Raw genomic sequence first — 115343 nt, 5'->3', positions numbered from 1 at the left:
GGTGGTGATCGGGCACTGGCTCGTCGCCGCACCCTACATGAAGGACGGCGCGGTGGTCGGCGGGCACCTGCTTGGCATCCTGCCGTGGACGCAGTGGCTGACTTGGGGCTTCCAGGTCATGCCGCTGTTCTTCCTCGTCGGCGGTTTTTCCAACGGCGTCTCGTGGGCGGCGACCAAGGCCAAAGGCGGCACCTTTTCCGACTGGTTCGGCGGAAGGCTGCAGCGGCTGATCAACCCGGTCATGCCTCTGTTTCTCGTCTGGTCCGCAATTGCCATTGCCGGGACCATGGTGGGGATCGAACGCAGCGTCGTCTCGATGGCGGCGCAACTGGCGCTGATCCCGGTGTGGTTCCTTGCAGTCTACCTGATGGTTTCGGCGCTAGTGCCGTTGAGCCATGCTGCCTGGCGGCGCTGGGGGCTCGCGTCGTTCTTCGCGCTGGTGGCTGGTGCCGTGCTTGTCGATTATCTGGCGGTGTTCCGGGGCGTCCCATACATCAATTTCGCCAACTTCCTGTTCGTCTGGCTGGCAGTCCATCAGCTGGGCTACGCCTGGAACGACGGCCGCTTCGCTAAGCCTGCGGTCGCGCTGGGCTGGGGACTGGCCGGACTTGCAACGCTCGCCCTGCTGGTGCGCTACGGCCCTTATCCGGTGGCGATGATCGGCGTGCCGGGATCGGAACTGTCCAACTCCATGCCGCCCACACTCGCGCTGCTGGCGCTGGGAATCGCGCAGACCGGCCTCGCCCTTGCGATCGAGCCGCAGATGCGGCGCCTGCTCGATGGCGCGAAGCTCTGGACGGCGACAGTGCTGCTCAACGGCATGATCATGACCGTCTATCTCTGGCACCTCACTGCCTTCGTGCTGGTGATGGTGGCGGCATGGCTGCTCGGCGGTCTGGGGCTGGAGGTTGCTCCGGGCAGCGCCGCATGGTGGCAGGCCCGCCCCGTCTGGTTCGCCGTCTATATCGCGGCGCTGTTCCCCTTGCTGGGCCTGTTCTCGCCGTTCGAGCGCATGGGTAGCGCGGAGGGGAAGGGCGCGCCCCGCCAGGTCGCGCACTGGCGGCTGCTGCTTGGCCTCGCGCTGATCTGCGCCGGGCTCGCGCTGACTGCCGCCATCAGCATCGCCAGCCCCGAAGGCGTGACCGGCCTGCGCATCTGGGTCGTGGCTTTGCCGTTTGTGGGGGCGGGGCTGGTGGGCTTCGGCCCCGCCTACACGCTTGCCCGCAGGCTTTAGACGCTCTGCGTGTGCCGGTAGATCGCGCGTTCGTGGCTGAAGCACTTGAAGCCGAACACGCCGTGATAGCTGCCCATGCCGCTGGTGTTGACGCCGCCGAACGGCAGGTTGTTCTCGAGATAGTGCGAGAACACGCCATTCACCGTCACGCCGCCTGACGAGGTGCGGGCGAGGACCTTCTCCACGTTCGCCTCGTTCTTGCTGTAGACGTAGAGCGCCAACGGCTTGTCGCGGGCTTCGATGTAGCCGATGGCCTGATCGAGCGTGTCGTAGGTCATCACCGGGATCACCGGGGCGAAGATCTCGTCCTGCAGGATCGTCATCTGCGGGGTGACGTCGGTCAGCATCGTGGGATGGACGGTGAGGTCGTCCGCCTCGAAGGTGCCACCCACGGCCACCGTAGCGCCCTTGGCAACGGCATCATCGAACATCGCCTTCACCCGGTCGAAGTTCGCCTTGTTGACCACCTGCGCGATGCCGTCCTTCTTCAGCGCGCCGCTTTCGTCATAGAGGTTCTTCTCGACGTTTGCCTTGAAGCCCTCGACCAGCGCCGCCTTCTTGTCTTCCTTCACGAACACGTAGTCCGGGCTGATGCAGGCCTGTCCGCCGTTGAACTGCTTGGCGGCGGCAAGCTGCGCGGCGATCTGGTCGATGTCGGCGCTGTCGTCGACGATCACCGGAGACTTGCCGCCAAGCTCCAGCGTCACCGTGGTCAGGTGCTTGGCCGCAGCAGCCATCACGATCTTGCCGACGCGGGGGCTGCCGGTGAAGAAGATGTGGTGGAAAGGCAGATCGAGCAGCGCGGTCGCCACCGAAACATCGCCTTCGAACAGGGCCACGTCCTTTTCGTCGAAGGCTTCCTTGATGATTACCGAGGCGATCTTCGCGGTGGCCGGGCACAAGTCGGTCAGCTTGACCATGCAGGTGTTGCCCGCCGCAACGGCAGCGGCGACCGGGCCAAGTGCGAGGCCCAGCGGAAAATTCCACGGCCCGAGGATCAGGCACACGCCACGCGCCTCGTAGCGGATTTCAGCGCGATCGGCCGGGTTCATCGACGTCTGGACCTCGACCGGCTTCATCCACTCTTCGAGATTGTCGATATTGCGCTGGATGTTGGCCGTAACGTTGAGAACCTCGGTCACGCGGATTTCACCGACCGGCTTGCGCGTGTCTTCCAGCACGGCGGCGACGATGTCGTCGGCGTGGGACTCGACCGCAGTCTTGAGGCGGGCGAGCTTTTCCTTGCGCACATCGGCGCTGGAGGCCTTTGCTTCCCACATGTGCGCCTGCTGGAGCGCAAAGACGCGCTGGATGTCGGCGGAGAGATCGGCTGCGGTAGGAGCGGTCATCGGAAGGCACCCTGCTGAGATTTGTTCGTTAGTCTTGCTAACGAAGTGCCTTGTCGATGGCAACGCCTCGGCGCGTTTCATTCCATTGCCGGGTGGCAGATTTCACCTGATGGTTCAGGGCAGGGTCCGCCAAGCCAGATCGGCGAACTCGCACAGGAGTGGGCGGGTGTCGCGTGGATCGATAATGTCTTCCACGCCGAAACGCTCGGCGGTGCGGAAGGGGGAGCGCACGCGGTTCAACCGGTCGCGGATGCTTTCGAGGTGCGCCGCCGGGTCCTCGGCCGCCTCGATATCGGACTTGTAGGCCACTTCGATGCCGCCTTCGATCGGCAGGCTGCCCCAATCGCCCGATGGCCAGGCAAAGCGATACTGGAAGCTCTCCGCGTTGCTCATCGCGCTGCCGGCAATGCCATAGGCGCGGCGGATGATGACCGAGCAGAGCGGCACGGTTGCCTTGTAGATCGCATTCATCGCCTGCACGCCATAGCGGATCGTACCGGTGCTCTCGGCGGTGTGGCCGATCATGAAGCCGGGGTTGTCGACCAGATGGACAACAGGCAGGCGGAACTGGTCCGCCAGCTTGATGAAACGTTCGGCCTTCTCGCTGCTGCGCGCATCCCATGATCCGCCTAGATAGCTGGGGTCGCTGGCGAGGACCGCCACGGGCCAGCCGTCCAGCCGGGCAAATGCGGTGATCACGGCTCGGCCCCACAGGCGGCCCATCTCGAACAACGAGCCCTTGTCGACCACGGCGTCGAGCAGACGGCGCATCGAATAGACCTGCTTTGCCTCGCGCGGGACCAGGCCGATCAGCAAGTCCTCGCGCCGTTCTGACGGGTCTGTTGCAGCAGCGCGAGGGGCAGGGGCGCCGATGTGGCTTGGCAGGTAGGACAGAAAGCGGCGGGCTCGGGCAAAGGCTTCGGCTTCGCTGGCAACTTCCTCGTCGACGACGCCGTTGCGGGTGTGGATGGCACTGCCGCCAAGCTCTTCCTTGCTGCGATCCTCGCCGATGGCGGAAACGACTGCCGGGCCTGCGGCGAAGAGCTGAGAGAGGCCCTTGACCATGATCGAGTAGTGGCTGGCAACGACGCGGGCAGCGCCAAGGCCTGCGGTCGGGCCGAGCGATAGAGCGACGACGGGTACGGACTCGAGGTTCTTGACGACATGGCCCCAGCCGGGCGTTGCCGGAACATAGGTTGCGCCGATGTCTTCCAGCGTCCGCACCGAGCCACCACCACCGGTACCGTCGATCATCCGGATCAGTGGAATCTTCAGCGTGTGCGCCATCTGCTCGCACTGGATGAACTTGCGGGCGATGGCAGCGTCTGCCGCTCCGCCGCGCACGGTGAAGTCATCCGCCGAGGCGACGACAGGGCGCCCTTCGATGTTGCCGCGGCCGAAGATCAGGTTGGAGGGGGCGAGATCGAGCAGTTCGCCGTCCGGTCCGTAAGAGCCCTTGCCGGCGATCTTGCCGATCTCGCGGAACGACCCGGCATCGACCAGCCCGGCGATGCGCGCGCGGGCATCGAGCTTGCCCCGGCTATGCTGGCGGGCGACCTTTTCGGCGCCACCCATTTGCTCGGCCAGCACCTCGCGGCGGCGCAGTTCCTCGATTTCGGGTTCCCAGCTCAAGCGATGTCCTCTCCGTTTATGAGGGGCAGTTCACTCGATTTGGGCGACCTGCGCAATCGCCATTGCTTGACGCTTTCGCGCCTACTCTGCCGCCTTGCGCTCCAGATGCCACTCCGGCGCCTCGTCGAGCGCGGCCAGCCGTGACCACTCCTGCTGCATGTAGTCGCGCGTCATCGGCAGGGCGCTGCGGCGCTTCACGCTCTGGATGTGGAAGTTGACCATGCCGCCGTGGCGGAAGCTCTGTTCGGCACCGGCGAGGTAGAACTGCCACATGCGGAACAGGCGCTCGTCATAGAGCGCGACGATCTCGTCGCGGTGCATCGTGGCGCGGCGATACCACTCGGCGAGGGTATAGGCGTAGTGATAGCGCAGCACCTCGATGTCGCCGACTTCCCAGCCGGTCTTTTCCAGCGCCGAAACCAGTTCGCTCATCGCCGGGATGTAGCCGCCCGGGAAGATGTACTTGCGCGTCCACTTGTCGGTCGTGCCCGGTGCGCCCTTGCGGCCGATCGTGTGGGTCAGCATGATCCCGTCCGGATCGAGCAGTTCGTTGGTCTTGGCGAAGTATTCGCCGAAGTTTGGCGCGCCGACATGCTCTATCATGCCGACGCTGGTGATGCGGTCGAACTGGCCCTGCACGTCGCGGTAGTCGATCAGCTGGAACTTGACCTTGTCGGCCACGCCGGCTTCCTCGGCCCGCTCCTGCGCAAACCTGATCTGGTCCGGGGCGAGGCTGACGCCCAATACTTCGCAGCCGAAGTGGCGATTGAGGTAGAGCGCAAGGCCGCCCCAGCCGCAGCCGATGTCTAGCACGCGCATGCCTTCAGCGCGACCGGGCTCAAGCCGGAGCTTCGAAGCAATCAGCGCCTTCTTGTCGACTTGCGCGCGTTCCAGCGTGTTCGCCGGATCGCGGAAGTAGGCCATCGTGTATTGCCGGTCCTCGTCGAGGAACAGCTCGTAGAACTGACGCGTGAGATCGTAGTGGTGAACGACGTTCTTCGAGGCCTGCGCGCGCTGGTTGATCTGGTCAAGCCGCGAGACGACCTTGGACAACGCCTTGCGGACCGGTCCCTTGCGGTCGATCCCGCCGGCGCTGCTGGCATTGCCCATCACGAACAGGACGAAATCGCGCACATCGTGCGGCGGTTCAATCACCATGCGTCCGTCCATGTAGGCCTCGCCTGCGCCGACGCGCGGATCCTTGGCGACATGCATCGCCGCGCCCTTGTCGGTGAAGCGGATCTTCAGCGGAGGGGCTGACGGCTCGCCATAGGTGTACTCCTTGCCGTCATGGTCGATAACGATGAGCTTACCCTTGCGGATCAGCCTCTTGAGCATCTGGTCTAGCAGCCACATGGCCACAGGTTATGCGAAGCCGAAGCTGTCGCAAGGATTAATTGGTGCAGATGGCATGTAACATTGTCACTTTAAAACCATGCGACCGCGTGCCATGGTCAATGCGATTGCAGATGTAACTTTCAGGACTGGGTGTCATGGCCAAATTCCGTCTCGCCGCCTCTGCCGCGCTGCTGGCGCTGTCACTTCATTCTTCGCAAGCATTGGCAGACGAAGGCATGTGGACCTTCGATGCATTCCCGACTGCGAAAATGCAGAAGGACTATGGCTGGGCGCCCGATGCCAAATGGCTCCGGCGCGTGCAGGCCGCGGCTGTGCGTCTTACCGGGGGCTGTTCGGCCAGCTTCGTCTCACCCGATGGCCTGATCTTGACCAACCACCACTGTGTTGTCGAATGCGCGCAGGACAATTCGACCGACCAGCGCGACCTGCTCAAGGATGGCTTCGTACCAGCCCGGCGCGAGGAGGAACTGAAGTGCCCGGGGCAGCAGGCGGAGGTCGTCACCGGAATCTCCGACGTGACCGCGCGGGTCAAGGCGGCGATCGGCTCTGCGACCGGCGAGGCACTGGTCAAGGCGCGCGATGCCGAGGTGGCGCGGATCGAGAAGGACGGCTGCAAGGACGACAAGACCACCCGCTGCGAGGTGGTCACTCTGTTCGGCGGCGGGCAGTACAAGCTCTATACCTACCGCAAGTATTCAGATGTGCGGCTGGCGTGGGCCCCGCAGTTCCAGGCGGCATTCTTCGGCGGCGATCCGGACAATTTCAACTATCCGCGCTACGCTCTCGATGCCGCTTTCCTGCGCGCCTACGAGAACGGCAAGCCAGTTCCAACTCCCACCCATCTCTCATGGAACTCTCGGGGGCCGACGGTAGGCGAAGCGACTTTCGTGGTAGGCAACCCGGGGTCGACGCAACGTCTCTTCACGTCGGACCAGATCGCGTTCCAGCGCGAAGTTGGACTTCCCCTCACAACGACCATCCTGTCCGAACTGCGCGGCCGCCTGATTTCCGCGATGGAGAAGAGTCCGCAGCAGAAGCGTGAGGGGGCGGACGAACTGTTTGGGATCGAGAACAGCCTGAAGGTCTATATCGGGCGGCAGAAGGCTTTGAACGATCCGGCTTTTCTCAAGATGCTCGGTGATGCCGAAGCGGATCTGAAGGCGAAGACGCTGGGCAAGCCGGGGATTGGCGATCCTTGGGCGGACACGGCGAAAGCGGTCCTGGCCTATCGCGACGTATATATCCCCTGGCGCTTTATCGTGCCCCGCTCGACACTTATCGAGCAGGCCATGACTCTGGTGCAGGCCGCGGCGGAGCGGGAGAAGCCTAACGCCGACCGCCTGCCGGAGTTCCGCGACAGCAGTCTCGACCTGACAGCCAAGACACTGCTTGATGAAGCGCCGGTCTATCCATGGATGGAGCAACTGGAGCTGGCTTGGAGCCTGTCGAAGGCGCGGGAGTATCTGGGGGCGGACGATGCAGATACAAAGTTGCTGCTCGGCAAGGAGTCACCAGAGGCGCTGGCCGAGCGGCTTGTCGGTGGCACGACGCTGGCTGATCCGGCGGTGCGCAAGGCACTGTGGGAGGGCGGAAGCAAGGCGATTGCGGCTTCGACCGACCCGCTGATCCAATACGCCCGCAGGATCGATGCGCGCGAACGCGAACTCAAGAAGCTGGTTGACGAGCGCTATGCCGGACCGCTGGCTGCGGCGGGAGCGCGTTTGGCAGATGCGCGCTTCATGGCCTATGGCGACAGCGTTTACCCCGACGCCACGTTCACGCTGCGCATCAGCTACGGCAAGGTGCAGGGCTGGAAGGAGCGCGGGCAGGACGTGGCTCCGGTCACGACGATCGGCGGCGCATTCGAGCGAGCAACCGGGGCCGAGCCGTTCAATCTGGCGAGCGCGTTCACGGCCAACGAAGCGAAGATCGACAAGTCGCTGCCATTCGATTTCGTAACTACCAACGACATCATCGGTGGCAACTCGGGCTCGCCTGTGATCGACCGCGACGGTAGCGTGATTGGCGCGGCGTTTGACGGGAACATCCACTCGATCGGCGGCAATTATGGCTATCAGGGCGAAGTCAACCGCACGGTCGTGGTCAGCACGGCGGCAATCAGCCATGCGCTTTCGGTGATCTACCCTGCGCCGGCGCTGCTCAAGGAATTGACCGGTAAATGAAAAAGGGCGGCTCGGTGGAGCCGCCCTTCGTGTTTTCAGACCGCCGTGGACTTAGCGGCAGCGACCGCCGCTGCGCTCGATCTCGCGGCCGAGCAGGGCACCACCGGCAGCGCCGAGGATGGTGCCGAGCGCGCGGTCACCACGGGTGTCGATTGCGCGGCCGAGCAAAGCGCCACCGGCAGCGCCGATGATCAGGCCGGTCGTGCCGTTGCTCCGACGGCAGTAGTAACGACCGTCGTCGCCGCGCCAGACGCGGTCGCGGCTGGTGATGCGGCGCGGTTCGATGTAGCGACCGCGACTGTCGTAGATCCGGTCGTGCTTGGCGCGATAGCCGTGGGCAGGAGCCCAGTGCGGCGGATCGGCCAGTACCGGCGCGGCGGGAAGGGCAACGGCCGCAAGAGTGGCGGCGAGGATGGTCTTCTTCATGGGATGCTCCCGTAATCAGAAACATTGCTGCAGACCGGCAAGCCGGGTTGCTGCGACAACCGCTATCATCGGCAGGCGATCCACAACGCCGGATTAACGGCGCGGTTCCTGCCAGCGAAAGCGACGAAGCGGGACAGAAGGGCGACGAGTGGTGGCGGCTTGTTGGTAACCGCCATGACGAATCCATTTTCCTACAAGAACCAATTTGGTTATCTGCTTGCGTCGATTGTTCCGCATGTGAATGGAGACGTCGATGCCCAATCCCGAGATCAGCTTCCCTGCACGCTACACCACCGTCAATGCCGTGGCCTATGCCAAGCCCGATGGATCGGCCGAAGTCGTCGCCATCGACAAGCCGCTGCCGGTGACCAGCGGCGCTGTTGCCTTCGCGCTTGCCGACGGTTCACAGCAGCCCGTCAGCGCCACTGCACCGCTGCCGGTGTCTCCGGGCACGATCACTTTCCGCCAGGCCGATGGCTCTGCACAGCCCGTGAGTGCTGCCGTCCCACTTCCGGTCTCGCCCGGCAATCTCGCCTTCCGCCAGCCCGATGGCTCGTCGCTTCAGGTCAGCGCCACTGCTCCCTTGCCGGTTACGGCCAGCCCGCTCCCCGCCAGTTCGGCCCACATCGGAAACGTGTTTGTCGACGACGTGGCGGATGGGCTTACCGTTCAGGGCAGCGTGAACACCGCAACCACGGTGGTTTCCAGCTCGCTCGCGGGGTTCGGCGGTGGTGCGTTCCACGTAACTTCGGGCGGAACCGGCAATACGGTTAGCTACGAGCAGTCCAACGATGGCGTGAACTGGGCCGCCTTGCCGGTCATCGCAGCCAACGGGGCGACCACTTCTCCGTCCACCACGTCCACCACCGGAGGCATGTTCGCGTTTGCCAGCAGTGCTGCGCAGGTGCGTGCGCGCGTGTCCACACTCGGGACCGGTACGGTCGCGATCGTTCTCACGCTCAAGCGCAGGCCGCTCAACGTTATGGGAACCTCGCTCGCCGGCGGTGGTGCCTCGATCGGGAACGTCGCAGTAACCGGAACGGTCAATACCAACCTCGGGTTCACCGACAGTGTCGCATCGCTGGCCGCGTCCGCTACCTTTACGGGCACCGGCCGCCAGAGTTCAGGGAGCCAGTACTGCTTCTTCAACGCCGTGGCCTTTGCCGACGTTGCAGGCACGCTGTTCGTTGACCAGTCGCTCGACACTGGTGCGACCTATCAGGCAGTTTCATCGATCGCGGTAGGTGCTGGTACTTCACAACAGCTTTCGGTGCGCCTGACGGGCGCGTTCACCTCCGCAACCCTTTACCGTGTGCGCTATGTCAATGGCGCAACCGCGCAAGGGACTTTCCGCCTTGCGAGTTCCATTACTGCCCGTTGACGTCGGTCAGTAGTTCCACTGCACTTGCGCGCGGATCAGGTCGCCCTTGGCGCGGCCGGTCCGCCGCTCGTCGGCTTCGTTGCGGGTGACGTTGGCGTAGTTAAGCGTCACCTCCAGCTCCTTCATCGGCAGCCATTCGACGCCGACTTCATATTCGTCGGTCTCGAGCCGGGGGGCGTTGGTCGCGCCCTTCCAGCCGCCGCGATACTTCTGCCAGCGGGCAAACGGGATGATCTGGCCGACCGGCGTCTCGGGCATGCGATACATCGCCATGACATAGCCGCCAGTCGCCCGCTTCGACTTGATCGACGACGTTGCCGCATCCCATTGCGGACCCGTTCCGAAGGTCCATTCCGACTGGATGCCGAACGGACGCGGATAGATCATGCCGTGAACGCTGACGTGGTTGTCATCGTAGGCGAGCGTGGAGACGCCACCGGAGCGGACTTCCGGGCGCACCTGGTTGCGCATGGCGGTAAAGCCGAATTCGGCGACCTGGCCATCAAGGCCGATGCCGTCCAAGCGGAACGGCATCGTTCCCATGGCAACAGTCATCAACCCGCCGCTGCGTTCGATGCGGTTCGTGCCCTGGCCGTTGTAGACGCCAACAGCGAAGGCGCCGTAATTGCCGAACAGCTTCTGGCCTTCGTGGTTCAGCTCGTCCCAGATCTTCTGCACCTTGGGCGGGGTGTAATAGAGCACCGCGCCGATGTCGCGCTCGCCCGGAACCGGCGCGTTGATCGCATCGGTACGGTCGAGCGGAATGCGGTTGCCCGAGCTTTGCAGGTTCTCCCACCCGAACGGCACCTTGGACTGGCCGAGGCGGAGCTTGAGCGTCTTCTTCTTGTCGAGGAACACGTCGGCATAGGCATCGCGCATCTGGAAGAAGTTCTGGCGCGGTTCGGTGCCGGACTGGTTGTTGACCGCGGCGGACAAGTCGCCCTGCATATAGAGCGAAACGCGGTTGGAGATGTCGCCCTGCACGACGAGACGGGCGCGCCGGATCGAGAAGTTGCCGTTCTCATTGATCCCGCTGTCCTGCACCGAGCGCAGGCGCGAGACGCCGGCTGGCGCAGTCTTGGGGCCGGAGACGATCTCGTTGACGCGAAGCTGGGTATAGCCCCTGATCTGCAGCTTCTCGTACCAGGCCTTCTTCTTCTCGGCAGGCTTGGCCTCGGGCGTGGCAGCGGCGAGGACCACTGGCTTAGCGGCCGCTGGAGCGGACGAGGCGGGCGTGGCTGATGCAGGCGCAGGCGCAGGCGCTGCCGCAGGCGCCGCAGTTGCCATCTGGGGCGCTGCCTGAGCTGCCTGCATCGCCTTGACGATGGCTTTGAGTTCATCGACCTGACGCTGAAGATCTGCGATCTTCGCGTCCTGATCTTCTGCCGCTGCCGCAATCTGCGGAACAGACACGAACACGCTTGCTACCAATGCCGCCCTGAACGCCCTGTTACCCGCCACCGATTGCCTCCGTCAGAATGTTGCTGGCGGGCTAGGTGCGTAAAATGACGGGTTTGTGACAGTGAAATTACCAGTTCTCAGGCGGCCAGGGTGGTCGAGAACAGGGCAAAACCCTGTAAAAAAAGGAAAATCGGCGTTCCGGCAACATGTGAAGCGGTTGTCAAACCGGCGTCATCTTATTGTAAAGAATTGTTGCTGGCGGCGATTTGGCCGTGGACCGTCGGGCCATCGTGACTCGCACGGTCAGGCCTGCTAACGGCGCTGCGGTGCACGCCGCACCGCTTCATTCAAAGACCGACATGACCGACCTTTCGCTGATCCGCAATTTCTCCATCATTGCCCATATCGACCACGGCAAGTCGACGCTGGCGGATCGTCTGATCCAGTATACCGGCGGCCTTTCCGAACGCGAGATGTCCGAGCAGGTGCTCGACAACATGGACATCGAGAAGGAGCGCGGCATCACCATCAAGGCGCAGACCGTGCGCCTCGATTACAAGGGCAAGGACGGCAAGACCTACCAGCTCAACCTGATGGACACGCCCGGCCACGTCGACTTCGCCTATGAAGTCAGCCGCAGCCTTGCCGCGTGCGAAGGCGCGCTGCTGGTGGTCGACGCGGCACAAGGTGTGGAAGCGCAGACGCTGGCCAATGTCTACCAGTCGATCGAGCACGACCATGAGATTGTGCCGGTAATCAACAAGATCGATCTGCCCGCCGCCGAGCCGGAAAAGGTCAAGGCCGAGATCGAGGACGTCATCGGCCTCGACGCCAGCAATGCGGTGATGACCAGCGCCAAGTCCGGCATCGGCATCGAAGAAGTGCTCGATGCCGTGGTCGAGCGCATTCCGCCGCCGAAGGGCGACCGTACCGCGCCGCTCAAGGCTATGCTGGTGGACTCGTGGTACGATCCGTACCTCGGCGTGGTCATCCTCGTCCGCGTGATCGATGGCGTGATCAAGAAGGGACTGCAGGTCAAGTTCATGGCCGGCGGGACCGAGCACCTGATCGACCGCGTGGGCTGCATGCGCCCGAAGATCGAGACGCTCGACGAACTCGGCCCGGGCGAAATCGGCTTCATCACGGCGCAGATCAAGGAAGTGGCGCAGGCCCGCGTTGGTGACACCATCACTACGGTAAAGCAGGGCGCCAAGGAAGCGCTGCCGGGCTTCAAGGAAGTGCAGCCGGTGGTGTTCTGCGGCATCTTCCCGGTCGATGCCGCCGAGTTCGAGAAGCTGCGCGAGAGCATCGCCAAGCTGCGTTTGAACGACGCCTCTTTCAGCTTCGAAATGGAATCGAGCGCAGCATTGGGCTTCGGTTTCCGTTGCGGCTTCCTCGGATTGCTGCACCTCGAGATCATTCAGGAACGGCTCAGCCGCGAATACGATCTCGACCTGATTACCACTGCACCTTCAGTGGTTTACCGCATCCAGTTGCGCGCCAGCCGCAACGACGATGCGCGCGAGATCCTGCTGCACAATCCGGCCGATTATCCCGATCCCAGCCGCATCGAGCAGATCGACGAGCCGTGGATCAAGGGCACCATCTACACGCCCGACGAGTACCTCGGTTCGGTGCTCAAGCTGTGCCAGGACCGGCGTGGCGTGCAGACCGGGCTGACCTATGTCGGCGGGCGCGCGCAGGTGACCTACGAACTGCCGCTCAACGAAGTGGTGTTCGACTTCTATGACCGCCTCAAGTCGATCAGCCGTGGTTATGCGAGCTTCGACTACGAGCAGATCGGGTTGCGCGAGGGTGACCTCGTGAAGATGAGCATTCTCGTCAATAACGAGCCGGTCGATGCGCTGTCGATGATCGTGCACCGCAGCGCCGCCGAAGCGCGCGGGCGGCACATGTGCGAGCGGCTGAAGGACCTCATCCCGCGCCACCTGTTCAAGATTCCGGTCCAGGCGGCCATCGGCGGCAAGGTCGTCGCGCGCGAGACGATTGCCGCCATGCGCAAGGACGTTACTGCCAAGTGCTATGGCGGTGACATCACCCGCAAGAAGAAGCTTCTGGAAAAGCAGAAGAAGGGCAAGGCCCGCATGCGCGAGTACGGCAACGTCTCGATCCCGCAGGAAGCCTTCATCGCCGCGCTGCGCATGGGCGAGGAATAAGCCGCCTCACTGCTGCTGCGTTTGCATGGGCGTTGTGCCGTCAGCCGCGGAGCGATCCTCGGCTGGGGCGTTGACGGCTGTGTCCGCGCCTGTGCCAGATGGCGTGCCGGTGGGGTTGCCGTCGTAGGCACCGCCCATGCCCTGGTTCTCGGGTACGTCCTTCGCGTCCATCGGCTGCGTCGGCTTGTCGGCGGCATCGCACGCGCCGATCATCAACGCGAAGGGCAGGGCCAGCGCGCCGAGCAGGCGGAAGGTGGCAGGCTTGGGCATCTGGGACATGGTGAAACTCCGGCTTGAACGGTAGTCCAAGCCGGAGCCGCTGATTTCGTTCCGCCGGTTTGATCAGCGTGGTTGGGCTGGGCCCTTGCGATGCGGCTTGCCCTGGGGGCGCTGGCCGGCCGGGTGAGGGCGACGCGGGCCACGATGGTCTTCGCCGCGAGGACCATCATTGCGCTGGAATTTGCGCGGGCCGTCATTGCCGGTGCGACGGTTATCGCGCGCCATTTCGCGCGGGCCGTCAGGCGCGGCTTCGATGTGGATGCCGTTCTCGTCTTCGCCCTTGGGGTCGGCGGTGCGGCGTACAGCTTCGGCAAAGCGATCGGCAATGGCGCGGGGGACCTGGAACCACGTGTCGTTCGGCGCAATGCGGATCGCGCCGATCTCCTGACGCGAGACGTGACCACGTCGGCACAACGTCGGCAGGATCCAGCGCGGGTCGGCGTTCTGGCGACGGCCCACGTCCATGCGGAACCAGACCACATCGTCAAAGCCGGGGCGATGCGCAGCTTGCTTGCGGCCTTCATCCGAACTCGAAAGGAGCTCTTCCGGCTGCGGCAATGCTGCGCGGTGGGCGCGGACGAGGGCTGCGGCGAGTTCCTCGGCGCTGCGCTGTTCGAGCAGGGTGCGCGCGATGTCGAGATCGGCTTCGTCAGGCTCGACCGGTGCGAGGATCGTTTCGAGCAGGCGCTCGCGGTCTTGCGCGCGGATCGCTTCGGGAGTCGGCACATCGACCCACTCGGCGTTCACCTTGGCGCCGCGCAGCATCATTTCTACGCGGCGGCGGCGCGGGAACGGCACGATGAGCACGGCGGTGCCCTTCTTGCCGGCGCGACCGGTGCGGCCCGAGCGGTGCTGCAGCGTCTCGGCATCGCGGGGGATCTCGACGTGGACGACGAGGCTCAGGCTGGGAAGGTCAATGCCGCGCGCAGCGACGTCGGTGGCAACGCAGACGCGGGCGCGGCGGTCGCGCAGGGCCTGCAGCGCATTGTTGCGCTCGGACTGGCTGTGCTCGCCCGATAGCGCGACGGCAGTGAAGCCGCGTTCGACCAGCGTGGCGTGGAGGCGGCGGACGTTGTCGCGCGTCGCGCAGAACAGCATCGCGGTTTCGGCTTCGTGGAAGCGCAGCAGGTTGACGACGGCGGCTTCGATCTCTGCCGGGGCAACGGCGACGGCGCGATAGGCAATATCGCCATGACCGCGGTTCTCGCCAACGGTGGAGATGCGCAGCGAGTTCTTCTGGTAGCGCCGGGCCAGAGCCTCGATCGGCTTGGGCATCGTTGCCGAGAAAAGCAGGGTGCGGCGGTTTTCAGGCGTGGCGTCGAGCAGTTCCTCGAGATCCTCGCGGAAGCCCATGTCGAGCATTTCGTCGGCTTCGTCGAGCACGACGCAGGCCAGCGCCGTAAGGTCGAGCGCGCCGCGTTCGAGGTGATCGCGCAGGCGTCCCGGCGTGCCGACGACGATATGCGCGCCGCCCTGCAGCGTGCGACGTTCGCGCGACGGGTCCATGCCGCCGACGCAGGTGGCGATGCGCGCGTGGGTCGGCGCATAAAGCCACTGCAGTTCCCGGCTGACCTGCAGCGCGAGTTCGCGAGTGGGCGCGATCACCAGAGCGAGCGGTGCGGTGGCGAAGGGCAGGGCGCTTTCGTCGCCGATCAGTTCGGGCGCCATGGCCAGGCCGAACGCCACGGTCTTGCCCGATCCGGTCTGCGCCGAGACGACAAGGTCACGGCCCGCTGCTTCGGGCTCGGTCACCGCAGCCTGAACCGGCGTCAGCGCGGAGTAGCCATGCGCTGCGAGAGCCTGCGCGAGCGGGCTGGGGAGGTGTTCAAAAGACATTATCAAATCGCCATTCCTGCCGCCGAAGCGACATTGCAGTAGTGTTGGGCCAATATCGGCTGGGTGGCCGGGTGATTTCCCCGGCACGAATCGCCTCAGCCCGTTCCCACACAGTGCACGGCGATACCTGTGCGGCGGCCCCTACACGGCTTTTGTCGGTTTGGCTCGCATTTCTTTTCAAATGCGGTACTTGATTAGGCATACTAACATATGGGAAGGTGCTCCCAACGATAATCGACGCCGTTGGAGAGGGTGATGACAGACGCCGCGCAGCTTGAATCGCTTGAGGAATCCGTCCGCCGCGCACCCGCGCTGATCCGCTATCTGGGCGAGGGCGATTACGTCACCCGGCGCTATGTCTCGCAAGGCGCGGAGATGAACACCGGCGACTATTTCGACTATCCCTGCGAAGTGCGCGACGGGATGCTGATCCGCGATCGCTTCTCGCTCGACGTGCACGGATTCGTGCTGGGCAAGCATCGCTCGGCCATTGCCGACTTCCACGACAAGCCGGCGGTCGATGCGGCCTATCTGCAGGAGGTCGAAGCACTGGTTACCCGGCTTTCCGGTGCCACTCGAACCGCCGCGCAAGGCTGGATGATCCGGACTTCGGCGGACCTGTCAGAGCGGGCGAAGGAGAAGGTCGAAGGTTATCAGCATTCGGGCGGCATCCAGCCCCCGGCTGGCGAGGCGCATGTCGACTACAACGAGATCACCGGCCGACGCGCGGCGGCGCGGGTCTATGCCGACCGGTTTCCCGACGGCCCCGGCTACAGCCGCTACATCTGCTTCTCGCTGTGGCGCACGTTCTCGCCCGGGCCGCAGGACTGGCCGCTGGCCGTCTGCGACGGGCGCACGGTCAGCGACGAGGAAACCGCTTCGAACACGCTGTTCGTGGTCGACGAATTCCCTGTAGGCGATGCCCTGACCGCGCCGGTCGAGGGCGAGGACCAGATGATCGCGGCGACGATCTTCCGCCATCGCGATCGCCATCGCTGGTGGTACTTCTCGAACATGCAGGCCGATGACGTGCTGCTGTTCAAGTTCCAGGACAGCGACCATTCGGTGACCTGGCGCTGCCCGCATACGGCGTTCCACGACACCAGCCTGCCCGAAGCGAAGATTCGCGAAAGCATCGAAGTGCGCTGCATCGCCTTCTTCGAGTAAAGGCGTATTCCCCCGAGGGCCGCTTGACGCTTGCCGGTTTTGCAGACAGGCAGGCGCGCATGATCGATCCCCGCCATTTCCGTAACGTTCTGGGCACCTGGCCGACCGGTGTCTGCGTCATCACCTCGGTCGAAGCCAATGGAACCCGCCATGGGCTGGTGGTCGGATCGTTCAGTTCGATCTCGCTCGATCCGCCGCTGGTGGGCTTCTTCCCCGACAAGCGCTCCAGCACCTGGCCGAAGATCGCGGAGACTGGACGCTTCTGCGTGAACGTGCTCGGCGCCGACCAGCTCGGGCTGTGCAAGCGCTTTGCGGCGCGGGCCGAGGACAAGTTCGCCGAACTGGCGCACGATCACACGCCCTCGGGCATGCCGCTGCTGGAAGATGCGATTGCGTGGATCGATTGCACGGTGGATCGGGTCGAGGACATCGGCGATCACTATCTGGTTGTCGGCGCGGTCGAAGCGCTGGACCGGCGCGAGGAGGGGACCCCGCTCCTGTTCTTCCGCGGCCAGTATCACGACGTGACGCAACTGCCCGGTCTTTGATCTAACCGCGCTGACCCTAAAAAATGTTTGCGTTTTTGACATCCGTCAACGCGGGTGCGCGGCCTTACGCCTAGTTCTGATTTCGACGAAGCGGGAAGCAAGCCCCCCACCGGCCCACCGCCCGCTTCGGCGATTTCTCCCCAACTCGGGCGGTCCGGCTTTCCGGCCCGCCCCATTTTTTTCCGGTACGGACAGTCCTGTCGCCAAATCTTTTCGCCAATTGAACGAAAAGGTCCGGAATGATAACGAAGCGCCATGTCTTCTTGTGATACATGCGTCGTTCGCAATCGAGCCATCTGCGCCGGACTCGACAATCGCGAGATCGAAACGCTCAATTCCATCGGGCGCCGCCGTACGGTGACTGCGGGCGAACCTCTGATCTGGGAAGACGACGACTCGCTGCTCGTCGCCAACGTGATCGAGGGCGTGCTCAAACTCACCACAAGCACCGAGGACGGTCGCGAGCAGATCGTCGGCGTGGCCTACCCTTCCGATTTCATCGGTCGCCCCTTCGGCCAGACCAGCAGCGCCAGCGTCGTTGCGCTGACAGATGCCCGCGTCTGCGTGTTCTCGCGCAACGATTTTGACCGCTTCGCGCGTGAGCATCCCGAACTCGAGCACAAGCTGCTCGAACGCACCCTGGCAGAGCTTGACCGCACCCGGTCGTGGATGATGCTGCTCGGCCGCAAGAACGCGTCCGAAAAGATCGCGACGTTCCTGCTCGAGATGTCCGACCGGCTGGCGGAAACCGGTTGCACGCCTGCGTTCGGACCGGCCAGGCGCTTTTCGCTGCCGTTTTCGCGCCAGCAGGTGGCCGATGTTCTGGGCCTCACCATCGAGACCGTCAGCCGTCAGTTCACCAAGCTCAAAAACGACGGCGTGATCGAGCTGCCTTCCCGGCGCGAGGTCGAGATCCTCAACCGCGGCGCGCTGGTTGCTCTCGCTGGCTGAAGCAGCACCTGTCATTCAGACAATGAAAAAGGCCGGCCCCCGAGGGGACCGGCCTTTTTGCTGTCCGATCCCGCAGGATCAGAACGATTTGCGTACGGTCATGCCGATTTTGCGCGGCGTGCCGACGTTGTAGCCGAGGCGGGCACGGCCACCGCGTTCGCGGTCGAGCGAGAGCAGCGGCGTTTCGTTGAACAGGTTGTTGGCATAGACCAGCACCGACAGCCCGTTCTCCCAGTTCAGCCCCGCCGAGATGTTGACGAGGTTGTAGCTGGGCAGCTGGTAGGAACCGAAGCTGTAGGCTCCGGTGCCATTGGCCAGCGTGGTCGGATTGAAGAAGATCGAGTTGCTGAACGTACCCGCACCTGCTTCCTGGTCAGAAGGCTGGGTGAAGCGGTTGCCGACGTGCTGGAAGCTGGCGTTGGCCGAGAAGTCGAGGCCGTTCGAGACTTCCGTGGTGTAGCCCGCGGTGGCCGACATCTGGAACTTCGGCACTGTGGGCAGGCGGTTGCCGTCACGGATGCCCGCAATGATCGTGCCGCTTGCATCACGCACGTCGCTGTCGAACTTCGATTCGATCACCGATCCGTTGACCGCCAGCGAGAAGCCCATGCCGAGGTCGGCACCCATTTCGACTTCCACGCCCGCGGTGTGCGCCTTGGGCACGTTGAAGACGACGCGCGAGGAGCAGCTGCCGGCGTCGGCGGTGACCTGAAGGTTGCGGATGTCGTTGTAGAACGCCGCCGCATTGAAGGTCACCGGGCCGCTGGCGAGCTTCACGCCCGCTTCGTAGTTCCACAGGCTCTCGTCCTTGTAGTTCGGACGGTTGCCGTAGGTCTGCGCATCCGGGCCGTTCGCACCGCCCGAGCAGAGCGGAATGTTCAGCGGATCGTTCACGCCGCCAAGGCGGAAGCCCTTGGAGGCCTGGATATTGACCGAAAGGTCGCGGCTCGGCTGGTAGCTGACGATGAAGCGCGGGTTGAAGCCGTTGCTCTTGGTCTTGTCGCCGATGTTGCGGTCACCGTTGGCGAAGACGCCGCCCGAGATGAAGTCGCGCGATTCCTTGAAATCGTAGTAGCGGCCACCGGCGGTGAGCTTGAAATCACCGGTCTTGTAGCTGGCTTCGCCGAATGCGGCGAACTGCTCGATGTCATAAGGAATATCGGCGTTGTACGGCGAGTTCAGCGGGAAGCCGTTGGCGGCACCCGCCGATGCCCCTGCGCCGAGCGCTGCGTCAACCAGCGCGTCATAGCCCGGGGTGGGCAGGCGCTGGGCATACTTGCGGTCGATCTTGCTGTAGAAGCCACCGATCACCCACTGGAACGGACCCTTGTCAGACGAGGCGAGGCGCAGTTCCTGCGTCCAGGTCTTGAGCTTGGTGGCGTCCTTAAGGTTCGACGGCAGGTTGCCGAGCGCCGGAGCCGCGCCAAGTGCGGTGATGAACGGCGAGACCGATACCGAACCGGTCAGCGCCGAGGCATCGCGGCTGACGAGGATGTCGCGGTGGATGTAGGTGGTCACGCTGGTCACGTCGATCGTGTCAGCGATCGGGGCGGTGATCGTCAGGTCAGCAAGAGTGGTCTTGTCGCGGAAGCCTTCGCGCAGCTTCAGGTACTGCGTGTTCTCCGGCAGCGGAGCGGCGCCAGCCAGCGGGCTCTGGTAGAGATTGTAGACGTCGGCGCGGTTGAAGCCGTTGGTCTTGATGTCCTGATAGACGATGCGCGGGGTGATCTTCACGCCAGCGACGGGCTCGAACAGCATCGCGGCGCGCACGCCGTAGCGCTCGCCATCGTTGATGTTCTTGCCGGCAGCCGGGCCAACCGCGTTGATGAAGCCGGCGAAGTGCTCGCCATAGCCGACCACGCGCAGCGCGGCGTTTTCGCCCAGCGGCACGTTGACCGCGCCCTTGGCCGAATAGCCGACATCGCCGCCGTCGAGCACGTTGACGTCAGCCGCGACCTGGCCCTCGGTTGCGCCAAGCTTCGGCTGGTTGGTGATGTAGCGGACGGTGCCGCCGACTGAACCCGAACCGAACAGCGTGCCCTGCGGGCCGCGCAGCGTTTCGACGCGGTTGAGGTCGAACAGGTCGAAGTCCGGCGTGAACAGCGACAGCGAGGTGACGGATTCGTCGAGATAGATGCCGACCTGTTCCTTCACGCCCGGCTGGTCGCGGACGATCTGGCCTGCGGAAACGCCGCGTACCGAGACCTGGCTCTGGCCGGGCCCGAGGTTCTGGACGGTGAGGCCGGCGACCGAGCGCGAGATGTCCTCGATCGAGGTGGCGCCGGTCTTCTCGATGTCGGCAGCGGTCTGGGCGTTGACCGAGAACGGCACTTCCTGAATCGTCTGCGCGCGCTTGGTGGCGGTCACGACGATCTCGTTGCCGGTGCCGGCGTCTTCGGCCTGGGCATCATCGGCGGATTGGGCGAGGGCGGGGGTCGCGATCACCAGCGAGGCGACCGACGAGAGCAGAATCCTGCGAATGCGGGCTGGGTTAGCCATTGTTGTATCCTCCCAAAATGGCGCAATTGTAGTTGCACTGGCAACCTGTTCGTTGACAAGCGCTGCAGTTCCCATGCGCCAGGGCAACGGCTCGGCGCAATCAGGCTTTGGGGAAGTTCCCGCTATTCGGCCACACCTGTGGCTGCGGCGCAACAGGGTTGTAACCCCCCGAAACATGCGGATTCGTAAGTCATGCAAACAAAAAAGTGGCGGGCAGGAAACCAGCGAGGCGATCCCAGAACCTCGTGATTTCCTGCCCGCCGTCCCCGGGTCCGGCACGCGTGGGGGGTGCCGGACGGGAAGGGGATTTCGTCAGAAGCGGTAGGCGACGCCTGCGCTCAGCACCCACGGGTCAAGCGAGTGCTTGGTGGTCAGGACTTCCGTGTTCCCGGCGTAGAAATGCGCGTTGGTATCCTGGAAGTACTTCTTGGCATCGATGCTCAGGCCGAGGCCCTTGTCGTTGAGCGCGACGTCGACGCCTGCCTGCAGTGCAAAGCCGACATTGTTCGACATCTTGACCTTGGTCACGCCCAGGCCGGTGATGCTCGAACCCGGCTTTTCGCCGAAGATCAGGAACAGCGACGGACCGGCGCCGACATAGGGCTTGATGCCCTTGCCGAGCGGCAGGTGGTACTTCAGCGTCAGCGTGGCAGGCAGGACCAGCACGTGATCGACGATGTTCGTCGCGGGGGCGAGGGCGCCGACGCCGCTGACGTGGTGCTGGGTGAAGCAGCAGATGGTCTCGGCCGAGACGTTCGGGGTGAGGAAGTATTCCACCGCCAGCGTCGGGACGTAGTTGTCGTTGGCCTTGGTCTGTGCGCCGGTGGTCAGGGCGAGCGGGTCGTTCTTTACTGCGACGATCTTGCCGTCGGGCAGCACGCCGGTGCCGAGCACCTTGACCTGCAGCTTGCCCTCGGCCGAACCCGCCATTGCGGGGGCGGGTGCCAGTGCAACGGCTGCAAGCATGGCGGGCAGGGCTGCGGTAATCAGCTTCTTCATCGGTCTTGTCCTGCACCGCGGATGGCCAGCCCCTCGCTGGCCCCAGATCCTCCGCGGCTCGTCCATCCTGATGCACCGCACCGAATCGCTGCACATTGACGAAACTCAAAAATGCGAAATCGGCATCTACGACCAAAGTATGAGGCTGATTTCGCGCGATTTGACTCCGATCAATGTTCCTTCCCGCCAGTGGGTGCAGCGCGACATGCACATCACTCATGGAAGGGAAGGCTCCATGGAATCGGCACTATCGCGCTCGGGCCTCTGGCTCGTTGCGCTCCTTATCGCCGTCGCCGCCTGCGCCGCAGCCGTCGACACGGGTTTCGCAATCCATATGGGGCTAGTGGCACTGGCCTGCATCATCGGGCTGGTCGTCACGCTGCGCGGACTCGACCTCTCCAAGGCCATCATGGCCCCCGACCAGGGCCGCTATGACGACGACGTGATCCGCTGGGGCGTGATCGCGACGGTTTTCTGGGGCATGGCCGGGTTCCTCGCAGGGCTGTTCATTGCCCTGCAGCTGGCGCTGCCGGCACTGAACCTCGGTCTGGAATGGACCGCGTTCGGTCGCCTGCGCCCGCTGCACACTTCTGCGGTCATCTTCGCTTTCGGAGGCAACGCGCTGATCGCCACGTCGTTCTACGTCGTGCAGCGCACTTGCCGGGCGAGGCTGGCCTTCCCCGGCCTCGCCCGTTTCGTGTTCTGGGGATACCAGCTGTTCATCGTGCTGGCCGCCACCGGCTACCTGCTCGGCATCACGCAGGGCAAGGAATACGCCGAGCCCGAATGGTACGTCGACCTGTGGCTGACCATCGTCTGGGTCGCCTACCTCGCGGTCTTCGTCGGCACGATCGTCAAGCGCACCGAACCGCACATCTACGTCGCCAACTGGTTCTACCTGTCGTTCATCGTCACCGTGGCGATGCTGCACATAGTCAACAACCTGAACTGGCCGGTGAGCTTCGTCGGCAGCCGCAGCTACCCGATCTTCGCAGGCGTCCAGGGCGCGCTGGTGCAGTGGTGGTACGGCCATAACGCGGTCGGCTTCTTCCTCACCGCCGGCTTTCTGGCGATGATGTACTACTTCGTTCCGAAGCAGGCCGAGCGACCGGTCTATTCCTACCGCCTGTCGATCATCCACTTCTGGGCGCTGATCTTCCTCTACATCTGGGCAGGTCCGCACCACCTCCACTACACCGCGCTGCCCGACTGGGCGCAGACGCTGGGCATGGTCTTCTCGGTCATGCTGTGGATGCCGAGTTGGGGCGGCATGATCAACGGCCTGATGACGCTGAACGGCGCCTGGGACAAGGTCCGTACCGATCCGATCATCCGCATGATGGTCATGGCGCTCGCCTTCTACGGCATGAGCACCTTCGAAGGCCCGATGATGTCGATCAAGTCGGTCAACAGCCTGTCGCACTATACCGACTGGACCATCGGCCACGTCCACTCCGGCGCTCTCGGCTGGAACGGCATGATCACCTTCGCCGCAGTCTACTACCTCGTCCCGCGCCTCTGGAACCGCGAGCGCCTGTACAGCTTGCGCATGGTGAACTGGCACTTCTGGCTCGCGACCGTGGGCATCGTGTTCTACGCCGCCTCGATGTGGGTGGCAGGCATCACCCAGGGCCTTATGTGGCGCGAATACGGCGCTGACGGCTATCTGGTGAACAGCTTTGCCGAAACCGTCCTCGCGCTGAAGCCGATGTTCTTCCTGCGCGCTTTCGGTGGCCTGCTCTACCTGGCAGGGGCGGTGATCATGACGATCAACGTCTGGCGCACGATCCTCGGTCACCAGCGTGACGAGGCCGCGATGAGCGACGCCGCCTACGATCCCGAAAAGGACCGTCCGATCCTCACCGCGCCCGCCGTGGCCTGATCAGACGCATCCGGAGAAAATCCCATGACCACCATCGTGGAAAAGCACAAGAAACTGGAGCGCAACGTGACTCTCCTCGGCATCGCGGCCTTCGCTGCGGTGACTGTGGGCGGCATCGTCGAGATCGCCCCGCTGTTCTGGATCGACAACACGATCGAGAAGGTGGACGGCATGCGCCCCTACACCCCGCTCGAGCAGGCCGGACGCGACATCTATGTCCGCGAGGGCTGCTATGTCTGCCACAGCCAGATGATCCGTCCGTTCCGTGACGAGGTCGAACGCTATGGCCACTACAGTCTGGCCGCTGAATCGATGTACGACCATCCGTTCCAGTGGGGCTCGAAGCGTACCGGGCCGGACCTTGCCCGCGTCGGCAATCGCTACTCCGACGAATGGCACGTCCAGCACCTGAAAGATCCGCGCGCCGTGGTGCCGGAATCGATCATGCCGACCTACGCGCACCTTGCCGAGCATGACCTCAACCCGGGCGACATGACGGCCGAACTGCGCACGCTCTACCAGGTCGGCGTGCCCTATTCGAAGACCGACATCGAGAAGGCCAACGAGGACCTCAAGACCCAGGCCGACCCGAATGCCGACGCCAGCGATCTGCTCAAGCGCTACCCCAAGGCGCAGGCGCGTGACTTCGACGGCGATCCGACCCGTCTGACCGAGATGGACGCGCTCGTCGCCTATCTCCAGATGCTCGGCACGCTGGTCGATGTGAACGCTCCGGCGGCGCAGGAGAAGCTCGCGAAGGAGAAGGGGCGATGAGCACCCACTCCACCTACGACATGCTGCGGCACCTCGCTGACAGCTGGGGTCTCGTGGTCATGACCGGAATTTTCCTGGGGCTGTGCCTCTGGCCATTCCGTCCCGGCGCCAAGCCGCTGAACCGCGAAGTCGCGAACTCGATCTTCAAGGACGAAGACGATGTCTAATCAGAGAATTGACGACGCAACCGGCGTCGAAACCGTCGGCCACGAATGGGATGGCATCGAGGAACTGAACAATCCGCTGCCCCGCTGGTGGCTGTGGAGCTTCTACGCCTGCATCGCGTTCTCCATCGCCTATTGCGTGGTCTATCCGGCCTGGCCGATGATCGACAAGGCAACGGCAGGCACCTTCGGCTGGACCAGCCGTGGCCAGCTCGATCAGGAGATGAAGGCCGAAGCCGCCCGCAAGGCCGGTCTCATGGCCGAGCTCGACAAGGCGTCGATCGAACAGATCGCCGCCGATCCCCGCCTGCGCCGCGCCGCGATCGACGGTGGCCGCGCCGCGTTCAAGGTCAACTGCATCCAGTGCCACGGCAATGGTGCAGCTGGCAGCGCCGGCTATCCCAACCTTAACGACGATGACTGGCTGTGGGGCGGCGATGTCGCCACGATCCACCAGACCCTGATGCACGGCGTGCGACAGCCCGGCGACGACGCCACCCGCATGAGCCAGATGCCGGCTTTCGGGCGCGATGGCATCCTGACTCCGGCGCAGGTGCAGGACGTGGTCAGCCACGTCCGCGTGATCAGCGGCCAGGAAAAGCCGAGCGGCTCCTCGCAGCGCGGTGCGGAAATCTTCGCCGCCAACTGCGTGGCCTGCCACGGTGCCAATGGCGAAGGGAGCCGCGCCGTGGGGGCGCCCAAGCTCGCCGACGCGATCTGGCTCTACGGCGGTGACCGCAAGGCGCTGACCCAGACGGTGACCAATGCCCGCTACGGCGTGATGCCTGCGTGGGGCGCGCGTCTCGATCCGGTCACGGTCAAGATGCTGGCAACTTACGTCCACTCGCTGGGTGGCGGCGAGGAAGCACCTGCTCCTGCCGCTCCCGAAGCTGCTGCAGCCCCTGCTGCCGCCAAATAACCCGAAGACAGGACAACACGGTCATGACTGCGCACGATCCCAAACTCAGCGCGGACCACTCGAACGAAATCGGCCTCTACGAAAAGCGGAAAGGCGTTTTCCCGAAGGCCATCAACGGACCATTCCGCCGCTTCAAGTGGCTGGTCATGATCGTGTGCCTGGGCATCTACTGGGGCACGCCGTGGATCCGCTGGGACCGCGGCCCCTATGCCCCGAACCAGGCGGTGCTGATCGATCTGGCGCACCGCCGGTTCTTCATGTTCGACATCGAAATCTGGCCGCACGAATTCTACTTCGTGGCCGGCCTGCTGATCATGGCGGGCATCGGCCTGTTCCTCGTAACCTCGGCGGTCGGGCGCGCCTGGTGCGGCTATGCCTGCCCGCAGACGGTGTGGACCGACCTGTTCCAGCACGTTGACCGCCTTATCGACGGTGACCGCAACGCCCAGCTGCGCCTGCAGAAGGCACCGTGGACCGCATCGAAGATCGGCAAGCGCGCGCTCAAGTGGACGATCTACCTCTTGATCAGCTTCGCCACCGGCGGCGCGTGGATCTTCTACTTCGCCGACGCGCCGACGTTGCAGTACGACTTCTGGACCGGCGCTGCCGATCCGGTCGCCTATGGCACCACCTTCATCCTGACGATGACCACGTTCATCTTCGGCGGCTTCATGCGCGAGCAGGTCTGCGTCTACATGTGCCCCTGGCCGCGCATCCAGACTGCGATGCTCGACGAGAAGAGCCTGATCGTCACCTACAAGGACTGGCGCGGCGAACCGCGCGGCTCGGTCAAGAGCGCGGTCAAGGCGGCCACTCCGCTGGGCGATTGCATCGACTGCATGCAGTGCGTCGCGGTCTGCCCCACCGGCATCGACATTCGCGAAGGACCGCAGATCGGCTGCATCACTTGCGCCCTCTGCATCGACGCCTGCGACAAGGCCATGGCCGACGTCGGCCGCCCACGTGGCCTGATCGACTACTGCACGCTGGTCGATGCCGAGAAGGAGAAGAAGGGCGAGGAATCGACCCCGGTCCTCAAGACCATCTTCCGCCCGCGCACGCTGATCTACCTCGGCGTATGGTCGGCGATCGGTGCAGCCATGCTGTTCATGCTCGGCCAGCGTGCCCGGCTCGACATCTCGGTCGCCAAGGACCGCAACCCTGAATTCGTGATGCTGTCGGACGGCACGGTCCGCAATGCCTACACGATCAAGCTGCGCAACATGGAAGAGCGCCCGCGCACTTTCCGCGTCGCTCTCGAAGGCCTCGAAGGCGCGGCCATGTTCACCGACGAGATGGACGCTGCCGCCGCCAAGCGCGACCTCACGTTCCGCGTCCCTGCCGATACCACGCAGCGCCTGCGAATCTACGTTGTGGATCAGCGCCCCGAAGAACGTGGCGAACGCCACCGCGAACACGGCGAAGGGCATCGCGAACGGGGCTACGGCGAATTCGCCTTCGTCCTGACTGCGCCCGATGATGAAGGCGGCATGGATCGCAGCGAGACCAACTTCACCCTTCCAGAAGGACACGGCGAATGACCCAGCACAGCCGTACCGCTCGCCCGTTCACGGGCAAGCACATCACCCTGATCCTCGTCAGCTTTTTTGGCGTCGTCATCGCAGTCAACGTCCTGATGGCGCGCCTGGCTTCGTCGACATTCGGCGGCGTCGTGGTCGAGAATTCCTACGTTGCCAGCCAGCAGTTCAACGGCTGGCTCAAGGAAGCCAGTGCCGAACAGGCGCTCGGCTGGAAGGCCGAAATCGCTCGCGATGCGCAGGGCAGGGCGGCCATCACCCTGCGCGACAGCAAGGGCAGTGCCATCGCTGCCGCCAAGGTCACCGCCGTTGCCGAACACCCGCTTGGCCAGCGTCCCGAGACCGACCTGATCCTCCATGAGACTGCTCTGGGCATCTACACTGCGCCGCTCGAAGCCGGTCGCTGGCGTTTGCGGGTCACGGTCGAGGCCGAGGGCAAGGTCTGGCGCACCGTGGGCGAAGTGCTGTGAACGCGCCCGCCCGGCTCCGCGCCGTTCCTGACGATGCGATCCACACCGTGCTCGCCGTGCCCGGGATGCATTGCGCCGGCTGCATGGGCAAAGTCGAACGCGCGCTTGCGTCGCTCGATGGCGTGACCAGTGCGCGGACCAACCTGACCGCCCGCACCGTCGAAGTGGTCCACGCTCCCCAGGTTGAAACGCCAACCTTGGTGGCCACGCTCGCCGCCACCGGCTTCGACGCCCAGCCGCGCGAGATCGAGGCGGAGCCCGTCTCGGCCGTCAAGCCGCTGCTCGCCCCGCTCGGCGTCGCGGCCTTTGCCTGCATGAACGTCATGCTGATGTCGGTCAGCGTCTGGTCCGGCGCAGACGGCACCACGCGGTCGCTGTTCCACTGGGTCTCGGCGATGATCGGCGTTCCCGCCATCGTCTACGCCGGTCGCCCGTTCTTCGCCTCGGCGTGGAAGGTCCTGCGTCATGGCAAGACCAACATGGACGTGCCGATCTCCATCGGCGTGACCATCGCCACCGGCCTGTCCTTCTACGAAACCCTGACCGGCGGCACCGAGGCTTGGTTCGACGGCGTGCTGATGCTGCTGATGTTCCTGCTGGCAGGCCGCGTGCTCGACGCCATGATGCGTGACCGCGCGCGCTCCGGCGTCGATGCCCTGCTGCGGCAGGTCGCCACCGGCACTATGGTCGTGGAGGCCGATGGCGCAACCCGCTGGCTCGATACGAAGTCGCTGCAACCCGGCATGCTCATGCGCGTTGCTGCAGGCGAACGCCTTGCCGCCGACGGCGAAGTCCTGCGCGGCACCACCCGTTTCGACCAGTCGCTGCTGACCGGCGAAAGCGCTCCCGTAGAAGCCGCACCCGGCACGCTGGTCCACGCCGGCACGCTCAACGTCGATGCTCCGGTCGACGTCCGCGTCACCGCCATCGGGCAAGACACTGCCCTGTCCGAAATTGCCCGGCTGATGGAGGCGGCAGGCCAGTCGCGCTCGAAGTTCGTCCGCATCGCCGACCGCGCCTCGCGACTATACGCCCCTGCCGTTCACACCCTTGCCGCGCTGACTTTCGCGGGATGGATGATCGCCGGGGCAGGTGTCTATCAGTCGCTCGTCATCGCCATCGCGGTGCTGATCATCACTTGCCCCTGCGCACTCGGCCTTGCCGTGCCGGTGGCGCAAGTCGTCGCGGCAGGCGCGCTGCTCAAGCGCGGCGTGCTGGTCAAGGACGGCTCCGCCCTCGAACGCATGGCCGAAGTCAACCGCATCCTGCTCGACAAGACCGGCACGCTCACGCTCGGTCGCCCCGTTCCCGACGAGGTGGCCTTGGGCGCGCTGACCGATGCACAAGCGTCGGTTGCAATGGCGCTCGCCAGCCACAGCCGCCACCCCCTGTCGCTCGGCCTCGTCCAGGCCTTGGGCGCGCGCGGCGTTCGCGCCGCCGCTCTCGAAGACGTGCAGGAAGAAGCAGGGCAGGGCATCACCGCCCGCTGGAATGGCCTCGCAGTCGCGCTGGGCCGCCCCGCCTCGTCGCAGGGCATGGCCACGGCCTTCCGCATCGAAGGCGATGCCGTCCGCGTCATCCCCTTTGCCGACCGCCTGCGTCCCGATGCGACCGAAGCGCTGGAGCAGTTGAAGGCCCTGGGCGTCGATCCCTCGATCCTGTCGGGAGACTCGGTGCCAGCTGTCGCCGCCGTCGCCCGCGCCACCGGTCTCACCGCGCAGGCCGCCGCCTCTCCTGCAGACAAGCAGGAAGCCCTCCAGCGCCTGCAGCGGGTCGGCTGGAAGGTCATGATGGCAGGCGATGGCCTGAATGACGGCCCCGCGCTCGCCGCGGCCAACGCCTCCATCGCGCCTGGTTCGGCCAGCGACGTCGGACGTCAGGCGGCAGACATGGTCTTTACCGGAGACTCCCTGCTCGCCATCCCCCGCGCCATTCGCGTCTCTCGCGCGACCATGAAGGTCGTCCGCCAGAACTTCGCCCTCGCCATCGGCTACAACGTGCTGGCGGTGCCACTGGCCATCCTCGGCCACGTCACGCCGTTGATCGCTGCCGTCGCCATGTCGACAAGTTCGCTGATCGTGGTGGCCAACTCGCTGCGTCTTGCAGGAGAAAGCAAATGAACGGCATCGCCTTCATGCTCCCCATCGCGCTCGGCATGGGCCTGTTCGGCCTTGCCGCCTTCTTCTGGGCTTTGAAGCGCGGCCAGTTCAGCGATCTCGATGGAGCTGCTGCGCGCATCCTGATCGAGGAAGAGGACCAGCCATGAGCCGCCTCATGCGCCTGCTTGCGCCGCTGGCCGTCCTGCAGATGGCCATGCCGGCACCGGCCCATGCCAGCGTGATGATGGTCGCATCCTGTGGCGGCAGCGGGGCACCGATCCCGATCCGCATCCCCGCCAGGGACGATGGCAGCAAGAATCTGCCCTGCTGCAAGATTTGTCATATCTCAATGCGCAAGCGCGCCGGCGCCGATAGCTGTTGTGACAATGGCGATGACGGAGAAGGCGAAGGCGATGGCGATGGCTGCTGACATGATGACGGGGCCTGAAGTCTTCGGCCAGTGGACCTATTGGCCCGAGCTGCTCGAACGCCCGGTGCCGCGCTACACCAGCTATCCCACTGCCGCCGAATTCGTCGAGGAAAGCTTCGAGGACCGCCAGCGCGAGGCGCTCAAGGCGCTGCGCGGCACCGTCTCGCTCTATCTCCACATCCCCTATTGCCGCGAGATCTGCTGGTACTGCGGCTGCAACACCGGCGCTGCCAACAAGACGCAGCGCCTCGCCGCCTACATGGAAGCGCTGCATCACGAGATCGATCTGGTCTCGCGCCTGCTCCACCCTTCCGTGAAGGTCTCGCGCATCGCCTTCGGCGGCGGCAGCCCCAACGCGATCAAGCCCACCGATTTCGTCCGCCTGGTCGACAAGCTGACCCTCAGCTTCCGCCTCGAAAAGCCGGTCCTGTCGATCGAACTCGACCCGCGCACGCTCGAACCCGGCTGGTTCATGGCCATTCGCGGCATCGGCGTGATCAAGGCGAGCCTCGGCGTCCAGACGCTCGATGCCCGCGTCCAGCAGGCGATCGGTCGCGTCCAGCCCCGCGACGATATCGAGCGCGCGGTCGCAGGCTTGCGCCAGGCCGGGGTCGATTCGATCAATTTCGACCTCATGTACGGCCTGCCGTTCCAGAACGACGACATCCTTGCCGAAACGCTCGACCAATCGGTTGCCATGGGCGCCGATCGCTTCGCCCTGTTCGGCTATGCCCACGTGCCCCACATGATCCCGCGCCAGCAGCGCATCGATGCCAGCGAATTGCCCGACCAACGGGCGCGCTTCCGCATGGCCGCCGAAGGCTACGAACGCCTCGTCAGCGCCGGATACCAGCCCGTCGGCTTCGATCACTTCGCCCTGCCGGATGACGATCTGGCCATTGCTTCGCGCTCCGGCACCCTGCGCCGCAACTTCCAGGGCTTTACCGAAGACCAGTCCGAAGTCCTCATCGGCCTCGGCGCGTCTTCGATCAGTGAATTCCCCGAGCTCTATGTCCAGACCGAGAAGAACGCCGGTCGCTATCGTATGCTGGTCGGCGCGGACCAGTTGCCGGGGCGCAAGGGCGTGGTGCGCACTGCCGAGGACCGGCGACGCGGCGGGATCATCACCGATCTCCTGTGCCGGGGCAGGGCAGAAATCGACGCCGACCTGCTGGCCATGAACCGCAGCCGCCTTGAGCCCTTCATCGCCCGCGGTCTCGCCCGGCTTGAAGGCAACGCGCTAACGCTCATGTCTGGCAACGAACCCTACGCCCGCTCCATCGCGTCGGTTTTCGACGCCTATCGCACCGGTGAGCGACAGTTCAGCTCTGCCGTCTGACCCTAAGGCGCATTTCCCAAGAATAGCTATGCGCCTGCCCTTAGCAGGTGCACAATCCGGCTGAGTCGCGTTAAGTCCGCTTCACCAGATGAAGCGCGCAGCCGTTTTGCGCCAGGGGAGACGCCATGAAGCCGATCGAATCCATCATGCGCACCGCGCCGGTCATCCCGGTCCTGGTGGTCGAGGACGTCGATCATGCGCTTCCCATCGCGCGTGCGCTCGTAAAGGGCGGGTTGCGCGTTCTCGAGGTCACCCTGCGCACACCCGCCGCGCTTGACGTCATCCACGCGATGAAGGGCGTCGAAGGTGCCATCGTCGGCGCGGGCACCGTCACCAATCCGGACGAACTCAAGGCCGCGATTGACGCCGGCGCCGAATTCATCGTCTCGCCCGGCCTCACCGATAATCTCGGCAAGGCTGCCGTGGCTTCAGGCATCCCGTTCCTGCCGGGCATCGCCTCGGCAGGCGATATCATGCGCGGTCTCGACCTTGGCCTGACGCACTTCAAGTTCTTCCCTGCCTCGACCTCCGGCGGTCTCCCGGCGCTCAAGGCACTCGCGGCGCCGTTCCACACCTGCAAGTTCTGCCCGACCGGCGGCATTACCGCCGCCACCGCGCCCGAGTGGCTGGGTTTCGACCCGGTCCTGTGCGTCGGTGGCAGCTGGGTGGTCGGCAAAGGCACGCCCGATGAAGCAGCGATCGAAGCCGCAGCGCGCGAAGCCTCGGCTTTGGGGAAGTAACGAATTCAGGGGAATACACGGCACATGAAGACGGTCGCCAAGCTCAAGGCCAGGTTGCAGAAACTCCATGAGCGGACGGCCGAAACGCCGCTGTTCAATCCCGTCTTCCAGCTCAGCCACGATCTGTCCCGGTCGCTGGAAGGGGGCGAGATTTCGCTGTCGGACATGGACAGCCTCGTCGCCGAACTCGAATGCGAAGCGCTGAAGAGCCGTGCCGCGCGGCTCAAGCGCTTGGTCGCGCCGACCTCCGCTGCCGAAAATCTCGCCCAGATCGAGGCGCTGAACCCGGAAGAGGCGGGCTTTTCCGAGTTCCGTCAGCGCTGGGAAAAGCCGCTGCTCCACGCGGTCTTCACCGCGCACCCGACTTTCCTGCTCAGCCCCGCGCAGTCCGACGCGGTGGCCACCGCTGCCCTGTCGGATGATCCTCAGGCCTCCACGGTCTGCACCGTCCCGCACGAAGGTCCGAAGATCACGCTCGAGTTCGAGCATGTCGAGGTCTGCAACGCCATCCAGCGCGCTGCCAAGGCCCGCGATGCGATCAACGCCACCCTGCTCGGCCACGCCCGCCAGCGCTGGCCCGGTCGCTGGCTCGATTTCAGGCCGCTGCCGTTCCGCTTCGCCACCTGGGTCGGCTATGACATGGATGGCCGCACCGACATCGGCTGGACCACTTCGATCGCTTTCCGCCTGCGCGAAAAGGCGCTGCGGCTCGGCAGTTACGCCGCATCCCTGCGCGCCATCGACGAAGCGCACCCGCTGCTCGCCACGCTCGATGCGGCACACGCCCATTCGGCGGAAATGGCCGAGCTGTTCTCCTCGCCGCTCGACAGCCCCGAAGCGCTCGCCGCTGCCGCCAACCGCCTGAGCGCCGATGACGATGCCAAGCTGCTCAGCCTCGCCCCGCTGATCGAAATGCTCGAAGCTGAAGCGAAGAAGGCCGACGAAGCCAAGGCGATCCCGCTCGCCACGCTCGCCGCCGCTATGCGTGCAGACGGCCTCGGCATCGGCTGGATTCACTTCCGCGTGAACTCGTCGCAACTGCTCAACGCGCTGCGCCGCCGCATCGACCCGGAAGGCACGCTCGACCTCGGCAGCAAGAGCGCCCTGTCGCGCCTGCGCGAACTGCTTGCTGAAGTGAAGCCGCTGCGCGTCAACTTCGGCGCGCTGGCGATCGAGACCAGCACTGCCATGCGCCAGTTCCTGGTCATGGCCAAGATGCTCCAGCACATCGACGCCGACGCGCCGATCCGCATGCTGATCGCCGAATGCGAACAGCCGCAGACCGTGCTTGCCGCGCTCTATTTCGCCAAGCTGTTCGGCATCGAAGGCAAGGTTGATGTCTCGCCCCTGTTCGAGACCGAGACCGCGCTGGAGCACGGTGGCCGCTTCCTCGAAGCGCTGCTGTCGGAGGAATCCTACCGCAGCTATGCCCGGAAGCGTGGCCGCGTCTCGATCCAGACCGGCTTTTCCGATGCTGGCCGCTTCATGGGCCAGATCCCGGCGGCACTCGCCATCGAACGCCTGCAGGGCCGCCTTGCCGAGGCGATGAAGGCCAACGGCCTGACCGACGTCGCCGCGCTGATCTTCAACACGCACGGCGAATCCATGGGCCGTGGCGCGCACCCCTCGGGCTTCGCCGACCGCCTGACCTGGCCGCTCTCCGGCTGGGCCCGCCGCCGCTTTGCCAAGGCCGGGGTCACCATCGAGCCCGAGGCCAGCTTCCAGGGCGGCGACGGCTACCTGTTCTTCCGCAACGACGAACTCGCGCTCGCCACGCTGACCCGCATTGCCGAGCACGAGGCCCGCGATCAGGACCTGTCCGCCAAGGACCCGTTCTACGACCGCACCGACCTCAGTCTCGATTTCTACCGCTCGATCCGCCGCGTCCAGCGCGAACACCTTGAAAGCGCGACCTATTCGCGGGCGCTGACGGCGTTCGGCCTCGGCCTGCTCAAGGGCACCGGCAGCCGCGTCTCGCGCCGCCAGTCCGACATCGGCGCGGACCGCACGATGAGCCTGCGCCAGATCCGCGCGATCCCGCACAACGCCATCCTTCAGCAGATCGGCTATCCGGTGAACGTGATCGCCGGGGCCGGAACCGCTGCGGGCGAGGAGATGGAATCGGTCGCCGAACTGCTTGGCCGCTCCGAGCGCGGCAACCAGCTCGTCCGCCTGCTCCGCGCCGCCAATGGCATCGCCTCGATCAAGACCGTGGCCGCCCATGGCGAGCTGTTCAACTCGGCCTACTGGGCCAGCCGCCCCTATCGCGGCACCGAGACCGCGCTGGAAAGCGCCTGTCTTGCGCTCGCCGAATACCTCACCAAGGACGACAGGGCAGGGGTCTTCCGCCGCCTGACTTCGCGCCTCCGGGTGGACTGGATGAAGCTCCACCGCCTGCTCTCGCTGGTGCCGGGGCAGAAGGCCGGCCGCGATGCCGCGCAGGACGCAGACCGCCGCAACATCGGCCTGCTGCAATCGGTTCGCCTTGCCCTGCTGATGCACATGTTCATCCGCGCCGTGCAGGTCCCGCCGTTCGCCCGCTCGAACGACGTCAGCCGCGAAGACGTGCTGGAAATGGTCCTGTCGCTACGGGTGGACGACGCCCTCGCCCAGCTGCGCCGCGCCTACCCGGTGATCGAACCCGAAATCACCGATTTCCCGGTGGACGAGCCGACCGACTACCCGGATCATCGCGGCGAGGACTACGGCGCCATCCGCGCCCGCTTCATCGATCCCATCGAACGCGCCCACGCCCTGAACATCCGAGTGGCCGTCGCCATCGCCAACTACTTCGGCGCGCACGGGTAATCGTTACGGGGTGGGCGAGAGCTCACCCCACAAACGTCCGCCCATGCCGCACCGGTGCCTTCACCGCGCTGAACACGGCCCCCGCCGAAAGGCGGCTTCCCCGGACGACCAGCATTACCTTGTCGCCCTGTTCGAGCGTAACGTCCTCGCCGGGATGCTGGATCGACTGCCCGTTCAGCCGGTCGATCTGCACCACGAAGAACGCCCCGTTGCCGCGCCGCTCGGCCTCGCCGACAGTCTCCCCGGTCAGCGCACTATCGGACCCCATCTCGACCATCTCGATGTCGAGCCCGAAGTCGTGCAGGTTGCGCCGCACCGTCCCGATGTCCTCCAGCTGCCCGGTGGCCGGATAGAGGATCATCTCGACAATCCTCTCCGCCCCGATATGCGTCGGCATGACGACCTTGTCGGCACCGGCATGAAACAGCTTGTTCTCGGTCGTCGGCGCCTCGCCGCGCGCGATGATTTCGATGCCGGGGTTGAGATTGCGCGCCGACAGCGTGATGAACACGTTCGCGGCATCATCCGGCAGCACCGATGCAAGCACCTTGGCCCGTGCGATGCCTGCCGCCTTCAGCGTCTCCTCGTGCGTGGCCTCGCCCACCATGCACAGGAACCCTTGCGCCTTGGCGTCCTCGGCCTTGGTGTGATCACGCTCCAGGATGAGGAACGGCCGCTTCGCCTCGGTCATCGCCTTGGCCAGTTGCACGCCGATGCGGCCATAGCCGCAGATGATCACGTGGCCATCCAGTTTCTCGATTTCGGTCATCATCTTGTCCAGCCCCAGCAGGCGTCGGAATTGAAACAGCGTGAACACCTGCACCAGCGCGCCGGTCAGCACGATCATCCCGGTGCAGCCCAGCATGATCGTCGCGCTCGTCCACCAGCGCAGGAACAGGGTGTCGACCGGGCGGATCTCGCCATAGCCCACCGAGAACACCGTCAGCAGCACCATGTAGGCGGCATCGCCGAACGGCCAGCCGGCATAGACGAACCCGCAAGTCGCCACGACATAGACCGCCAGCACATAGATCAGCGTGCCCGTCAGCAGCCGCAGCGGCGAACCGAGCACGGAGTTCGCCCCCTGCGTCAGCGCCGAACCATCGCCATCCCGTTCCATCTCGACCCCTTCGGCCACCCTGATAGGAGGGCGCGAACGCGCTTGTCCAGTTCAGGAAAGCCCGAGCCGCTCGGCGAGCCAGACAAGTGCGGCAATTCCGGTCAACCCCGCCAGCACCAGCCGCGTTGCTGGGCCATGCCGCCAGCGCGAGAGCGCGATCAGCAGGGGCAGCGCGACCAGCACCACGCCCAACTGCACCGCCTCGATGCCAAGGTTGAAGCCGAGTATGGCCGTCGCCCGCGTCACGGCACCCAGCCCGAAATTGCTCACCAGTGTGGCAAATGCTAGGCCGTGGACCAGACCGAACAGCGCCGCCACCACCGGCTCCTTCCCCGGAAACAGTGGTCTTGCCGCGTGGATCGCCGAAACCAGCACCGAGAACGCGATCCCCGCCTCCACCGGCTGCGCGGGCAGCCGCACGCCGAAGAACGCGGCAAGGATCAGCGTCGTCGAATGGCCGATGGTAAATGCGGTGACGATCCACGCCAGCTTGCGAAAGGTTTCACGCGCAGGCCGCGCCGCGCCCCAGCGCCCGCCTGCTGCAAGGAGCGGCGCGGGCAGCAGCAGCGCCAGCAGGAACAGCAGGTGGTCATACCCTTCGGCAATGTGGTGCGCGCCAAGTCCGAAGGCATTGCCGAACAGGCTGCCAAGGCTTGCACGGCCCCTGTCGACCAGCAGTTCACTCCGCCCCGCCGTGAGCGCGCCAATAAGTTCCCGCTCGCCCCGAACGCCGCCCGCCAGATCGCCATCAACCACCAAGAGCGCAAAGTGGCTCGGCGCCTCGCGCGTCACCACGTGCCAGCGCCACAGCAGCGCCCGGTCCGAAGCACCCGGCGGCGGCGAGAGCGACAACTCGAGATGCAGGTCCGGCGGCCCGGCGATCTGCTCGAAGGCAATGCGATCCACCGCAATGCGCCACGGTCGCCCCTGCGCGTCCAGCACCGCCATGTCCGCCAGCACCCGCGCCTTCGCCTTGGCCAGACTGCCCGGCCTGTTGTCCGTCGCCAGCCCGGTCGCATAGCCGAACTCGGCTTGCGGCACGACCACGTCGGCCTTGACCAGCCCCGGCGCGAAATCGAGCCGGATTTCCGAATTTGGCGTCAGATGCGCAAGGGCAGGGGCACTGAGGCAAAGCCACAGCAGCGCAGCAACCAGCGCCCTAATCGTGCCCGAACCAGATGTAGCGCGCCGCCGGATCGGTTGCCTTGGGATTGAGATCAAGCGCTTCCTCCCGCGCATCGTCGGCGGCATCGGTATCTCCCAGCGCGGTTTGGACGTCGGCCAGGGCAAGGTAAAGCCCGGCCGAGCGCCAGCCGCTCTTCTCCGCGCGTTCGAGCGTCGCAAGCGCGCCCTTGGCATCGCCGGTCAGCAATTGCGCCCGCGCCAGCAGGATCAGGCTCGCCCCATGCGGGCGCGCCTGCGCATCGGCCTTGGCAACCGGAAGCGCCTTGGCCGGATCACCCAGCGCCAGCTCATGCTCCACCAGATGCGCCGCCGCCGCCTCCGGCATCAGCCGATAGCGTTCCGCCCACAGCGCCCCGGCCTTGTCCGCCCAGGCCCTGCTTTCGGCTCCGCGCCCCTGCAACCGCAGCGTGAACGCCAGTGCGTCCATGACCTCGGGCAGGGGAGCCTTCGCAACAATCGCCTCGTACTGCTTCACCGCACCCGCCACATCGCCTTCCAGCGCCTTCTGCTGCGCCACATGTGCCATGGCCAGCGGATTGCCGGGGAAGAACCCGTCGGCAAACCGCGCCCATTCGCCCGCAGCCTTCCAGTCGCCCATGGCGTAAGCGATGGTTACCCGCTGCAAGGCGATCTGCGACTTCACATAGCGACTGAGCTTCGGCGCGCGCAGCACCGCGTTGACCCGCCGCCGTGCAAGATCGGGGTCGCCGGTCCGCAGCGCCAGCATCGACTGGCGCAGCGCGACTGCGGCATTGTTGTCGTATTCCTCGGCCCGCGCATAGGCGAGGCGTGCGGCCTTCATGTCGCCACGCTGGAAGGCGATGTCGCCCTTCAGGCTCCAGGCTCCGGCGGACTCGCCATCGTCCGGCTCACCCACTTGCGCGAAGAAGCGGTCGAGCCCCTTGCTCGCCGGATCCAGCTTGTGCGCCAGCACCGAGACTTCCGCGCGCGACAGGCTTGGCCCTGCCGGAAACGGCGACCCCGCCATGCCCTTGTCGAGCAGCCCGTCAGCTTCCGCGAGATCGGCGTAGGAACCCGTCGCTCGGAACCCGCGCACCAGCGCCCGCGCCAGTACCTCCTGCCGCAGCCACTCGTCGGGGCTCAACGCCAAGCGCGCGCGCGCGCCATCGACGGCAACTTGCGCTGCCTGCTCGAGCTCGGTCTGGTTGCGCGGGCCGAACCACGGCTTGACCTCCGCGGGCAGGGGATCGGGCGGACCTTGCCGTGCCTTGTACTTGTCGAAGGCAATGCTGGCGGCGGTCACCAGGACGACCGCCGCCAGCAGGATCCACGGCCAGTTGCGGCCGGGCTTGTCGCTCATGCGTCAGGTCTTCTTGGCGCAGATCTTGAGCTGCAGCTTCTCGACGTCATCGCCGATCAGCCCGAACAGCTTGTCGAGTTCATGCTCGTACTCGGTCAGGTACTTGTCGTTGGCAACGTCGCCGGTTGGCGTATCGTCGTTGTAGCTCAGCTTCATCGACGAACTGACCAGCGCCGTGGCGATGGCCGGATTGCCCATCCGGTCCACGCTGACATAGGCCGAATCCGGATCGGTGCGGAAGTTGAAGTTCGTGCCCGTGCCTGTCGCCACTTGTGGCGTTCCGTTCGGCGTTGGCAGGAACGGGAAGGTCAGCAGGAAGAACTTGTCGTTGCGCTGCGGGTTTAGTGGAACGTTTGCAAGCGTGTTCGGACCTTGGCCCGTCACGCTCATGTCCAGCAGCAGCGTCGCAAGAAGAATGTCGACAACCTGATCTTCTGGGTGTCGGCCATTCGGGAACTTCGTCGGCCGGGTCAGGTCGAGCTTGAGAGTGTCGGGTATGATGAACGACTTGAGGTTCGCCCCGTTCTGCCCCTGAATCGGCTGGAGAAAGCAGTTGGTCGAGTCATAGGCCACTGCCGTGGCCGTTGCCGTCGGCGTTGCGGTCGATGTCGTACTCGGCAGCGGGGCCGGAACGACGACCTGGCTTCCAGCACCATCCTCACCGCAGCCGATCAGCGTCAGGGCAAGGGCAAGCGGCGTTGCCATCATGGCGATCTTGCGCAGGCTCATCAGATGTTCCCCCCGAAGCGGGCGGTCTGTCCCCAGACGCCGAGATTGGTCACGCCCGCGCCAAGGTTGGCATCCGGGATTTCCAGCACGATTGCGGTATCGTTCTGCGTATCGAAGAAATTGCGGTTGTTGCGGATACTCAGCGTTCCGGTGGATCGCGTCTCGCGGAAACCGATCAGGTCGAAGAAGAACGGCTCGTCGAACAGGCCGACGCGAACCTTCACACCGTCCTTCTGGAGATCCTGCTCGACCGGCCCCTCGATCACGCCGGTGACGCCGGGGATGCCTTCGATGCGAACGCCCCACTCACCGGGATTCTGGCCCGGTCCGAAGCGATACTTGATCGTGAACTCGGGGGTATTGCCCGGTGCCGCAGTCGAGATGTTGATCTTGTACAGCACATCCCGGTCATAATAGAGCGGCGTCGTCGCCGCGGCAGAGACTGGTCCGGCAAAGGTCATCGCGATCTTGGTCGTGCCGTTGGAATGCCACGCAAACACGTCGGCGATGTCGGCCGGAATGTCCGGGTTGGGATCGACGCCGCCGTCGGTGCGGCTCGGCGGATCGAGGTGGTCGGCGCTCTCGGCGACGCCGGTCGGCACCAGCATCAGCGCGGCAAGGCTTGCGGCCCCTGCGCTCCCTGCCAGCAGTGTCTTGAAAATGCGGCGCACGGCGTAACTCCCCACTTCGGAATCAGACGAAAGAAAGTGCGACCACTCTTTCGCCTCATTCTGCGCTGCATGCTGTGAAGTTGTTCACAGCGAGTCAGCGGGGAGGCCGTTGTAAGCAGCTTAGCCCAAGTCTTGCGGTCTGGTGAAGTCCAAATCTGGCAACACTACGTAACGGATTCATGAAATTGCCGCGATCGACCAGACTACGCCGACCAGCAGGAACACGCCTGCCACGTCGAGCGCGAAACCGGCCTTGATCATGGAACGCATCGTGCAATGCCCTGTCGCCCAGGCCAGCGCGTTCGGTCCGGTGCCGGCAGGCAGCATGAAACCCCAGGTTGCGGCAAAGGCGGCGGGCAGGGCCAGCAGGATCGGGTCGGCTCCCAATGCGGCAACCAGCGCCGCGACCACCGGCATGATGCCGCTCGCCGCGGCGATGTTGCTGGCGAATTCGGTCACCACGATCACGAAGGCCACCAGCACCAGCGCCACCACCGGCAGCGGCACGTGGGCAAGCGGCAGCAGCATCTCGCCCATCCACTTGGTCAGCCCGCTCTCGGTCATGCCCATCGCCATGGCAAGTCCGCCGCCGAACATCAGCACCACGTCCCACGGCGCCCGGTTCGCCTCGGGCCAGGTCAGCATCGGGCGGCCCGTGCCATCGGGCAGGAAGAACAGCGCGAGTCCGGCAATCGCCGCCACGGTCCCATCGGTAAAGCCGCCCTTGGGAAACACGCCTTCGAGCAAAGGCTGGAACACCCACGCGAGGAACGCCAGCAAGACGACTGGCAGCAGCCGCTTTTCGGGCAGGCTCCACTGCGCCGCATGGCCGATGGCGTCGCGCGCCGCTGCCGGATCGAACGTGTCCTCATGCAGCTTCTGCACCCGCGCGATGATCCCCGCCGCCAGCGGTATCGTGATGATCACGATCGGCACGCCATACATCGCCCACTGCAGGAACGTGACCTTGGTGCCGAGCGCTTTCTCGATCAGCCCCGCCGCAATCGCATTTGTCGGCGTGCCGATCAGCGTGGCGAGCCCGCCGATCGAGGCGGCAAAGGCGATGCCCATCGGCAAGGCCCCGGCCATCCCGCTCGTATCGCCCTCGCGCACGCCGCCGGCGCGCAGCATGGCGATGGCCATCGGCATCATGATCAGCGCGGTCGAGGTATTGGAGATGAAGCTCGAAAGCACCGCCGTCGCGGTCATTACGCCGAGCAACAGTTGCCCCGGCTTCGCGCCCGCCAGTCCCATGATGAACAGCGCCAGCCGACGATGCAGCCCGGTGCGTTCAATGGCCAGCGCCAGAAACGCTCCACCCACGAAGAGGAACATGATCGGCGAGTAATAAGCACCTGCCGTCTTGTTGGCATCGGCCACGCCGGTCAGCGGCAGGACGAGGAATGGCAGGAAAGCCGTCGCCGAAAGCGGCAGCGCCTCGGTCATCCACCAGGCCGCCATCCACCAGACAAGGCCCGCCGCGCTCCACGCTGCATCGGGCATTCCCGCCGGTGCCGCCGCGAGTTGCGTCACGGCAAACCCCAGCGGTCCTGCCCAGAACCCGATCCCGCGCGCATCCAAAGCCAAGCGACCACTCCCCCATGTCCCGACGAAGGGACCTAGCAGAGCGCAGTCGGGCCTTGCAAACGCATAGACTTCAGACTTCAACGATCGTCATTGCGAGGAGGCGGAGCCGACGAAGCAATCCAGAGTGTCACAGCAAACCGCTCTGGCTTGCTTCTCCCGCTTCGCGGGCTCGCAATGACGAACTGAGTTGACCCTACTTATCCGGAATCAGAAAATAGGATCGTAGCCCGGAGGCAGTTCGTCGCCCGGCTTGCTCGCGTCGGTCGGCGAATGAATGCCGCATTCGGTCTTGTCCCAGCCCTTCCAGCGGCCCGACCGCGGGTCTTCGCCCGGAGCGACCTTGCTGGTGCAGGGCGCGCAACCGATCGAGGGATAGCCCTGCGCCACCAGCGGATGCGCCGGCAGACCGTGCTGGGCGAAGTAGCTTTCCAGCGCCGCCTTGTCCCACGACGCCAGCGGATTGATCTTCAGCCGCCCCTGCGCGTCCGAATGATCGATCTCGAAGCGCGGCAGCCCGGCGCGGGTCTTGGACTGGAAGCCCTTGCGCCCGGTCAGTGAGGCATCGAAATGCATCAGCGCCTTGGCCAGCGGCTCGACCTTGCGGATCTCGCAGCAGCCATCCGGGTCCCACGACCAGCGCAACCCGTTCTCGTCCTTCTTGGCGATCACGTCCGCGTCAGGCTCGATGATCTGGAGATTGGTCATCCCCAGGAACTCGATCAGCTCGTCGCGATAGGCCACGGTCTCGGGGAAGTGCTTGCCGGTTTCGAGGAACAGCACCGGCACCGAAGGATCGACCTCGGCAACAAGGTGAAGCAGGACAGCACTTTCCGCGCCGAAGCTCGAAACCACCGCAAGATCGCCCGCCAGCCCGTCGCGGATCACCGAACGCAGCATCTCCTGCGTGTCAGTGCCCCGGAACAGGTTGTTCAGGCGGATCGCGTCCGTCTCGGTAAAGCGCGGGCGCGTGTCGATCAGGTCGATCTTGCGTTGCACGGTGCTGTCCATTGCTTCGTTCCTTGGGTCCCGCAGCTCAGGCGGGGTGACGCTTCGCCCAGATGGCCGGGCGTCCGTCGACGGTCTTCTGGTAGACCTCCGGCCAGGTCGCGAAGGCCTTTTCGGCGGCCTCCACGCTGATCGCCTGGTTCGGCGCAAAGCTGTCGAACCCGCAGCGGCGCATGTGCGAAAGCTGGTCCAGCAGCACATCGCCTACCGCGCGCAGTTCGCCCGCATAGCCATGCTCGCGCAGGATGCGCGCCGCCGAATAGCCGCGGCCGTCGGTGTAGGCCGGGAAGTTCACTTCCACGAGCGCCAGCCGATCGAGATGCGGCAGCAGGTCGCGGGCGTCGTCGCCGGGCTCGATCCGCACCGCCGTGGCGTTGCTCTGATCGGCAAAGGCATCAACCGTCACCGCCGGATCGCCCACGGGCTCGTCGTCGCGAAAACGCAGGGACTGCTCAACCATTGACCGCCTCCTTGGCGTAGATCGCTTCCTTGAACGGAGCCATGCCGATGCGGCGGAAGGTGTCGACGAAACGTTCCCCGTCGGCGCGTTGGGCGAGATAGACGTCGGTGGCCTTTTCCACCGCATCGACGATGCCGTCCTCGTTGAAGCCGGGGCCGGTGATCGTGCCGAGCGAGGTATCCGCGCCTTCGCAACCGCCGAGCAGGAGCTGGTAATTCTCCACGCCCTTGCGGTCGACGCCGAGGATGCCGATGTGGCCTGCGTGGTGGTGCCCGCAGGCATTGATGCAGCCAGAGATCTTCAGCTTGAGCTCGCCCAGCTCGCGCTGGCGGCCGAGGTCGGCAAAGCGCTCGGAGATCTTCTGCGCCACCGGGATCGACCGGGCATTGGCAAGGCTGCAATAATCGAGGCCCGGGCAGGCGATGATGTCGCCGATCAGGTCGAGGTTTGCCGAAGCCAGGCCAGCTTCGTCGAGCTTCTGCCACAGGCCATAGAGGTCGGCCTTCTTCACATGCGGCAGCACGATGTTCTGGGCATGGGTCACGCGCAGCTCGTCGAACGAATGCTCGAGCGCGAGGTCAGCCATCAGGCGGATCTGGTCAGCGGTGGCATCGCCCGGAATGCCGCCGACCGGCTTCAGGCTGATGTTGACGATGGCATAGCCCGGCTGCTTGTGGGCATGGACGTTCTGGTCCACCCACAGCGCGAAGTCGGGATCGGAAAGATCCAGCTCGTCCGACGCATTGGCGTCAAAGCCCGGCTGCTCGAAGAAGCCCTTGATCCGCTCCAGCTCAGCCGCAGGCGGTTCCAGCCCCAGCGTCAGGATATGCGCGAACTCTTCCTCCACCTGGCGGCGGTATTCGTCCGCACCGATCTCGTGGACGAGGATCTTGATACGGGCCTTGTACTTGTTGTCGCGGCGGCCATAGCGGTTGTACACGCGCAGGCAGGCCTCGAGGTACGAGATCATCTGCAGCGGCGGCACGAAATCGCCGATCACCGGAGCGATCATCGGCGTGCGGCCCATGCCGCCACCGACGTAGAACTTGCAGCCGATCTCGCCTGCATCGTTCTGCACCAGCTGGATGCCGATGTCGTGCAGCTTCATCGCCGCGCGGTCGGTCTCCGAACCGATGATCGCGATCTTGAACTTGCGCGGCAGGTAGTCGAACTCCGGATGGAACGTCGACCACTGGCGCAGCAGTTCGGCATAAGGGCGCGGATCGACGAGTTCGTCGGCCGCAGCGCCTGCGAACTGGTCGGACGTCGTGTTGCGAATGCAGTTGCCGCTGGTCTGGATCGCATGCATCTCGACCGAGGCGAGATCGGCGAGGATGTCGGGCGCGTCCTGCAGCTTGATCCAGTTGTACTGGATGTTCTGGCGCGTGGTGAAGTGGCCATAGCCGCGGTCATACTTGTCCGCGATATCGCCCAGCATGCGCATCTGGCGGCTGCTCAGCGTGCCATAGGGAATGGCCACGCGCAGCATGTAGGCGTGCAGCTGCAGGTAGAGGCCGTTCTTCAGGCGCAGCGGCTTGAACTGGTCCTCGGTGATGTCACCGGCAAGGCGGCGCTCCACCTGGTCGCGGAACTCCGCCACGCGGGCATCGACCATGGCCTGGTCGTATTGGTCGTACTGGTACATCTCAGATCACCCAGGTGCCGGCGTCGGGGTCGGCAGGCTTGAGGGAAAGGTCGAGGCGGACGGTCGGCCCGAGGGCGCGGATGCGGTCCTTGATGTGCGCCGGGCGCACGCCTTCGTCGGTGCGGGTGGCTTCGATCACCTGCGTGTCGGTGACGATCTGCTTGGCGTTCTCGCGGGCGATGATCGCCTCGGCATGTTCGCCTGCTTCCACCGCATCGTTGACATGGCGCGACCAGCCTTCGCCGGTCCACCAGATCACATCGCCGGTGCGCAGATCACTTCCGGTAATAACCTTCACTGACAGGCCTCCAAAACTTGCTTCAATTCCATCATGTCTCCCCGGCCTGCCACTTCGCCGATCACGATCAGGGCAGGGCTCTTGACCTTGTTGTCGGACACCAGCGAACCCAGGCCCGCCAGCGCCCCGCGCAGCACGCGCATCTGCGGCCGCGCGGCATTCTCGATGACCGCCACCGGCATGTCGGGCGCAAGCCCGTCCGCCATCAGCTTCTCGGCAATCGCGTCAGCCGTGGCGACGCCCATATAGATCACCAGCGTCCTGCCAACCCCGGCAAGGCCTGCCCAGTTCTGGTCGGTCAGGCCCTTGCACTGGCCAGCCACGAAAGAGACGATGCTCGCGCTTTCGCGGTGGGTAAGGGGGATCATCGCCGAAGCCGCCGCGCCCATCGCCGCGCTCACGCCGGGCACTACCTGCACCGGCACGCCTGCGGCAAAGCAGTCTTCCGCTTCCTCGCCACCACGCCCGAACACGAACGGGTCGCCACCCTTGAGGCGGACCACGTCGTTCCCGGCCAGTGCCTCGCGCACCAGCAGGGCGTTGATCTCTTCCTGCCGCATCGTATGGCGCGAGCGCTGCTTGGCGACCGAGATCATCCGGCAGCCCTTGGGCGCCATTGCAAGGATCGCGGGATCGACCAGCCCGTCGTGCACCAGCACGCGCGCATTCATCACCAGCCGCGCCGCACGCAGCGTCAGCAGGTCCGGATCACCGGGACCTGCGCCGACAAGGAATACGGTTCCGACTCTTGAAGAGGGATTGCTCATTGGGCGCAGATGGGCGCGTGCGAGCCAAGTCACCAGCGAGAATGCTTTTCCCCCCGCCTAGATGATCTTTAGCGGTATGGTGAAAGCACCCTCAGGATCGGCGCTCGCTCCCAACTCCTTGCCCCTAAATCCAACGTCACCCCGGGCTTGACCCGGGGTCCCGCTTTTCTTCGACAGGCGGTGCAGGATCAAGCGGGACCCCGGGTCAAGCCCGGGGTGACGAGGACTGGTCGGTAGGAGCTACGCCCCTCAAACCCTCCACCAGCGCCCGCAAACCCTCGCTGTCCTTCAGGTTCAGGTCCTGCTGCGGGAACGGAATCTCCACTCCGTTGTCCCTGAACAGCCGCCACACCGCCTTGAGTATGTCCGACCGCACATTGCCGACGCCGCCCTCGGGATCGTCGATCCACACCACGATGGTCATGTCGATCCCGCTCGGCCCGAAGGCGCTCAGCAGCACGCCGGGAGAGGGAAAGCTCAGCACGCGGTGAACGCTGCCCACGGCCTCCAGCATCAGCTTCTCGACCTGCTCCAGATCGCTGCCATAGGCCACGCTGACCGGAATGCTGATCGCCACCTCGCGTGAGGAATAGGACCAGTTTTCAACCTGTTGTGTCATCAGGTTCTCGTTCGGTATGAGGTATTCGCGATTGTCGCGTGTCGTTACCGAAACCGCGCGGATACCGATCTTCTTGACCTCGCCGAACGAATTGCCCTTGCCGTCGTTCACCGCGATCACGTCGCCCGGCTTGATCGAACGGTCCATCAGCAGGATGATCCCGGCGATCAGGTTGCCGAAGGTCTTCTGCAGGCCGAAACCGATGGCGAGGCCGAACGCGCCGGAAAACACCGTCAGTGCGGTCAGGCTGATGCCCAGAACGTCGATCCCGACAAGGATCGAGATGCCCCAGACCACGATCGTCGCGATCTTCTCGCCCAGCAGCTGCTGCGTGCGGTCAAGGCTGTCGATCCGCCGGAACAGCCGCCGCGCCAATTTTCCGACCAGTTGCGCCGCCACGATCACCAGCAGCATCACGATGACGATGCGCAAGGCTCCCCACACCGAAATGTGATAGGTGCCAAGATCGAACCCGATCTCGTTGAGAACGCGGATCGCCTCGGTCACCTGCTGCTTCGCGCTGATCATACGCCCGCTCCGTGCGCCGCCCAGACGGCCAGCCCGCGCTCGAGATCGGCAATCAGGTCGGCCGTGTCCTCAAGCCCGATGGACAGGCGCACCCCGAAGCAATCCTGCACGTCCATTCCCTTGAGCGGCCATTGGCTCGCCGTGCGAATGCTGGCCGGATCGACCGGCGTCGCCAGACTCTCGAACCCGCCCCACGAATAGCCGATGCCGAACAGCGCCAGCGCGTCGATCAGTGCATCCCGCGCCGCGCTTGTCCCACCCTTCAGCACGAAGCTGAACAGCCCGCAGCCGCCGGTAAAATCGCGCTGCCAAAGCTCATGCCCCGGCGATCCCGGCAGCATCGGGCACAAGACGCGCGCCACCTCGGGCCGCCCCTCCAGCCACCGCGCAATCGCCAGCGCGGATGCGGTCTCGGCCTCGAGCCGATGCTTCATCGTCCGCAAACCGCGCAGCATCAGCGCGGCATCATCGGGCGAGACCACCGTGCCCATGCCCTGCGAGCGCAGCCGCAACTTGCGATACCACTCCGCCCCCGCACTGGCGCTGCCCATCATGCAGTCGGAATGGCCGGACACGTGCTTGGTCAGGCTCATCACCACGATGTCCACGCCATGGCGCAGCGCCTGAAAGCCGAGCGGCGAGGCCCACGTGTTGTCGAGCATGCTGACGATCCCGCGCGCCTTGGCCGCGGCGGCAAGTGCGGGCACATCCTGCACCTCCATCGTCAGGCTGCCGGGGCTTTCCAACAGGACGCAACGCGTCCGTTCGCAACACGCCGCCTCGAACGACGCAAGGTCGGTCGGATCGAACCAGCGCGTTTCGATGCCGAAGTCCTTCAGCAGGCCCCGGCCCATGATGCGCGAGGGTTCATAGGCGTTGTCGGTCATTAGCAGCACGTCACCGGGACGCAGCACCGTCAGCAGCGCTCCGGCAATGGCTGCGACCCCCGAGGGATAGAGCACAGTTCCCGCAGAGTTGCCCTCGAGTTGGGTCAGTGCCTCGGAGAGTCCCCACTGAGTTGGAGATCCCCTGCGGCCATAGTAAAAGCGCCCGTCCTCGTTCGCCGGATGCGCCCGAAGCGCTGACATATCGGGATAAAGATGCGTCGAGGCGCGCCAGACGGGCGGATTGACCACCGCGCCGGGGTGCCCCGGCGTCCCGGTCCACTCGTCACGCCGCCCTGCCAGAACGCCACGCGTCGCGGGACCCAAATTCTCGAAATCGTCAGAACTGCTCATGGCCTCGGGCGATAGCAGCAACCCTCGGCTTCGTCAGCAGCTACGCTTGCCTTCGTCAGCAGCTACGCTTGCCTTCGTCAGCAGCTACGCTTGCCTTCGTCAGCCGCAACACCTGCCTTCGTCATTCCCGCGAAGGCGGGAATCCACCCTGCCGCTTTCTGGATCCCCGCCTGCGCGAGGATGACGACAAGGATGGTTGAACCTCAGGCTGCGCCGGTTGCCTTGGGTGTCGCCGGGTCCATGCCCCATTCGCTCCACGATCCGTCATAGAGCGAGACGTCTTCCTTGCCGATCAGATGTGCAGCAAAAATCAATACGTTGGCGGTCATTCCTGAGCCGCAGGACGAGATCAGCGGGCGCGACAGATCGATGCCCGCTGCCTCGAACAGGGCGCGGATCGCATCAGGGGATTTCCACGTACCGTCGAGGTTGAACAGGCTCGAATAGGGCAGGTTGCGTGCACCGGGGATGTGGCCGCTCGCCAGCGCCGGGTTGGTTTCCGGAACATCGCCGGTAAAGCGTCCGGCGCCGCGCGCGTCGATCACCTGCTCGGCCTTGCTGGCGAGGTTAGCGAGGACATCGGCTTTCGAGCGCACGTGGCTGTCGTCGGACCACACCGTGAAGTGGCGTTGTCTCAAGGTTTCAACACCTTGCGCACACTTGCGACCTTCGGCCTTCCACTTGGCGATGCCGCCATCGAGCAGCGCCACGTTCTGCGCGCCGAACTTGTTCAGCATGAACCAGGCGCGGGTCGAGGTCTTCACCGGGCTGTCGTCGTAGATCACGATGCGGCTGCCGTCGCCAAGGCCCAGCGCCTGCATGCGGCTGGCGAATTTTTCGGCTGGCGGCAGGGTGTTGGGCACCGGAGAGGCGGTATCGGCCAGTTCCGCGAGGTCCATGAACACCGCGCCGGGGATGTGGCAAGCCTCGTACTCAAGCCGGGGCACGCGGCCATGTTCCGGCAGGAATGCCGTTGCATCGACAATACGTAGATCGCTCGCGCCCATTTCGTCCGCGAGCCACTGGGTCGAAACCAGCGAGTCCATGGTTGATCGTGCTCCTGCCTGCCTGCGCGACCCGTCTGGCGCGGGTTCGTCTGCTGCAGACTAGACGTGGTAAACTTGGCCGTCGACCTGAAAAAACGACTGGTCGCAGCAGTTTTCCGAACAGGTCACGCAAAGGCCGGAACGGTCAGTTCGCGCTGCCCCACCTGCGGGTAGATGCGCGGGCCGAGGTCGAGACGGAAGGGCTGCAATCGCTCACTGGCGGCCGTATCCTCGATTCCCACGACGAATGCGGCCCGTGCCGTGAATTGCTGGCCATCGGCCCGGCCGGAGACTTCGAGCCGGACCAGCGGCACGAAAAGCGCACTGCTGCCGTGGCGGATCGGCGTGATCTCGGCCAGTGGCAGGCGCACCTCGCCGGAGAGTTCAACGATCCCGCCCGCCGCGATGGCTCCCACGCTATGCAGTTTGGGTGCGTCGCCAATGCCGAGAAGCTCGTTGTCCGGGCGCGAGGCGTGGGCCGAGGTCATCCCGCCGACCACCTGAAGATCGGCAAGATCCGTTCGCGCCGACAGCCGCAAGCGGTAGCTCAGCGTGGCGTTGACCAGACTCGCGCTCATCCGCGCGGCGATCAGGTCGATGGTCAGCGATGGCAGCGAGGGCTCGGCCCTGGCCCGGGTGGGCGCAGGTTCGGCGACAGGCTGCGGACTTGCCGGAGGCGAGGCCGTGGCTTGCGGCGGCTCGAACACGATGGCGTCGCCCCCGCGCTTGCGCCGCAGAAGGACAAGGCCCGCCACCGCCAAAAAGACCGCGAACAGCGCCGCCCAAGGCCAGACAGCAAACTCATCGGGCGCGACCTCTGCGCTCGCAGGAGGAGGCGAACTTGCAGAAGGCTCGGGTGGCATCGGCAAGGACGAGGGCGGCATCGTTGCCTCTGCCGGTGGCCCCACAGGCTCGGCTGCCCCGGTCGACGTCGGCGCACTCGCAGACGGAGAAGGGCTTGGCCGCGGCCGCGGTGGTGAAGGCGCAGGTGCGGGAGTGGCGGTGGCGGAAGCCTCAGGCGCCGGTACGATAACCGTGGGGGCAGGCGTGGGTGATGGAACCGGCGCAGGACGCGGAGGCGGCGCATCCGGCACGACCGGTCCTTGCGGCGCCGAGGTTGCCGTTTGCGATGGCGGCAACTGCCACGTCTGCGCATCCTGCGCGTGTGCCACACCGCTCAGCAGGCCGAGCGCGAGCAACGGCAGTTTTGCGAAAGACCCTGTCCTCATGCAGCGCCAAGGGTGCCTCGCCAGTTTAATCGCCGGTGAACCAAGGGGAATGATCCGGCCACTTGCCCCGCGCCTGCGACGGGTGCATGGGGCCCGTCGTTCCTTTTCCTCCGGCGCGCAGACGTTCAGGCGCCAGCCAGCCCGCGCCGACCAAAGGTTGAAGCATGACCAAGACCCCGCTTTTCCTCGGACAGAACAGCAGCTTGCCCGCCTCGCCGGAAGAGGCCGTGCTCGATTACGTGCCCAATCCTCGCCCCGGCACGCTTTACATGATCCGCTTCGCCGCGCCCGAGTTCACCTCGCTTTGCCCCGTCACCGGCCAGCCCGATTTCGCGCATCTGGTGATCGACTACGCGCCGGGTGAGACCATCGTCGAATCCAAGGCGCTCAAGCTTTTCCTTGGCTCCTTCCGCAACCACGCCGGGTTCCACGAGGACGTCACCGTCGGCATCGGCCAGCGCCTGTTCGACGAGATGAAGCCGCAATGGCTGCGCATCGGCGGCTACTGGTATCCGCGCGGCGGCATTCCGATCGACGTGTTCTGGCAATCGGGCACGCCGCCGCAGGGCCTGTGGCTGCCCGATCAGGGCGTTGCGTCCTATCGCGGGCGCGGCTGACGCAACAGCTTCAGGCGGCGAGCGAACGATCCTCGCGGGCACTGCGCCGCGTGCCCGGCAAGGTTGCGACAGGCGGTGAATTGCAGCTTATGCCCTGGGCGATGCGCTCCTGCCCCGCCTCGGTCAGGTAGACCCAGATTCGCCTGCGGTCCGTCGCATCGGGTTCGCGCACGATCAAGCCGGCCTCGTGGAACATCGCCAGCCAGCGCAGCACGGTGGCCCCCGGCACGTTTGCGCCAAGCCCCAGCCCGGTTACCGAAATGCGGCGCGCTTCGGCCTGATGGATGAACAGCTCGAGCAGCAGGTCCCAGGCCGGATCGGCCACCTGGATGTTCGGAAACAGCTCCTGCCGCTTTCGCCGCGCCCTGATTTCCTGCTTTGCCAGCGCGACCAGCTGGCCCGACGAGGGCGCGCTGGCCGAAGTGGCGGCATCATCCGGCGCGATCAGGAGCTCGTGGAGCATCGCGGAGATGCGCGCAATCCTCTCCTTCTCCTGACTGTTCATCGCACACCATCCCAACCCCGTTTATCGTATTACATTGCTGTAACGGCCGTTCCAATGCAACGATAAACGTTTGAATAAAAATGCAAAATTAGCGAATATTAACTCTCTGCCCGCGTTCTGTCGCAACGAAAGTTAGGGTGCGGTTACGCTGGGGCTGCCAGTTGCATGCGCTTCGGCGGCCACGCTGCCGGTGCGTTCCAGCTTGCCCCAGCCGACCACCCAGCCGCCGATGGCCGAGGAGAGCGCTCGCAGCACGACCCAGTACATGATCTGCCGGTAGACCAATCGCTGCGCGACCAGCAGCCCGGCCGGATAGGGCGGGCGACGGTCATCGAGGCGATAGGCGACCCAGCCGCAGAACACGTCGATCGCGGTAAAGACTGACCAGTAGATCGCCATGCGTCCAAGATCGCCTTGTGTCTGCGCCCAGCCGTGCTGGATCACGCGCATCGCCGTGGTGACGATCGAGATCAGCAGCGCAGCATCGATCAGCGGCGAAATCGCGGCAAAGGCGATCTGGAACAGCCAAGCCTGCGGCAGTCCGACAAGGCCAAGGCCCGCAGGCTTGCCGGTGCTGATTACCTTGCGGTGCTTCCACAGGCACTGCAGCGTGCCGAAGGCCCAGCGATAGCGCTGCTTGGCCAGCGCCGCAAAGCTCTCGGGCGCCTCGGTCCAGGCGACGGCGCGCGGATCGTAGGTCACGCGCCAACCCTTGCGCTGGATGCCGATGGTCAGGTCCTGATCCTCGGCCAGGGTGTTTTCGGGATAGCCGCCGACTGAATCGAGTGCCGCCCTGCGCCATGCACCGACGGCCCCCGGCACCACGGTCATCGCATCGAATCCTGCAAGGGCACGGCGCTCGAGGTTCTGCGCGGTAATGTATTCCACCGCCTGCCAGCGGGTGACAAGGTTGACGCGGTTGCCGACGCGGGCATCGCCCGCCACTGCGCCGATTGTCGGATCGACAAACCAGCGCGCCAGTCGGCGGATGGTCAGCGGTTCGAACTGGGTGTCGGCGTCGAGCGCGATGATCACTTCGCCCGTCGCTTCACGCAGCGCGCGGTTGAGCGCCGCTGCCTTGCCGCCGTTCTGCAGGGTCAGCAGGGTCACGCGCGGGTCGTTGCCGAAACGTTCGGCGACGATGCGGCTCGTCGCATCCTTCGATCCGTCGTCAGCCACGATCACCTGCAACGAGGGATAGTCGCTCGCCAGCACCCGCTCGACCGATGAGGCAATGACGCGCTCCTCGTTATAGGCGGGGATGATCACCGATACGCTCGGCTCGAACACGGGTGGTGCGGCGCGCGGCGAGCGGCTCTGCCACCAGGCCAGCGCGGTCATGACCAGCGCGCGGGCAATGCCCAGGGCAATCGCCACGAAGAACAGCCAGGTCAGCCCGACTTCGATGAAATGCAGCACGATGAAGGCGCCCACGTCGATCCGCACGGCGGTGAGGTCCGAGGGCGAAAGCTGGGGCATCGCCTGCGCTGGCGGAACGCCGACCAGCTGCGAGGCCGTGACGAACTGGTAGCCTTCCGCGCGCAGCTTGGCGATGATGCGCGGCAGGGCCTGCACCGTCTGCGAGCGATCGCCGCCGCCGTCGTGCAGCAGGATCACGTTGCGGCTCGAATCCTCGGTCGCGCCATGCACCTGATCGACGACCTGCCGCACGATCGCGTCGGCTCCCGGGTTCTGCCAGTCGTTCGGATCGACGTGCAGGCCGACCACGGTGTAGCCTGCCTGTTGCGCCTTGAGCGCAGGTTCGAGTTCGTCGGCGGTGGTCGGCTCGGCATCGCCGAAATAGGGCGCGCGGAACAGCGTCATGCTGTGTCCGGTGAACGCCTGCACCAGCCGCTGCGTGGCGTTCAGTTCAAGATGCGTTTCGCTGTCCGAGGCATCGGCAAGATTGGGATGCGTATAGGTGTGGTTGCCGATCTCGTCGCCGTCGGCAACCATGCGCCGCAGCAGATCGGGGCGCAGCAGCGCGTTCTCGCCGATGACGAAGAAGGTTCCGGGCACGTGCGATTGCTCCAGCGCGGCGAGCACGTTGGGCGTCCACTTCGGATCCGGTCCGTCATCGAAGGTCAGCGCCAGCAGCTTGGGATTGGCTGCACCCGAGCGGCGCACGACGAACGGTGTCGGCAGGGCCTCGTAGTGCTCGTCACGGATCAGGTGCTGCTGGTCGAAGCGCACCGAGCGGCTGCCTGCGACAGGAGTCTCGGTGATCTTGAGGATCTCGCCGGTGCCTTCGACATCGTTGCCGCTCTCGGAGGTGAGCCGCGCGAGATCAGGCGCCTTGCCACTGCGAAAGGCGGTGAGATCGCTCCAGAAGCCGGGGTCTTCGGTGCCCAACCGCCACAGCGCAAGGTCGCTCACGCCGAGGCGTCCCAGCGCGAGCATCTCGTTCCAGTCGGTCGCCGCGTCGAGCATCCACACCGTGTGCCGCTCGCCGTCCTCGTCATAGGCAAAGCCGCTGTTGCCGCTGGCTTTGTCGAAGATCACTTCGGCGTTGCTGTCATGCGCCGCCAGCCACGCCTCGCCGATGGAGAGCGCATCGCTGTCCTTGCCGTGCCAGTCATAGGCATAGCTGCCCAGCGCGACGACGAGCTTGTCTACGCCGACCTGGCGCGTGGCCTTCTCCACCTCGTCGATGAACCACGATTGCGACGCGACGGGGCCAGCCTCGCCGCCCTGCCAGTGCTCGTCATACGCCATCAGGATAACCTTGTCGGAAACCTTGGCGAGTCCGGCCAGCGGGAAGTCGGGCTCCCCTGCAGGCGCGGTGACGGCCAGCTGTTCGCCTTCGGGCAGGGCGCTCTTCAGTTCGTGCAGGAACGTGATGTAGGCAGGCATCGCTGCTTGCGGCAGGTCTTCGAAGTCCATCACCAGTCCCGCGCCGCCGTGCTGCGCGGCATAGGAAACCAGTTGCCCCTCGAGCACGCGGCGTGCCGGAGCATTGGCGAGCAGACGGGCAACGCTGGCACCGTCCCACTCGGCAGTGCCCACGTTCTGCACCATCGGCAGAAGCTTGAAGCGATGCTTGCCGCTGGCGAGGTAGCTGTCGAGACGGGGGTCCTGTGCAATCTGCAGCGTGCTGTGCGGGCCGGACACGTTCAGCATTGCCGGGACCAGCCAGTCGAGCTGGTCGCCGTTGCGGGTCAGCGACTGGAACGCCGGATCATTGCGCGGGACATAGAACCCGATCGCCAGCGGCTGGTGCCGGGCATGGGCGCGGAGCTTTGGCAGCCATGACTTGAAGCCGGAGAACCGGCTCTTGTGCTGCAATCGGGCGGCTTCGTAATGCGGCGTGGGCAGGTCGAGCGACCGCTGGCGCGGCACTGCAACCAGCGTTGTCGCAAAGGCAATGGCCCCGAGGATCACCGCGAGAATGCCGATGGCCAGGACCCGCTTGGCGCGATGACCGCGGCGGCCGGTGGGATCGAAGAAAATGGGTCGCGTCATGGTGTCGGTTCGCTCCGCCGCACAAGAGCGGCACGAAGCCCTATGCGCCGGTCCGGGTGAGGGGCGTCTGGGCGCTACATGAAATTCCCGTCATGTTGGCGGTCTGTCAGCGGTGCAGCGCCTGCAATATCGTCGCCATGACCAGCTTCGTATCGCGCCGGAGATAGTGATTGCCGGGCAGCGCGATCGTCTTCGCCGGACTGCCGTCGAGCAGGGGGCAAAGGCTGGAATGCTCTTCCTTGCCGTGAATGCAGGTTACCGGCACCCAGTCGACGGTTCGCAAGGCCGGGGCCGGAATCGCATCGGGCTTTCCCAGATAGGCAACGCCCGACGGATCTGCGCGGAACTTCACGTCGTTTGACGGCACGACGATGACCACGGACAGGATCCTGTCGTGCAAGCGCTGCGGCAGATCGGGCAGGACCGTCGCGATGATGTCCGAGCCGAACGACTGGCCGACCAGCACCACCTTCCTCGCACCTCGGGCAAGGGCCGCGTCGATGGCCTGGATCACCACAGCATCGGTCTGCGTGCGGGTGAGATGATGGGCAAAGGCGACCGAGGAATTGACGGCAGTGACGGGATAGCCGTGGGCAGCGAGGCTCCTGGCCGTCTCGCCGCTGATCCCCATGGTCAGCCCGAGGTCGCCCGACAGGAATACCGCGCCGACCGTGCCATCGCCGCCTGCTGCAGGATACTCGACCATCGCTTTCGAGCCGAGCAGATGGAGCCGCGGCGCATTCGTCGCCACGGCCACTATGGCGAGCAGCACGATCGCGATCCAGCGCCAGCGGCGGGCGCGGAACCTGCTCATGCGGCGCATTCCAACGCCGGGACAGCGCTGGCCGTGGTCGATGGCGCAGAAGGAGGCGCAGTCCGCGTCGGCACCGGCTGCCGTCCGATCAGCCGTGATACGTCGCGCAAGGCTTGGAGCAGGCCCACGTCCTGTGGTCCCGCAAGATAGCGCGGTCGCCACACCGGGCCGAACTTGTCCTTGTAGGCGCGCAGGCCCCGGAAGCCGTAGAACCGCTCGCCATGGCGGAAGACCAGCGCTGCCGCGCGCGCCCAGGCCGGAGCCAGCCTGCGGCCCTCGATGCCCGAAAGTGGCACCATGCCAAGCGTGAAGTGGCGATACCCTTGCGCCTTTGCCCAGAGCAGCAGGTTGGCAAAGAGAAAGTCCATCGTCCCCCGCGGGGCCGCGGCACTGTGGCGCATCAGGTCGACCGAGGCCTCCTGCCGGCCCTCGGTCAGCCAGAGGTTGGCGAAGGCGACGATGCGCCCCTCGAACATGACCACCGCCAGATCGAAGCAAGACATGTAGGCACGGTCGAAGAACCCTAAGCTGAAGCCTTTCTCGCGGCCATTGCGCGTGGCCAGCCACTCGTCAGAGACGGCCTCGATCTCGTCCATGATCACCGGCACGGCGGCGGCCGGAATGATGCGGAAGCTTGCGCCCGCGCGCGCCGCGACCCTTTCGGACTTGCGCACCGAACGCATTTCCGGCGTGTCGAGGCTCCACGCCGCCAGGTCCAGCACCGCCTCCTCGCCGTACTTCACGATCTGCAGGCCCATGGCGATGGCGATGTCGAGCGCGGCCGAGCTGGCCTCGTAGATCAGCAGGCGGCCCTGCTGGCGGTGCGACAGGTCGCGGATCTGCCACAGCAGTTCTTCCCACGATTCCCGCGCGCCGACGGGATCGCCCATCACCACCCACGTCGCGCCTTCCACTTGGTACATCAGGAAGGCATCGCCCGCCCGCGAGATCAGGAAGCGCTTGTCGCCGGTCAGCGCGAGCATCGCTTCCGTCCGGTCTGCCGTGGCGAGGATGCGGCGGATCGTCGCCCACTCCTCGGCCTTGGGCATCGCGGGAGTGGGCGCTGGTGCGGGCGCCAGCATCGTGCGCGCGGCAAAGCCCAGCAGCAGCACCACGCACCCCAGCATCGCCCGCATGTAGCGCGGCGCCTCGGCCTGCAGCGCGAACCGCCACCACAGCGCGTCGCTGTAGGGGACGTGGCGAAACGCAAAAAGTCCCGCCCATCCTGCGAGCGTCGCCGCCATGGCAATCGCGACGATCCACCCGGCGCCCAGGGGTTGCGCGGTCAGCGCGGTCTTGCGATCGAACTTGCGGCGGCCAAGCTGCAGCAGCGCGGCCAGCATCAGGCAGACCGTCGCCTCCTCGTAGTCGATTCCCTTGCCCAGCGAGAACAGCGCGCCCGCCAGCAGGAGCACCCGCGCCACGACCGAAGCTCCGTCCAGTCGGCGATAGAGCCCGGGCGCAATCAGCATCAGCGCGGTCCCGGCCATGCTGGCGGCAACGTGGCTCGCCTCGATCAGCAGCAGCGGCAGGGCATCGCCCAGCACATCGATGCGCCAGCCGACCGGCGGCAGCGCGCCCGACAGCAGCAGCATCGCCCCGGCGAGGAACGTCGCGCCGCCCAGCAGCACCGGCAGCAGATCGGCCACCACGCTGCGCATGCCACCGAAGACCCGCCGCAGCCGGGGCGAGCGGGTGACCTCGTGCCAGGCCAGCAGCACCACGCCCAGCGCCAGCGGGGCGACGTAGTAGATCAGGCGGTAGACGATCAGCGCGGCAAAGACGCCGGTCCGGTCCTGCGCCGGCAGGACCGCCATGACCGTCGCCTCGAACACGCCAAGTCCGCCGGGCACGTGGCTGATCAGGGCAACGACGATGCCAAGCGCCCAGGCGAGCAGGAACAGGGGAAAGGTTGCAGGGTCGGCACCCGGTATCAGCACGAACAGCGCAGCGCTGGCGCAGGCAAGATCGGCCAGCCCGGTGGCGAACTGGGCGCAAAGCGCCGGCGCGCCCGGCAGGCGAATCGTCGCACCCATCAAGGACAAGGGCTTGCGCTGAAGCGCGACGACCACGGACAGCAGCACCACGCACGCCAGCAGGGCACAGCCAACGACCTGCACCGTCGCCGGAGCGAGCGCAGTCCAGCCCAGATCGATCGGCACCGATCCTGCCGCCATCGCCAGCGCCGCGACTGTGACCACGCCCGCCCAGAACGTCGCCCCCGCCAGCGCGATCACCCGCGCCACATCGGGACCGTCGAGTCCTGCGGCAACATAGATGCGGTAGCGCGCCGACCCTCCGGTCAGCAGCCCCAGCCCGAGGTTGTGGCTGAGCGTATAGCTGGTGAACGAGGCCAGTGCCGCCGTCCGCCACGGCAACGGGCGGCCGATCACCCGCAACGCAATGAAGTCGTAGAAGGTCAGCGCCAGATAGCTTGCCGCGGTAAACGCCAGCGCGCCTGCCAGCCGAAGCGGTGTCAGCGCGTGGAGGGCAGTCCGCACATCCTCATAGCGCACCTCGTGCGTAAGCCGGTCTAGCGCCACGAAAGCCAGCGCGGTGAGGGCAAGGACTACCCCGGCTGCACCGATGCGGCGCTGCTTTTCCGAAAGGGTCATTGCGGCAGCACTCCGATACGCGTCCAGACCTGCGACTTGCAGACCAGCCCGTGCAGGATGCAGCCGCTGATCTTCAGGCGGTCAGGCCCGATTGTCTCGATCGTCGAACTGAAGCGGTGGCCAAGGTCGGGCACCAGCACCGTGCCCTTCCAGCTGCCCCGCGCCTGCGGCCGATAATCTTCCAGCAGGTCCAGACCGATAAGCTCCGAAACGCCGCTCTCCCGCGCGTCAGCCTTGGCCTCGCTGCTGGCCCACACCACCCGGCCGCACAGCGCATTGCCGCACATCATGTTCTGCACCGCCACCGAGCGGTAGGGGTTCATCCACAGCCCGGTCACCGGATCGGTCGCCGCGCGGGGATAGGCGCCTGCCGGTGCGGCAAGCAGGGTGAGCATGAACAGTAACGCGGGCTTGAGGCGCATCGCATGGTTCCTCCGATGCTGCCCTGCTATTCTCCCGGCAATTGCCCTCGCGTGGCGCTTGCATGAATTATCGGCAATGTTGCCCGAGGCCCCTCGCAGCGCGCGCAAAACCTTGCCATGTTGCCGTGCATCCGCTGCATTTCGGGGACCCAGATGAGCCAGAAGATCCTGCTGGTCGAAGACGATCCCGCCACTGCCGACTACATCGCCGGAGGTCTCGAGGAAGAGGGCTTCACTGTCGACCGCGCCAGCAATGGCCGCGATGGCCTGTTCCTCGGCACGGACAGCGCATACCAGTGCATCGTGCTCGACCGGATGCTGCCGGGGCTCGATGGCATGGCAGTGCTCGGCGCGCTGCGCGGGGCAGGGGTGGAGACGCCGGTCATCATCCTGTCGGCGCTCGGCGCGGCGGAAGACCGCATTGCCGGCCTGACCGGCGGCTCGGACGATTACCTCGCCAAGCCCTTCGCCTTTGCCGAACTGCTCGCCCGCATCCGCCTGCTCATCCGTCGCCACGGCGGCGCCCCGGCGCAGCAGACTACGCTGTCCTGTGCCGATCTCGAGATGGACCTCCTTGCCCGCCGCGTCCGCCGCGCCGGGCAGACCATCGAACTGCAGCCGCGCGAATTCCGCCTGCTCGAATTCATGCTCCGCCACGTCGATCAGGTGGTAACGCGCACCATGCTCCTCGAAGGCGTGTGGGACTACCACTTCGATCCCGGCACCAACGTGATCGACGTCCACATCAGTCGCCTGCGCAAGAAGATCGACGAAGGCCATGCCGAGCCGCTGCTCCACACCGTGCGCGGCGCAGGCTATCGCATCGGCGCCAATCCTTGACCCTGTCTACCCTCTGGCGATCGACCACGCTGCGGCTGGCCGCGCTGGTCTTCCTGCTGCAGGTCCTCGCCGCAGCCCTGCTGCTGGTCGGCCTCGGCGCCGTGATCCGCCAGCAGAGCCGTACGCAGGCGATCGACGTGGTCGAGACCCTGCGCGACGACCTTGTCGCCACCCATGTCGCCGGAGGGCAGGGCGCATTGGTCGAAGCGATCCGCCTGCGCCTGTCCAACGAAGTCGGGCGCGGCGTCGTCGTGGCCTTGCAGGACCGCGATGGTCGGCTGATCGCGGGCAATCTGCGCGGCGTTCCCGCCGATGCCCGCACCTACCGCGCTGCGCGCCTGGTCGAGGTGCTGCGCCGCAATCACGCCGCGCCCGAGGCGGCCTTCCTGCTTGCCGTGCCGCTGAAACACGGCGGCACTCTGCTCACCGGCGTCGTCGTGGAAAGCGACCGGCAGTTCCTCGCCCTGCTTGAGCGTGCCAGCCTCGCCACGCTGGCCCTGTCGCTACTGTTTGCGGCCATTGCCGCCTGGCTCGCCACGCGCCAGATCGTCCACCGCCTGCAGGGCACGGTCAGGACGCTCGAAGGGGTCGGCCAGGGTGATCTTGCCCGCCGCGTGCCGCCCGACAATTCCGGCGACGCCTTCGCCCGTCTCGGCGAGGAGGTGAACCGGGCGCTGGCCCGCGTCGAATCCCTCAACGGCCAGCTCAAGGTCGCGACCGACGCCCTGGCGCACGACCTCAAGTCCCCGCTGACCCGGATGGCCACGGCGCTTGATCGCGTCACCACGCGGATCGACGACCCTGATGCGCTCTCGGCGGTCGAGGCGGCGCAGGCGGAGGGTCGCCGCGTCATGGCCATCATCGATACCGCGCTCGGTATCTCCCGCGCCGAGGCCGGGATCGGGCGGCAGAGCTTCGCCACCACCGACCTGACCGCCATGGTCGAGACCATTGCCGAAATCTACGAGCCGCTGGCCGAGGAAGAAGGCCGCACCCTCGTCGTCGACGCTGCCCCCGGACTGACGCTGCCGGTGCACCGCCAGCTCATGGACCAGGTGCTCGGCAATCTCATCGACAACACCATGCGCTATGGCGCGGGCACGATCACCGTAGCTCTTGGACTCTCGGGGAGCGACATTGCGCTTTCGGTTGCCGACGAAGGGCCTGGGATACCCCCGCACCTTCACGCCGAGGCCCTGCGCCGCTTCGGGCGGCTCGATGAAGCGCGCGGCGGCTATGGCGCGGGGCTGGGCCTCGCGCTGGTGGAAGCAGTCGCCCATCTCCATGGCGGCACTGTCGAGCTTTCCGATAATCCTGCAAGTACGTCAGGCCAGCCCGGCCTCAAGGTCACGCTTCGCCTGCCGCGTCAGCAGGCCGTTACGCTCTAGGCGTCAAGTTCGGAAAGCCACTGCCGGATCATCGCGCGTCCGGCGTCCACTGCAACCGGCCCATGCAGGTCGTGCGCGGCGCGCAGGCTTTCCAGCGTGCCGCCCGCTTCTTCCACGGCCTCGGGCCACTGTTCGATCCACGCGTCGAAGCGCGGATCGAGGCCCATCTCGGCATGGAACTGCAGGGCCAGCACGTTGCGCCCGCGGCGGAACGCCTGATGGTCGTAGACATGGCTCGAAGCGAGCAGCTCGGCCTCTGGCGGCAGGGTGAAGGTATCGCCATGCCAGTGCAGCACCGGCACGTCGGCAATGTGCCGCAGCGGGCTGTCGGTGGCGTGGACCTGCACCGGATGGAATCCCACTTCCTTGTGCGGCCCTGCAAAGACCTTGCCGCCCATCGCCTCGGCAATCATCTGCGCGCCAAAGCACACGCCAAGCGTGGGCCGGTCAGCCTCCAGCCGCATGGCCAGACGGCGCAGCTGGCAGGCGATCCATGGATGCTGGTCCTGCTCGTAGACCCCCATCGGCCCGCCCATCATGATCAGCAGGTCCGGCTCGCGCAGGTCGAGACTGGCAAAGGCAGGATCGGCCACGTCGATCCGGTCGACGTCGTAACCCGCGCTCTCCACCGGCTTGCGGAATCCGGCAACGCCTTCGTGCGGCACGTGGCGAATGATCAGGGCAGTCTTGCGGGGCATCGGAAATCCGGCGTTGCTTGCCCGCATTCCAATCGGAAAAATGCTCTACCGGTTCAATAGAGTTTTTCTTGGGAAGTCAGAGGGAGCGGTTTTCTCCCGTTCAGTCCCGGTCGGCATTGTCGCGATAGACATGCCATCTTCCTCTGCGCAAACGCCGGATCGGCTTGCCGCAGCCCTGGCATGGGCCGGTGTAATACATCAGCTTGCGCACCACCTTGCTGCGCACCGGCCGATGAAACCCGAACAGGCATTTCAGATTGAGCACGCCGGAAAGCCTATCTGGTTGGTCACCCATCCTCTGTTCCAGATGCGATGCGATTCGGACAACTGGCAAAAGTTAACCGTTCCTTCACTTGATGACTGCTGCGCAGGCCCGAAAGACGGAGAACGGGCGGCCAGCATTGCTGACCGCCCGCCCGGCAATCGGTAAACCTGCTGCGATCAGAACTTGATCGAAGCATCCACTCCGAAGGTGCGCGGCATGTTGAAGTTGCCGTAGTCACCGAGGATATTGCTGTTGTTGCCGATCACCACCACGTTCGGCACGCCCGACGCGGCAGTGGTCTGCACAGCCGGCAGACTGTTCGACGGATCGCGGCGATAGACCAGCTGGTTGTTGAACAGGTTGCGGCTCCACAGACCCAGGTTCATCTTCTGGTTGCCAAGGCCGATGTCGAGCAACGACAGGCGGGCGTTGACGATGAAGCTTTCATCCGCCTTGGTCGCGAACTGGTCGAAGCTCTGGGTCGCCTGCGAGTAGTTTGCATCGATGTGGAACTTCGGACGGGCGCCGCCGAGGATCTCGGGGAACTCGTAGTCGATCGAGGCGCTCGCCGCATTGCGCGGGGTGAACACGATGAAGAACTTCTGCGGCACGGTCGTGCTGTTGCCGGTCGGTACGCCTGCCGAGGTGAACTCCTTGTAGGTCACCGGCACTTCGGGGATGTTGGTGTAGGTATAGGCGTAGGACAGGTCGATCTTCAGCGCGTCGGTCGGCTTGAGCGTGAGGTCGGCCTCGACGCCGCGGATCTTGGTCGTGCCCGGCGCATTGAACGTGACGAGGTTGTTGAAGTTGCCCGTCGCGGTCGGCTGGATGGTCGAAAGGTCGACCTGGCTGTTCTTGCGGTCCATCATGTAGGCCGCGATGTTGATGCGGGCGTGCCGGTTGAACAGGTCCGCCTTGAGGCCGACTTCGTAGTTCTTCACGTCTTCCGGATCGAACGCGCGGTAGTCCGAAGTGCGCGAGCTGGCACCGCCGGCACGATAACCGGTCGAGTACTTCACGTAGCCGTGGACGTCGGGATTGAAGTCATAGGCGACCGTCGCCATCGGGTTGAAGCGCTTCCACTTCTTGTCGAGGCGCTTGTAGCCGTTGGCAGCCGCAGCGGCGGTGTTGACGGTGTAGTTGATGTTGCGCGACCAGGTCAGATCGCCTTCCTTGTCGTCCCAGGTGTAGCGACCGCCGACCGTGATGTGCAGCGCTTCGGTCGCGTTCCAGGTTGCCTGGCCGTAGACCGCATAGCTCTTCGAATTGACCACCGAGGCGCGGTCGATCGCACAGCCGTTGACGGCCTTGCCGACGAAGTCAGGCGTGTTGCCGGTGCAGAACGGGATCTGCACGTAGTTCGCCTGCGTCGGCGAAACGTAGATCGCGCCCATCGAGTTCGGCGTTGCCGCGTCGTCGCTGACGTGCTCGTTGAAGTAATAGAAGCCCGCAACGTAGTCGACCGAGCCGATCGTGCCGACGGCCTGGAATTCCTGGCTGAACTGGTTCTGCTTGAGGTCGGCAAGGCTGTAGCGGCTGAACGCGCAAGGCGCGGCAGCGGTGCAGTTCGGGGTGTAGTTGATGACCGGCACGCGGTGTGCGCCGCCCGAGTTGTCCCACTGCTGCACGTCAACGCCGCGCCATGCGGTGATCGAGCGCAGTTCCAGCTCCGGCGAGACCTTGAACTTCAGCACATTGGTGAAGCCGTGGGTCTTGTCGACGCTGTTGCGCTGCGGCACGCCGATGTCGGCGGTGCGCATCAGGGTCTTGCCGTTGACGACGATGCCGGGAGCCAGCGGCTTGATCGTGCCCTGCGTGCCGGTGAAGGCAGTGCCCGGCGTCACGCAGGTGCTGCCTGCGGGGATGGCGATCGGCGAGGCATTTGTGCCGCCGCTCAGGCAGTTCTGCGGGTTGTAGTTCAGCAGCTGGCTGTAGAACGGAGTGTTCTCGTCGCGGGCGACGTCATACGAGAAGTCGTTGGTCACGCCGTCGAACGGCTGCCAGCGCACCGCCGCGCGGAAGCCCTTGCGGTTGAAGTAGCCCCAGCCGGCCTGTCCGGCGAGCGGGTTCTTGGTAATCGCGTCCTGGTGCTGGTACACGCCGTCGAGCTTGACCGAGAAGCCGGCGAACTTGGGCAGGTTCAGGTGCAGCGCGGCGTTGCGCGAACCGATGTTGCCGACGCCGCCGTCAAGGCTGCCGCCGAACTCGCCGGTGGGCATCTTCGAAACCAGCGAGAGCGCGCCGCCTTCGGTGTTGCGGCCGAACAGGGTGCCCTGCGGACCCTTGAGCACTTCGACGCGCTCGATGTCGAACAGGCCGGTGTTGAGGCCATGCTGGCGACCAAGGTAGACGCCGTCGATATAGACGCCGACGCCCTGTTCGCGAGCGGGCTGGTTGGCGTCGAGCGGCACGATGCCGCGGATGCCGATGGTCAGGGCCGACTGGCGGGCTTCGAAAGTGGCAACGCGCAGCGAGGGCACGCCACCGTCAGCCAGGTCGAGCAGGCTCTGGACCTTGCGTTCCTTGATCGTCTCGGCACCCATGACCGAGATCGAGATCGGAGTCTTCTGCAGGTTCGTCTCGCGCTTGGTCGCGGTCACGACGATTTCGGTGAGACCGCCGCCGCTGTTGCCGCCGGTTTCCGACTGCACTTCGGCTTCTGCTGCGGGGGCTGCCTGGTCAACTGCGCCTTCGACGGTGACGCCTTCAGCGCCGACCGAGAACTTGGCGAAGGCCGATTCCGAACTGCAGGTGGCCGCGATGGCAAGTGCTGCCAGCGAAGCAGAACGACGAATACGAGCGGACTTCATGGAGAGGTTTTCCCTGGATGACGTTAGTATCGCGGCCCTCCGGTCCTGCCCCTATCGGCAGCCACCATCCGGCCTGCGCGTCGCCCTAGAGATACCCGGTGACACTACAGTGACGTGCCCGTGACACTACCGTGACAAGGGCATCATTATCCTCATTCAAGGTGTGCGGATGCGAGCAGCGCCAGCCATTGCGCCTTGGCTTCCGGTGAAATCCCGTCCTTGGCCAGCACTGCCAGTTGAAACCATGACCGCTTGCCGGTGACCAGCCGATAGAGCCCGTAACTGATCGACTCCGCCCCGCATCCCGGAGACCTGCGTTCGAAAGTCACAGAGTGCTCGTCCTGCCCCAGCACCGCGAACTCCGCCTTGCACGATGCGCCTGCGCTGCGGCTGCGGATCCCGCTCTCGATCTGCGCCATCCACCCTTGCGCCCCATCGATCTTTTTCTGCTTCGGGATCGAGACGATCTGTAGCGCCTCCTGCCACTTCGCCGCCGACTCGCCGCGCACTGCGATCAGATCGACGAGTCGCGTCGGATCGCTGCCATCGAACTGCACCATCTCGCTGCGCCCCTCGTCGAGGACCTTCTGCAGCGGGGGAGACAGGCGGTGGTCGAATTGCAGTCGCTCGGCATGGGCAGGCATGGCGATCGACAACAGCAGCAGCGCAATCAGTTTCCTCATTTCCCGGAGGTTAGCGCGCGCCCGCGCGCTCCTGCAAAATGTTTCCGACACTGTCACAAATGGCCTTCGCGAGGATTGCAGGGGACTTTCGGCCCATCGCATTTCGCTTGCACGAGGCGGACATTCGTGAAAACACTGAACCATATGGTTCACTATAACGCTCTCGACCGATCCTTTTCCGCACTTGCGGACGCCACCCGGCGCGGCGTGATCGAGCACCTGCTTCAGGAAGAAGCATCCGTCGGCGATCTGGCTGACCGGTTCGCGATGACCCTGACCGGCATGAAGAAGCACATCGCCGTGCTCGAACAGGCAGGTCTGGTCACCACCGAGAAGGTGGGAAGAACCCGCCGCTGCAGGCTCGGACACCTGCCAATGGCCGAGGAAGCGGCATGGATCGATCGTTACCGAAAGGTCTGGGCGACCCGGTTCGAGAGCTTGGATGCGGTTCTCGAAATGATGAAGCGAGAGGAGAATGCCAGTGACGACACTATCTGAGGGCACGCCAGACAAGACGCGCGTGGAAAAGCGCGGGGATCGCGAACTGGTGGTCATCCGCCGCTTCGATGCGCCGGTCCATCTGGTCTACAAGGCCTGGGCCGACCCGGCGCTGTTCCGCCAATGGTGGGTGCCACGCTCCTACGGCATGACGCTGGTCTCGTGCGAGATGGATGTGCGCGTCGGTGGCACCTACCGGCTGGAGATCGGCCACGCATCCTCCGACCAGCCGATGGCGTTCTTCGGCACCTATATCGAGGTCGAGCCTGATTGCCGGATCGTCTGGACCAACGAGGAAAGCCCGGATGGTGCCGTGACAACGGTAAGCTTTACCGAGGAGGACGGCGGCACCGAAGTCAGCATTTCCAACCGCTTCCCCACGGCTGAGGCAATGGAGCAGGAACTCGCCTCCGGGGCTTGCGAAGGCACCGCCGAAAGCCTCAAGCAGCTTGAAGAATTCCTTCAGGTCTGAACTCAGGGCCGGTCGAGCACGTATCCCAGCGAACGCACCGTTCGCAGTGGCGAGCCAGCCCCGACGTCGCGCAGTGCGCGGCGCAGGCGGCTCACCCAGGCATCCACGGTGCGTTCGTCGATGGGCTGGTCATGCTTGCCCAGCGCCGCGATCAGCTGCTGGCGGCTGAACACGTGACCCGGCTTTTCCATGAGGTAACGCAACAGACGCATCTCGTTGGGCATCAGCAGCAGCGGACGTTCCCGCCAGCGCGCCTGCATCGCGGCAAGATCGAGCGCCAGTTCGCCAAGCCTGAGCAGGCGGGCAGGGGCCTCATGCTCGGGCAACTGGATCGACAGCACGCGGTCGAGCAGCGCGTTGCGGTCCACCGGCCCGACGATGTAATCGTCTGCCCCGGCCCGCAGCGCCCGCCGCTTGGCCTCGGCGTCGTCGTCTTCGAGAATCATCGTGATGTGCGCGTCCTGGCCAAGGCTGTCGGCGCACCGCAACCGGCGGCACAGCTCAAGTCCTGACATTTCGGCCAGCACCCAGTCGACGAAGGCCCAGGGCCGCCCTTCCATCAGCGGCAGCGGCGCGTCGGCCTTCCAGCGATGGAACACCACGCGCAAGTCCGAATGCACGAACGCCTCGCGCCCGCCCGCAAGGTCACCTGTCAACAGAATGTCGATATGCCGCATTTGAACAAAGCCCCAGACAATGGGCACGTTCTGTCGCGGTTATGTGACGGGCGCATGACGATGTTACACCGCGCAGCAATGCTTCGGGGCAGTGCTGCTCCCCTCCCCGCAAGCGGGAGGGCCAAACCTGAAACTCCCCTCCCGCAGGCGGGAGGGGTTGGGGGTGGGCAAGCGTTCCCCCGCCAACCTGTCAGACTGGCAACCCGACATAATTCTCGGCAACGCTGGTCTGCGCGGCCACGCTGCTCGAGATGTAGTCGAGCTCGGCCACCTGCATGGCGCGTTCGAACGGGCCATCGTCCGGGAAGCGGTGCATCAGCTTGGTCAGCGTCCACGAGAACCGCTCGGACTTCCACACCCGCGCCAGCGCCTTGGCCGAATAGCCGATCACGGCATCGTTGTCGGCGCGCTTGAAGAAGCCGGTCAGCGCCTCGGCGGCATAGTGCACGTCGCTGGCCGCCAGGTTCAGGCCTTTCGCGCCGGTCGGCGGCACGATGTGCGCCGCATCGCCGCACAGCAGCAGGCTGCCATGGCGCATCGGTTCGAACACATAGGAGCGCAAGGGGGCGATCGACTTCTCGATCGAAGGTCCGCGCGTCATGTTCGCAGCAGCTTCAGGCCCAAGGCGCACGGCCAGTTCGTCCCAGATCCGCTCGTCCGACCAGTCCTCGACCTTCTCGGTCAGGGCGACGTCGACATAGTAGCGGCTGCGGGTGTGGCTGCGCATCGAGGCGAGGGCAAAGCCGCGCTCGTGGTTGGCATAGATCAGTTCGTGGTTGCACGGCGGCACGTCGGCGAGAATGCCCAGCCAGCCGAACGGATAGACCCGCTCGTACTCCTTCGCCACGCTGGCGGGGATCGCCTTGCGGCTTGGCCCGTGGAACCCGTCGCAGCCGACGATGAAGCGCGCATCGATGCGCTGTTCGGCGCCATCAAGCGCATATGTCACGTAGGGCGCATCGCTCTCGATCTCGTGCAGCGCCACATCGCTTGCGCCATAGATCACCTGCAGCCCGCGTTCGGGAGCGGCGTCCATCAGGTCCTTGGTAATCTCGGTCTGGCCATAGACGACCACGGTCTTGCCGGTCAGGTTCGCCACATCGATGCGGATCAGGCGCTCGCCATCGGCAAGGTTGAAGCCTTCCTCGACCAGCCCCTCTGCCTTGAGCCGCGCGTCAAGTCCCAGTCGGCCCATCAGGCCGACCGTGATCTGTTCGAGCACGCCCGCACGAATGCGGCCCAGCACGTAGTCCGGCGTCTGGCGTTCAAGCACGACGCAATCGACGCCCTCGGCCTTGAGCAAGTGTCCGAGCAGCAGCCCGGCAGGGCCAGCGCCGATGATGGCAACCTGGGTCTTCATGGCAATCTCCCACGCGCCCGCACTGGGATGCGGGATCAACGCGGCTGAATTTGACAGAACACGGGTTTGCGCGGAATGCAGCGTTAGGACAAACAACTGGCACTTTCGGGACATGACCGAGTCCATTCCGCGCTATGCCCTCTATGGCGAAGGCACGGCTTCCGCGCCCGGAGGCTTTGCCCATATCGAGACGATTGCCGAGCGTAGTGCGCTGCACGACTGGGAAATCGGGGTACACCGCCATGACCATTTCGTGCAGGTGCTGCTGGTAGAGGAGGGACACGCCGCGATCACGCTCGATACCCGCACGGTCGGGCTTGAAGGGCCGGGCAGGGTGATCGTCCCTGCCGCCGCCGTTCACGGCTTCCGCTTCCGCCAGGGCACGCGCGGCTTTGTCCTCACCTTGTCCACCGACTTTTCCACACGCGCGCTGACGGCGGCCGACCCCCTGATCGCGGCACTGGCCCAAGGCGGCATTGCCGAACTATCGGCGGAAGCTGCCGCGCGCGCGTTCTGGCTGGCGCGCGAAATGCTGGCGCTGCAGCAGGAGTGGCAGCAGCAGGATCCATTGTTCCTCTCGCTCGCGGAAAGCCTGATCCGCACGCTCGCCCGCGATGTTCCCGCTGCCGATGCGTCCGAACGGGCCGACCAGCGGCTCGACCGCTTCCGCCAGCTTGTCGAACTGCACTATCGCCAGCACCGCGATCTCGATTTCTATGCCGGTGCCCTGGGCCTCACCCGCCGCACCCTCTCGCGCCTCACCGCCGCGCGGCTTGGCTGCTCGCCGATGGACCTGATCCACCGCCGCCTCGCCTTGGAGGCACAGCGCCTGCTCCGCTACACCAACGCCACCGCCTCGCAGGTCGCCGCCGAACTGGGCTTCGAGGATCCGAGCTACTTCTCGCGCTTCTACCAGAAGGTCACCGGCAGGCGACCCTCGGCGGACAAGCGGCCCGACGTTTGACCTGCAAGGTTTTCCGCTGTCCTACAAGGCGGGGTTCATGTCATGAATCGCCGTGGAAAGAGGCCGTGTTGCGAGTCCCGCTTCCGTTCATCAACGCAGGGGCGGGGTGTATCTGACGCAGGCGTCAGTCTTTTTCTCTGGACACTGTAAACCCGTAAACACCTTGCGCTGCATCTCTCGCGGAAAATCCCGCAATTCCGCTTGTTTCGCGGCGCAAGTTCTCTATGAATTTTTCACGGATATGAACTGCGGATGAGGCTTTCTGAAATGGCAAAGATCAAGACCACCCACGTCGGCAGCCTCCCGCGCGGCGACGAACTCACCCCGCTCCTGCTCGCCCGCGACAAGGGCGAGGCCTACGACACCACCGAGTTCGACGCCAAGGTCTCCGCCGCCGTCGACGCCGCAGTGAAGATGCAGGTCGAGGCCGGCGTCTCGGTGGTCTCCGATGGCGAACTCGGCAAGGTTGGCTACTCGACCTACATGATCGAGCGTCTCTCAGGCTTCGGCGGCCACATCGACCGCAAGCCCGCCGCCGACCTCGCCGAAGTGCCCAACCTCGCCAAGAAGCTCTCGGCGATCATGGGTAGCCAGGAATTCGTCCGCGCCTCGTGCATCGGCCCGGTCCGCAAGGTCACGCTGCAGCCGCTGCACGACGACATCCGCCGCTTCAAGGCCGCGCTCGCCAATCACGCCGCGCCCGATACCGAAGCCTTCATGAACGCGGCATCGCCCGGCCTGATCACCGCCTTCCAGGTCAATCGCCACTACCCCAGCCACGAAGCCTACCTCGCCGACCTCGCCGATGCGATGCGCGAGGAATACGAGACGATCGTGGGCGAGGGCTTCTACCTCCAGCTCGATTGCCCCGACCTCGCGATGAGCCGCCACACCGGCTACCAGGACATGTCGGAGGAGGACTTCCTCAAGGTTGCCGCTGCCAACGTCGAGGCGCTCAATGCAGCAACCGCCAACATCCCGCCCGAAAAGATGCGCATGCACATCTGCTGGGGCAACTACGAAGGCCCGCACGATCACGACATTCCGCTCGAACGCGTGATCGACATCGTGATCAAGGCTCGCCCCGCCACGATCCTGTTCGAGGGCGCCAACCCGCGTCACGAGCACGAATGGACCGTGTGGCGGGACGCCAAGCTGCCTGACCACAAGATCCTCGCGCCCGGCCTGATCGATACCTGCTCGAACTACATCGAGCATCCCGAACTGATCGCCCAGCGCATCGAACGCTTCGCCAGCTTCGTCGGCGCGGACCGTGTGGTCGCCAGCACCGACTGCGGCTTCGGCACCTTCGCCGGCTATGGCAAGCTCGATCCCATCGTGACGTGGCGCAAGCTCAAGTCGCTGCGCGAAGGTGCCGACATCGCTGCGAGCCGCCTGTGAGCCCCGAGGATCGCCGCGCCGCAGAGCACGACTGCGCCCGCCTCGTCGCGCTTTACGCCAATCTCAACGACGATGCGCGGTGGGACGAGGTGGCGGCGCTCTACGCCGAGGATGGCGTGATGTACCGTCCGACCGCGCCCGATCAGGGCGTTGAGGGTCGCGAGGCTATCCTTGCGGCGTTCAAGGCCCGCCCGCCGCGCACGACGCGGCATGTCTGCTCGAATGTGGTCATCGACGTCGAAGGCCCGGCCACTGCACGCGGCACCAGCGCGATGCTGCTGTTCACGGGCGAGGGCGCGCCGCTGGTCGGCTCCTTCCACGACCGCTTCGTGCTGACCGCCGATGGCTGGCGCTTTGCCGAGCGGCGCGGGAGCCTGACGTTCAAGTGAACGCCCCTGCTGCCTCGAACCCGGTGAAGTCGGCGATGCGCACGCTCGACGTGATCGAGTACGTCGTCGCCAACCGGCAGGGCGCGGTGGCGCAGGAGATCGCGGGCGCGCTGGCGATCCCGGTCAGCAGCCTGTCCTACCTCCTCGCCACGCTGACCGAGCGTGGCTACCTGACGCGGGAAGGTCGGCGCTATCTGCCGGGGCCGGGCCTGCAGCGGCTGCGCGCGCCCGACGCGGCGCTCACGCTCGAGGATCGCGTGGCGCCGCTGGTGCGGGCGCTGCGCAGCGAACTGAACGAGACATCGTCGTTCATGGTTCGCCGTGGCTGGGAAGTGGAGGCGCTGGTCACCGAGGCCAGCGATCAGGCGCTGCGCTATGCGGTCGATCCCGGCACGCGGCGCCCGCTCCATGCCCTTGCTGCGGGCAAGATCATGGCGGCGTGGCTGCCTCCGGCAGAGATGGAGCGGTATTTCGCCGAGACCGAGCGCGCCAAGCTGACCCCGCAGACGCGCACGACCGAGCAGGAGCTACGCGCCGACTTCGCGGAGATCATGGCGACCGGCTTCAGCCTCGCGCAGGAAGAGGCGACGGTCGGCATCTGCGGCATGGCGGTACCGGTGTGGATCGACGAGCAACTGGCGGGCGCGTTCAGCGTGGCGGTGCCGGCAGTGCGCTTCACTGAAGAATTGGCGAGCCGGATCCGCGAACTCCTGCTCCGTAGCGCAGGAGCGGTGAAATGATGGAGCGACGTTCATTCCTGGGGCTGCTGCCCGCTGTTGTCGGCGCTATGGCGGCACCCGGTCTGGTCAGGGCTGCGGCAGACCAGCGCCGCTACCGCGTGATCTGCGACAACGACTTTTCGGGCGATCCCGATGGGCTGGTGCAACTGGCGCAGCATCTGCGCTCGCCGTCCATCGACATCCGTGCGATCATAGGTTCGCACCTCCACGCCGATGAGGCCTGGGCCAAATCCGATCATCAGGCAACGGACTCCGCCAACCGCGCCCGCGAATTGATGGGGGTGATGGGGCTGACGGACAAGGTGCCCGTCCTTGCCGGAGCCGAGAAGGCCATGCCGTCGATGACGGTTCCCGCCCGCACGGCTGCGACCGATGCAATCATCGCCGAGGCCATGCGCGATGACTCGCTGCCGCTGTTCTACTGCGCCGGTGCTGGGCTCACCGATCTGGCGTCGGCGTGCCTGATCGAGCCGCGCATCGGCAAGCGGCTGACGCTGGTGTGGATCGGTGGGCCGGAGTATCCCGGGCTAGGACTGCCAGTGCCCGGAGGTTCGCCCGGCGAATACAACATGACGATCGACGTCGCCGCGGCGCAGGTGATCTTCAACCGCTCCGACATTGCGATCTGGCAGGTGCCGCGCAACACCTACCGCCGCATGCTGTTCTCGATGGCCGAGCTTGAGCAGATGAAGGCCCAGGGCGGCACCGGAGCCTGGCTTGCCGGGCAGATCGAGGGCATTTCTGCCGCTGCCGCAGGCATGGGGCTGAAGGTGGGCGAAGCCTACGCGCTTGGCGACAGTCCGCTGGTGACGTTGACCGCGCTGCAATCGGCGTTCGAGGCCGATCCGTCGTCGAGCGATTACGTCATGGTGCCCGCGCCGAGCATTCAGGCGGACGGGACCTACAAGCCGAACCCGAAGGGCAGGCCGATCCGCGTCTATGTGACCATCGACACCCGCCTGACCTTTGGCGACATGCTGGCCAAGCTCAAGAAATAAGGGCCGGATCGCTCCGGCCCCGTTCGCTCAAGCCCCGGTCGCTTACTTCTTCATGCCTTCGGTGATGCGCTGGGTTTCGGCGCGGGTCGAATCCGGGCCGGTGTTGCGCTTGTAGATGCCGCCTTGGCCCGCCGCGCGGTTGAACAGTTCGGGATCGCCTTCGCGCTGCTCAAGGCCGAACAGCGGAAACAGGCCGGGGTGCCGACCGAGGCCGCCGTAGAGATCGAGGCAGCGTTCGATCCACGGACGCAGCGGATCGTCGTTGGCAAGGACCGGCGTCTTGCAGACCGAGGCGGTGAACAGGATGCCGCCCATGATGCGGAAGTCGGCATAGTTCGGAGAGGAGCCGCCGAGCCATTCGTGCTGGCCGAGTGCTGCACGCAGCGGTTCGAGCGCGGCGCTGATCTTGGGCAGGCGCTCCTCGCGACCGGCCTGGACGTCCTCGAGCTTGCGGCCGAGCATCTTCTCGCGGCTGTGGGTGACGTATTCGTGGTCTGCGGGGACCGAGAGATCGCGGTAATCGGCGCAGAAGCAGAACATCCACGGGCCGACAGCGGCGTTCCAGAACCAGTGGTCGAGCGCCTTCAATGTTGCGGCAACGCTTTCATGCGGAATCAGGGCCGGGCGGTCGGGATACTTGGCATCGAGGTATTCGACGATGCCCCAGCTATCGAGCACCCATTCGCCGTCGTCGACGATGGCAGGCAGGCGCTCGGTCTTGCCGCCGGTGCGCTCAAGAATGCCGGTAAAGCCGCCCGGCACGACATCGAGATCGAAGCCCTTGTGCTTGAGCGCGTACTTGGTTGCCCAGACGAACGGACTGATCGTCGCGCCGGTGGAAAGGGCGAGGTCGTAGAAGGTAATGGTGTTGTTGGCGGCCATGGGAATCCTCTCTCGTCGTTGCGATCAGTCTGCCAGATATTGTTAGTAACACAAACTAATTTTCAGCAGAAACGCAAAGAGCGCCGAACCCGTCGGGATGGGCCGGCGCTCTCGCTTTCGGGCTTGTGGCCCAAAGATTACTTCTTGGTGCGCCAGCCTTCGGCGTAGCTGTCGCGCGCGACTTCCGAGTAGGGGACCGCGGCAACGGTCGCCTTGATTTCGGTCTGGACGTGGGGCTCGACGGTCGGCTTGGTCGTGCCGCCGTTGGGCTCGCCCCACAGCAGGCTGACTTCGGTACCCGGCTCGACGAAGCCCGGTTCCATCATCGCGAGAGTGAGGAACTTGCCTTCGTTTGCGGTGTAGCCGATCCAGGTGGAGAGGCCGACCATCTTGCCATCGGCGAGGACCTGATCGAACGGGTGCATCGAGTAGACCGCGCTCGGGTACTCCATGAACTTTGCGCGATCGCCCTTGCTCAGCGCCGAGGACTGGACGCGCATGACGTCTTCGTTGTCGAGCGCGAGGGTCACCTTGGTGCGGTGATTGCCGGCAGCGGCCATCTTCTCGAGCGCGGCGCGGCCGATGAAGTCATGGTCGAACTTGACGAACGGGCCGTAACCGAGGTCCCACGGCGTGGTGTAGTAGCCTTCGATGCTCTCGGGAACGTAGCTGCCGCCGACCGAGCACTTTGCTTCGTAGGAGTTGGCCGAGAGCCATTCACGATAGGGGCGCAGCGCCTCGCCGGTGTAGATCGCGGGGAAGGGCGAGGGGATCCAACCCGATTCCAGCGTGTTCGACGAGTAGGCGCGGCCGCCGACGAGCGCCATCTGGAACTCCTTGCCGGCTTCGACCAGCGCGGCGTGGACGGCGCCGTAGTCTTCCCACGGGCCCATCAGTTCGAAACCGGGCTGGCCAGCCATGCCGTGGCGCAGCGCGCGCACTTCCTTGCCGCCGATGGTCATGCGGGTCATGTGGAAGAACTTGAGATCCGGTGCGGACTTGCCGGTGGCCTTCTCGATGATCATCATCGCGTTCGGGCCCTGGATCTGGAAGCGGTAGGAGTTGCGCTTGCCATCGGTGCGCATCGCCCAGCGCTCGTCACGCTCCACGGTGACGTTCCAGTTGCCCGAAGCGGCGTGGTACTCGACCCATTCGATCGTCGGCGCGCGGCCGACGAGATTGAAGTGGTTCTCGTCGAGGTAGAACAGGATCACGTCGCCGATGACATAGCCATCGGGGGTGACGGGGACGAACTGCTTGGCGCGGTCCGGCTGGAAGTTCTTGAACGAGTTGATGCCGAGGTGCTCGAGCATCTTGAAGGCGTCCGGCCCCTTAACCGCCAGATCGACCATGTGGTACGACTGGTTGTAGAGAACGGCAGAGTGTGCCCATGCCCACTGTTCGTTGCGCCAGTTCGAGTATTCCGCCGGAACGCCGGGATAGACGTTGGGGCCGACCTGCTGGTTGCGGACGAAGTTGACGAGGTCACCGGCGTTCTGGATGACCTGCTCTAGGGTCTGGGACATTTCTCAAGCTCTCCCGATGCGATTTCACGGATATGGACTCGCCATGCCTCATTTTCGCGTGCTTGAAAAGTTCGGAATGCTGAATTGGGTGAAAAATTGTATGTGACGCGTACGGATTTGTGCGAACACGTGGCCTGTCTCGTCATTCCCGCGTAGGCGGGAATCCAGACTTCGTCTGCGCCGAGTTGCTCTGGCTCCCCGCCTTCGCGGGGATGACGAAAGCATTTCCTGGCAAGCAGGAGGTTCCGACCGCCACAAACGGAAAGGGCCGGTCCTTGCGGACCAGCCCCTTTGCGTGTCGGTTAAGGCAGATCAGCCTTCGACGTGTTCGGCAAGAACCGTAAGGCCCTTGGCGCCGACTTCGGCGAAGCCGCCCTGGACCGTTATCTCTTCAGGGGCCGACCCTGCCGACTTGTAGACCTTGATCGTCCCGTCCTTCACCGTCGACATGAACGGTGCGTGGCCTTCCAGCACGCCGAATTCACCGTCGGTGCCGGGAACGACGACCATGTGGACCTCTTCCGAACGGACGAGGCGGGCCGGGGTGACGAGTTCGAAGTGGAGAGACATCTCTAGCCTTTCGGTCTCCCCGGGCGGACCCGGGGAGCTAGGTCAATCAGGCTTCAGCAGCCAGCTTCTTGGCCTTTTCGACCGCTTCGTCGATGCCGCCGACCATGTAGAACGCGGCTTCGGGAAGGTGGTCGTACTCGCCGTCGACGACAGCCTTGAACGAACGCACGGTGTCTTCGACCTGGACGAACTTGCCCGAGATGCCGGTGAACACTTCGGCGACGTGGAACGGCTGCGACAGGAAGCGCTGGATCTTGCGGGCGCGGGCGACGGTGAGCTTATCTTCTTCCGAAAGCTCGTCCATGCCGAGGATCGCGATGATGTCCTGCAGCGACTTGTACTTCTGCAGCGTTTCCTGAACGCGGCGGGCGGTCTGGTAGTGCTCTTCACCGACGACGGCGGGCGTCAGCACGCGCGAGGTCGAGTCGAGCGGGTCAACCGCCGGGTAGATGCCGAGTTCGGAAATCGCGCGGTTCAGCGTGGTCGTTGCGTCAAGGTGAGCGAACGAGGTGGCTGGCGCCGGGTCGGTAAGGTCGTCCGCGGGAACGTAGATCGCCTGCACCGAGGTGATCGAACCCTTGGTGGTGGAGGTGATGCGCTCCTGCAGCGCGCCCATGTCGGTGGCGAGCGTCGGCTGGTAGCCCACGGCCGAAGGAATACGGCCGAGCAGAGCCGACACTTCCGAACCCGCCTGGGTGAAGCGGAAGATGTTGTCGACGAAGAACAGAACGTCCTGGCCTTCCTGGTCACGGAAGTATTCGGCCATGGTCAGACCCGAGAGAGCGACGCGAGCGCGGGCGCCCGGGGGTTCGTTCATCTGGCCGAACACGAGAGCAACCTTCGAACCGTCCGGAGTCGGGTTGCCATCGGCGTCCTTGGCGATAACGCCGGCGTCGAGGAACTCGTGGTAGAGGTCGTTGCCTTCGCGGGTGCGTTCACCGACGCCTGCGAAGACCGACACGCCGCCGTGGCCCTTGGCGATGTTGTTGATCAGTTCCTGGATGAGCACGGTCTTGCCGACGCCCGCGCCGCCGAACAGGCCGATCTTGCCGCCCTTTGCGTAAGGGGCGAGAAGGTCGATGACCTTGATGCCGGTCACGAGGATCGCGGCTTCGGTCGACTGCTCGATGAATTCCGGAGCCTTGGCGTGGATCGGAGCGGTCTGCTCTGCGCCAACCGGGCCACGCTCGTCGATCGGATCGCCGACGACGTTCATGATGCGGCCGAGGGTCTTGGGGCCGACCGGCACCGAGATCTGCGCGCCGGTGTTGGTCACCGGCTGGCCGCGGGTCAGGCCGTCGGTCGAGTCCATCGCGATGGTGCGGACGGTGTTCTCGCCGAGGTGCTGCGCGACTTCGAGAACGAGGCGGTTGCCGTTGTTGTCGGTTTCGAGCGCCGAGAGAATCGCGGGGAGTTCGCCCTCGAACGCCACGTCGACGACGGCGCCGATGACCTGGCTGATCTTGCCGGTAGCTGCTGCGGTGGCCATTGTTGTTTCCTTGCCTTCTATCTCAGTCGTCAGAGCGCTTCAGCGCCCGCGATGATTTCGATGAGTTCGGTGGTGATCGCGGCCTGGCGGCTGCGGTTGTACTGGATGGTGAGCTTGTTGATCAGCTCGCCCGCATTGCGCGTCGCGTTGTCCATCGCGGTCATCGACGCGCCCTGTTCCGAGGCTTCACGCTCGAGCAGGGCACCGAAGAGCTGCGTGGTGACGTAGCGCGGCAGCAGTTCCTCGAGGATTTCCTCCTCGCCCGGCTCGTACTCGACCACAGCGTCGATGGCGCCAGAAGACCCTGGGGTGTTGGTAGGCGCGGGGACCGGGATGATCTGCGTGGTGACCGGCAACTGGGTCAGCGCGTTCTTGAACTCCGGCGCGACGAGATGCGCGACGTCGAACTTGCCCGCTTCGAACATCTCGAGAAGTTCGCGGGCGATGGCGCTGGCTTCGTCGAAGCCGGGCGTGCGCACGTTGCCGGTGTCGTATCCGGCGGCGATGCCGTTCGGATAGTCACGGCGGATCGGAGCGCGACCCTTCTTGCCGACGAGATAGAAGCTCACCGTCTTGCCCGCCGCTTCGAGCGCGCGCGCCTGGAGCTTGGCTTCCTTGACGATGTTCGAATTCAGACCGCCGCACAGGCCCTTGTCGGTGTTGACCACGACAAGGAGGTGACGCTGGTCGGAGCCGGTGCCGCGCATCAGCAGCGGTCCGTTGTCCTGGCCTGCGACCTTGGCGGCGAGGCTGCCCATGACTTCCGCGAGGCGGCTGGCATAGGGGCGCGCGGCTTCGGCAGCCGCCTGCGCCTTGCGCAGCTTGGCCGCCGCGACCATCTGCTTGGCCTTGGTGATCTTCTGGGTCGACTTGACCGAGTTGATCCGGCCCTTGAGTTCCTTGAGTGAAGCCACTCTCGTTTCCTTCCTCTTTCGTCATTCCCGCGCAGGCGGGAATCCAGTCCGGGTTTGCGCTTTTTCGCTCTGGATCCCCGCCTTCGCGGGGATGACGAAGTGGATGTTGTCTAAGACCTTATGCGAACTGCTTTGCAAAAGCGTCGAGCGCCGCGACCAGCTTGCTCTTGGCTTCGTCGCCAAGGTCCTTGGTGTCGCGGATCAGGCCGAGCAGGTCAGCGTGCTGCGTGCGCAGGAAGCTGAGCAGTTCGGCTTCGTACTCGGTGACGCGGTTGGTCGGCACCGAGTCCAGATAGCCCTGCGTACCGGCGAAGATCACCGCCGTCTGCTCTTCAAAGCCGAGCGGCGAGAACTGGGGCTGCTTGAGCAGTTCGGTCAGGCGCGCACCGCGGTTGAGCAGCTTCTGGGTCGAAGCGTCGAGGTCCGAACCGAACTGGGCGAAGGCCGCCATTTCGCGGTACTGCGCGAGCTCGAGCTTGATCGAGCCGGCAACCTTCTTCATCGCCTTGGTCTGGGCCGAGGAGCCGACGCGCGACACCGACAGACCGACGTTGATGGCCGGACGGATGCCCTGGTAGAACAGGCCGGTTTCAAGGAAGATCTGGCCGTCGGTGATCGAGATCACGTTGGTCGGAATGTAAGCCGACACGTCGCCAGCCTGGGTTTCGATGATCGGAAGGGCGGTGAGCGAGCCAGCGCCGTTCTCGTCGTTCATCTTCGCAGCGCGCTCGAGCAGGCGGCTGTGGAGATAGAACACGTCGCCGGGGTAGGCTTCGCGGCCCGGCGGGCGGCGGAGCAGCAGCGACATCTGACGGTAGGCGACGGCCTGCTTGGAAAGGTCGTCATAGACGATCACGGCGTGCATGCCGTTGTCGCGGAAGAACTCGCCCATGGTCGCACCGGTGTAGGGCGCGAGATACTGCAGCGGTGCCGGTTCCGAAGCGGTTGCGGCGATGACGATGGAGTATTCCATCGCGCCGTTTTCTTCGAGCTGGCGGACGATCTGCGCCACGGTCGAGCGCTTCTGGCCGACGGCGACGTAGATGCAGTAGAGCTTCTTGCCTTCGTCGGTGCCGGCGTTGACCGCCTTCTGGTTGATGAAGGTGTCGATCGCGACAGCGGTCTTGCCGGTCTGGCGGTCACCGATGATCAGCTCGCGCTGGCCACGGCCGACGGGGACGAGTGCGTCGATCGCCTTGAGGCCGGTCTGCACGGGTTCATGCACCGACTTGCGCGGGATGATGCCCGGAGCCTTGACTTCGACGCGGGTGCGGGTGGCATCGACGATCGGGCCCTTGCCGTCGATCGGGTTGCCGAGCGCGTCGACCACGCGGCCGAGCAGGCCCTTGCCGACGGGAACGTCAACAATGGTGCCGGTGCGCTTGACGACATCGCCTTCCTTGATCTCGGCGTCCGAGCCGAAGATCACGACGCCGACGTTGTCGGCTTCGAGGTTCAGGGCCATGCCCTTCACGCCGTTGGCGAATTCGACCATCTCGCCGGCTTGGACCTTGTCGAGACCGTGGATGCGGGCGATACCGTCACCCACCGAGAGAACCGACCCGACTTCCGAGACCTGGGCGTCGGTGCCGAAGCTGGCGATCTGGTCCTTGATGACCTTCGAGATTTCAGCGGCGCGGATTTCCATGTTCTGTCCTTCCTGGAACCTGTGCGGGCCGTTAGGCCTTCATCGCCTGGGCGAGAGAATTGAGACGGGTGCGGATCGAGCTGTCGATCATCTGGCTGCCGATCTTGACGACGAGGCCACCGAGGATGTCGGGATCGACACTGGTCTTGAGCTTGATCGACTTGCCGGTGCGGGCCTTCAGCTTTTCGGTGAGGGCGGCGACCTGGGCATCGTCGAGCGGGTGAGCGCTGGCGACTTCGGCGCTGACTTCACCGCGATGGGCGGCCGCGATCTGGCCAAAGGCGCGGATCACGTCGGGCAGGGCCGAAAGACGGCGGTTCGAAGCGAGCACGCCGAGGAACTTCTTGGTCAGGTCGCCAAGGCCGAGCAGGCCGGCAACCGAATCCATCGCGCGACCGGCAGCATCGCGGCCGAGTTGCGGGTTGCCGATCAGGCCCTTGAGGTCAGCCGATTCGCGCAGTGCAGCATCGAGCTTCTCGAGATCGCCTTCGACGGCGTTCACAAAGCCCTGCTCATTGGCCAGATCGAACAATGCCGAGGCGTAACGCCCTGACAGGCTGGCCGTAATGCCGCTGGAAATCTCCACGCGCCGAAGTTCCTTCATCCAGGATAAGCCGAGGCAGACCATTACCCGGCGATGAACACCGGGTGGCCTGCAGACGGGGCGCGCCTAGCAACGTCAGGCCGATATGACAAGATGCGACTTGGCTTCTTGTGCATAGGTATGATCGTGATTTCCCTGATGCGGGGCGATCAGGGCGCAGGCTGGCAGTTGTAGCGCATCCGTTCGTTGGGTTCAGGCGGCAGCAGCGCCTTGATCGCCTGCTGGTTCTGGCCGAACTGGCGTGCTGCCTCTTCGCCAGCGCCACAGGCCGGAGCGCTGAGCTTCGCACGTGCAGCGCGGGCCTGGGTCATGGCATCAAGGCCGACGAGGAAGCGTTCGACCGTATAGGTGCGGCTCTGCGGGTCATACGAATTTACCGAGACGGCTTCCTCGCCATTGGGGACGAGGATTCGGCTCCAGCCATCGTTGGCGAGGCCGTACTGGGTCTTGCCGTTCATGCAGCCGCCTTCGTTCCAGTCGATCGGAACGTCGGTGATATCGGACACGGTGACGCGGCTGCGCTCTGGATCGAGCACGCAGATCATCCGCCCGCTGCCATCGTTGCTGGCGGCAAGGGTGGAGGCGCTCGGCGAGGGTTGCGGCTCTTCGAGCATTTCCTTGGCGCGGCTGTCGATCGACGTGAGCGAGGGGCGCAGGAACCAGACAGCAATGGCCGAGACCAGCAGGGCGGCAGCGCCGAAGACGTGCTTGCGCAGGAACTTGCCGCGCCGCTTCGAGGCCTGGACCATGCCCCAACCACCAACGCCCAGCGCGCCGACGAGGAGCAGGGCGGCAAGGGCCATGCCGTTGTCGCGTTCGGACAGCACGGCCATCTCAGCTTCGCGGCGCGCTTTTTCCAAGGCCTGCTGGCTGGCCTGGGCGCGGGCTTCGGATTCGGCGGCGAGGCGGGCCTGATCTCCGGCGGCGCGTTGGGCTTCGGCGCGATCGAGGTCTGCGATGGAGCGGCAGGGCAGGCCGCTGGTGTGGGCATCGACTTTGGCCTTGAGCAGGAAGGCGGCAAGCTCGCGCATCGAGATGGCGAAGTAGAACGACGAATCGGTGCTGTTGTCGCTGACCGTGCCGAACGAGTTGACGCCGATCACGCGCCCGCAGGAATCGAGCAGCGGTCCGCCGGAGTTGCCCGAACCAAGCGGAGCGGTGTGAAGCAGGGTGTCGAACGAGCGCGACGAGCGTCCTCCCGAGAGATAACCGCGGGTTTTCACCGCTTCCTGGGGCGTGACGAGATCGGCCATCGACAGGCCCTGCGCCAGATCGACGTTGCCGGGGTAGCCGACGGCGTAGACTTCCGAGCCATCTCCCGGAGCGCCGGGGAACAAGGTGATGGGGGTCAGCGTGCCGCCGCCTTCGATGCGCAGCAGGGCAAGGTCGTTGCCGGGTGAATAGGCGACGAGCTTGGCCGGGTAGCCGTTGCGGCCCTCCGCAGGGACGACGCCTGCGATCAGCGTGTCGTCGCCGCGCAGCTCTTCGACGACGTGGGCGTTGGTGACGATCAGGTTCGGCGTGACTGCAAAGCCGGTGCCATGGGTGATCAGCCGCGCCCGGTCTCCGTCGCTTTCGATGATGACCACGCGGACGACCGAGCGGCTCGCGGCGCTGATGTCCGCCGGGTCAGCCAGCGCGATGGGGGCAGATGCCAGTGCCAGGAGGGCGACCAGAAACGCGATTATCTGTTTGGCGACACGCATGACCGCGCTTTTTGCGCCGATTTGCTTTGACCGCAAGGTGCGGGACGCTTTGCTGAGGCAAGGTGGGCACATTCTCTCCGCAACGAGGAGATGAAATGATGCGCGATGCGACACAGGCTTGCGGTGACCGCCGGGGAGCGTATCGACAGGACATGGTCAGGGCTCCGGACATTTCCGACGATGACGCATGGCAAGCCGTGCTGGCGCGCGACCGCGCGTTTGACGGGCGCTTTGTGACCGGGGTTCTCAGCACTGGCATCTATTGTCGGCCGTCCTGTTCCGCCCGGCATCCGCGCCTTGAGAACGTGCGGTTCTTTACCGACGGGACTGCTGCGCGCGCGGCGGGGTTGCGCCCTTGCCTGCGCTGTTCGCCCGATGATGTGTCGCGCGACGAACGGGCGGTGCTGACGGCGATCGAGGCGATCAAGGCGGCGGGGCAGATATTGGCGCTGGCCGATCTGGCAGAGCGGTGCGGCTATTCGCCGACGCATTTCCAGAAGGTCTTTGCCCGGGCGACCGGTCTTTCGCCCGCGGCCTATGCTCGTGCGTTGCAGAGGGAGCGCATGGCGGAAGTGCTGACGGGTGCGGAGAGTGTGACGGATGCGATCTACGGTGCGGGATTCTCAGGACCTTCGCGTTTCTATGCGGCGGCTGAGGAGCGTCTGGGCATGACGGCTTCGGCTTGGGCCAATGGCGGTCGCGGCGTGACGATCCGCTGGGCGGTCGTGGCGACCTCGCTGGGCGAGATGCTGGTTGCGGCGACCGAACGCGGCGTGTGCCGGTTGTCCTTCAACGAGGATGTTGCGGCGCTTCGGATGCGCTTTCCCAATGCCGCGCTGGAGCAAGGGGGCGAGGAGTTTGCGGGGCTGCTGGCGCAAGTGATCGCGGCGGTCGAAACGCCTGGCGATCATTCGCATATCCCGCTCGACGTCAGGGGTACGGCGTTTCAGGAAGCGGTGTGGCAGGCGCTGCGGCGCATACCGCCGGGAGAGACGCGCTCTTATGCCGACATTGCCGCAGCCGTGGGCAAGCCGGGGGCGGTGCGTGCGGCGGGATCTGCCAACGGCGCCAACAACGTTGCCGTTCTTATCCCCTGCCATCGCGTGATCCGTTCGGATGGTTCGCTGGGCGGCTATGCCTATGGGCTTGAGATCAAGCAGCGCTTGCTCGACAAGGAGCGCGAAACCAACCGGGGGTAGGGTATGGACGATCTTCAGACGGCGAGACCGGGGCTTGTGCGGCGGATTGTCGCATTTCCGCTGACGTTGCTGATCATCGAGTTCTTCGGTGTCGCCATCGCGGCGTCGGCCGCGTCGTTCGGTTTGCTCAAGATCGTGACGCAGGGAACGCCCGGCTATTTCCTTGGCGGGCTGGCGGTCGCGGTCTTTGCTATCCTGATTTATCTCGCGGCGCGGCGCTGGATCGAGTGGCGGGGGAACGATGAACTCCCGCTCGAGGCCTTCGGGCGCGAGGTGCCGCTTGGGCTGCTGATCGGTGCAGCGTTGTTCACGCTGATGACCGGCATCGTTGCGCTTCTGGGCGGTTTCTCGGTCGAGCGGGTCAACGGCTTGGGGGCGCTATGGGCGATGCTGGCGATGGCGGTGACTTCCGGGACGATCGAGGAGCTTCTGTTCCGCGGGATTCTCCTGCGCCACATCGAGGCGATGCTGGGCACCTGGGCGGCGCTGGCGATTACCTCGGCTCTGTTCGGGCTGGCGCACCTATCGAATCCAGGGGCGAGCCTGTTTGCCGCTTTTGCGATCGCCATGGAAGCAGGCATCCTGCTTGGCGCGGCTTATCTCTGGAAGCGGCGGCTGTGGATACCGATCGGCATTCATGCGGCTTGGAATTTCACGCAAGGGTGGGTGTTCAGCGTGCCGGTATCGGGAGGCAAGGCGCCCGAGGGACTGCTGGTGACGACGCGCGAAGGGCCGGACTGGCTGACCGGCGGCGCGTTTGGCCTGGAGGCCAGTGTGATCGCCATGCTGGTCGCGACCGCTGCGGGCTTGTTTCTGCTGGTTCGCGTGGTGCGGCAAGGCGGGATCAGGCCGCCGATGTGGGTCAAGCGTTAGCGCGCCCATCCGGGTTCTGCGGGCTCCAGCGTCTTGAGGAAGGCTTCCGAGCTCTCAAGATATTCCGCGCGCTTGTCCTCGCTCATTCGGCGCCAGGTGGCATAGGGCTGGGCGAGGCGGTGGTAGCCTGAGAGCTTCTTCTCGTTGCGGGCGAGGAAGTGCCAATAGAGCGCGTTGAAGGGGCAGGCAGCTTCGCCGGTCTTCTTCTTCACGTCGTAGGCACATTTGCCGCAGTAGTCGCTCATGCGGTCGATGTAGGCGCCGCTGGCGGCGTAGGGTTTGGACGCGAGCCGGCCCTTGTCGGCGTGGAGGACCATGCCGGCGACGTTGGGGAGTTCGACCCATTCGAAGGCATCGGCGTAAACGACGAGATACCAGTCGGCGACTTCCTGGGGCTTCAGCCCCGCCAGCAGAGCGAAGTTGCCGAGCACCATCAGGCGCTGGATGTGGTGGGCGTAGGCGTGATCGCGGGTGGCACGCACGCAGTCGGCGAGGCAGCGCATCTTCGTCTGCCCGGTCCAGTAGAAGTCGGGCAGCGGCCTGTTGGCGTCGAGGCCATTGGCGTCGGCAAGACCCGGCATTTCGAGCCAGTACATGCCACGGATGTATTCGCGCCAGCCGATGATCTGGCGGATGAAGCCTTCGACGGCTTCCAGCGGCGCGCGGCCCTCGCGCCATTCGGTTTCGGCGCGGCGGCACAGGTCGAGCGGATCGAGCAGGCCGATGTTGATGGCGGGAGACAGCGCCGCGTGGAACAGGAAGTCCTGCCCCGCCACCATGGCATCCTGATACTTGCCGAACAGCGGCAGGCGGTCCTTGAGGAATGCATCGCGCGCCTTTTCGGCCTCGGCACGGGTGACCGGCCACGCAAATTTCTCGAGCGATCCGAAGTGCTTGTCAAAGCGCGTTGATACCAGATCGAGGACTTCACGTGTCGTGGCGTCGGGCGGGAATGCCGGAAGTCCTGGCGGTTCGAGTCCCGCCTCGGGTCCACCCCGGTTCTCCGCATCGAAGTTCCAGCGGCCACCGACCGGCTTGTCGCCATCCATCAGCAGGCCGGTCTTGCGCCGCATTTCGCGGTAGAACCACTCCATGCGCAGTTCCTTGCGACCCGTCGCCCACTCGTAGAAGTCGGGCAAGGGACAGATGAAGCGCGTGTCGGGCAGGATGCGGAGGCGGATGGGGAGGTCGGAGCGCCATTGCTCCATCGCCTGCCGCACGCGCCATTCGCCCGGCTCGGTGACCTGCACGCCGCGCGCGTTGTGGCGCTCTACCGCGCGGGCGACTTCGCAGGTGAAGCTGCCGGTGTTGTCTGGGTCATCGAGGCGGATGTAATCGACTGTCCACCCGGCTTCCCGCAGTTCCTCGGCAAAATGCCGCATCGCCGAGAGGATCAGCGCGATCTTGGCCTTGTGGTGGCGGACGTAGGTCGTCTCCTCGGCCACTTCCATCATCAGGATCACGGTGTCGTCCGGCTTGCGGTCGGCAAGGCTGGAAATGTCGGGCGAAAGCTGGTCGCCGAGGATTGGTACAAGGACGGGGCCGGTCATCCTTCCGGAATGGCCGAGCGCGGCAATGGTTCAACCTGCCCCTAAGGGTTACGTCTTCTTCGTCATTGCGAGCGCAGCGAAGCAATCCAGAGCGTTTGTGCTGCCGACACTGGATTGCTTCGTCGGCTTTGCCTCCTCGCAATGACGAATGGATGGGTCAGACGAAGCTGTAGGGGTCGATATCCACCGCCACGCGCACGCCCGGCGGGAAGCGCAGCGGATCAAGCCAGTCGCGGATCACGCGCTGCAGTTCGGTCGAGCGGCGGGCGTTGATGAGCAGGCGATAGCGGTAGCGGCCTCGCAACAACGATAGCGGAGCAGGGGCAGGGCCGAGGATCAGGACGTCGTCGAGACGAGGGGCGGAACCGCCGATGCCGCGCGCCGCATCGCGCGCTTCGGCTTCGTCCTCGCTCGATACGATGATCGCCGCCCAGCGACCGAACGGCGGCGCGCCGGCGTCGCGGCGGGCTTCGGCCTCAGCGGCGTAGAACGCGTCGCGGTCACCGCTGGCAAGCGCTTCGATCACCGGAGCCTCTGGGTGGCGGGTCTGGATGAGCACTTCGCCGGGCTTCTCGCCACGTCCGGCACGACCCGCGACCTGAGCGACCTGCTGGTAGGTCCGTTCGGCTGCGCGCAGATCGCCGCCCTCCAGACCCATGTCGGCATCGATCACCCCCACCAATGTCAGCTCTGGGAAATGATAGCCCTTGGTGACAAGCTGCGTTCCGACGATCACATCGATCGCCTTGTTGCTGGCCATCTCGACGAACTCGGCCGCCTTGGCCGGGCTGGTCAGCGTGTCGGAAGTGACCAGCGCGACGCGGGCTTCGGGCAGGATCGCGGCAACTTCATCGGCGATGCGCTCGACCCCCGGACCGCATGCAACCAGGCAGTCGGGTTCGCTGCATTCCGGGCAGGCATCGGGCGGCGGGATCTCATGGCCGCAGTGATGGCAGGCGAGGCGGCGCGAGAGGCGATGCTCGACCAGCCAGGCCGAGCAGTTCGGGCACTGGAAGCGGTAACCGCAGGTCCTGCACAAGGTCAGCGGTGCATAGCCGCGACGGTTGAGGAACAGCAGCGACTGCTCGCCTTTGTCGAGCCGGTCCTTGAGTGCTTCGACCAGCGGCGGTGCAATCCAGTGGCCGCGCTCGGGCTGTTCGGTGCGCAGGTCGACGATCTGGATGTCGGGCATCGTCGCGCCGCCAAAGCGCGCTGGCAGGACGACGCGTTCGTAACGCCCTGCCTCGGCCATCTGCAGGCTCTCCAGCGCGGGCGTGGCACTGGCAAGGATGACCGGCACCTTCTCGAAATGCGCCCGCATGACCGCCACGTCGCGCGCATTGTAGCGCACGCCGTCGTCCTGCTTGAACGAGATTTCATGTGCCTCGTCGACAACGATCAGGCCGAGTTGCGCGAAGGGCAGGAACAGCGCGCTGCGGGCACCAACGACGACCTGTGCCGTCCCTTGCGCGACTGCCCGCCATGCCCGGCGCCGCTCGGATGCCTTTAACGAGGAATGCCACGTCACCGGCGGCACCCCGAAGCGTGCCTCGTAGCGCTTGAGGAAGGTTTCGGTAAGCGCGATTTCCGGCAGCAGGACGAGCACCTGCCGCCCTTGCCGGATCGCGGCAGCAACCGCTTCGAAGTACGTCTCGGTCTTGCCAGAGCCGGTCACGCCGTCGAGCAGGAAGGGGTGGAATTCATGCGCTTCCACGGCGGCCACGAACCGGGCCGCCACTTCGGCCTGTTCATCGGACAGGTCGGGCGCGGCGAATTGGGCATCCGCTGGCGGGTAGGGGCGGTCGGAATCGACCACGACCGGTTCGAGCAGTCCGGCGTTGACCATCCCGCGCAGCACTCCATCGGAAACGCCTGCGATCTCGGACAGCTCGCGGATCGTAGCCTGCTGGTCATGCAGCAGATCGAGCGCAATGAGACGCTGTGGCGTCATGCGCGTCGGTTCGCGCCCGGTGAGGCGATACTCGGTAATCGTGCCCCCACCTTGGAGCGCAGCGGTGCTGGACAGCGCCATGCGTGCGACGGCGGCCAGCGGCGCGACATAGTAGTCGGCGGTCCACTCGATCAGGCGGCGCAACGGTGCGGGCAGGGGAGGCACCGGCAAGACCTGCAGCAAGGGCCGCAGTTTCGAATCCGGAACTTCGGTTCCCGGAAGCCGTTCCGCTTCCCAGACCACGCCGATGATCTGCCTAGGGCCCAACGGTGCGAGCACGACGCTGCCCGGCTCGACGCTCATTCCGGCGGGCACGCGGTAGTCCAGCGGACCGAGCGCGGAGTTGAAGACGAGGCATCGGACGCGGTTCATGTTCACCGGTCTATATGGGGCGGCAACGCAGCGGGCAAAGCCCGGGCACAACGGAATTGAGGAGAAAAACGTGTCGCAGGCTTCCACCATGATGAACCGTCGCGCCCTGCTTGGCGGCGTGACTTCGGTTGCGGTTCTGGCCGTCGCAGGCTGCGCGGGCTACCCGCAGTTCTCGCTGGAAGAAGCGGTGCGGCGATTGCTGTTCCTGTCCACCGACCGCGCTTTTGCCCGCCTGCTCGCACCGGGCGGGTTCTGGGACGATCAGGTCACGCGGCTCGCCTTGCCCGAGGCCATCGGCAACCGTGGCGGCGTTCTCGCCCGCATCCTCACCGGACCGATCGTCAAGGACCGGCTGCAGCGGGCCTTCAACGACATGGCCTATGACGCGGCAGAGCGCGCGGCTCCTGCCGTTACCGACGCGGTGCGCACGATCGGCATCCGCAATGCCCTGGCACTGCTGCGCGGCTCCGACCCCATGGGCGCAACCGCGTTCCTCCATCAGGAAATGGGCACCAGTCTGGTCGAGATCATGGTGCCGGAATTCGGCGATGCGATTCGCGTCAGCCGCGATCCGCTGCTCGGCGAGGTTCTGGCGGCGCTGACCGGTGTGGACGTTGGCGGCATTGCCAATTCGCTGGCCTACGAGGCGGACAACGCGATCTTCCGCGCGATCGGACGCGAGGAGGCGGCAATCCGTGCCGATCCGCGCTCTACCAACGATCCGGTGCTGATGGCGGCGTTCGGCATAAAGTGACAGACTGACATCGGCGTCGGCCTTGCCTATAGGCAGGGGGAATCATTCTCTCCCCGCTTGGAAGGCTGTCCCCATGAAGTTCTTCGTCGATACTGCCGACACCGCCGAAATCGCCGATCTTGCCGCGACCGGCCTGCTCGATGGCGTGACCACCAACCCGACCCTGATCGCCAAGGCGGGCAAGGACTTCATCGAAGTCACTCGCGAGATCTGCGGTCTGGTCGACGGCCCGGTTTCGGCGGAAGTCGTCGCGCTCGACCACGAGACGATGATGCGCGAGGCTGAAGTGCTGCGCAAGATCGCTGACAACGTCTGCATCAAGGTGCCGCTGACCATCGACGGCCTCAAGACCTGCAAGGCGCTGACCGGCGACGGCACCAAGGTCAACGTCACGCTGTGTTTCTCGGCCAACCAGGCGCTGCTGGCGGCCAAGGCCGGTGCGACCTTCATCTCGCCCTTCGTCGGCCGTCATGACGACAACGGCTTCGATGGCATGGACCTGATCCGCGACATCCGCCTGATCTACGACAACTACGCGTTCGAGACCGAAATCCTCGTCGCTTCGATCCGCCACGGAGTCCACGTGCTGGAAAGCGCGCGCATCGGTGCCGACGTGATCACCGCGCCGCCCGCCGTGATCAAGGGCCTGTTCAAACATGTCCTTACGGACAAGGGCATCGAAGGCTTCCTTGCCGACTGGGCAAAGACCGGCCAGAAGATCGTCTGAAACCTCTGAAACACAGGCAGTTGCGCATTGGCTGACGAAACTCCCCTCGACCGCTTCCGTTCGGTGCTGACCGGCACCGCGCGGGCGATCTCGCTCGATCCCGAGGTCGAGGTGGCGTGGACGGCCGATGCGCCGGTCCAGTCCGGGCAGTCGATGCGCGTACCGATGCCGGGGCGCTCGCTCCCGGCTGAGCAGGTTGCCGAAGCGCGCGGCCACGCGGATTCGATGGCGCTGCGGCTGCGGCATCACAACGCCGCGCTGCATGGCCGCAATGCGCCGACCGAGGCCTTGGCGCGGGCCTGCTACGACGCTGTCGAGCAGGTGCGTTACGAATCCCTGGGCGCGAACGCCTATGCAGGAATGCGCGGCAATCTGGGCGCGGCGCTGGCCATGCGCATGGCGTCGGACCCGATCAGCCGTGCCGCCAAGCCCGAGGACGTGCCTCTGCCCACCGCACTGGCGCTGCTCCTGCGCGAGAAGCTGACCGGGCAGGAATCCCCGGCTTCGACCGATACCGGCATGGCGATGGTGCGCAGCTGGATCGAGAGCAAGGTCGGCGATGACATCGAAGGACTGGCGCTGTCGCTCGACGACCAGCGCGCCTTCCAGCAGCTCGCACTCGACATGCTGCAGCATCTCGACCTCACGCAGTCCGCGTCCGAGCAGGACGAGGATACGCAGGACGACGAGGGCGAGGAGCAGGAAGACGAGGGCGAGGAAGAGCCTTCGAATTCCGACGATCAGGAACAGCAGCCGTCCGAAGTCGCTGGCGATACCAGCGAGGGCGACGAGGATTCGGACTCCGAGCAGGAAATCGAGCAGGACGACGATGCCGCCGATTCCGACATGGCTGACGAGGGCGAGGAGGGCATGCTGCCCACGCGCCCGAACCGTCCGTGGACCGACCTGCCCGAGAACTTCGACTACAAGAGCTACACCACGCAGTTCGATGAGGTCGTCTCGGCCACCGACCTGTGCGACGAGGAAGAGCTGACGCGGCTGCGCGCCTACCTCGATACCCAACTCAAGGGCCTGCAGGGCGTCGTGACGCGCCTTGCCAACCGGCTGCAGCGCCGCCTCATGGCGCAGCAGAACCGTTCCTGGGACTTCGACCAGGAAGAAGGCCTGCTCGATGCTGCGCGGCTCGCTCGCGTGGTAATCTCGCCCGGGCATTCGCTCAGCTACAAGATCGAGCGCGATGTCGAGTTCAAGGACACGATCGTCACGCTGCTGATCGACAACTCCGGGTCGATGCGAGGTCGCCCGATCTCGATTGCCGCGATCAGTGCCGACATTCTTGCGCGCACGCTGGAGCGCTGCGGCGTGAAGACCGAAGTGCTCGGCTTCACCACCCGCGCCTGGAAGGGCGGGCAGAGCCGTGAAGCCTGGCTGGCAGGCGGCAAGCCCTCGCAACCCGGCCGCCTCAACGACTTGCGCCATATCGTCTACAAGAAGGCCGACGAGCCTTGGCGCCGGGCGCGCAAGAATCTCGGCCTGATGATGCGCGAGGGCCTGCTCAAGGAAAACATCGACGGCGAGGCGCTGCTGTGGGCACATACGCGCCTGCTCGCCCGGCCCGAGGATCGCCGCATCCTGATGGTCATTTCCGACGGCGCGCCGGTCGACGATTCAACGCTTTCGGTGAACAATGCCGGCTACCTCGAACAGCACCTGCGCAAGGTGATCGACTGGATCGAGAAGCAGTCGCCGGTACAACTTGTCGCCATCGGCATCGGCCACGACGTGACGCGGTATTACCGTCGCGCGGTGACGATCATGGATGCCGAACAGTTGGGCGGCACGATTATCGAACAGTTGGCGGATCTGTTTGAGGATGAGAGTTGAACTGCAAAGCCGCAGTAAATTCGCTTGTCATCTTCATTACAATGTCTAACACCAAGCCATGACTTGGGGGCAGGGACTTAGGGGCGCCGTCGCGGCTGTTGCGGTCGTGACATGTTTGGCTTGGCATACATCGCATGCGCAGGATGTGGCGACGACGGCACCGTCTGGCGCCGCGAACGTCGGGCCGCAGCCCTCCTCCGCTCAGCCCGCAATGCTTGACCCTTGTGTGGTCGCCCTGTCCGAACATCGCCCGGGCACCTGCATTCCGGCTTTGACGCCCATCCAGATCGAGCTTGCAGAGCCTCTCAGCAGCCGGACCAGCGTCACTGGCCAGACTTTTGGTCTGGCGTTGGTTTCTCCCATTGTGGTGGGCGGCAATCAACTGATTGCTGCGGGAACGACCGGCCAGGGCGAAGTCGTTCATGCCAAGAAAACAGGCGTCGGCGTCGGTGGTGAACTGGTGCTCGCCGCGCGGTTTCTTCAGATCGGCGAGAAGCGTCTGCGGTTGCGCAGCATGCATCTGAATGGGGCAGGCAGGGACCAGCAAGGCCTCGCGTTTGCGGTTGGTGTCGCCGTTGGCTTTCCAGCTCTTTTTGTTCGAGGCAAGCACATTGACGTGCCTGCTGGTGCATTTGCCGATGCCAAGACTGCAGAACCGTTCTGGGTCGATGTTCCGGCTGACGCTGCTGAAAAGCCGGCTGAGCCGAGGTCGATTGAAAAGGTTGTGACGAAGGAAGGGGTTTCCAATGTTCCGTAAGACTGCAATTTCTCTGGCTCTGGCAGCATCGACGCTGACCAGCCCGGTGCTGGCCGCTGACAAGTCCGATGCGCCTGCCGCACCGATTGCGATTCCTGCACCACCTGCTGGCAAGGGACAGGTCGTGTTCTTCCGTCCCGGCGGCATGGGCTTTGCTGTCGGTTGCTCGGTCAACGAGAAGGGCCAGAAGGTCAGCTCGCTTGGCGCGGGTCGCTACTTCGTGATGGTGACGGAGCCGGGCCGCCATGAGTTCACCGTGAAGAGCGAGGCCAAGGACGTTCTCGCTCTCGAAGTCGAAGCAGACGAAACGCAGTATGCGACCTGCCGCATCAAGATGGGCATCATGGTCGGCCGTCCTGACCTTGCACCTTCCACCGAGGCTGACTTCCGCAAGAACAACAAGCTGAAGCTGGTCGATGCCGACGACATGGGGCCGGGTGAGGGTGCGCTTCGTCCTGACCAGCTTGCCGCGGCGCTCGCAGCATCTGCCCCAGCGCCTGCAGCCGCAGCAGCTCCGGCTGAAGCGCCCGCAGCCGCAAACTGACCGAACATGCATGCCGGCTTGACTGCCTCGATTTAACCGGGCAGTTAATCCGGCATGAGTACGATGACCGTCAGCGAAGCCGTCCTGTCCCGCCGTTCTATCCGGGTGTTCAAGCCCGATCCGGTGCCGCTCGAAACGCTGCGCAGGGTCATGGACAAGGCGCGCTGGGCGCCATCAGGCTGCAACTTCCAGCCCTGGGAAGCGACGATCGTCACCGGTGCGCCGCTGGCCGAGCTTCAGCAGAAGATGCTGACCTCGCCGATGCAGGACCCGATCGAGTATTCGTGGTCCGATCCGGAAGTGATCCCCGAATGCAAGGCCCGGCTGCAGGCGGTCGGTGCTGCGATGTACACGGCGATGGGTGTCGGCAGGAGTGATTCCGACGCGCGCGCGGACTTCGTCCGCAACAACGCCACGTCGTTCGGTGCGCCCGCCGTGCTGCTCTGCTACTTTGATCGCCGCATGGGGCCGCCGCAGTGGTCCGACGTCGGCATGTGGCTGCAGACCGTCATGCTGCTGCTGCGCGAGGAAGGGCTCGATTCCTGCCCGCAGGAGTTTCTCTCCATGTATGCCAGGCTGATCAAGGATTTCATCGGCGTGTCCGATGAGACGCACATCTTCTTCTGCGGCATCGCCATCGGCTATCGCGTGGAAGACAATCCGGTGAATGGCTTCCCGCGCGAGCGCGAGCCGGTTGACGGCAACGTCCGCTTCCTCGGGTTCTGAGACCCTGCGATGCATGTGACCGAGGCAGTGCTGTCGCGGCGCTCGGTCCGCAGTTTCCGGCCCGATGCGGTGCCTGTCGAGGTGTTGCGGGGCGTCCTCGAGAAGGCCCAGCGCGCGCCCTCGGGCGGGAACGTGCAGCCTTGGAATGCGCACGTCCTGGCCGGTGAGCCGCTTGCCCGCCTGGTTGCCAGTGTTGCCGAGGTCATCCCGCAGGGGCGAAGTGCGCATTCCCCCGAATACGCGATCTATCCGCCGGAGCTTGATGGTGCCTACGAGGCGCGGCGCTATGGCGTGGGCGAGGCGATGTATGCCGCGCTCGGCATCGGACGCGAGGACAAGCGAGGTCGGCTCGGCCAGTTCATGAACAACTTCCGGGCATTCGGCGCGCCTGCGCTGATGCTGGTCCACACCCCGCGCTACATGGGGCCGCCGCAGTGGTCGGACATCGGCATGTGGCTGCAAACGGTGATGCTGCTGCTGCGCGAGGAAGGGCTCGATTCCTGCGCGCAGGAAGCGTGGGCAGTCTATCAGAAGCAGGTGCGCGCCTGCGTTGCCATTCCGGATGACCACGTGTTCTTCTGCGGCCTCGCTATCGGCTATCGTGACGCGCAGGCCGAGGTGAACCGGTTCGACGTTCCCCGCGCACCCCTCGCCGAAGCAGTGGTCTTCGACGGCTTCTGACGTCGATTTGATACAATTTGTGTCTGCCAGGGGGGTGTATCGCTTGGCACCGGAGCGCGTTCGCGCTTATGCTGTGCAACAAGGCACAAGAGTCCTCGGGTTACGCGATTATTGGATGCAACGGCCACGACCGTCGGAAGCGCTGCTTCCGTCAGGGCGGGCCGAGGGAGCACACGATGCGTGACCGTGGCAAAGGGCATGACCGTCACTCGAGGTTCGTCGGTGCGAGCGCAACAGCGCTGGCTTTGGCAGCAGGTCTGTGGGCGTCGACCGCACAGGCCGATACCGGATCGCTGCTGCTGCGGGACAGTTTCCCACTCGGTTCGGGCGGAAGCAAGGCGCTTTGCCAGGTGCAGTCCCGTACCACCGACCCGGCCAACCGTTCGCCGATGGACCGGACATGGGCAATCGTCTGCCGCGATTCGGCGCTTCCGGTCGGCCATGTCTTCGCCTTGCGCCACGGGCAGGACGATGAACTTGCCCGGCTTGCCGAGCGGCGGCGCGGCAAGGTTACTTGCGACAGTGCAGCCAAGGCATCGGTAGCGGGCAGGGTGCGGCAGGAATGTCGCTGGAACGACCCTGATCTGGCCTACGAGGTCGTCAGCGTGGCGCGCGGCAACACGACTTTCGTGGTCGAAGGCTTCTCCGCCTATCATGGCGCACTCGATCTCGCCTTGCGCTCGATCTATGCCGACCGGCTGCTGGACGAGCCGATCGAAGTCGCGACGACTTCAGTCAACGACACCGAGGCCTATGCGCGCATCCAGGCGCTGACGCTCGATCCGGCGACGGCGCTGGCAGAAGGCTATCGTCGCAACAATTCGGGCGACTATGCCGAGGCTGCGGCCTACTTCGAGACGCTGGACCAGCGTCAGGCATCGACCGGTGACGTGCCGATCGACCGGGTCGAGTTTCTCGTGAACGCTGGGCTGCAACGCTCCAATCTCGGCCAGTTCGCCGAAGCGGATCGCCTGTTTGCCGAAGCAGACGCGCTTCCGGCAGGGAGCGGCGTGGTCGAGCGCCTGCGCCGCAACTACGAGACGATCCATCTGCTGAACCAGGAACGTTACGACGATGCGTTGGCGCGTCTCGGGCTGGCTCTGCGCCGCACCAGCGCGATGGGCGCCGAGAGCTTGCGTGACACGATGGAGCTTACGCCGTCCGTCTCGCGCCGCATCAACGCGTCCGATCTCACCGCAAATGCCATGGGTCTGGTCGATGACCTGCGCCTTACTGATGACGAGCGCGCGACGATCCTCGATGCCCAAGCTCTGCAACTGCGCGGCACGGCGCTGCGCCTGCAAGGAAAGCGCGCCAAAGCGCAGGCGGCGCTGGAGCAGGCGCAGGGGCGGGCGCTGAGTGTTCGCAACGGGCGCGTCGTGTCGATCGTGCGGATGCGGGCGCAACTGCTGACGGAACTGGCCTCGATCGCGGAAGACGAAGGGCGCCAGAAGGATGCCGAATCCCTGCTCCGCTCGGCGGTGGACATCGTCGGCGTGCAGTATCCTGAAACCCGCAGCCTTGCGGCGGCGCAGGCGAGGCTGGCATCCTATCTCGCCCGCCACGATCGCGCCGATGAAGCCGCACCGATCTATCGGGAAGTCGTTTCCCGCTCGGTCAAGCGCGAGAACGGGCTGTCCGGGCTGTCGAAGCAGATGGTGCCTTATTTCGATCTGCTGACCGCGCGGATGAATGGTGATGCCGAGACGAGCAACGCCTTTTTCGAAGCCTCGCAGATCCTCGTACGGCCGGGCGTCGCCGAGACGCAGGCCGTGCTGTCCCGCGAACTGTCGGCGGGGAGCGACGAGGCCTCCCGCCTGTTCCGCCAGTCCAACAGCCTGACCCGCGCGGTCGAGCGTGCCCGCATGACTTACGCGGCCTTGCAGCGACTGGACGACGCTGCTGCCAGAACCGACGAGATCGCGGATGCGGCCAAGCGCGTTGCGGACCTCGAGGCGCAAGAGCAGGCCACCGTCATCGAACTCGCCAACTACGCGCGCTATCGCGTCGTGACGCAAAGCGTGATCAGCCAGAAGGAACTGCAGGACGGGCTTGGGGCTGACGAAGTCTATGCCAAGATGGCGGTTCTGGGGCCTGACGTTTTCGTGTTCTTCGCCAGCAAGAACCGCGCTGTGGGCTATCGCGCGGCGATTACTGCGGGGGAACTCGACAAGTCGGTCAAGGCGATCCGGGATTCGATCTCGCGGTTTGACGGCAAGCAGTACGTGACCGGCACCTTCGCGGCGAACGAGGCTGCCGGGATCTACAAGGCGCTGTTCGGCCCGGTTTCAGCCGATCTTGCAGCCGCGCACCATCTGATCTTCGAACCGGACGGCGCGATGCTCAAGCTGCCGGTCAACGTTCTCATTGCCGACGAGGCATCGGCGAAGGCCTACATTGCCCAGGCCAGCGATCCCGCCGGTGATCCCTTCGACCTGCGCGGCGTAAAATGGCTCGCCCAGAACAAGCTGGTTTCGACTGCCGTATCGGCCCGCGCCTTCATGGATGCGCGCAAGGTTCCGGGATCGAAGGCGCATGAGGCTTACCTCGGCTTGGGCCGCAATGCCGCGGTGACAGGCACGGCTGCGCAGTCGGTCGGAAATGTCCGGGGCGGTGCCGGGGACATGACCGCCGATTGCAACTGGCCCCTGGCGACCTGGAGCCGCCCGATCTCCGAAGCCGAATTGCTGAAGGCGCGCATGCTGCTGTCGGGTCAGGGCACCGATTTGATGGTCGGCTCCGCCTTCTCGGACACCGCGATCAAGGCGCGGAGCGATCTCGACAATTTCCGCATTCTGCACTTTGCCACGCATGGACTGGTCACGCCGCCCCGGCCAACCTGTCCGGCAAGACCGGCATTGGTCACCTCCTTCGGCCCCCAGGGCTCGGATGGACTGCTCAGCTTTGCCGAGATCTTCGACCTCAAGCTTGATGCCGACATGGTGATCCTTTCGGCTTGCGACACGGCTGGTGAGGCCGACGTTACCGCAACCCGCGATGCAGGCATCGTGACGGGTGGCGGCTCTGCGCTGGAAGGGCTTGTCCGCGCCTTCATCGGCGCGGGCAGCCGGTCGGTTCTGGCCAGTCACTGGCCTGCGCCTGACGATTTCGACGCCACTGCGCGCCTGATCAATGGCCTGTTCGCGGCAAAGGCAGGTACCCCGTCGGGCGAGGCGCTGCTCAAGGCGCAGCAGCAACTCATGTCCGATGTCGATACATCACACCCCTATTACTGGGCCGGCTTCGCCGTTATCGGTGACGGAGCACGACCGCTGGTTGCACAAGGTGCGCGCATGGCTGCTCTGGCAACCGGCACGTCAGCGGCCGTGAACAGGGGGCCGGGGGGAAACTGAAGCATGGCGAGTGAAAGCCGCGTAGGCGCAGAGGGGCCGCGCGATATCGGACGAACTGCCAGGCGCAGCCTGAGGCAGCTGGGGTGGCAGCGCCTCGCAGTCGCAGTGGTCCTGATTGGTCTTGCGCTCTACATCGCGATCAGCAGCTGGCGATTGCCGCTGCTGCGCGATGCCGAAGCGGCGCTGTACGATCTTCGGGCCGCGAACTTCGCCCCTCCCACCGATACCGACAAGCGCGTGACGCTGGTGGTCTACACCGCCGACACCAATCGCGCTACCGGACAGATATCGCCGGTTGACCGCACCATTCTCGCCAAGGCCCTCACGCAGATCGACCAGCTTGGCGCCAAGGGGGTCGGGATCGACGTGCTGTTCGACAGCCCGCAGGATGACGATGATCTGCTGCGAGCGTCGCTGAAGGGGATGAAGACCCCGGTATTTCTGGCCTACGCCGATAACCGGACCAACCCCGAGGCGATCACTTACGAGCAGGAGCAGGATCTCAGGGGCTTCATCAGCAGCGCGAGCAGCCAGCGCGTAAAGCCGGCCTCGATCCTGCTTGAGACCGATGCCGATGGTGTCGCCAGGCGCTGGCCACGGCAATATCCGGGACTACCGCCGCTGCTGTCGCTTGCGCTCACCAATGGCAGCCCTGATGCCGATGCTCGGTTTGCCAGCTACACCGGCCCGATCCGCTACCGCGTGCCTTCGGCGAGCGACCGGCCAGTGTTTGACAAGATCCCGATCGATCTCGTGGCAGACCCTGAAACGGCCCCCTTGGTCGCAGATGCGATAAAGGGCCGTTACATCCTGATCGGCGGCGACTTTTCGGACTTCGACCAGTTTGACACGCCTTTCACCCGCACCGGCAATCCGGTAACGGGCGAGACGCGAATGATCGGCGTCGAAGTCCATGCCTCGATGCTCGCGCAGTTGCTGGACAAGGCGTGGAAGCAGAAGCCTGCGGGATCCTTGAAAGTGCTGGCCGCTGTGCTGGCAGTCGCTCTTGGTGCTGCGACGGCAATCGCGCAATGGCGGACCTGGTTGCTGGTCCTTGCCGTACTCGCCCAGTTTGCCTTGTTCCTGGCCATGCCATTTCTCGTCGAGCGCGCCGGATATGATACGCTCGATTTGCCGGCCACTGGCTGGCTCATCGGCTGGCTTCTGGCCTATACGGCGATCAGTTCGGGCCTGCGCGCGATCAACGCCGCGCAGCGCGAGTTTGCGCAGGGTGCCCTTGGAAAATACCTTCCCCGCTCGGTCGCCTCGGAAATCATGCGCAACCCCGAGCGTCTTTCGCTGCATGGTGAGAAGCGCGAGATATTCTGCCTGTTCAGCGACCTCGAAGGGTTCACCAAGCTGACGCATGCGGTCGAGCCGGAAATGATCGCACGCCTGCTGAACGACTATCTCGATCGTCTCAGCGCCGTTGTCCTCCAATACGGCGGCACGCTCGACAAGTTCGTCGGTGATGCGGTCGTGGCATTCTGGGGAGCGCCGATCGCCTATCCGGACGATGGCGGACGTGCGGTCAAGGCGGCCTGGGCGATGTATCTGGCGGGCGAGGAGTTCCGCAAAGCCGTGCCCGAGGGCGTGCCCAAGATTGGCCGCACCCGTGTCGGCGTGCATTACGGCGAGGCGGTGGTCGGCAACTTCGGCGGGGAAGGGCGCATCCAGTACACTGCGCTCGGCGATGCGATGAACACGGCGGCGCGTCTGGAAGGCGCGAACAAGCCCCTTGATACGCGGGTTCTGGTAAGCCGCGAGGCAGCGGAACGGTCCGGGCTGGACTGGTTCAGGCCGATGGGTTCAGTGACGCTGCGCGGCCGCAAGACCCCGGTCGACATCTTCGAACCGGTTCCGGAAATGGACGATGTCCATCGCCGCATTGCTGTCGAGGCTGTCGAGGCACATGCGGCAGGTGACACGGATCGTGTGAAAGCTCTCACAGACACGATCCTCGAATCGGCGCATGACGACGAGGCAATGATCAATCTGATCCAGAGACTGCGGCAGACGCACAAGGGAGAGAGTTATGTTCTTGGTTGATGGCAAGCAGTTGCGCGCTCTCGCGGCGAGCGTCTCGGCCATTGCCGGACTGGCACTGACGAGCCACGCCGTGGCCCAGTCGGTCGTGGTCCGCTCCACCGGTCCTTCGGCGCAGACCTATCCGCAAGGGCGCAAGCTGCCGGCGGGCACGTCGGTCACGCTGAAGGCTGGCGATCATGTCACCGTGCTCGACAAGGCCGGCACACGCGTTCTCAACGGGCCGGGCACCTTTGCGCTCAATGGTGAGGTCAATCGCGATGCGGGCGGCGGGGCGCAACTTGCAACGATGATGGCACGGACCGGAGGCTCGCGCACCCGGACCGGAGCCGTGCGCGGGGCTGTGAGCGGCCCGGTGATGAGCGCTCCGACCGGCCCCGAGAACATCTGGTACATCGACGTGAGCAAGGGCGGCACCTATTGCGTCGCCGATCCGGCAACCGTGCTGCTGTGGCGGCCCGAAAAGACCGAAGAAGGCACCGGCAAGCTGCTTTCGCAGGACGGGAGTTCGGCAGATGTCACGTGGCGCGCGGGCAGCGCGCTCAAGGTCTGGCCGGCGGCGAGCGTGCCAGTGGTCGATGGGCAGACCTATACCTTCAGCAATGCTGTCGGCATGCCGGTAAAGATCCGGACGATGGTTCTGGCGCAAGTGCCTTCCGACGAACTAGAGGTGGCAGGCGTCATCGCCGACAAGGGTTGCACGGCGCAACTCGATATGCTCGCCAATCTCGCCCAGTCCAGTCAAGTCGGAGGCTGAGGAATGCGCTGCAAGGCTCTGGCTTTTCATGGAATAATTGCCGCACTTGGCATGACTGGCGTACTCGCCGGGAATGTGGCCCACGCCCAGGCCGTGGTCGTCCGCTCCACCGGGCCTTCCGCCGCCGCCTTTCCCAAGGGGAAGCGACTTCCGGCCAATATGCAGGTCGTGCTCAAGTCCGGGGACGTAGTGACGGTTCTCGACAAGGCGGGAACTCGCGTTCTCAAGGGCGCTGGCAGTTTCACGCTCGACAATGCGGTCAACCGTGATCGCAGCGCCGCAGCATTGCTTGCCCGATCCCTCAGCAACCCTGCTTCGGTCAGGGCCGGGGCGGTGCGGGGTTCTGGCGACACATCAGGTGAGAACGTCATGCCGGTCAGCATCTGGCTGGCTGATACCACCGAGGGCGGGAACGTCTGCGTACCGCGCGGCAGTGACCTCTATCTCTGGCGCACGGAAAGCAAGGCGCGCAGCTTTACCTGGCTGACCGAGAGCGCCGGCGGAGAAATGGTGCGGATGCAATGGCCGCCCAAGACGGTGGGTATTGCCTGGCCCAAGACCATGCTGGCCCCGCAGGAGGGCAGGGTCTACCGCATCTACGACGAAACGAGCCCGGACAAGGCGGCCGAGTTCCGCATCGTCATGCTTGAACCCGAAGCCGTCCCGGCGGACGCCGCCTCGCTTGGCACGCTGCTTCTCGACAACGGTTGCAAGGCGCAGTTCGATTGGCTTGCGGCAACCCTTGCGGAACCGGAAATACAAGAGCAACATCCCTAGTGGAAATACGTAAGGCGAATCTCCGCCTTCGATATTTCCCCAACAAGACAGAGCCTTGAGAGGCCAACTGGTTAAGCTGCCACGGGTCGCGCCTGTGGAGATTCGACTGTGATGGCCGATCGCGTTGCTGCCCTGCCCGCTGTTGAGGGCGAAATATCTGTCCGAGTCCGGGACAGACGCCGGTTTTTGCGGCTTCTGCGGACAGGTGCAGCAAGCATATTTCCGTTTCTGTCCTTCGGATTCTGGGCCGCCAGCGCTCTGGCGCAATCCGTTCCGCCTGCGACGATTCAGCCGCCGACGCGCGAGGAAATCCAGCGCGGCGTTGCCGAGGGCACGCTCAATCGCAGCGGTCCGGTGTCGGTTGACACCTCGGAAGTTGAACGCGCACCTTGTCCTCTGGCTGCGCCAGACTTCTCGGGCATTCGTCTGAAGCTTTCGTCGGTGACATTCGGCGGCATGCAGGATCTGCCGGGGTTCGACCTGTCGGACAGTTATGCGGAGTTCATCGGAACCGAGCAACCGGTCGCCGTAATCTGCGAGATCCGTGACCGCGCGGCAACCAAGCTGCGCACCGCAGGCTATCTGGCGGCGGTACAGGTGCCGCCGCAGAAGATCGATGGCGGGGCCGTGCGCCTCGATGTGCTGCTCGCCCATCTCAAGCGGGTTCAGGTCAAAGGCGATCCCGGTCGTTCCGAAAAGACGCTGCTCAGGTATCTTGCCAAATTGACGCGAGAGCCGGTGTTCAACACCCATAAGGCCGAGCGCTATCTGTTGCTGGCGAAGGACGTGCCCGGCCTCGACGTGCGTCTGGCCCTGCGCCCACTCGAAGGTTCACCCGGTGAAGTGGTGGGCGAAGTTTCCGTGCGGCGCGTGCCCGTCTATGCCGAGATCGGCGTGCAGAACTACGGCTCGCGCGCTGTCGGTCGCTACAGCGGTTTGGCAAGAGTCCAGCTCAACGGCCTGACCGGGCTTGGAGATTCGACCACCGCCAGTTTCTTCGCGACAACAGATCTGCATGAGCAGAAGGTCCTGCAACTCGGCCATGAAATGCGGCTGGGCGGGGAAGGCTTCGTCCTGCGCGGCGATTTCACTTATGGCTGGACCAATCCCACGGTCATCGACTCCCGCGCCGATTTCCACTCGCGCACGCTCTCTGCCTCGCTGGAAGGCAGTTACCCGTTGATCCGTTCGCAGGCGTACAATCTCGCTCTGGCTCTAGGCGGGCAACTTTCCAATCAGGACCTCGATTTCGGCAGCATCCCCCTCAATCGCGACCGGCTTCGCGTGCTCTATCTGCGTGCCGACGCCAATGGTGTCAGCCGCAAGAGCCTTACCGGCCGCGATGGCTTCACGCCGTTCGAGCCGCACTGGTCCTGGGGCCTTTCGCTCGAGGCGCGGCATGGGCTCGATGTTCTCGATGCGACGAAGGGCTGTCTCGGCATCTATGCGCCGACGTGCCGCGGCGCCGGAAAGGTCACGCCAAGCCGCATCGAAGGCACCGCCAAGGGCTTCGTCCTGCGTGCCTCCGGCGTGTTCGACTATCGTCCTGTCCGCGCCATCACGCTGAGCCTGCAACCCCGCGCGCAGTATTCGCCCGACAAGCTGCTGTCCTATGAGGAGTTCTCGGGCGGAAACTACACCATCGGGCGGGGCTACGATCCCGGCGCCGTGATCGGTGACAGCGGCGTGGGCGTCCGCGGAGAAATCCGCCTTGGCTCGCTTTTCCCGAAAGTGGCCGGAGGAAGCGCGTTCCAGCCTTATGCTTATGCCGATGCAGCCTGGGTGTGGAACCATGACACCGCGTTCGACGGGCTGAATCCCCAAAAGATCGTGTCGGTCGGGGGCGGGGTGCGCGCCGCGATCCGCGATGCCATCCGGCTCGATGCCGGTGTCGCCGTGCCCTTGCATGATCCGCTTGGCCTGAACGTGAAGGGCAAGGCCCGGTTCATGCTCAACCTTTCGTTCCAGCTCCTGCCGTGGAGGCTGTGATGCCCATTACCGCCCGTGTTTCGCCAAATGTTCGTCGCAAGCCCGGCATGGCCAAGCTGCTGGCCGGCGTCTCCATCGGCGCAGCATCTCTCGTCCTCGCCGCCAGCCCCGTCCGCGCACAGGCCGTGAATGGCACTCCTACGCCGCAATTCGGCATCGGCGGGATCTCCCGCTCCACCCCCGGTCTCGACGCTGTCTTCGTCGACGGCAGCGAGGCGCTGATCGATTGGAGCGCCACTGACAGCGGCGGTGTGTTCCTGCCCGAGGGCAACACCCTGCGCTTCATCTACGATGGCAGCGCCCCCTACACCGTGCTCAACCGCGTGACCGACAGTGCGGTAGGCGGCCCGCTGTCAATCTCCGGCACAGTGGAATCCAGCAGCCTTGGCAAGGTCTGGTTCTACAACGCGGGCGGCTGGGTCGTCGGCCCCAAAGGCGTCTTCAACGTCGGCAGCCTGATCCTGACCTCGCTGCCTATCACGATCGATCCAGCAAGCGACACCGTCTCCCGCCTTTACGGAGACAAGAACGAGATCCGCTTCGGCAGCGCGATCGACCCCAAGTCTTCGGTCTCGATCCAGTCTGGCGCCCAGATCAACGCCACGCTTGCGAACAGCAGCTACGTTGCACTTGTCGCACCGAAAATTGATCAGGCCGGCACCGTCAAGGTCAACGGCTCAGCCGCCTATGTTGCCGCCAGTGCCGCGACGATGACGATCAACAGCGGCCTGTTCGATATCATTGTCGACAGCGGGTCTGAAGACGATACCGGCATTTCGCACACCGGCAGCACCACATGGGCGGCGAACGACGGCTCGATCGACACCAACCACGGCGTGTACCTCGTCGCCGTACCCAAGAACCAGGCGATGACGGCCATGGTCTCGGGTCGCCTTGGCTATGACAGCGCGACCACGGCGGAAGTCGTTGACGGCTCGATCGTGCTTTCGGCCGGTCGCAACGTTTCGGGCGGGAGCATCGTTGCCGGCAGCCTTGTCGGCGGAGATGCTTCGCTCGCAATCTCGAACCTGACGGTCGGTTCGAAGGGCGCAACCAACAATCTGTTCGCCGATGCAACGGGCAAGATCACCCTCGACGCCACGACGGCAAGCTCGACGGTTCACGGTAGCGCGACCCTGAACGCACGCGGCAACATCGCAGCCACGATCGACAACGCGAACGCGCTGGTAGTCGAGGGCGATCTGTCCCTCGCATCGGCCAACGGTGCTTCTGCTGGTAACGTCACGGCGACTGTTGCGGGCGGCGGAAGCCTCTCGGTCAGCGGTGCGCTCACCCTGTCTTCGAGGGCGCTCGGCGCAATTCAGACCGATCCAAGCAATGGCGATGCCCTGCTGCCCGGAAGCGTTGGCGAGAACGCGACCTCTGGTAACGCATCGCTGATCGTGAAGGACGGCAATGTCTCGGCCTTTGGCACTTCGGTCCAAAGCGACGCAACGTCAGGCGTGGGCGCGCTTTCTGCGGGCAGCGCCACATCCGGCAAGGTTAGCATCTCGGTCGACAATTCCGTTCCATCGACCACCCGCAGCGTCACCCTCGGCGATGTCACGGTGTCGTCCTCGGCCCAGAATGGCTTCTTCGGTCTCCAGCAGCCCTTGTCCGGTGGAGACGCTGTCTCGGGCGATGTGTCGCTGGCCGTGAACGGCGGTGCCTACAGTTCGACTTCCGTTTCGGTCTACTCCGACGCCCTGACCTATTCGGGTCTCGAACCCAGTCCGCTTGATGCGACTGCGGGAGCAGTCTCCGTCAGCTTCGCGAACCTTACCGACATTGCCACGACCGGCGGACTGAACGTCTCGAACTACGCATCCGCCAGCGACACGGGCATCGCCACGCTTGGCGACGTTTCGCTGAGCTATGACAATGTGAACAGCAGGACCGCGGCTTCCGGCGGGCAGATCAGTATCTATTCCGAAGCCTACGGCGATCTCGTCACACCCAACACGGTCTCGCTGACGCTTTCGAACAATTCCCGGCTGGATACCCTCTTGTCAGCGGTAGAAGTCTTTGCATCCGGGCGTTTTGCGACTGGCGTCCAGAATTCGGCAAATGTCTCGTTCGTCAGCGATGCCAGCACCCTGCTGGCGGGTTCTCTCGATGTGACGACCGAGGCGCTGTCTGGGGTAAGCGGTGGAAACGCAATCTCGGGTAGCGCCTCGGCGATCATCCGCAACGGTTCTTCGGTGACGATCGACGTGGGTGCGACAGTGAGCTCCTACGCAAGGGGCGGCACCGGCGTCGACGGGGGCAGCGGGACCGCCGGGGCAGTTGGCTTTACCCTCGCCGATTCAACTTACAACGGCGACCTCCTTCTGGAGGCGAACGGCGTCGCAGGTCGGCGCGACGATATCGCGGGAGCTTCGGGCACAGGGACCGGTGGATCCGTCACCTTCCACCAGTCGGGCAAGACCGCGGCGCTGATCTCCAAAAATGTCACGCTCTCCAGCCTCGGCCAAGGCGGTCGGCCAGCCGTGTTCTCACGAACCGGGCTGATCGCGCAGGCAGGAAATGGCGCAACCGGTGTTGGCGGCACCACGACGTTTGGCATTGCCGATGGCACTTTCACCACCAGCAAGCTCGTCGTCAGCGCCAATGGCGAGGGTGGAAATGGCCTCAACGTCGACGGTGGAACGCCTGGGGCCGGCGGCCTCGGTCAGGGCGGGACCGCCAGCTTCAACGTGACGGGCGGACTTATCTCCGCCCCCGAAATCACTGTGGCCGCATCCGGCTTCGGTGGTGACGGGGCGAATGCAGCCTTCGGCATCGACGCGGGCAATGGTGGCGCGGGCACCGGCGGCAATGCCACAGCCTCGCTGACCGGCGGCACGATCCGCACCGAGTTCCTTCTGGTCGAGGCAAACGGCAACAAGGCGATTACCGATCCTCGTCTGGGCGAACCCAGCTACTTCGGCTACGGCGGCAACGAATTCAGCGGCGTGGTCAGGCCGGGCAAGGGCGGTACGGGCACCGGCGGCACCTCGCTTCTGACCATCGATGGCGGATCTTTGCTCGCGATGGATCCCTATGGCGACATTCCGCCTGCGGTCCAGGTCGGTGCGGTCGGCGAAGGTGGCCGGGGCGGCTATGCCTACGACGGCGGCGGTGGCGATCCGCTCTATTCCGGCGATGGCGGGAACGGTCTGGGGGGCAGCGCAACCATCCGTTATCTCTCGGGCACCTTTGAAGCGTCCTACATCGGCGCAGATGCATCGGGCCTTGGCGGCTTGCCCGGAATTCTCGCGTTTGGCACCGACACTGCAGTCAATGCCGCCAACGGTGGCAACGGCACTGGCGGCAGCGCACTCTTCGAGATCGGGACGTCGCTCGATAAGCAGAATTTCCTGGGCGACTTCCGCACTGTCAGTGTTATCGCCGATGGCACCGGCGGCGTCGGCGAGACCGGCGTCAAAGGTGGCTCGGGCGGCGACGGAACGGGCGGCACTGCCCGGGTTCTGGGGACCGGCGGGACGATCACGCTCAGCGATCTGACCGTGTCGGCGCAGGGCAGCGGCGGCAATGGTGGCAACGGCCAGGTTGGCAGCAACGGCGGGCGCGGCGGATCTGGCAGAGGTGGCCTTGCCGAGATCGCCGTCGATGGTGATGGCGTAGACCTGACGGCGCTGGGACCGGCGCTGCAGGCGTCCGGCTTTGGCGGGTTCGGCGGCACCGGGGGCGTTGGCGTCGATGGCAACGATGTTGCGGGCAACGGCGGCGATGGCGGTGTAGGGACCGGCGGCGAGGTTTCGTTCCTGGCCCGCAATCTCGGCAAACTTTCGGTTGTCGGTTTCTCCGCAGGTTCGTCATTCGATGCCTCGGGCTTTGGTGGCGGTGGCGGTCTTGGCGGCAATGCTGGCCTGACCGGAGGCGTCAGCCTCGGCAACGGCGGTAATGGAGCCGACGGCTTCGGTGGCACCATCAGTGTAACAGCGCAGAGCGGCGGCAGTCTCGTCTTCGACAGTCTCAGCCTGACCGCGTCCGGCTCGGGCGGAAACGGCGGTGGCCGCCTTGGCGCGAGCACCTTCGGCACGCCGACGCCATCGCTCGGCGGCACTGGCGGGGCCGGGCAGGGAGGCACCATTGCCTTCACCTCGACCGATTCGGGTTCGAGCATCTCGGCCGACAGCCTTTTCGCCAGCGCGCAGGGTTTGGGCGGAACGGGTGCAGGTGGCGCCGGTTTTGCGCCTTCGGGCCAGTCGACCGACGGCAGCGCAGGGGGCAACGGGACAGGCGGTACGTTCAGCCTCTTGGCCGATCTCGAAGGGTCGATCGCGCTTGCCGCAATAGACGGCAGCATCTCGATTTCGGTTCATGGTCTGGGTGGCGACGGCGGCCAGGCCGAGAACGCGATCGGCACAAGCGGTGCGTCGGGCGGAAACGGTGGTGCCAGTGGTTCCGGGACGGGCGGAACCGTCCAGTTTGCGGCCAATCGTCAGGGCGTTGCCACGGTCGGGCGTTCCGGCACCAGCACGATCTCGGCTGATGGTACGGGCGGCCTCGCAGGACTTGGCGGCAACGGCGCTCCGGCGACAGAAGCTGGAACACCGGGAGGCAACGGCGGCAACACTGGCCTTGCCCAGGCTGGCAACGGTGGTGCCGTCTCGTTCGGCGCCGATGGCGGGACGCTGAACTTCGGCGCGCTCGACGCGACGGCGATCGGCACCACGCAGTTCCGCAACATTGCCGCGTCCGGCGGCAGCGGTCCCGGTGGGAGCGGCCTGCCCGGTTCCCGAAGCGAATTGCTGCCGACCGGCGGGACAATCGCGTTCTCGGCCAGCGATCATGCTTCCGGCGGCCTCGGCCAGATCAACGCCGATGCCGTCACGGCCGACGTTACCAGCAACTGGCTGTTCGTCGGGCTGGGCTTTTCGGCGAGCAGCGCTGCCGGTGGAATCTCGCTGGCGAATTCCAGCACGGCCAACGGCGGTGGCCTGCATTTCGGCAGTTTCCGCGGCGATGCCTCGGGCTTCCCGGCGACCGTCGATCCGGCTCTCGATGTATCGGTTACGACCGGCGGAATCGTCGTCGATTCCGATCTCACCCTGCTGTCCGGCGGCAACATCGCGCTCGGCCTTGCCAACGGCGCTTCGCTCAGTGCGAGCACGGCGTACCTGCAAAGCGATTCCGGCATTTCGATCAGCGCAGACGGCACGGGCCGCTTCTCTGGCGGATCGATCGAGCTTTCATCATTCGGCTCTGTCGGCGTGGTCAGCACCTCTTGCGTGTCGGCAACCTGCCGCCCGGTCGAAGCGAGCGGCAGCCTCGTCATAGACTCATCGGGCGCTTTCAGCCTGACCGGGCCGGTGGAACTGGCGGGTCTTGGCAGCCTCGAGGTCTACGCAGCCGGAGATGTCACCGGAGATGCCGGGACACGCTACTTCTCCAACGGCGACGTCGCCGTACGGGCCGGCAACGATGCCACAATCCGCAACATCACCGGCGCAAACGTCATTGTCGAAGCCGGTGCGATAGCGGATGGCAGCTATCTCTATTTCGACGGGCTGCTAACTCTCGGCGAGGCCGCGGGCGGCGGCCAGTTCGACGCTTCGGGCAGTCTCGATCTCAACAGCGGCGGATCGATCCGGACGCTTGACGGCACGACCTTCACGGCTGGACGTGGTATTGGTGTGCGTTCGGGCAACGACATCCTCGTCGGCGCTAACAATGCCTTCACCGCCAACACCGGCCCGTCTTCCCTGCCGGATCGCATCGTTTTCGCGGCTGGTGGCCAGACGATAGATTATTCGCTCGCCGCGACCGACATCGCCACCTTGTCCTTCGGCCTCGGCACTACGGTTGACTCAGGATCGGGCGGTGTGGACCTGTCAGGCGCGGCCATCGATGCCAGGTCTGCAAGCTTTGCCGGTGCCTTCTTCCGCGCCGATGTGCTGGATACCCTGACGCCAGCCTCCAATCGCAGGGATGACGGCGGGCGGCTCGACCCCGAGTGCCTTGAAGGCGCCATCTGCATCGGCGACGTCGACGCTACCGGTTTTGTCAGCATCGGCGGTGGTGACTTCGTACCGCTCGACATCAAGGCGACGGGAACCATCAACGGCGATACGGTCGGACTTCGCGCCACCGGAGCCGTCACGCTCGGCGATCTGGAGAACACCGCGCAGATCACGGCGGTTGACGAACTCTCGATCATGTCGCTCTCCGGGGATATCGCGCTGCTCGGCAATTCCGGTCTGACCGGTGCCACCGTCCGCCTCACGGCTGCGGGCAATCTCACCGGCACCGGCAACATCGAAGCCACCCGCGACGACATTGGCCTGTCGATCAATGGCGATATCGACGCAAACTCACTCATCGCTGCCCGCGAACTGACCACGGCCACCGATGCTGGCGGCGAAACCGAAGTTAGCTTCAAGGCGCTTGGCTCCCTGCGAACCGGCACGCTTTCGCTCGGTACATCCGCAAATATCTCCGCGTCCGGCGAAATCCGCATCGGCTCGCTGTCTCTCGGCGGTTTCGATGGCGTCTTCTCGTCCGGCACGGCGCTGCAAGTCGATTCATCCTCCGCCGTGCGCAATCTCTCGCTCACCGCAGGCACCGTCGCCATTTTCGGCACCATCGTCACCGACGGCGATCTGACGATCAAAGGGCAATCGATCAGCGGCACCAGCGCCGATGCCGGTGGCCTCCTGTCGCTGACATCGACCGATCTCGCTGCAGATTCCCTGCAGTCCGCAGGCGATCTCACACTCAAGGTCACCAACGAGGCCGCGCTGGGCACCGTTTCTTCGACAGGCGGTTCGGTGTTCATCGACCCAGCGCTGCTCACCTTTGACAGTATTACGTCGGCAGGCGGCATCACGCTCGGCGGCGGCACGATCACCGGCGGCACGGTGGACGCCGGGACCGACCTTTCGGTCACAGCCACAGACGCGCTTTCGCTTACCTCTGCCAAGGCAGGGGCAGGGGCGACTCTCGGGGCGGCGAGCCTTGCCGTGGGCGATCTATCGGTCGGCACTGATCTCTTCGTCGACGTGTCGGGCCAGGTTGACCTCACCGGGACGACCGGCGTCGGCGGCAACGCCTCGATCATCGCCGGAACGCTGAACGCGCAGGCCATCGACGCCACCGGAAACGTCAATCTGACCATCGCCGGGACGGGCACGCTGGCCGGCGCGGTCACGGCAGGCGGCGACTTCTTCAGCTCCGCAGATTCGCTCGGCTTCGACACGATCGCCGTGACCGGCTCTGCCACGTTCGAAGGTGGCGCGATCAACGGCACGTCCGTGTCCGCCGATGGCGCGCTTTCTGCATCGCTGACCGGGTCGGCCACGCTCGACAGCGCCAGCGCCGGGACCACGCTCGGCATCACCGCCGCATCGCTTTCGGCAACCGACCTGTCGGCCGGCGGCGACCTGACGCTGACGGTGACCGATACGGCGGCGCTTGGCACCGTGTCCTCGACGGGCGGCTCCGTGTCGATTGACCCGGCGCTGCTCACGTTCGACGCGATCACCGCCAACAAGGGCATTCTCCTGTCGGGTGGGACGATCACCGGCGGCACGCTCGATGCAGGTACCAGCGTCGGAGTGACCGCTACCGGAGCACTGACGCTGGCCTCGGCCAAGTCCGGCACGACCCTTTCGCTCGGCGCCGACAGACTTCAGGCGGGCGTGCTCGACGCCGGTAGCGACCTGATGCTCGCCATCGCCAAGGATGCGGTGCTGACGGGCAAGGCGACGGCGGGCGGCAACATCTCGGCGGGCTTTGGCACGCTTGGCTTCACCACCCTCGGGGCCACCGGCAGCGTCGGCCTCGAAGGAACCGACCTCACCGGCAGCGGCATCACTGCGGGCACCAGCCTTACGGTCCTGCTCGGCGGAGACTACGCCGTCTCGACGGCCAGCGCCGGAACCAGCCTTGCGCTCCAGGCGGCAAGCGCCAGCGGCACTTCGCTCGGCGCGCTGGGCAATCTCGATGCGACCGTCACCGGCCTTGCCGGCGTCACAGGCTACAGCGCGGGCGGCGATCTCACCATCACGGCAGGCTCGCTCGATGCCTCGATCATTGCCGCTGACGGCCTGATCAGCGGCAAGATCACCGGCTCGGCCACGCTCGGCTCTGCCAGCGCCGGAACCACGCTGGCCTTCGTTGCGGGCAAGCTTTCGGCGACGAGCCTCCAGTCGGTCGGCGACCTGACGCTGACGGTGACCGACACGGCGGCGCTCGGCACCGTGTCCTCGACCGCCGGCTCCGTGTCGATCGACCCGGCGCTGCTCACGTTCGACGCGATCACCGCCAACAAAGGTATCACGCTGTCGGGCGGCACGATCACCGGCGGCACTCTGGACGCAGGCACCAGCATCGATGTCAGCGCGACCGGCACGCTGACCTTCAGCACGGCCACGGCAGGCACGACCGCTTCGCTTGGGGCCAATCTGGTCAAGTTCGACAGCCTCTCGAGCACAGGGCTTGCCAGCATCAGCGGAGGGGCAGTCGATGGCGGGACCCTGTCCGGTGGCGGTGTCTCGGTCGATGTGACCGGCAGCGTTGCGTTCACCAGCGCATCGTCCACTGTGGATCTCGCGATCAACGGCGCAAGTCTTGTCGGCGGGACGCTCGGCGCAACTGGGAATGCTCGCGTGACCCTGACGGGCAATGGCGATCTCGGCACCGCGACTGCAGGCGGCAGCCTCTATGCGTCCGGGCTCGACCTCTCGTTCACCTCTCTCCAAGGAGAGACTGTCGAACTGGCCGCCCGTTCGGTGATAGGCGGTACGATCGATGCTGCATCGACCCTGCTGATCACCGCCGATGGTGCGGTCGATCTCGATCGCTCGACCTCGGGCAGCACGACCGAAATCTACGCCGGCAGCCTCAACCTTCCCGAACTGGTGGCGGGTGACCTCGCACTGGCGCTTTCTGGCGATGCAACTCTCGGTACCGTCAACGCCACTGGTACGGCAAATGTCGGTGCGGGCGCGCTTTCCTTTACCAGCTTCAGCGCGGGCGGACCCGCCAGCGTTTCGGCGGCCACGATTACCGGCGGCAGCGCCAGCGGCGGATCAAGCCTCACGCTTTCGGCAACCGGGGCGATCGAACTCGCCTCGGCCAGTGCCGCAGGCGCGCTGCGCGTAAGCGGCACCAGCATTACCGCCGATGGCCTCTCCAGCAACGATGCGCTGATCGTCGAATCCACGGGCGCTGTCGCCGTCGGCTCGCTCTATGGCGAGTTCGGCGCCTCGGTCACGGCCGGTGAATTCACGTTCGGCAGGCTGGCCAGTGCCTCGTCGGTCACCGTCAACGCCACCTCGCTTACCGGCGGCGTGATCGATGCTCTGGGGAGCGCAAGCGTGACCGCTGCCGACTCGGTCACGCTCGACAGCGCCAGCGCCGGACTTGGGTTGACGATCGCGGCAAAGAGCCTGACCGCCCCCTCGCTCACCGCAGGCGGCGATCTGGTCCTGACCGTAACGGACACGGCTGCGCTCGGCACAGTTACCTCGACCGGAGGGGCGGTCTCGATCGATCCTGCGCTGCTGACTTTCGATGCGATCAGCGCGGCAAACTCCATCACCCTTGCGGGCGGCACGATTACCGGTGGAACGCTCGACGCGGGTACAACCATCGACGTTACCGCGACCGGCGCGCTTACGCTGACTACAGCCACCTCGGGAACGACACTGTCGCTCGGCGCGGACAGCCTACAGGCAGGCGCGCTTGATGCGGGGGGCGATCTGTCGCTGACCATCGCGAAGAGCGTACTGCTGACGGGTGCGGTAAACTCCAGCGGAAATGCTGCGATCACCGCGCAAGGCCTCTCGGCAAGCTCGTTCGATGTCACCGGCAATCTGCAACTGTCGCTGACCGGCGATGCTACGCTCACCGGGCTGACCAAGGTCGGCGGAGATTTCTCGAGCACCGCAGCATCGCTTGCGTTCGGGACAATCGAAGCTGGCGCGGCCGCGATCTTCGGCGGCGGCTCCATCAATGGCGACACCGTCAACGCTGGCGGAGCGATCTCGGCATCGCTCAGCGGCGCAGCAACGCTGGGCAAGGCCACCAGCGGCACCTCGCTCGGCATCGGCGCCGACTCTGTCGATGCCGGAGAACTGGCCGCGGGCACTGACCTTTCCGTCTTTGCGAACGGGACAATCGCCCTCGGTACAGGCACGGCAGCAGGCACTGCTTCGCTCAACGCTGCAACCTCGCAGTTCACCAGCCTGACCAGCACCGGCCTTGCCGCAATCGCGGGCGGAGCAGTCGACGGCGGCACGCTGCAGGGTGGGGCGGGGGTCTCGGTCGACGTTTCAGGCGACGTGAAACTGGCGACGGTCAATTCCGGTGCCGACCTTTCGATCAAGGCCGCCAATCTTGACGTCGGCACGCTCGGCGCAATCGGCAACGCGCGGCTGGTCCCGCTCGGCAATGCCACGCTCGGCACGGCCACGGCCGGGGGGTCGCTCTATGTCTCGGCCCTCGACCTCGCCTTCACCAGCCTTTCGGGCCAGAGCATCGAACTCGCTACCCGTACGATCACCGGCGAGACAGTCGACGCAACATCGACCCTGCTCATCTCGGCCGACGGCGCCGTAAAGCTAGCCCGCTCAACATCGGGCAGCACCAGCGAGATTTTCGCAGGCAGCCTCCAACTGGACGATCTTTCCGCAGCAGACCTCAATCTCGGGATCAGCGGCACGGCTACGCTCGGCACGGTTACGGCCAATGGCATTGCCGATCTGCGGGCCGCGTCCCTGTCGTTCTCGGGCATCAATGCAACCGGTCGGCTTGCGGTCTCCGCCGGAGACATCGCTGGCGGCACCATAATCGGCGGCGCCAACGTTTCCTTGAACGCAACCGGCGCGATCAACCTTGCCTCGGTCGGCGCTGCGGGCACGCTCGGCGTCACCGGCACCAGCATCAGCGCTGAAGGCTTGTCGGCCAACGACAGCCTGACGGTCAGCTCGACCGGAGCGGTGAAGGTCACCGCGCTTTACGGCGAGACCGGCGTGGCAGTCCAAGCATCCGATTTCACCTTTGCGCGCCTCGCCAGCGTCGCGTCGATCGGCGTCACTGCCGGAACGGTAACGGGTGGCGTGATCGAGGCATTTGGGGACGCAACCGTAAACTCAAGCGGCGCAGTATCTCTCGACAGCGCCAGCGCAGGGTTTGGCCTTGCGATCACGGCACAGAGCCTCTCCGCCCCGACGCTCACGGCCGGCCAGGATCTGACCCTCGCCATCACCGGCACAGCCGCGCTCGGCACCGTCTCCTCGACAGGAGGTTCGGTGTCGATCGACCCGGCGCTTCTAACATTCGACACGATTAGCGCAGCTAACGGCATCACGCTTTCCGGCGGCACGATCACCGGCGGCATTCTGGATGCCGGAACCGACCTTTCGATCACTGCGACAGATGCGCTTTCGCTGACGTCGGCCAAGGCAGGGGTAGGGGCGACGCTTGGGGCGGCGAGCCTTGCCGTGGGCGATCTTTCGGTCGGCACCGACCTCTTCGTCGACGTGTCGGGCCAGGTTGACCTCACCGGGACGACCGGCGTCGGCGGCAACGCCTCGATCATCGCCGGAACGCTGAACGCGCAGGCCATCGACGCCACCGGCAACGTCAATCTGACCATCGCCGGGACGGGCACGCTGGCCGGCGCGGTCACGGCAGGCGGCGACTTCTTCAGCTCCGCAGATTCGCTCGGCTTCGACACGATCGCCGTGACCGGCTCTGCCACGTTCGAAGGTGGCGCGATCAACGGCACGTCCGTGTCCGCCGATGGCGCGCTTACGGCATCGCTGACCGGGTCTGCCACGCTCGGCACTGCCAGCGCCGGGACCACCCTCGGCATCACCGCCGCATCGCTTTCGGCAACCGACCTGTCGGCCGGCGGCGACCTGACGCTGACGGTGACCGATACGGCGGCGCTTGGCACGGTGTCCTCGACGGGCGGCTCCGTGTCGATTGACCCGGCGCTGCTCACGTTCGACGCGATCACCGCCAACAAGGGCATTCTCCTGTCGGGTGGGACGATCACCGGCGGCACGCTCGATGCAGGTACCAGCGTCGGAGTGACCGCTACCGGAGCACTGACGCTGGCCTCGGCCAAGTCCGGCACGACCCTTTCGCTCGGCGCCGACAGACTTCAGGCGGGCGTGCTCGACGCCGGTAGCGACCTGATGCTCGCCATCGCCAAGGATGCGGTGCTGACGGGCAAGGCGACGGCGGGCGGCAACATCTCGGCGGGCTTTGGCACGCTTGGCTTCACCACCCTCGGGGCCACCGGCAGCGTCGGCCTCGAAGGAACCGACCTCACCGGCAGCGGCATCACCGCAGGCACCAGCCTCACTGTCCTGCTCGGCGGAGACTACGCCGTCTCGACGGCCAGCGCCGGAACCAGCCTTGCGCTCCAGGCGGCAAGCGCCAGCGGCACTTCGCTCGGCGCGCTGGGCAATCTCGATGCGACCGTCACCGGCC

At 65.2% G+C, this 115343-nt stretch carries 89 protein-coding genes (1 of these 89 running past the window's edge); 44 read left to right on the top strand and 45 right to left on the bottom strand.

The window, feature by feature from the left end:
• Positions 1 to 1234, top strand: partial view of an acyltransferase family protein gene (locus I2488_RS12675; protein ID WP_196276180.1) — the 3' portion only. The gene continues 104 nt to the left of window position 1, outside the view; the window shows 1234 of its 1338 coding nt (coding positions 105-1338); its start codon lies beyond the left edge, outside the window; it ends in the stop codon at positions 1232 to 1234.
• Here I2488_RS12675 and I2488_RS12670 read toward each other — a convergent pair.
• From I2488_RS12670 to I2488_RS12660, 3 genes are all read right to left on the bottom strand, one after another.
• Complete coding sequence (locus I2488_RS12670; RefSeq protein WP_196276179.1) at positions 1231 to 2583, bottom strand: aldehyde dehydrogenase family protein; 1353 nt, start codon at positions 2581 to 2583, stop codon at positions 1231 to 1233. The genes I2488_RS12675 and I2488_RS12670 overlap by 4 nt on opposite strands.
• A 114-nt stretch (positions 2584 to 2697) precedes the next feature.
• A complete protein-coding gene (locus I2488_RS12665) occupies positions 2698 to 4215 on the bottom strand; it encodes an acyl-CoA carboxylase subunit beta (RefSeq protein WP_196276178.1) in 1518 nt (505 codons plus the stop codon).
• An 81-nt stretch (positions 4216 to 4296) separates the two neighbouring features.
• On the bottom strand, positions 4297 to 5571 hold the full coding sequence (locus tag I2488_RS12660; protein ID WP_196276177.1) for an SAM-dependent methyltransferase: 1275 nt from the start codon (positions 5569 to 5571) through the stop codon (positions 4297 to 4299).
• Positions 5572 to 5708: 137 nt separating this feature from the next.
• Here I2488_RS12660 and I2488_RS12655 point away from each other — a divergent pair, with 137 nt between their 5' ends.
• Positions 5709 to 7757 carry a S46 family peptidase gene (locus I2488_RS12655; RefSeq protein ID WP_196276176.1) on the top strand — a complete coding sequence of 683 codons (2049 nt, stop codon included), beginning with the start codon at positions 5709 to 5711 and terminating at the stop codon, positions 7755 to 7757.
• 51 nt (positions 7758 to 7808) lie between these two features.
• Here the strand turns inward: I2488_RS12655 and I2488_RS12650 are convergent, their stop codons facing one another.
• Entirely contained in the window at positions 7809 to 8183 is a 375-nt protein-coding gene (locus I2488_RS12650; protein WP_196276175.1) for a glycine zipper 2TM domain-containing protein, read from the bottom strand.
• A 253-nt stretch (positions 8184 to 8436) separates the two neighbouring features.
• Between I2488_RS12650 and I2488_RS12645 the strand changes: the two genes are divergently transcribed.
• Positions 8437 to 9564: a hypothetical protein gene (locus I2488_RS12645; protein ID WP_196276174.1), complete on the top strand. Its 1128-nt coding sequence runs from the start codon at positions 8437 to 8439 to the stop codon at positions 9562 to 9564.
• A gap of 6 nt (positions 9565 to 9570) precedes the next feature.
• On the opposite strand, the gene I2488_RS12640 is transcribed toward I2488_RS12645, so the two are convergent.
• Positions 9571 to 11025 (bottom strand): porin, encoded by a 1455-nt coding sequence (locus I2488_RS12640; protein WP_196276173.1) that lies wholly within the window; start codon positions 11023 to 11025, stop codon positions 9571 to 9573.
• Positions 11026 to 11324: 299 nt separating this feature from the next.
• Between I2488_RS12640 and lepA the strand changes: the two genes are divergently transcribed.
• A complete protein-coding gene (gene lepA, locus I2488_RS12635; RefSeq protein ID WP_196276172.1) occupies positions 11325 to 13142 on the top strand; it encodes a translation elongation factor 4 in 1818 nt (605 codons plus the stop codon).
• A gap of 6 nt (positions 13143 to 13148) precedes the next feature.
• On the opposite strand, the gene I2488_RS12630 is transcribed toward lepA, so the two are convergent.
• Together I2488_RS12630 and I2488_RS12625 are read right to left on the bottom strand one after the other, a co-directional pair.
• Positions 13149 to 13421 carry a hypothetical protein gene (locus I2488_RS12630; protein WP_196276171.1) on the bottom strand — a complete coding sequence of 91 codons (273 nt, stop codon included), beginning with the start codon at positions 13419 to 13421 and terminating at the stop codon, positions 13149 to 13151.
• A 63-nt stretch (positions 13422 to 13484) separates the two neighbouring features.
• On the bottom strand, positions 13485 to 15257 hold the full coding sequence (locus I2488_RS12625; RefSeq protein WP_196276170.1) for a DEAD/DEAH box helicase: 1773 nt from the start codon (positions 15255 to 15257) through the stop codon (positions 13485 to 13487).
• A 255-nt stretch (positions 15258 to 15512) separates the two neighbouring features.
• Here I2488_RS12625 and I2488_RS12620 point away from each other — a divergent pair, with 255 nt between their 5' ends.
• The 3 genes from I2488_RS12620 (at position 15513) to I2488_RS12610 (ending at position 17923) form a co-directional block, all read left to right on the top strand.
• Positions 15513 to 16424 carry a CmcJ/NvfI family oxidoreductase gene (locus tag I2488_RS12620; protein WP_196276169.1) on the top strand — a complete coding sequence of 304 codons (912 nt, stop codon included), beginning with the start codon at positions 15513 to 15515 and terminating at the stop codon, positions 16422 to 16424.
• Between the two features lie 59 nt (positions 16425 to 16483).
• On the top strand, positions 16484 to 16972 hold the full coding sequence (locus I2488_RS12615) for a flavin reductase family protein (protein ID WP_196276168.1): 489 nt from the start codon (positions 16484 to 16486) through the stop codon (positions 16970 to 16972).
• A gap of 255 nt (positions 16973 to 17227) precedes the next feature.
• Complete coding sequence (locus tag I2488_RS12610) at positions 17228 to 17923, top strand: Crp/Fnr family transcriptional regulator (RefSeq protein WP_196276167.1); 696 nt, start codon at positions 17228 to 17230, stop codon at positions 17921 to 17923.
• Between the two features lie 78 nt (positions 17924 to 18001).
• On the opposite strand, the gene I2488_RS12605 is transcribed toward I2488_RS12610, so the two are convergent.
• Both I2488_RS12605 and I2488_RS12600 read right to left on the bottom strand, forming a co-directional pair.
• Positions 18002 to 20422: a TonB-dependent receptor gene (locus tag I2488_RS12605; protein ID WP_196276166.1), complete on the bottom strand. Its 2421-nt coding sequence runs from the start codon at positions 20420 to 20422 to the stop codon at positions 18002 to 18004.
• A 312-nt stretch (positions 20423 to 20734) separates the two neighbouring features.
• A complete protein-coding gene (locus I2488_RS12600; RefSeq protein ID WP_196276165.1) occupies positions 20735 to 21421 on the bottom strand; it encodes an OmpW/AlkL family protein in 687 nt (228 codons plus the stop codon).
• Positions 21422 to 21656: 235 nt separating this feature from the next.
• On the opposite strand from I2488_RS12600, the gene ccoN reads away from it, so the two are divergent.
• The 12 genes from ccoN to I2488_RS12540 all read left to right on the top strand — a co-directional run bounded on the left by ccoN (position 21657) and on the right by I2488_RS12540 (position 34584).
• Positions 21657 to 23303, top strand: coding sequence for a cytochrome-c oxidase, cbb3-type subunit I (ccoN, locus tag I2488_RS12595; RefSeq protein WP_196276164.1), 1647 nt, complete (start codon positions 21657 to 21659; stop codon positions 23301 to 23303).
• 24 nt (positions 23304 to 23327) lie between these two features.
• Positions 23328 to 24077, top strand: a complete 750-nt coding sequence (gene ccoO, locus I2488_RS12590) for a cytochrome-c oxidase, cbb3-type subunit II (RefSeq protein ID WP_196276163.1) — start codon at positions 23328 to 23330, stop codon at positions 24075 to 24077.
• Positions 24074 to 24244 (top strand): cbb3-type cytochrome c oxidase subunit 3, encoded by a 171-nt coding sequence (locus tag I2488_RS12585; RefSeq protein WP_196276162.1) that lies wholly within the window; start codon positions 24074 to 24076, stop codon positions 24242 to 24244. The genes ccoO and I2488_RS12585 overlap by 4 nt, the downstream gene beginning before the upstream one ends.
• Positions 24237 to 25160 (top strand): cytochrome-c oxidase, cbb3-type subunit III, encoded by a 924-nt coding sequence (ccoP, locus tag I2488_RS12580; protein ID WP_196276161.1) that lies wholly within the window; start codon positions 24237 to 24239, stop codon positions 25158 to 25160. Before I2488_RS12585 ends, ccoP begins: the two co-directional genes overlap by 8 nt.
• A gap of 23 nt (positions 25161 to 25183) precedes the next feature.
• A complete protein-coding gene (gene ccoG, locus I2488_RS12575) occupies positions 25184 to 26701 on the top strand; it encodes a cytochrome c oxidase accessory protein CcoG (RefSeq protein ID WP_196276160.1) in 1518 nt (505 codons plus the stop codon).
• Positions 26698 to 27168, top strand: coding sequence for a FixH family protein (locus tag I2488_RS12570; protein WP_196276159.1), 471 nt, complete (start codon positions 26698 to 26700; stop codon positions 27166 to 27168). Before ccoG ends, I2488_RS12570 begins: the two co-directional genes overlap by 4 nt.
• Positions 27165 to 29288, top strand: a complete 2124-nt coding sequence (locus I2488_RS12565) for a heavy metal translocating P-type ATPase (protein ID WP_343071063.1) — start codon at positions 27165 to 27167, stop codon at positions 29286 to 29288. Before I2488_RS12570 ends, I2488_RS12565 begins: the two co-directional genes overlap by 4 nt.
• Positions 29285 to 29434, top strand: a complete 150-nt coding sequence (gene ccoS / locus I2488_RS12560; RefSeq protein WP_196276158.1) for a cbb3-type cytochrome oxidase assembly protein CcoS — start codon at positions 29285 to 29287, stop codon at positions 29432 to 29434. Before I2488_RS12565 ends, ccoS begins: the two co-directional genes overlap by 4 nt.
• On the top strand, positions 29431 to 29697 hold the full coding sequence (locus tag I2488_RS12555) for a hypothetical protein (RefSeq protein ID WP_196276157.1): 267 nt from the start codon (positions 29431 to 29433) through the stop codon (positions 29695 to 29697). Before ccoS ends, I2488_RS12555 begins: the two co-directional genes overlap by 4 nt.
• Before the next feature lie 4 nt (positions 29698 to 29701).
• Entirely contained in the window at positions 29702 to 31036 is a 1335-nt protein-coding gene (gene hemN / locus I2488_RS12550; protein ID WP_196276262.1) for an oxygen-independent coproporphyrinogen III oxidase, read from the top strand.
• Between the two features lie 125 nt (positions 31037 to 31161).
• Positions 31162 to 31776: a bifunctional 4-hydroxy-2-oxoglutarate aldolase/2-dehydro-3-deoxy-phosphogluconate aldolase gene (eda, locus tag I2488_RS12545; RefSeq protein ID WP_196276156.1), complete on the top strand. Its 615-nt coding sequence runs from the start codon at positions 31162 to 31164 to the stop codon at positions 31774 to 31776.
• Between the two features lie 24 nt (positions 31777 to 31800).
• Positions 31801 to 34584 (top strand): phosphoenolpyruvate carboxylase, encoded by a 2784-nt coding sequence (locus I2488_RS12540; protein WP_196276155.1) that lies wholly within the window; start codon positions 31801 to 31803, stop codon positions 34582 to 34584.
• Between the two features lie 22 nt (positions 34585 to 34606).
• Here the strand turns inward: I2488_RS12540 and I2488_RS12535 are convergent, their stop codons facing one another.
• The 15 genes from I2488_RS12535 to I2488_RS12465 form a co-directional block, all read right to left on the bottom strand.
• Entirely contained in the window at positions 34607 to 35704 is a 1098-nt protein-coding gene (locus I2488_RS12535; protein ID WP_196276261.1) for a potassium channel family protein, read from the bottom strand.
• 51 nt (positions 35705 to 35755) lie between these two features.
• Positions 35756 to 36925 (bottom strand): HupE/UreJ family protein, encoded by a 1170-nt coding sequence (locus tag I2488_RS12530; protein ID WP_196276154.1) that lies wholly within the window; start codon positions 36923 to 36925, stop codon positions 35756 to 35758.
• Positions 36864 to 38210, bottom strand: a complete 1347-nt coding sequence (locus tag I2488_RS12525) for a tetratricopeptide repeat protein (RefSeq protein ID WP_196276153.1) — start codon at positions 38208 to 38210, stop codon at positions 36864 to 36866. Before I2488_RS12525 ends, I2488_RS12530 begins: the two co-directional genes overlap by 62 nt.
• 3 nt (positions 38211 to 38213) lie before the next feature.
• Complete coding sequence (locus I2488_RS12520) at positions 38214 to 38939, bottom strand: hypothetical protein (RefSeq protein WP_196276152.1); 726 nt, start codon at positions 38937 to 38939, stop codon at positions 38214 to 38216.
• Positions 38939 to 39610 carry a hypothetical protein gene (locus tag I2488_RS12515; protein ID WP_196276151.1) on the bottom strand — a complete coding sequence of 224 codons (672 nt, stop codon included), beginning with the start codon at positions 39608 to 39610 and terminating at the stop codon, positions 38939 to 38941. The genes I2488_RS12520 and I2488_RS12515 overlap by 1 nt, the downstream gene beginning before the upstream one ends.
• A 177-nt stretch (positions 39611 to 39787) precedes the next feature.
• A complete protein-coding gene (locus tag I2488_RS12510) occupies positions 39788 to 41191 on the bottom strand; it encodes an SLC13 family permease (protein WP_196276260.1) in 1404 nt (467 codons plus the stop codon).
• 213 nt (positions 41192 to 41404) lie between these two features.
• Entirely contained in the window at positions 41405 to 42205 is an 801-nt protein-coding gene (locus I2488_RS12505; RefSeq protein WP_196276150.1) for a phosphoadenylyl-sulfate reductase, read from the bottom strand.
• Positions 42206 to 42230: 25 nt separating this feature from the next.
• Entirely contained in the window at positions 42231 to 42662 is a 432-nt protein-coding gene (locus I2488_RS12500) for a DUF934 domain-containing protein (protein ID WP_196276149.1), read from the bottom strand.
• Complete coding sequence (locus I2488_RS12495) at positions 42655 to 44307, bottom strand: nitrite/sulfite reductase (RefSeq protein ID WP_196276148.1); 1653 nt, start codon at positions 44305 to 44307, stop codon at positions 42655 to 42657. Before I2488_RS12495 ends, I2488_RS12500 begins: the two co-directional genes overlap by 8 nt.
• A gap of 1 nt (position 44308) precedes the next feature.
• Complete coding sequence (locus I2488_RS12490) at positions 44309 to 44605, bottom strand: DUF2849 domain-containing protein (RefSeq protein ID WP_196276147.1); 297 nt, start codon at positions 44603 to 44605, stop codon at positions 44309 to 44311.
• On the bottom strand, positions 44602 to 45372 hold the full coding sequence (cobA, locus tag I2488_RS12485; protein ID WP_196276146.1) for a uroporphyrinogen-III C-methyltransferase: 771 nt from the start codon (positions 45370 to 45372) through the stop codon (positions 44602 to 44604). The genes I2488_RS12490 and cobA overlap by 4 nt, the downstream gene beginning before the upstream one ends.
• A gap of 205 nt (positions 45373 to 45577) precedes the next feature.
• A complete protein-coding gene (locus tag I2488_RS12480; RefSeq protein ID WP_196276145.1) occupies positions 45578 to 46519 on the bottom strand; it encodes a mechanosensitive ion channel family protein in 942 nt (313 codons plus the stop codon).
• On the bottom strand, positions 46516 to 47757 hold the full coding sequence (metC, locus tag I2488_RS12475) for a cystathionine beta-lyase (RefSeq protein WP_196276144.1): 1242 nt from the start codon (positions 47755 to 47757) through the stop codon (positions 46516 to 46518). The genes I2488_RS12480 and metC overlap by 4 nt, the downstream gene beginning before the upstream one ends.
• A 203-nt stretch (positions 47758 to 47960) precedes the next feature.
• Complete coding sequence (sseA, locus tag I2488_RS12470) at positions 47961 to 48803, bottom strand: 3-mercaptopyruvate sulfurtransferase (protein WP_196276143.1); 843 nt, start codon at positions 48801 to 48803, stop codon at positions 47961 to 47963.
• 125 nt (positions 48804 to 48928) lie between these two features.
• Complete coding sequence (locus tag I2488_RS12465; RefSeq protein WP_196276272.1) at positions 48929 to 49558, bottom strand: hypothetical protein; 630 nt, start codon at positions 49556 to 49558, stop codon at positions 48929 to 48931.
• A 638-nt stretch (positions 49559 to 50196) separates the two neighbouring features.
• Here I2488_RS12465 and queF point away from each other — a divergent pair.
• A complete protein-coding gene (gene queF, locus I2488_RS12460; protein ID WP_196276142.1) occupies positions 50197 to 50649 on the top strand; it encodes a preQ(1) synthase in 453 nt (150 codons plus the stop codon).
• A 10-nt stretch (positions 50650 to 50659) separates the two neighbouring features.
• On the opposite strand, the gene I2488_RS12455 is transcribed toward queF, so the two are convergent.
• The 5 genes from I2488_RS12455 to I2488_RS12435 all read right to left on the bottom strand — a co-directional run bounded on the left by I2488_RS12455 (position 50660) and on the right by I2488_RS12435 (position 58467).
• On the bottom strand, positions 50660 to 51112 hold the full coding sequence (locus I2488_RS12455) for a helix-turn-helix domain-containing protein (protein ID WP_196276141.1): 453 nt from the start codon (positions 51110 to 51112) through the stop codon (positions 50660 to 50662).
• Positions 51113 to 51286: 174 nt separating this feature from the next.
• The gene (locus I2488_RS12450; protein WP_196276140.1) at positions 51287 to 54616 is read right to left on the bottom strand and encodes a trifunctional glycoside hydrolase family 18/polysaccharide deacetylase/glycosyltransferase family 2 protein; all 3330 of its coding nucleotides are present in this window, start codon (positions 54614 to 54616) and stop codon (positions 51287 to 51289) included.
• Positions 54617 to 54722: 106 nt separating this feature from the next.
• Positions 54723 to 55430, bottom strand: a complete 708-nt coding sequence (locus I2488_RS12445; RefSeq protein ID WP_196276139.1) for an AcvB/VirJ family lysyl-phosphatidylglycerol hydrolase — start codon at positions 55428 to 55430, stop codon at positions 54723 to 54725.
• Positions 55427 to 58045: a bifunctional lysylphosphatidylglycerol flippase/synthetase MprF gene (mprF, locus tag I2488_RS12440; protein ID WP_196276138.1), complete on the bottom strand. Its 2619-nt coding sequence runs from the start codon at positions 58043 to 58045 to the stop codon at positions 55427 to 55429. Before mprF ends, I2488_RS12445 begins: the two co-directional genes overlap by 4 nt.
• Positions 58042 to 58467 (bottom strand): DUF2147 domain-containing protein, encoded by a 426-nt coding sequence (locus I2488_RS12435; protein ID WP_196276137.1) that lies wholly within the window; start codon positions 58465 to 58467, stop codon positions 58042 to 58044. The genes mprF and I2488_RS12435 overlap by 4 nt, the downstream gene beginning before the upstream one ends.
• A gap of 153 nt (positions 58468 to 58620) precedes the next feature.
• Between I2488_RS12435 and I2488_RS12430 the strand changes: the two genes are divergently transcribed.
• Together I2488_RS12430 and I2488_RS12425 are read left to right on the top strand one after the other, a co-directional pair.
• Positions 58621 to 59307, top strand: coding sequence for a winged helix-turn-helix domain-containing protein (locus tag I2488_RS12430; RefSeq protein WP_196276136.1), 687 nt, complete (start codon positions 58621 to 58623; stop codon positions 59305 to 59307).
• A complete protein-coding gene (locus I2488_RS12425; protein WP_246465651.1) occupies positions 59304 to 60695 on the top strand; it encodes a sensor histidine kinase in 1392 nt (463 codons plus the stop codon). Before I2488_RS12430 ends, I2488_RS12425 begins: the two co-directional genes overlap by 4 nt.
• Here I2488_RS12425 and I2488_RS12420 read toward each other — a convergent pair.
• From I2488_RS12420 to I2488_RS12405, 4 genes are all read right to left on the bottom strand, one after another.
• On the bottom strand, positions 60692 to 61393 hold the full coding sequence (locus I2488_RS12420) for a glutamine amidotransferase (protein ID WP_196276135.1): 702 nt from the start codon (positions 61391 to 61393) through the stop codon (positions 60692 to 60694). The genes I2488_RS12425 and I2488_RS12420 overlap by 4 nt on opposite strands.
• A gap of 100 nt (positions 61394 to 61493) precedes the next feature.
• Positions 61494 to 61688 carry a hypothetical protein gene (locus I2488_RS12415; protein ID WP_196276134.1) on the bottom strand — a complete coding sequence of 65 codons (195 nt, stop codon included), beginning with the start codon at positions 61686 to 61688 and terminating at the stop codon, positions 61494 to 61496.
• A 146-nt stretch (positions 61689 to 61834) separates the two neighbouring features.
• Positions 61835 to 64468, bottom strand: coding sequence for a TonB-dependent receptor (locus I2488_RS12410; protein ID WP_196276133.1), 2634 nt, complete (start codon positions 64466 to 64468; stop codon positions 61835 to 61837).
• A 152-nt stretch (positions 64469 to 64620) separates the two neighbouring features.
• Positions 64621 to 65151, bottom strand: coding sequence for a hypothetical protein (locus I2488_RS12405; protein WP_196276132.1), 531 nt, complete (start codon positions 65149 to 65151; stop codon positions 64621 to 64623).
• A 144-nt stretch (positions 65152 to 65295) separates the two neighbouring features.
• Here I2488_RS12405 and I2488_RS12400 point away from each other — a divergent pair, with 144 nt between their 5' ends.
• The gene (locus I2488_RS12400) at positions 65296 to 65649 is read left to right on the top strand and encodes an ArsR/SmtB family transcription factor (protein WP_196276131.1); all 354 of its coding nucleotides are present in this window, start codon (positions 65296 to 65298) and stop codon (positions 65647 to 65649) included.
• Positions 65633 to 66121 carry an SRPBCC domain-containing protein gene (locus tag I2488_RS12395; RefSeq protein WP_214652365.1) on the top strand — a complete coding sequence of 163 codons (489 nt, stop codon included), beginning with the start codon at positions 65633 to 65635 and terminating at the stop codon, positions 66119 to 66121. Before I2488_RS12400 ends, I2488_RS12395 begins: the two co-directional genes overlap by 17 nt.
• A 2-nt stretch (positions 66122 to 66123) precedes the next feature.
• Here the strand turns inward: I2488_RS12395 and I2488_RS12390 are convergent, their stop codons facing one another.
• A complete protein-coding gene (locus tag I2488_RS12390; RefSeq protein WP_196276129.1) occupies positions 66124 to 66798 on the bottom strand; it encodes a response regulator transcription factor in 675 nt (224 codons plus the stop codon).
• A gap of 190 nt (positions 66799 to 66988) precedes the next feature.
• A complete protein-coding gene (pobA, locus tag I2488_RS12385) occupies positions 66989 to 68158 on the bottom strand; it encodes a 4-hydroxybenzoate 3-monooxygenase (RefSeq protein WP_196276128.1) in 1170 nt (389 codons plus the stop codon).
• A 112-nt stretch (positions 68159 to 68270) separates the two neighbouring features.
• On the opposite strand from pobA, the gene I2488_RS12380 reads away from it, so the two are divergent.
• The 5 genes from I2488_RS12380 (at position 68271) to I2488_RS12360 (ending at position 72650) form a co-directional block, all read left to right on the top strand.
• Entirely contained in the window at positions 68271 to 69122 is an 852-nt protein-coding gene (locus I2488_RS12380) for a helix-turn-helix domain-containing protein (RefSeq protein ID WP_196276127.1), read from the top strand.
• Between the two features lie 267 nt (positions 69123 to 69389).
• Positions 69390 to 70523: a cobalamin-independent methionine synthase II family protein gene (locus tag I2488_RS12375; RefSeq protein WP_196276126.1), complete on the top strand. Its 1134-nt coding sequence runs from the start codon at positions 69390 to 69392 to the stop codon at positions 70521 to 70523.
• On the top strand, positions 70520 to 70912 hold the full coding sequence (locus I2488_RS12370) for a nuclear transport factor 2 family protein (protein WP_196276125.1): 393 nt from the start codon (positions 70520 to 70522) through the stop codon (positions 70910 to 70912). The genes I2488_RS12375 and I2488_RS12370 overlap by 4 nt, the downstream gene beginning before the upstream one ends.
• Complete coding sequence (locus I2488_RS12365; RefSeq protein WP_343071062.1) at positions 70909 to 71652, top strand: IclR family transcriptional regulator; 744 nt, start codon at positions 70909 to 70911, stop codon at positions 71650 to 71652. Before I2488_RS12370 ends, I2488_RS12365 begins: the two co-directional genes overlap by 4 nt.
• On the top strand, positions 71652 to 72650 hold the full coding sequence (locus tag I2488_RS12360; protein WP_196276124.1) for a nucleoside hydrolase: 999 nt from the start codon (positions 71652 to 71654) through the stop codon (positions 72648 to 72650). Before I2488_RS12365 ends, I2488_RS12360 begins: the two co-directional genes overlap by 1 nt.
• Before the next feature lie 42 nt (positions 72651 to 72692).
• On the opposite strand, the gene I2488_RS12355 is transcribed toward I2488_RS12360, so the two are convergent.
• From I2488_RS12355 to I2488_RS12320, 8 genes are all read right to left on the bottom strand, one after another.
• Positions 72693 to 73532, bottom strand: coding sequence for a beta-etherase (locus tag I2488_RS12355; RefSeq protein WP_196276123.1), 840 nt, complete (start codon positions 73530 to 73532; stop codon positions 72693 to 72695).
• A 137-nt stretch (positions 73533 to 73669) separates the two neighbouring features.
• On the bottom strand, positions 73670 to 75058 hold the full coding sequence (desA, locus tag I2488_RS12350) for a syringate O-demethylase (protein ID WP_196276122.1): 1389 nt from the start codon (positions 75056 to 75058) through the stop codon (positions 73670 to 73672).
• 312 nt (positions 75059 to 75370) lie between these two features.
• Positions 75371 to 75628, bottom strand: coding sequence for an ATP synthase F1 subunit epsilon (locus I2488_RS12345; RefSeq protein WP_039335066.1), 258 nt, complete (start codon positions 75626 to 75628; stop codon positions 75371 to 75373).
• Positions 75629 to 75674: 46 nt separating this feature from the next.
• Positions 75675 to 77117: a F0F1 ATP synthase subunit beta gene (gene atpD, locus I2488_RS12340; RefSeq protein ID WP_196276121.1), complete on the bottom strand. Its 1443-nt coding sequence runs from the start codon at positions 77115 to 77117 to the stop codon at positions 75675 to 75677.
• Positions 77118 to 77146: 29 nt separating this feature from the next.
• Positions 77147 to 78031: a F0F1 ATP synthase subunit gamma gene (locus I2488_RS12335; protein ID WP_196276120.1), complete on the bottom strand. Its 885-nt coding sequence runs from the start codon at positions 78029 to 78031 to the stop codon at positions 77147 to 77149.
• A gap of 118 nt (positions 78032 to 78149) precedes the next feature.
• Positions 78150 to 79679 (bottom strand): F0F1 ATP synthase subunit alpha, encoded by a 1530-nt coding sequence (atpA, locus tag I2488_RS12330; RefSeq protein ID WP_196276119.1) that lies wholly within the window; start codon positions 79677 to 79679, stop codon positions 78150 to 78152.
• 31 nt (positions 79680 to 79710) lie between these two features.
• A complete protein-coding gene (locus I2488_RS12325; protein ID WP_196276257.1) occupies positions 79711 to 80265 on the bottom strand; it encodes a F0F1 ATP synthase subunit delta in 555 nt (184 codons plus the stop codon).
• Positions 80266 to 80432: 167 nt separating this feature from the next.
• A complete protein-coding gene (locus I2488_RS12320) occupies positions 80433 to 81989 on the bottom strand; it encodes a S1C family serine protease (protein ID WP_246465650.1) in 1557 nt (518 codons plus the stop codon).
• Between the two features lie 152 nt (positions 81990 to 82141).
• Here I2488_RS12320 and ada point away from each other — a divergent pair, with 152 nt between their 5' ends.
• Both ada and I2488_RS12310 read left to right on the top strand, forming a co-directional pair.
• Positions 82142 to 83188, top strand: coding sequence for a bifunctional DNA-binding transcriptional regulator/O6-methylguanine-DNA methyltransferase Ada (ada, locus tag I2488_RS12315; RefSeq protein ID WP_196276117.1), 1047 nt, complete (start codon positions 82142 to 82144; stop codon positions 83186 to 83188).
• 3 nt (positions 83189 to 83191) lie between these two features.
• Positions 83192 to 84061, top strand: a complete 870-nt coding sequence (locus I2488_RS12310) for a CPBP family intramembrane glutamic endopeptidase (protein ID WP_196276116.1) — start codon at positions 83192 to 83194, stop codon at positions 84059 to 84061.
• On the opposite strand, the gene I2488_RS12305 is transcribed toward I2488_RS12310, so the two are convergent.
• Entirely contained in the window at positions 84058 to 85611 is a 1554-nt protein-coding gene (locus I2488_RS12305) for a cryptochrome/photolyase family protein (protein WP_196276115.1), read from the bottom strand. The genes I2488_RS12310 and I2488_RS12305 overlap by 4 nt on opposite strands.
• Positions 85612 to 85768: 157 nt before the next feature.
• Entirely contained in the window at positions 85769 to 87934 is a 2166-nt protein-coding gene (locus I2488_RS12300; RefSeq protein WP_196276114.1) for a primosomal protein N', read from the bottom strand.
• 70 nt (positions 87935 to 88004) lie between these two features.
• Between I2488_RS12300 and I2488_RS12295 the strand changes: the two genes are divergently transcribed.
• From I2488_RS12295 to I2488_RS12235, 13 genes are all read left to right on the top strand, one after another.
• Positions 88005 to 88688: a DUF4197 family protein gene (locus I2488_RS12295; protein ID WP_196276113.1), complete on the top strand. Its 684-nt coding sequence runs from the start codon at positions 88005 to 88007 to the stop codon at positions 88686 to 88688.
• 73 nt (positions 88689 to 88761) lie between these two features.
• Positions 88762 to 89415 (top strand): fructose-6-phosphate aldolase, encoded by a 654-nt coding sequence (fsa, locus tag I2488_RS12290; protein WP_196276112.1) that lies wholly within the window; start codon positions 88762 to 88764, stop codon positions 89413 to 89415.
• Between the two features lie 27 nt (positions 89416 to 89442).
• Entirely contained in the window at positions 89443 to 91260 is a 1818-nt protein-coding gene (cobT, locus tag I2488_RS12285; protein ID WP_196276111.1) for a cobaltochelatase subunit CobT, read from the top strand.
• A gap of 226 nt (positions 91261 to 91486) precedes the next feature.
• Positions 91487 to 92017: a hypothetical protein gene (locus tag I2488_RS12280; protein WP_196276110.1), complete on the top strand. Its 531-nt coding sequence runs from the start codon at positions 91487 to 91489 to the stop codon at positions 92015 to 92017.
• Positions 92007 to 92561: a hypothetical protein gene (locus tag I2488_RS12275; RefSeq protein WP_196276109.1), complete on the top strand. Its 555-nt coding sequence runs from the start codon at positions 92007 to 92009 to the stop codon at positions 92559 to 92561. The genes I2488_RS12280 and I2488_RS12275 overlap by 11 nt, the downstream gene beginning before the upstream one ends.
• 54 nt (positions 92562 to 92615) lie before the next feature.
• On the top strand, positions 92616 to 93287 hold the full coding sequence (locus I2488_RS12270) for a nitroreductase (RefSeq protein WP_343071061.1): 672 nt from the start codon (positions 92616 to 92618) through the stop codon (positions 93285 to 93287).
• A gap of 9 nt (positions 93288 to 93296) precedes the next feature.
• Positions 93297 to 93968, top strand: coding sequence for a nitroreductase (locus I2488_RS12265; RefSeq protein ID WP_196276108.1), 672 nt, complete (start codon positions 93297 to 93299; stop codon positions 93966 to 93968).
• A 176-nt stretch (positions 93969 to 94144) separates the two neighbouring features.
• On the top strand, positions 94145 to 97321 hold the full coding sequence (locus tag I2488_RS12260; RefSeq protein WP_196276107.1) for a CHAT domain-containing protein: 3177 nt from the start codon (positions 94145 to 94147) through the stop codon (positions 97319 to 97321).
• A gap of 3 nt (positions 97322 to 97324) precedes the next feature.
• Positions 97325 to 99370: an adenylate/guanylate cyclase domain-containing protein gene (locus tag I2488_RS12255; RefSeq protein ID WP_196276106.1), complete on the top strand. Its 2046-nt coding sequence runs from the start codon at positions 97325 to 97327 to the stop codon at positions 99368 to 99370.
• The gene (locus I2488_RS12250; RefSeq protein WP_196276105.1) at positions 99357 to 100124 is read left to right on the top strand and encodes a hypothetical protein; all 768 of its coding nucleotides are present in this window, start codon (positions 99357 to 99359) and stop codon (positions 100122 to 100124) included. The genes I2488_RS12255 and I2488_RS12250 overlap by 14 nt, the downstream gene beginning before the upstream one ends.
• Positions 100125 to 100175: 51 nt before the next feature.
• Complete coding sequence (locus I2488_RS12245) at positions 100176 to 100901, top strand: hypothetical protein (protein ID WP_196276104.1); 726 nt, start codon at positions 100176 to 100178, stop codon at positions 100899 to 100901.
• A 186-nt stretch (positions 100902 to 101087) separates the two neighbouring features.
• Positions 101088 to 102890 (top strand): ShlB/FhaC/HecB family hemolysin secretion/activation protein, encoded by a 1803-nt coding sequence (locus I2488_RS12240; protein WP_196276103.1) that lies wholly within the window; start codon positions 101088 to 101090, stop codon positions 102888 to 102890.
• Positions 102890 to 115343 (top strand): hypothetical protein (locus tag I2488_RS12235; protein ID WP_196276102.1); only part of this gene is annotated, 12454 nt, incomplete at its 3' end. The genes I2488_RS12240 and I2488_RS12235, both read left to right, overlap by 1 nt.

Source organism: Novosphingobium jiangmenense, assembly GCF_015694345.1.
GTDB lineage: Bacteria > Pseudomonadota > Alphaproteobacteria > Sphingomonadales > Sphingomonadaceae > Novosphingobium > Novosphingobium jiangmenense.
Note: the sequence above shows the minus strand (reverse complement) of the source record. Positions and strands in the feature narration are given on the sequence as shown.

Bases quoted from the DNA above. Each gene is read 5' to 3' on its own strand.
- ccoP (WP_196276161.1), top strand. From the start codon at position 24,237: ATGTCTAATCAGAGAATTGACGACGCAACCGGCGTCGAAACCGTCGGC.
- I2488_RS12375 (WP_196276126.1), top strand. From the start codon at position 69,390: ATGGCAAAGATCAAGACCACCCACGTCGGCAGCCTCCCGCGCGGCGAC.
- I2488_RS12570 (WP_196276159.1), top strand. From the start codon at position 26,698: ATGACCCAGCACAGCCGTACCGCTCGCCCGTTCACGGGCAAGCACATC.
- I2488_RS12305 (WP_196276115.1), bottom strand. From the start codon at position 85,611: ATGACCGGCCCCGTCCTTGTACCAATCCTCGGCGACCAGCTTTCGCCC.
- I2488_RS12390 (WP_196276129.1), bottom strand. From the start codon at position 66,798: ATGCGGCATATCGACATTCTGTTGACAGGTGACCTTGCGGGCGGGCGC.
- I2488_RS12670 (WP_196276179.1), bottom strand. From the start codon at position 2,583: ATGACCGCTCCTACCGCAGCCGATCTCTCCGCCGACATCCAGCGCGTC.
- pobA (WP_196276128.1), bottom strand. From the start codon at position 68,158: ATGAAGACCCAGGTTGCCATCATCGGCGCTGGCCCTGCCGGGCTGCTG.
- I2488_RS12660 (WP_196276177.1), bottom strand. From the start codon at position 5,571: ATGTGGCTGCTAGACCAGATGCTCAAGAGGCTGATCCGCAAGGGTAAG.
- atpD (WP_196276121.1), bottom strand. From the start codon at position 77,117: ATGGCCACCGCAGCAGCTACCGGCAAGATCAGCCAGGTCATCGGCGCC.
- I2488_RS12410 (WP_196276133.1), bottom strand. From the start codon at position 64,468: ATGAAGTCCGCTCGTATTCGTCGTTCTGCTTCGCTGGCAGCACTTGCC.
- I2488_RS12450 (WP_196276140.1), bottom strand. From the start codon at position 54,616: ATGACGCGACCCATTTTCTTCGATCCCACCGGCCGCCGCGGTCATCGC.
- I2488_RS12655 (WP_196276176.1), top strand. From the start codon at position 5,709: ATGGCCAAATTCCGTCTCGCCGCCTCTGCCGCGCTGCTGGCGCTGTCA.
- I2488_RS12355 (WP_196276123.1), bottom strand. From the start codon at position 73,532: ATGGCCGCCAACAACACCATTACCTTCTACGACCTCGCCCTTTCCACC.
- I2488_RS12380 (WP_196276127.1), top strand. From the start codon at position 68,271: ATGACCGAGTCCATTCCGCGCTATGCCCTCTATGGCGAAGGCACGGCT.
- I2488_RS12270 (WP_343071061.1), top strand. From the start codon at position 92,616: ATGAGTACGATGACCGTCAGCGAAGCCGTCCTGTCCCGCCGTTCTATC.
- I2488_RS12585 (WP_196276162.1), top strand. From the start codon at position 24,074: ATGAGCACCCACTCCACCTACGACATGCTGCGGCACCTCGCTGACAGC.
- I2488_RS12600 (WP_196276165.1), bottom strand. From the start codon at position 21,421: ATGAAGAAGCTGATTACCGCAGCCCTGCCCGCCATGCTTGCAGCCGTT.
- I2488_RS12555 (WP_196276157.1), top strand. From the start codon at position 29,431: ATGAGCCGCCTCATGCGCCTGCTTGCGCCGCTGGCCGTCCTGCAGATG.
- cobA (WP_196276146.1), bottom strand. From the start codon at position 45,372: ATGAGCAATCCCTCTTCAAGAGTCGGAACCGTATTCCTTGTCGGCGCA.
- I2488_RS12625 (WP_196276170.1), bottom strand. From the start codon at position 15,257: ATGTCTTTTGAACACCTCCCCAGCCCGCTCGCGCAGGCTCTCGCAGCG.
- I2488_RS12345 (WP_039335066.1), bottom strand. From the start codon at position 75,628: ATGTCTCTCCACTTCGAACTCGTCACCCCGGCCCGCCTCGTCCGTTCG.
- I2488_RS12300 (WP_196276114.1), bottom strand. From the start codon at position 87,934: ATGAACCGCGTCCGATGCCTCGTCTTCAACTCCGCGCTCGGTCCGCTG.
- I2488_RS12435 (WP_196276137.1), bottom strand. From the start codon at position 58,467: ATGCGCCTCAAGCCCGCGTTACTGTTCATGCTCACCCTGCTTGCCGCA.
- I2488_RS12540 (WP_196276155.1), top strand. From the start codon at position 31,801: ATGAAGACGGTCGCCAAGCTCAAGGCCAGGTTGCAGAAACTCCATGAG.
- fsa (WP_196276112.1), top strand. From the start codon at position 88,762: ATGAAGTTCTTCGTCGATACTGCCGACACCGCCGAAATCGCCGATCTT.
- I2488_RS12415 (WP_196276134.1), bottom strand. From the start codon at position 61,688: ATGGGTGACCAACCAGATAGGCTTTCCGGCGTGCTCAATCTGAAATGC.
- eda (WP_196276156.1), top strand. From the start codon at position 31,162: ATGAAGCCGATCGAATCCATCATGCGCACCGCGCCGGTCATCCCGGTC.
- I2488_RS12535 (WP_196276261.1), bottom strand. From the start codon at position 35,704: ATGGAACGGGATGGCGATGGTTCGGCGCTGACGCAGGGGGCGAACTCC.
- queF (WP_196276142.1), top strand. From the start codon at position 50,197: ATGACCAAGACCCCGCTTTTCCTCGGACAGAACAGCAGCTTGCCCGCC.
- I2488_RS12645 (WP_196276174.1), top strand. From the start codon at position 8,437: ATGCCCAATCCCGAGATCAGCTTCCCTGCACGCTACACCACCGTCAAT.
- lepA (WP_196276172.1), top strand. From the start codon at position 11,325: ATGACCGACCTTTCGCTGATCCGCAATTTCTCCATCATTGCCCATATC.
- hemN (WP_196276262.1), top strand. From the start codon at position 29,702: ATGACGGGGCCTGAAGTCTTCGGCCAGTGGACCTATTGGCCCGAGCTG.
- I2488_RS12260 (WP_196276107.1), top strand. From the start codon at position 94,145: ATGCGTGACCGTGGCAAAGGGCATGACCGTCACTCGAGGTTCGTCGGT.
- I2488_RS12250 (WP_196276105.1), top strand. From the start codon at position 99,357: ATGTTCTTGGTTGATGGCAAGCAGTTGCGCGCTCTCGCGGCGAGCGTC.
- ada (WP_196276117.1), top strand. From the start codon at position 82,142: ATGGTCAGGGCTCCGGACATTTCCGACGATGACGCATGGCAAGCCGTG.
- mprF (WP_196276138.1), bottom strand. From the start codon at position 58,045: ATGACCCTTTCGGAAAAGCAGCGCCGCATCGGTGCAGCCGGGGTAGTC.
- I2488_RS12495 (WP_196276148.1), bottom strand. From the start codon at position 44,307: ATGTACCAGTACGACCAATACGACCAGGCCATGGTCGATGCCCGCGTG.
- sseA (WP_196276143.1), bottom strand. From the start codon at position 48,803: ATGGACTCGCTGGTTTCGACCCAGTGGCTCGCGGACGAAATGGGCGCG.
- ccoS (WP_196276158.1), top strand. From the start codon at position 29,285: ATGAACGGCATCGCCTTCATGCTCCCCATCGCGCTCGGCATGGGCCTG.
- I2488_RS12420 (WP_196276135.1), bottom strand. From the start codon at position 61,393: ATGCCCCGCAAGACTGCCCTGATCATTCGCCACGTGCCGCACGAAGGC.
- I2488_RS12500 (WP_196276149.1), bottom strand. From the start codon at position 42,662: ATGGTTGAGCAGTCCCTGCGTTTTCGCGACGACGAGCCCGTGGGCGAT.
- ccoN (WP_196276164.1), top strand. From the start codon at position 21,657: ATGGAATCGGCACTATCGCGCTCGGGCCTCTGGCTCGTTGCGCTCCTT.
- I2488_RS12455 (WP_196276141.1), bottom strand. From the start codon at position 51,112: ATGCTCCACGAGCTCCTGATCGCGCCGGATGATGCCGCCACTTCGGCC.
- ccoO (WP_196276163.1), top strand. From the start codon at position 23,328: ATGACCACCATCGTGGAAAAGCACAAGAAACTGGAGCGCAACGTGACT.
- I2488_RS12445 (WP_196276139.1), bottom strand. From the start codon at position 55,430: ATGAGCAGGTTCCGCGCCCGCCGCTGGCGCTGGATCGCGATCGTGCTG.
- I2488_RS12620 (WP_196276169.1), top strand. From the start codon at position 15,513: ATGACAGACGCCGCGCAGCTTGAATCGCTTGAGGAATCCGTCCGCCGC.
- I2488_RS12265 (WP_196276108.1), top strand. From the start codon at position 93,297: ATGCATGTGACCGAGGCAGTGCTGTCGCGGCGCTCGGTCCGCAGTTTC.
- I2488_RS12255 (WP_196276106.1), top strand. From the start codon at position 97,325: ATGGCGAGTGAAAGCCGCGTAGGCGCAGAGGGGCCGCGCGATATCGGA.
- I2488_RS12615 (WP_196276168.1), top strand. From the start codon at position 16,484: ATGATCGATCCCCGCCATTTCCGTAACGTTCTGGGCACCTGGCCGACC.
- atpA (WP_196276119.1), bottom strand. From the start codon at position 79,679: ATGGAAATCCGCGCCGCTGAAATCTCGAAGGTCATCAAGGACCAGATC.
- ccoG (WP_196276160.1), top strand. From the start codon at position 25,184: ATGACTGCGCACGATCCCAAACTCAGCGCGGACCACTCGAACGAAATC.
- I2488_RS12505 (WP_196276150.1), bottom strand. From the start codon at position 42,205: ATGGACAGCACCGTGCAACGCAAGATCGACCTGATCGACACGCGCCCG.
- I2488_RS12275 (WP_196276109.1), top strand. From the start codon at position 92,007: ATGTTCCGTAAGACTGCAATTTCTCTGGCTCTGGCAGCATCGACGCTG.
- I2488_RS12525 (WP_196276153.1), bottom strand. From the start codon at position 38,210: ATGAGCGACAAGCCCGGCCGCAACTGGCCGTGGATCCTGCTGGCGGCG.
- I2488_RS12405 (WP_196276132.1), bottom strand. From the start codon at position 65,151: ATGAGGAAACTGATTGCGCTGCTGCTGTTGTCGATCGCCATGCCTGCC.
- I2488_RS12400 (WP_196276131.1), top strand. From the start codon at position 65,296: ATGGTTCACTATAACGCTCTCGACCGATCCTTTTCCGCACTTGCGGAC.
- metC (WP_196276144.1), bottom strand. From the start codon at position 47,757: ATGAGCAGTTCTGACGATTTCGAGAATTTGGGTCCCGCGACGCGTGGC.
- I2488_RS12630 (WP_196276171.1), bottom strand. From the start codon at position 13,421: ATGTCCCAGATGCCCAAGCCTGCCACCTTCCGCCTGCTCGGCGCGCTG.
- I2488_RS12360 (WP_196276124.1), top strand. From the start codon at position 71,652: ATGGAGCGACGTTCATTCCTGGGGCTGCTGCCCGCTGTTGTCGGCGCT.
- I2488_RS12245 (WP_196276104.1), top strand. From the start codon at position 100,176: ATGACTGGCGTACTCGCCGGGAATGTGGCCCACGCCCAGGCCGTGGTC.
- I2488_RS12320 (WP_246465650.1), bottom strand. From the start codon at position 81,989: ATGCGTGTCGCCAAACAGATAATCGCGTTTCTGGTCGCCCTCCTGGCA.
- I2488_RS12610 (WP_196276167.1), top strand. From the start codon at position 17,228: ATGTCTTCTTGTGATACATGCGTCGTTCGCAATCGAGCCATCTGCGCC.
- I2488_RS12430 (WP_196276136.1), top strand. From the start codon at position 58,621: ATGAGCCAGAAGATCCTGCTGGTCGAAGACGATCCCGCCACTGCCGAC.
- I2488_RS12650 (WP_196276175.1), bottom strand. From the start codon at position 8,183: ATGAAGAAGACCATCCTCGCCGCCACTCTTGCGGCCGTTGCCCTTCCC.
- desA (WP_196276122.1), bottom strand. From the start codon at position 75,058: ATGTCCCAGACCCTAGAGCAGGTCATCCAGAACGCCGGTGACCTCGTC.
- I2488_RS12480 (WP_196276145.1), bottom strand. From the start codon at position 46,519: ATGATCAGCGCGAAGCAGCAGGTGACCGAGGCGATCCGCGTTCTCAAC.
- I2488_RS12605 (WP_196276166.1), bottom strand. From the start codon at position 20,422: ATGGCTAACCCAGCCCGCATTCGCAGGATTCTGCTCTCGTCGGTCGCC.
- I2488_RS12520 (WP_196276152.1), bottom strand. From the start codon at position 38,939: ATGAGCCTGCGCAAGATCGCCATGATGGCAACGCCGCTTGCCCTTGCC.
- I2488_RS12310 (WP_196276116.1), top strand. From the start codon at position 83,192: ATGGACGATCTTCAGACGGCGAGACCGGGGCTTGTGCGGCGGATTGTC.